Here is a 112,792-nt window from a genome sequence, read left to right on the forward strand (position 1 = left end):
GAGCCAGCATCATGACCCGAGTCAGTTTCACGATGATTCCGGTTTCACCGGCCACATTGCCGTACTGAAAGGTGGCGCCGGTTACCTGCGCCACCTCGTGGATGGAGACACCCGCCCATATTCCGAACGCGCGTTCAGGGAGACCGAGTGTGTGTCCGGCGGCGGGCAGCAGAAACATCAAAATTGTACCAAATACGGTCACCGCTGCCATCGCATAGGTCACGTCCTCCTCGCTCGCTTGATTTACAGTGCTCATCGCGGCCACCGCCGAGGCGCCACAGATCGAAGTTCCAGCAGCAATGAGACCGGCGAGCCGTGCGTCGACGCCGAGTAGCGGCCCCATCCAAGCGACTGCAATAAAGGTTATTGCGACCACACAGGTCGCAATCACAAAGCCGTCGAGACCGATTGCAAGAAGCTGCGTGGCGCTGAGCTGAAGCCCCAACAGCACGATCGCGAGCCGAAGGATGCGTCGGCCGGCGAAGCCTATTCCCGGCAGGCACCGCGGCGGCGGGTGATAAAGGTGGCCCAGGGCCACTCCTATCAGCACCGCAAGCATCAGCGGCGAAAACATGGACAGGCCCGGAAGAAGTCGAAGCAGCATGGCTAGGACTGCGACAGCAACGACTATAGCGAGCCCGGGAAGCAGCCTTCCGAATGCGCTGCGTCCATCGAATAGCGTCAACACAGCGTCCATAAGCGGGAATTCCTATTCCAGAACCGGAATACGAGTATTAAGGCTTAACGGTCCAACCGATAATTCTTGTTAAATTGATCGCCGTATCCGATCATTTGACATGACCCTCGATCAACTCCGGATCTTCGTTGGCGTCGCCGAGCGCGAACACATGACGCGCGCCGCCGAGGCGCTGCGGCTGACCCAGTCCGCCGTCAGCGGTGCGATTAGCGCGCTGGAAAACAGGCATGGCGTGGTCCTGTTTCATCGGATCGGCCGCAGGGTCGAGCTGACACAAGACGGCCGCATCTTTCTTGAAGAAGCGCGCGCGGTCCTGAGATCGGCGGCCTCCGCCGAACAGTCATTAAGGGAACTGCGCGGGCTGAAGCGCGGCGCGATCAAAATCCACGCAAGCCAGACAACGGCGAGCTATTGGCTCCCGGAGCGCCTTGCCCACTTTAGGGCGCGCCATCCCGATATCATGATAAACGTCACGATCGGGAACACGACGCAGGTGGTCTCCGCCATTGTTAACGGAGCGGCCGAAATTGGATTTGTCGAAGATACCGTCCAGCTTGACGACCTCATAGCATGGCCAGTCCATCAGGACCGGCTCACCATCGTCGTCCATGCAAAGCATCCCTGGGCCAAGCTGCGGCGCCGTCTCGAAGCCGCAGAAATCGGCGCGGCTGAATGGGTCATGCGCGAGCGGGGCTCGGGCACCCGCTCTGTTTTCGAGGACGCTTTGCGGCAAGACGGCATAAAGCCGGAGCTGCTCCGCATCTGCCTCGAGCTTCCTTCCAATGAAGCTGTACGGGCCGCGGTCGAGGCCGGGGCCGGCGCGACCGCGATGTCGCACGCCGTGGTCAGATCGGGGCTGGCTTCCGGACAGCTGAGTGCGGTGCAATTCCGGGCGATAGAGCGCTCGTTCAGCGCGCTCATGCATCGTGAACGGCGCGCGAGCCTTGCATTGCGTGAGTTCATTGAGGAACTTTCGCCAATGCAACCTCCTTCGTCGTCATGATGAAACGTTCTTCTCCCCTCCACTACGACCTTCTACGCTGGGATGCGCCTCGCGGTAGGGACGACGATTGCTCGCCGCCCCCCCCCCCCCGCACAGAACCCGGCGAACGGAATTACCGCACCGGGCTCCCACCTTGGGACGTAACGCTGAACCGCACGTCTGGGAGCGGATGCCGGATGCGCGCGGATGCGTTTGACGCAATCAAGCCGGCACTCGACCAAGACAAGCTAAGTAGCTAAAAAACCTGGTGAAAAATAGAGAATGTTCGCTGCGGGTTCCTCTCCCTCCGCCATAGCCCTAAAAGCCTCGTTCTCTGCTCTTTGCGGCGGCCCTCAGGGAATGCTGAAACGCGGCACTTTTCGCAATACCTCAGCACTCCGAAGCAGGCGAATCGCTCAAATTCATTCTCCGACGGGCGATATTCTCTCAACCTGTGAACTTGCTAGGAAAGTATTGAGGTTCGGGGCACTGCGAAATCAATGGCTTGCCGAGGCGAACAAGAAGAACGGTTGGAATCTCTGTCGGGGAGGAATAGTTGCCGAACTTTGGCAACAACCGCCTTCTCTTCCCCCTGGTCCCGCAGCGTTGGACCACATCCGCCATTTTCCGTGAAAGCTTTTCGCTCAGCCAACTGGGCCGCCTCGCTTTAGAGACGGAAGCGCGCTCGCTTCGCGTAGCGAGATAGAACCTGAATTGCCCGCTCCCTGCCGCGGGATATTTCAATTTTTGCTGGCATCCACTCTAAAGGGCCTTCATTTTGATCGCGTGACTGGGTGCACGTGGTCAACGTCTCATGGCGAAAAAGAAGAAAAGCGTGGGTGGAAGGAAGACGCGTGCGCGCGCTGCGAAGGCAGCGCCGCGACGAGCGCAGTCATCGCCCACACCGACGCCAACCGAAAACCCGCCTTGGATTATGGCCGAGCCGACTGGCACAGGCCCCAATCCACCTGTGCTACCTCGGGCCGCTTCCCTGCCCTTTCTCGAACTTGGCTGGGAGAATTTTGAACGTCTTTGCTATCGGCTGGCGCAGAAGGCGGGTAAGGTCGAAAAGGTCTGGGCATACGGCAGCCAAGGTCACGAGCAGCTCGGAATTGATGTACTCGTGCGGATGACGGACGGCTCGTACGAAACCTGGCAGAGCAAACGGCACCAAGCCTTCCACCAAGCGCAGCTCACGGCGGCGGTCAATCATTTCCTTAAAGGCAATTGGGCAAACAAGGCGAAGAAGTTTACCCTCGCTGTTGCCTGCAATGGCACGAGTCCGCCCCTCATCGATGCGATCGAAAAGGCGCGCGACAAACTCGCAGCGCGTGGGATCACATTCGAGCCCCTCTTCGAACGAGAGCTTTCCGAAAAGCTCAAGACCGAAGCAGAGATCGTGGATGATTTGTTTGGTCGGCCATGGCTTGAACGATTTTGCGCTGCTGAACACATCGCTGCTTTGGCGGACCGGATATCACGGGTCGATATCAATTCGCTGCGCATGCGGCTTCGCTCGCTGTACACGGCCTGGATCGGCATCGTTGATCCCGGTCTGCCATTGGTCGGCCAGATTGGGGCCGAAACGCCCTCGCCAGAACTTTCAAAACGCTATGTCCTGCCTGAGGTGATCCTTCCGCTAGGGCTGGCAGCGGACGAACGAATTCCCACCGAGGGACCGCAGGCAACACCAGGACCGCCTGCGCAGAACAGCAAACAAACGCCCTCTACCGCTCAGAGCGATAGGGCGCCGCCAGCCCGGCCAGCTCCTCTGCGGCCAACTGAGCGGCGGACTTCCGTCAATCAGCTTTTGGGCGAGGTTAGCCGCGTGGTGATCTCCGCTGACGCTGGAGCTGGCAAGACCACGTTGCTCCGCTACCTCGCTCTTCAGCTGTTGTCCGACACATCGGACTTGCAGGCCATCAACGAACGATTTGCAGGATATGTACCTGTCTGGGTACCTTTCGCCTTGTGGGCCAGAATGTCCGAGGGCAAGGACCGTCCTCCCCCATTGGAGGATGTCGTGCATGGATTCGTTGATGCACTGAACGAGTGCGATGTCGCCAACGCCATGCGGCGTGCGCTGAAATCCGCAAAGGTTGTTCTACTGGTTGACGGCCTTGATGAAACGCGCAACCAGGCTATAGCGGATACGCTGCTGGTTTCATTGTCGGTGTTCGCCGAAACCAAGGCGGCGCCCGTGCTTGCGACATCGCGACCCCACGGCGTCCGTGCGTTTAGCGGCATTGGCACGTGGTCACGTGCACAACTTGCGCCGCTCTCTGATGCGCAGAGATCGGAACTGGCATTGCTCTGGTATCGCATTTTGGAGCGGCAAGAACTCGGCCCCCGCGCAGAGCAGAAAACAGTAGAGCGCCAGGCGAAGAACCGGGCGGATGCCTTTACAAAAGCCCTGCTGCAAAGTCTCGGAATTGGGAGCCTTTCGCGTACCCCACTATTCCTGCTGTCGCTGCTTAAGCTGCACCGGCTGGGCCGCGATCTGCCGCGCAACCGCTTTGATGCAAGCCAGGAGATCGTTCAGCAGCTCATCGACGAGCAACCCAAGCGGCGGGCCAAGGATGCGATGAAAACGGAGCTTGCCCAAAGTCCACGTCACCGGGACCGCTTGTTGGAAGATTTTGCTTTTGGACTTCATGCCGGAGAGTTGCGTGGAAGCGTTGCGGATGGCGCGTTCGAGAAAGATGCCATTGCGCGGGCCACCTCGCTCGTCATGGCGCGTAACGGCAACGCCGACCGCGCCTTGGCGGAGGAACAGGCTCGGTCCATCTTTTTATTCAACGAAGAAGTTGCCGGACTGCTCGTCAAGAAGGCGACGAACAATGTCGGCTTCCTTCATCGGTCGCTGCAGGAATATTTTGCCGGAGCCCATCTGTCCCAGAAGTCACTAGAAGACCGGGCCGCGTTTATCACCGCCCATGCATCGCAATCGGCCTGGAAAGAACCGATCCTCTATCTGCTCTACCTAACACGCAATGAGCAGGAAGTTGAAAGGCTACTCGAAGCGGTCGAACAGGCCCCTGCGTCTGACATTTTAGGCGTGGCAGCACGCGATGCGTTGCTGACGGAAGCGGCGTTTGCTGATTTTGAACATGATCTTCCAAAAGTACGCGCTCTCGCCAAGCGCTTTTTTGACGAGACGGAGCTTGATGCATCGGGCGCGCGCCAGCACAGCCTGGTCTCCGCTGTGGTGGACGGGCTGTTCTCACAATCCGTATCTGCTCAGTGCGCCGACAAGCTTGCGGAGTGGATACCCGACTATCACGGTTGGAGCCGACAAGCGGCCGTGCTTGCCATGCGGCAATGGGACGAGGGAATGCGGCCAGCCTGCATTCCGGTACTGCTGCGGATATTGGCGGGTGATTTGGATAATGTCGCGCGTGCCGCTGCCCAGGTGATCGCCGAATTCTGTAAAGGCGACGACGAAATCAAAAAGACCTTGCTGCGGCTGTTTCACCAGCCCCGGTCTATTGAAACGATGCATGCAGCATTCATCGCATTGGGACTCGGCTGGGCCGGGGACGACGATGTAGCGGCCCTGGCATTGGAACTGCGCCATGTGGCTCTTGCCGGACTGAGAATTGATGCGATTCGTGTCCGCGCTCAGCGAAACGAGGCCGATTTAAACGATCTCAATATCTTCGCCGGAGTTGCTTACAAAGACGATAATTTCTCGTCCGAGATCTACGCGCGCGATCTCGTCGAATATTTTTCTGCACGACATAAGAACGAGCTGCTCGCGCATATCGAGTCAGCACTGACAGGCGAGAATCGGGGCCGCAAACAAGTTGCGCTGCTGGGCGCATTGATCCTGGTTGACCCCTCTCACCGCCTGGTGGAGCCCACCCTTCGTGCCATCGCGTCGGAAGACTGGTCGTTCAATGAAGTCTTTGGACGCTCAAACATCCCTCTCGAGCGCGTGACCTTCTCACCGAAATTAACGCGCATCGTTGAAGAGCGGATGCGGCAGGACAAACATCACGATTATAATTGGTACTGGGTCAGCAAGGTCCTGCGTCTTCCGTCGCTGAAAGCACGGATGATTGAGTCAATGAAATCCGGCAAAGGACTCTCCTTCTGGTCTTCCGGTGGACTGGCCAAATTCTGGGGTAAAGATGATCCAGAGGTAGTGGCGGCCTTTCACGGAGTGTTGGACGGATCGCCGACCGCCGTCGCAGAGGCCGCCGAAGCGCTGCCGGCCATCATCGATGATTCCGATCTGGTCCGCGCGGCGATATTGAAAGCGTTGCATGCAAAGCCGAAGGACACACGCTTTTTGGTGCGGGGCTTACGGCTTCTAGGACTTTCCGAGGATGAAGAGGCTTTCAAAGCGGCATGGGAGGCAGGGGATCCGGCAAAGCGCCTCCTGTATGATAATAGTTGGAGGGAGGAGCTGTTTCTTACGTTCGGCTCGCGCCCCGAAGTACGGGAATTGGCCCGCAAGGAACTCCGCCTCCGCGATGGAGAGATCGGCGCCGTTGCAACGGCCTATGCCGACGATGCTGAGATGTGCGGTCTGATCTTGAAAGTGCTTGCGCCACTGCCAGAAACCACGCGTCTCGCCTCAATTCCAGCCATAAGCGCTGCGGCCACGTCGGATGCAGAGGCTTTCTCGATCCTCACCCAGTCGCGGTTTGACACAGACGGAGCCACTTCGGGTGAGGCCGTAATGGCCTGGACGGAAGTATGCGTTGCTCGCGGAGAATTTGGCCCTGACCATCTCAAATTCCTGGTCGACGAGTTGGACGCCGTTGGACCGGAGTTCTCGCATCGCCGCGCTGCCGGCATTGCTGGAATTGCCATCGCCGACAGGCTTGACGCTTTCGCACCCCTAAAGGACCATAGCGGCAAGCCGGTGAATGTGGACGTAGGATCTCTCGTCGCACTGGACAAGAGCGATCGTTACATCAAACGCATTCTGCCGCGATGGGATCGCGCCATAGCTGTATTTGGAAGTGAAGACGATGCACTGACTCGATTTCAAATCGCACCCGAAACCACGCTGCCAACTCTTGACCCGGGCACGCCGAATGCTAAGCGCCTTTTCGCGCTACTTTACGGTTCGACTGATCCGCAGCTTCGGCTCGACACGAAGCTAGGTGCGCTTCGACGCTTCGCTCCTGAAGGCACGGAGATGCGGAGTTTGATTGAACCGCTTATTCGCACTGGCTCAACGTACGGGCAATGGCTCAGCAACAGGGATCGCTGGCCATCCCATATGGCAGCGGAGATCTTCGCTGAGCATTTCGCGCATAGCGATTTGTATCAAATTGCGATCGACCAGGTGACGGCCGACCCAGAAAGCGCCTGCGCCGTGGCGGCTCTCGCGGAGACAGTGCTGCGGGAGCACGACGCAGCGGTTGAGAATCTGCTCGAAACCCAGACGATAAATAAAGAATATGATCTAGTGACGGTGATACGCCTTACTGCGGCCATAGGTAACATCGCAGCCATGCTTGAAGACGTGCTCAGGTATGATCCGGAGGAGATCAATGCTCTGAATTGCGGCTATTGGGTTCCTGCAGTGATTCGCAGGATTGAAACCGATGATGCCGTTGTTGATGAGCTCATCGCAGCGTCGCAACGCGCTCCGTCCGCATCGGCCCGTTTGTCTGAACTCACCCTGCTCGCCCGCGGCTGCAAGGACACCGCCAAAATCCAGCCCGTTTTGGAAAGCGCGTTGCAGACATATGAGAGCGGTCTTGTGCCGACGCTTGCCTATGATGTCACAGCAGAGTCCTATCTAGTAGCGGCTCAAGCAATCCGTCAGTTGTTGATGTAATTATCCGGCGCTGGTGACACGGACCATGTTACGCTTGCGGTCACGCAGCAGTGTAGCCCCCAAGAAGCGCAGGCTGCTCTCTCACTTGCCAAACTTCTCTATGACGATGCGCGGCGCTCTCGAGGTCTGATGCGCGGTGACAAAAAAATGGAATTTGCTCGTACCAGTGAAAATTGGTCAACGCAGCTAAAGCAAATGGATATGTTCCATAATGGAGGTTCCGCGAATATCCGCGCGAGATCCGCTTTAAACCCAAGCGGACATTGACCTGATTTCGGCTCAAGCTGCCGGCAACCGATACGTCGCAACGAACCAATAATATTGACCCAAGGCGTGGGTGCCATAAGCATGAAAACCCAGTGCTCGATCGCCGTAATCTCCTGCTGACCAACAGTGGTCGGATTCAACTTCCTTGGTTGCCGTACGGAGCGCCCTTGGTGTCACATCGTGCAAATCTCTCGACAAGAAAATCGATAAACGCGCGAACCTTGGGGGGACGTAACGGGTCTGCGGATAGAGCGCATAGATCGACATTTCCGGCGCATGATACTTGCTCAGAACGCGCCGAAGGCTGCCGTCCTGCAACTGCGGCTCGATAATGAACAGAGGGAGCAGCGCTATTCCACGTCCGCTCATAGCAGCATCGCGTAGGATTTCACCGTTATTCGAGCATAAGGTCCATGGTGCATTGAAAGAGTATTCTTCATGCTTGGCGATCAGCTTCCATTGCAGACCTGTGGCCAGATATCCGTAACTCAGGCATTCATGATCGCGCAGTTCTTTTGGGTGTTTCGGAGTGCCTGCCCGTTTCAGGTAATCCGGCGATGCGCAAAGGACACGCGGCGCCGCCACGATTTTACGACCAATGAGACTGGATGCCGGCAAATCGGCGATACGAATCGTGAGATCGAAGCCTTCCTGCACGGTGTCGAGTTGTTGGTCGCTCAGCATCAACTCGACCTGAATTTCGGAATAGCGGTCCATGAAAACACCGATCGCGGGTCCGAGATGAAGCGTGCCGAATGACATCGGTGCGTTGACGCGCAGAAGCCCCTTCGGCTCGATCTGGTGTCGCGAGACGACGAGCTCGGCCTCCTCGATTTCGGACAGGATGGCAAGGCAGCGCTCGTAATAGCGCTGACCGTGATCGGTAGCGCTGACGCTGCGGGTTGTGCGGTTGAGCAACTGCGCTCCCAGATCGACCTCGAGGTCGATGACATATTTGCTCACGGCCGACCGTGAGAGACGCATGTCGCGCGCCGCTTCCGAGAAACTGCCGTGGGTGACGACCTTGGTGAAGGCCAGCATGCTTGTCAGCTTATCCATGCCGAATATCCGATCCGCTTGAGCCGACGGCGGCGCCACCGGCCCGTTTTATTGTCCTCATATCGGATACAATATATCGACAATTATGGATATTGTCTGCTTTTTATGGCGGCTGTAAATTAGCGACATGGTGACGGAAACGGTTGCCGCACGCGGAAAGGGATCGGGCAGAAACTCAGCGGACGCACCAAACTCGATGTCGAGCTTGCATGCGGTCGGTCGTTTCGACGCGTCCTCGCCTTCCTCAAAAAAGATTTACACGCATCACGCAGGAGCTGACCATGTCCGGATTTCTCGACGTTCTCACGCCTCAGAACTCCCAATTGATCTTTATCGACCAGCAACCGCAAATGGCGTTTGGTGTGCAGTCGATCGATCGCCAGACGCTGAAGAACAATGTCGTTGGCCTGGCCAAGGCTGCGAAAGTCTTCAATGTCCCAACGACGATTACGACCGTCGAGACGGAAAGCTTTTCCGGTAACACATATCCAGAATTGCTCGCGGTCTTCCCCGAGAACAAGCTGCTCGAGCGGACGTCGATGAATTCCTGGGACGACCAGAATGTCCGCGATGCGCTGGCGGCCAATGGCCGCAAGAAGATCGTGGTGTCAGGTTTGTGGACCGAAGTTTGCAACATCACGTTTGCACTCTGCGCCATGAAGGAAGGCGGCTATGAGATCTACATGGTGGCCGACGCTTCCGGGGGCACATCTCCCGACGCGCATAAATACGCCATGGACCGCATGGTGCAGGCCGGTGTCGTTCCGGTGACGTGGCAACAGGTGATGCTTGAATGGCAGCGCGATTGGGCGCGCAAGGAAACCTACGACAACGTGATCAGGATCGTGCAGGAACATTCGGGCGCCTACGGCATGGGTGTCGATTATGCCTATACGATGGTTCACAAGGCACCGGAGCGCGTCAAGCACGGTGCGCGCATCGGGCCGAAGCCGGCGAAGTGAATGAATGGAAGACGATTGCCAGCGGCGGTTTATGCCGCTGGTTCATTTGACGAGTGAGCGACGATGACCAGTCCCGAAGGAAACAAGACGACGATGACGGAGGGCTCCGCGCTCGATCCGCTTCGACATCCGGTATTCGCTGCATTGTGGATCGCAACCGTGGTGTCAAATATCGGCACATGGATGCAGAATGCGGCGGCCGGCTGGCTGATGGCGGGCCTAACGCAGGACGCCTTCATCGTCTCGCTGGTGCAGGTGGCCACCATGCTGCCGGTGGTTCTGTTGGGATTGCCGGCCGGTGCGCTGGCCGACATCGTCAATAGGCGCAAACTCCTGCTTTCGGTAAACGTCGCGCTGACGGTGATTGTTGCCGCCCTGGGTTTTCTCGTCTGGCTTGACTGGGTGACACCAACGATCCTGCTGATCTTTACATTTCTTGTCGGTGCCGCTTCCGCGCTGATTGCGCCGGCCTGGCAGTCCATCGTTCCCTCGCTCGTGCCGCGCGAGGATCTGCAGGCGGCGGTCTCGCTCAACAGCGTCGGCATCAATATCAGCCGCGCGGTGGGGCCGGCGCTGGCCGGCGTCATCATTGGCGTTTCGGGTCTGGCGGCGCCGTTCTGGCTCAATGCGCTCAGCACGCTGGGCGTCATCGCCGTCCTTCTGTGGTGGCGGCCGGCTGACGGTGTGGAACATTCTCTCCCACCCGAGCGATTTCACTCGGCGCTGGGGGTCGGCTGGCGTCATGCCCGCCATAATCGTCACCTGACGGCGACCTTGATGCGTGCTGCTGGTTTTTTTGTTTTCGCCAGCGCCTATTGGGCCTTGCTGCCGCTTGTGGCGCGTGACCAGATTGCCAGCGGGCCGCAGCTTTATGGATTGCTGCTTGGCACGATCGGTGTTGGTGCGGTCGGCGGCGCCTTCCTATTGCCGAAGCTCAAGGCGGCTCTTGGTCCCAACAATCTCGTGGCCGCTGCATCGGCCGGCACGGCGCTCGCACTGTTATTTTTCGGGCTGGCGCGTTCTCCTGTGGTCGGCCTGACGGCTGCGCTGATTGCCGGTGTGTCGTGGATCGCGGTCCTGGCACCGCTCAATGTCTCTGCGCAGGTGGCATTGCCGGCCTGGGTGAAGGGGCGTGGTCTTGCGATATTTGCCACCGTCCAGTTCGGCGCGATGACGCTCGGCAGCGCGTTCTGGGGCCAATTCGCCAAGCTGACCAGCCTTCCCGTCGCTCACTTTGTCGCTGCCGCGAGCACGCTCGTCATGATCCCGCTGCTCGCGCGTTGGAAGCTGCAGACCGGCGCGGCTGTCGATCTTACCCCATCGATGCATTGGCCCGCGCCGGTGATATCCCGCGAGGTCGAGGATGACCACGGTCCCGTTCAGGTCATCATCGAATACACGATCGCGCCCGAAGATCGTGAAGCGTTCCTCGCCACGATTCACGAATTCGGACCGGAGCGATTGCGCGACGGCGCTTATGGCTGGGATATCTTTGAAGATGCGGCGCAGCCCGGCCGTATGGTCGAGACTTTCTTCATCCCCTCCTGGCTCGAGCATCAGCGTCAGCACCATCGCGTCACATCGGCCGATCGGGATGTGCAAGGGCGTCTGCTTGCGTTCCACAAGGGCTCGTCGCCACCCGTGGTGCAGCATCTGATTGCGGCGCGTTCAAAGAAGAACACGCGGTGACGCCTTGCGGTTTCGTACACCCGGGAGGATTCCATCGCCGCAGTCTCGAACAACGACAATGTGAGGTGTTGCCATGAAACTCTATCTCACGTCGCTGGCCGCAGGACTTCTTGTCGGAATCATCTATGCGCTGATCAATGTCCGCTCGCCGGCGCCGCCCGTTGTCGCGCTGATCGGACTGTTCGGAATCCTCATCGGCGAGCAATTGCCGCCGCTCGTCAAAGGCTTCTTTCAACAGAAGTCGGCCGGCCATTCCTGGTTGCATCATCAGGTGCGGCCGCACATGTTCGGACACATGCCCGGTGGACAGGGCGCTTTGAATACCGAGCTGGCGCAGTCGGACAGCATCGACGAGCCGGCGCAACCGCATTGATTTTCTGAAAAGGAAGAGTAACGCATCATGACGTCCGCCAACGTCCCCGACCTTATCCTGCACAATGGTGTCATCACCACGCTGGACAGGACCAATCCCGTGGCCAGCGCCGTGGCCATCAAGGACGGCCGATTTATTGCCGTCGACGAGAACCGCGAGATCATGGCGCTCGCCGGATCCGGCACAAGGATTATCGATCTCAGGGGCAAGCGCGTCCTGCCGGGGTTGATCGACAATCACACCCACGTCGTGCGCGGCGGTCTCAACTTCAACATGGAGCTGCGCTGGGACGGCGTGCGTTCGCTGGCCGATGCGATGAACATGCTCAAGCACCAGGTGGCGATCACGCCGCCGCCGCAATGGGTGCGTGTGGTCGGTGGCTTCACCGAACATCAGTTCGCCGAGAAGCGCTTGCCGATGCTCGACGAGATCAATGCGATCGCACCGGACACGCCGGTCTTTCTCCTGCACCTGTACGATCGCGCGCTGCTCAATGCAGCGGCCTTGCGTGCCGTCGGCTATACGAAGGACACGCCCAATCCGCCCGGTGGTGAAATCGTGCACAATGCCGATGGCAATCCGACCGGGCTTTTGCTCGCCAAGCCTAATGCCGGTATCCTTTACGCAACTCTGGCCAAAGGGCCGAAACTTCCGTTCGATTATCAAGTCAATTCCACGCGTCACTTCATGCGCGAGCTCAACCGGCTCGGCGTGACTGGCGTCATCGATGCCGGCGGCGGCTTTCAGAATTATCCAGAAGATTACGCGGTCATCCAGAAGCTCGCCGAAGATGGCCAGATGAGCGTGCGGCTGGCCTATAATCTGTTCACCCAAAAGCCGAAGCAGGAGAAGGAGGATTTCCTCAACTGGACCGCGTCGGTGAAATACAAACAGGGCAATGACTATTTCCGGCACAACGGCGCGGGCGAGATGCTGGTTTTCTCTGCCGCGGATTTCGAGGATTTTCGCGAGCCGCGTCCCGACATGCCGCCGGAAATGGAAGGCGAACTCGAGGCCGTGGTGCGGATCCTCGCTGAAAATCGCTGGCCATGGCGGCTGCACGCAACATATGACCATACTATCTCGCGGGCACTCGATGTGTTCGAGACGGTCAACCGGGATATCCCGCTCACCGGCCTCAACTGGTTCTTCGATCACGCCGAGACCATCTCGGATCAATCGATCGACCGTGTCGCAGCACTCGGCGGCGGCATCGCCGTCCAGCACCGCATGGCCTATCAGGGCGAATACTTTGTCGAACGCTACGGGCATCGCGCCGCGGAAGCGACCCCGCCCATCGCGCGTATGCTTGAAAAGGGCATCAAGGTTTCGGCCGGCACCGATGCGACGCGTGTTGCCTCCTATAACCCTTGGATCTCACTGTCGTGGATGATCACCGGCCGGACAGTCGGTGGCATGAGCATCTATCCGCGCCGCAATTGCCTTGATCGTGAGACGGCATTGCGCATGTGGACGGAGAATGTCACCTGGTTTTCGAACGACGAGGGCGAGAGAGGACGTATCGAGAAGGGCCAGTTCGCAGACCTTATTGTGCCGGACAAGGACTTCTTCTCATGCGCTGAGGACGAGATCTCCTTCCTGACCTCCGACCTGACTATGGTCGGCGGCAGGATCGTCTATGGCGCCGGCGATTTTGCTGCGCTCGATGAAAACCCCGTTCCTCCGGCAATGCCGGATTGGTCGCCGGTGCGGACCTTCAAAGGCTATGCAGGATGGGGAGAACCGGAGGTCGCGGGGAAAAATTCGCTGCATCGGATGGCCGCTGCCTCGTGCGGTTGCGCCAATTTTTGCGGTGTGCATGGCCACGATCACGCCGATGCATGGACATCGGGATTGCCGGTCTCAGACGTCAAAAGCTTCTGGGGAGCGCTCGGCTGTGCCTGCTGGGCTGTGTGAGATTGCTTCACACTGCCCTCCGGCGCCCTTAATGCGATGACCCGCGAACACCTTCAGGACGAGCTTCTAGAGATCTGGCAACGCACGAAGCTGAAGATATCTTCGTCACGCACTCCATCGAGGAGACGGTTACCTGTCGGATCGCGTTATCGTTATGACACCGTGGCCCGGACGCATCAAAAGCGGGCATTCCTTTACCCCAGGGCGCAACCCCGCAATGCCACCACCACCGCCGATTTCAACGACGCGCGGCGCCTTGCTGGCAGGATATCTGCACAGCCATCTCAAACGAGACGTGAATACTGCTTACCGGCCCAAGTCGTACTCGAATGAAAGGATGACCACTCGCGACTCTGGAACTTTGGCACACGACCGCTATTGGCACTAGGCGGACATTAGTGTTCCATCGTATGTACTTAGTCCGACAATTCGCAATTCTGGCGAGCCCATTCGGCAGGTAGCGGCCTTAAGAGACGTCTGAGCTGCAACTTATTTTTCTGCTTTCCATTCAGGATCTGCTCGACAATATCAGGTGCGAGCAAGGTCAGCCGGAACAGCCGGCAGGCGTAGGATTGGTTGATCTTCTCAGCTTTCGCTAGCTCAGTGATCGAGGAATACTCACCGGTCTCAATCAATCGCCGCCAACGATGTGCTCGAGCAATGGCCTTGACGAGGGCGTTGTCATATTTCGGGGGCGGTGGTGCATGAGTCACCGGACTGAGGATCGTCTTCCGCCCTCCCCGTCGCTCGAACCGCATCGGTACCGTAACGGTAATGGTCTTGGGCAGGCCATGTCGCGGGTCGGGTTGATTTCTGGCTCTGCTCATGCCGCCTCACTTCGGCTTGCGGAGGGCTTCAGCTCAGCGAGTAGGCTAGTCAGTCCCTCCACCTTCAGAACAACATCGGCGCCGTGCTCATGGACGACGACACGCCCGACTAGAAGCTGAACGATGCGAGCCTGCTCCGCCGGAAACAGTTCGGCCCAGAGTTGGTCAAAGTTATCCAGCGCATCCTCCACCTGGCGCTCGGCAATTTTCGGATTGGTCTTTCTCGCTTCTCGCCATGTGGCGACAATGATCTCGGGGCTTTGCAACAGACGGCGGACCTGATCAATCACCGCAGCCTCAATCTCAGCGGCGGGGATCCGCCCAATGGCACAGGTTTCGGCACCGGTTTTAAGGACTCTGTTCGATATATAGTAGCGATAGAGCCGTCCCGCCTTCCGAGTGTGGGTGGGCGTCATGGCCGCACCATTGGAGGCGAAAATCAGCCCCTTGAGGAGCGCAGGTGTCCTGGCCCGGCTCGCCCCGCCCCGCTTTCTGGGACTCTCCTGCAGGACATCATGAACTGCATCCCACAGCTTGCGATCGATAATCGCTTCATGCTCGCCGGGATGCGGCGTGCCCTTGTGAACGGCGTCTCCGATATACACGCGGTTATTAAGAAGCTTGTAGAGATAGCCCTTGTCGATCAGCTTGCCGTACTTGTTACGTGCGTTTTCCTTGGCGAGTTCGCGCACAAGACTGGTACCAGATTTGAAACTGGCGAAGCGTTTGAAAATTGAGCGGACGAGCCTCGCCTCAGCCTCATTGACAATCAGCTTGCGGTCTTTGACATCGTAGCCAAGCGGCGTCCATCCTCCCATCCAGATCCCCTTCTTGCGAGAGGCGGCGACCTTGTCGCGGATGCGCTCACCAATCACCTCGCGTTCGAATTGGGCAAAGGACAAAAGGACATTGAGCGTCAGTCGCCCCATGGAGGTGGTGGTGTTGAAGGACTGGGTCACCGAGACGAAGGTGACGCTGTGCCGCTCAAACACCTCGACCAGTCTGGCGAAATCCATCAGCGAGCGACTAAGCCGATCGATCTTGTAGACCACGACAACATCGACGCGTCCCGCTTCAATATCTGCCAAAAGGCGTTTGAGTGCCGGCCGTTCCAACGTGCCGCCCGAGACACCGCCATCGTCGTAATAGTCCGGCACCAAGGTCCAGCCTTCGGCGCGCTGGCTGGCGATATAGGCTTCACAGGCCTCCCGCTGCGCATCGAGGCTGTTGAACTCCTGCTCCAACCCTTCTTCACTCGACTTGCGGGTATAGGCCGCGCAGCGCAGACGGCGCTTTGCAGGTGCTGGCTCGGGTGGCCTCTTCCTCATCAGGCCGCGCCTTTCTGGTTCTTGAGGCCGAAGAAGACGAGGCCATTCCAGCGGGTGCCAGTGATGGCCCGGGCAATCGCTGACAGCGACTTGTAGGGCCTCCCCTGATACTCGAAGCCCTCGTCGCGCACCGTGACCTGGTGCTCAACACCCTTCCATTCCCGGATGAGGCGCGTCCCGGAGATCGGCCGGTTTTCGATGCGACGGCGACGGGACAGCTTGCCGTCAAGTTCATCGGCCAGAGCGTCCAGCCGCTCAACTGTCTCCGGGTTCAGCCCGCCGTAGGCCAACTCCTGAATGCGATAGCCCAGCCGGTGTTCGAGGAAACGCCGGTTGTAGGGCGGCGGCTCGGTGTCGAACAACTCGCGCCAGCGAGCCTTCAGGGCCGCTATAGGGGCGGTTTTTAGGGCGGCCAATTGCGCCAGCACCGGGTCAGCCATCCGTCTCTCTCCCATTCACGGGGTTCGGATGACCGCTCTGCTTGGGCGAGAAGTCGAGCGAACTTTCTCCAACAGCGGCAAGTTTTGCACTGGACTTCCGGGCCGCCAGACGCATCAGGCCGGCGGCCACAATCTCCGCGATTTCGGTAATCCGCCTGTGTGTGTCAGGGCTGTCCACATCGATATTCATGGACGCAGGCTGACTGCAAATTTCCAATTGTCGAGAGGTCACAGATGTTTAGCGAAGACAAAGGTAGCCAGGCGTAGAGGCTGCAGCTCCATGGAAATTGCGGAAGCAACTTTAAGAGTGCCTTACCTGAGCGAGGTGACAAAATTCTCGGCGCAGCCGTGATTCGGCGACGTCAACTGTTGTGCGACGACGAAAATGACTGAAGACAATGCGAATTCCTCCGCGGTAAACGGTTGGACGCTCCAAAAGAGCCTCGAACGAACCGCGGCTCCGCACCTCTGGAAGCAGTGGACGTTGACGAGGTCCGCCTATGATGACCTTTGCAAAAGACTTTCCAGCGGAACTGAAGTGCATTCGGAGCAATTCGAGGGAAAAAGGAAAATTGCTCAAATCGCGGCACAATCAGCATTCGAAGCTGTGACGCTTTCCGTTTGGAAATTGGTCAAGGACGAACGTTTGTTCCCATACTCCTCTAAAGACGGGGTTAGCGCGCCAACCACTCCGATTGTGCCGCTTGTTTGGGACAGCTTGCAGATCAAGGACTTGGAAAAGTCGTGCTTGGTTGAACGTGCCTACCCGTCGAACGTTCATTACAACGTTAGGCTATTTCCTTTTGTTCACGACAAATGCACGCCACAACGCATTGCCGGACTCACGCTTGCTGAAGCATTCCGGAAATGTGTCTTGGAAGATCCAGAGGTTGTCGCTTGTGGCGAACGCGTCACAAGCGCCGGCACCGATCGGGCCGTCTTCCAGGAAGGACAATATCCTGGCCCATTCGTCGACTTTAAGTGGCCGCTCGATCAATCCGCAGAAGACCTGGGATTCGAGTTTGTACGTCAAATAGTATTTTGGGCCGGTGAACCGTCACCGAAGCCAACGGTTAGTATGGTTGCTGCGGCAAATGCTCTAGCCGATCGCTGGGCCGCTCTCCGAAGGCTCCTGAGCTCTGGCTCCATTATTGCTCACGGTACCTTCTCGAGCACTGGGGTAGAGCAGCCGATTAGTCCTAGACAATGGTCGCGCAGCAGCATGAGCTTCGACGTCAAAAACAGCGACCTATTCGAAGGCGCAAGCCGAAACGTGGAGCCCCGATGGACCGGGATTTTCCTGACACTGCCCGAAGGAGCCTTTCATGTGCTCGCTTCGCAACCGGCCCCTTCCGCAAGCCGGACCGGCCTCAGAATCACGTTGAAAAAACCGGGCGAAAACTCTCGCCATCGACCGAAAAGCGAGCAAGTGACCGAGGCGGCCCTCGCACGTGGAATTGATATTTGTTCCGAACACCTTACACCACGGGCGATCGCAAACGAGATCGCCCCACATTTGCCGACTCCGCACTCCACAGCCGATCAGATGGATGCCCTGACAAAGTTGATCAGGCGATTACGCACAGTCAGATCAAACACATAACTCCACATGGGACGGGACAGGAGCCGGGACATCGGGACATTAGGACATGTCCCCTCTTGTCCCGTGTAAAAGCGCTCCAGCGATGTCAAGCGTATGGAATGGTAACCAACGCGAGACGGAGCAATGATCCCTTCACGAAAGCCTCGGCAATCCGACGACTTACTCAATGAGATTGAGGCCAGCGATATTCTGCGTGTCTCGGTCCGCACGCTGCAATCCTGGCGGTGCGGCGGAGCTGGCCCGGCGTTCATTCGCATAGGACGAGCGATTCGGTATCGATATTCGGACTTGCTGGCCTATGTGGATCAGAATGTTGTTAGGCCTCAGAATTGCCTGACTAAGGATCCTGACACGCAGCGAATCCTTTAACTCCCGTGGACCCATGCCGGCATGGCCGTACTTTGGTTGCGAGTTACGAAACGCAATGACCTCCTGCAGCGTGTTCTACCAACTCCCTTTGTTTACGGCCCAGTTCGCTCTTTAAACTTTCTCCTTGCTATAGCTGAGATCATTTCCGCTTTTGTAAGAACTACGGCGTCAGGAGGCCAGATATTATGCGCAAGGGCGATCTTTCAATTGCGTTCAAAGCCGTCGGATTGAGCGACCTTCCGACCGGTCACAAGCGCGTCGCAACTGCGTTACTCGAACATTACAACCGCACAAACCGTCGTTGCGATCCATCAATGGATACACTTGCCACACTCCTTCAATTAAGCGAACGGTCGATTGTCCGGGCGGTGAACCGACTGGTCGAAGACGGTTATTTCAAGCGCTTCAAACACGGCGGCAACTTCTACTGCAATCAATACGAACCAATCTGGACGCGATTTCGGGAGGTGAATGCCGATTGGGCGCGCCGCCGGGATCTGCATCGCTCACGTTTTGACAGGACAAAGCTGGCAGATAACGCCTGTCAATCGAGTCAGTCGGCCGATGACTCAGGTGTCACACAAACCTGTCCTACCAATAACCATTCCTACGAAACCTTTTCTGGCGGACTCTCGAAGAAAGAAATTGATCGTACGTGCAAGTCGATAAACGAAGTCGCAACCAATACGATGGAGTTGATTGCGAAGCCAATTCAACAGCCTGCAAGCCAGCTTCACGTGAAGCAGCCAAAAAGCTCGGATGCCGCTCGCAACGCGGCAGAACGACGTTGGAGCAACGCCCTCACCCAACGCTTCTCACTTCACGAGCAACTATTCGCCCATATCCTGTCTGCTATCGACCCTGCACTTTCGTCTGCAGCAACGGACGCAGAGCTTGCGATCGTTGGTGATGGCATCAAGCATATTCTCGCAGAACTTCACCGGCGCGGCGTCTTAGTTGAGGGTGAGGCACCCCAATCTGCTCCCGGGCTAGCAACATGACCGAGGACTCCGTCGCCAACATCGCGGTTTGCTTTGAGCACCGGAGCGTTGACGCTTCGGTCACCACCACCCCGGGGGGTATTGAAACTCCGGCGCGACATTTTGTCGGACCGGCGCCCAGCCTTCATTCGCAACAAGTCGAAATTGAATACAAAAAGCCCACTGCCTTTGGGATGGGGGGCGGATCAAAGTCTGCAACTTCGACTGCTTACGGACCTGCGCCCCTCTCACTCAGGGATTTTTTTTCCGCAGCCGAGAATTTTGGGACGCTCTTTGGTCGTTTCAAACAGTGCCGGCCGAGGGTCAGCCGAAAAAGCAGAGTCATTTCAATGGGCGCTTGCAGCGAACGACAATCGTATCGCGCCGACGGCTGCATTATTTCCCGATTTATTTTCATCCGCCCGGGGGGCGGTCGAAAGTCTGGATGGTTTCGATCCGACACCGGTGGGCTCGCAACACAAACCTTTGCTCGCGTTTCGAGAACTTTTTTTTTGATCCGGAGCGTCGCGTAGCCGGTTTGTGAGCGTGCTGTGTAGCGGCGTTTGTTGCGTGTTGCGTTCGGCGTTTCCTCCCCGGCCCTGAAAAATAGTCGCGAAATTCAGGGTGGGGGGGGGTCCCTTAACCACGCGAGGACAATCAATGGAAACGTTCACGACTTCAGTTGGGGAAGATCAGCTGAGCATGCTCCGACTTGAGCATTGGCCGATCCACTTGCTGGTGCCCTCCCCGCGCAATGCCCGGACTCATAGCGATGCGCAGGTAGCAGAGATTGCGGGCTCAATTCGTGCATTCGGCTTTTCCAATCCGATCCTCGTCGGCGACGACAAGGATGTGATTGCAGGCCATGGCCGGTTGGCGGCTGCGCGGCTCCTCGGTTTGTCGGAGGTCCCGGTGATCGTCCTTGCGGGTCTTTCCGAAGTCCAACGACGACAGCTGATGCTTGCAGACAACCGAATAGCAATGAACGCCGGCTGGGATGCCGAGCTGCTCCAGCTAGAACTCCAGGATCTGTCAGCTATCGGCGCCGATCTGTCTGGCCTCGGCTTCACCAAAAAGGAATTGGCAGTTGCGCTTTCGCCGCTTGGCGAGGGAGGCCTGACTGATGAAAACGATATCCCGGCCCTGTCCGACAGTGCTGTTACCCAGCCGAACGACATCTGGTGTCTTGGCGACCATCGCATCGCCTGTGGCGACAGCACCGATCCCGAAACCGTTGCCGCCCTCCTCGGCTCGGCGGAGCCGATCCTGATGGTCACCGACCCGCCTTACGGCGTGAAATACGATCCGACCTGGCGCCATCGTAGCGGCGTCAACAAATCGTCGCGGATCGGGAAGGTACAAAACGATGAACGCGCTGATTGGTCTGAGACATGGCGCCTCTTCCCGGGCACAATCGCCTATGTTTGGCATGGCGCTCTGCATTCCTCCACGGTGGCCAAGAGCCTTGAACAGCAGGGCTTTCAGATTCGCGCCCAAATCATCTGGGCGAAGGAGCGGCTCGTCATCGGCCGCGGGGATTATCACTGGCAGCATGAGCCTTGCTGGTATGCAGTCCGCACGAAAGGCAACTGGACCGGCGATCGCAAGCAGACGACCCTTTGGACTATTTCCAGTGGCGGCCAGGACACCGAAACGGTCCATGGCACACAAAAGCCAGTCGAATGCATGCGTCGGCCGATGCTCAACAACACCGAATTCGGGCAGGCGGTCTATGATCCGTTCCTCGGCAGCGGAACCACGTTGATCGCGGCCGAGACGACCGGCCGCGTCTGCTATGCGATGGAGATCGACCCGCGCTATGTCGATGTCGTCGTGCGCCGATGGCAGGCGTTCGTAGGACGAGTCGCAACCCATGCAGGCGATGGCCAAAGCTTCGAGGACATTGCCAACATGCGGGCAGCACAGCAGACTGACAGCAGCACTTCGCGCGATGTCCACGAGTCTTATGACATTGCGCCCGGTGCAACACAGACCGAGCCTGTCGAACTAAATACAAAGTCGACCCAGCCATGAGAGGCCGTCGCCCCAAACCCACCCGCCTGAAAATGCTGACCGGCAATCCGGGAAAGAGGCCATTCAACATGAACGAACCCAAGCCGGATGCAGAGATCCCGGATTGCCCACCCGAACTCGGTCCGGTCGCTCAGAGGGAATGGCAACGTCTATCGATCGAACTCAACAAGTTGCGAATACTGACACAGCTCGATCGCGCCGCCCTCGCCGCCTATTGCGGTGCCTACTCGTTGTGGGCCGAAGCCACAGAAAACATCCAGAAATTCGGAACCATGGTGAAGTCGCCGACAGGCTATCCGATCCAGTCGCCCTACGTCTCGATCGCCAATCGCCAAGCCGAAATCATGATGCGGATTGCATCAGAGTTCGGCTTCACTCCGGCCAGCCGCAGCAGAATTTCCACACCAATCAAGCAAGACAGAACGCTGTTTGATCAGCCGCTAGCGGACGAGTGATTTTTTGCAATCTGCTTGAATGCCAACGGTACCCCGGGGCTGAAATTGTCATGCTCGACGGTGGAGAGACGAGTCTCGCCGATATAGAAAAATCATTATAGCTCCGGTGTTGGAAAACGCTTCTTTTTAGCTTCTGGATGCGCGGGTAAGACGCTCCCACATCACCAGCCACCACTCTGACGGCCGCAGTACAGATAGCAGTCGACGAGTAGTCCGCATACATCACATCAGGGGATCACAAATGAGCTGCGGTGATGCATCCTGCAATTTTGACTGGGAAGCCAAGATGGTGGTGGTCGTGAGCGACGAGGCCGGTCCGAAGGTCTGGTGCTACCCGCACAATATCAAGACGGTCTGGTCCTGTTGCGGACATAACCGGCGGCCCGGCGTCATTGGCTTGGCGGACGGCCGAGAACTGATCATTGCGGCAGATGCAGCCGAGACGAGGTAGATGGATTCCGTCTTCCCGCTTTCGATCAACGCAGCACTCGCAGATACCTGATCATCGGAGCATATCATGTCCAAAGTCTTCGACTATCTCGCTCACGGCAACCCGGCCGACAGAGATGCAGCCGAACGCGAGTACGCATCAATTGCGCTCGGTAACCACCCCACGATCGTCCATCGAGATGATGGCTGGTATGTAGAAGCATCGGACGGTATGGGGGTCGCATCTGCTGGCCCGATGTCCGAAGATGTCGCACGTGAGCTCCTCGCTGAAGTCGAAGCCGATATAGCCAGCGCTTATGAGCAGGAAGCGCGCCCGATGACGGAGAAGAAATTGAGCGGATGAAGACCCTTTCGAAAGACATCTGGCTCAAGGCAACGCAGCACGGGAATCGTTATTTGTTGCCTCAACGATTCACCAAGGGAAATGATCCTGAGAAGGATCGGCTTTATGATGCGTGCGGCTATCTTGTGATGGAGGGCGAGGCTCGATGGCTCCAGAACCCCATGGCGCCCGGAATTGAATTAACCTGACGACGGAGATAAGCGAACAGCGAGGCAGAAATGAACGCGGCCAATATCAAGGAAGCCATAGCCTATGCAATCGAAACGGCCGACAAGATGCCCGTCCCGAACAATTATGCTGACAACGGCTATCCTGATGCGCCATGGCTAAGCGATTGGGGTGCGTTCCTCGCCGAGCGGGTGTTATACGATTTGAGCAATCGCGGCCTCACAATCATCGAAACGCCGAGCAGATAAGCGAGTGGCCATGCACAATTACTATTGGCACGGACTGATGACTGGCGTGCTTTTGCTCATCGCCATCGACAGGGCTTTCGGTGGACAGTGGATTGATTTCGGTCTCGGCCTCACATCTGTCTTAGTAATTACACTTGTTATGATTACAACCAGATCGCCTGCGCGCAGCGTTACTGGGCAAGTAACACAGGGGAGCAAGAAATGAATTGGCAATTCGGAGAGATGCGCCCCAATGACATTGAGTGGTTTCGGGAGAAGACCAAGAGGGTAGCCAGGACGCCGACAGAATATCACCCTGGGTCGCCGCTCCGAGAGCGGCCTTGACCGGATCGGCCGGCGGATCTGGTGCATGGAGACATTGCTGCTCTGGGACAAGCACATCACTGACACGAGATAGATGAAGGGGCGCATTAAGCTATGGATTTTTGGAGTGGTTTTTCGGCGGCCATAATGATCTGCACGCTAATTCTAGTGTGCGGATTTGCTTTTTATCGAAGGCGACAGCGCTGACACCTAGCAAGCACGAAGACGTGTTCTCCCTCCCATGGCCTCGGGTGCCATATTAGGCGTGTCAAGAACAGGAGGTCGAGGAATGCACAGTCATCAGCGGTTGCGCCGTAGCGAATCCGAGATTTCTAAGCTGCTCAACGAGGCGCTAGGGAATACGCCGGCATGCCGCGGAGCAAAATTTGGCCCAATAATTCAAAGCGACGTCCCTGGAAGGTGGACTGTGCATCTCCAAGGAACGCCATCTGGTAGTTGTCAGCGCGCATTCATCGCCGTCCGATCGGAACTCCAGGCACAGATATCGATCGCGCCATATGAAAGGAGCTTTTACTGACTGAACGAGCATTGGCATTGAGCGTAAATGCCAGTCATCTGCTACGGGGCATATTTTGCGCCGGCGGATACTGCCCCCCTCCCCGAGGCTTAATGTTTTTGAGGGGTTGGTAAGCTCGGGGCGGAGCGCCGGCTGTAGAAGCCGGACATCAAGCCAAAAAAACGGATGGCTTTGTTCCGCCAGCAGTTTCACATGCCTAATCGCCAATTTGGGGCTCTGCTGGCTAGCAAGTCCCGCTGCTTCCCTATTAGGATTGATAAGCAGACGTAAAGTCTTTTCGGCGATCACAGCGCTTTGATCGCTTCAGTATGATGCCGCTCACATTATCCGGAGACGAGAATCGTTACTACGCACCCGACCACGCGGTCAGATGGGTGCTAATATGCGCGCTAAATATGCCGTAGTGTTGGGATTAGCTGCCTTCATCGGACTCGGCTCCCTTAATAGCTCGTTCGCGCAGGCTGTGCGCACGACCGAGTTCGACCAAAGCAATCTTGATTGGACGTTCGGCATTACCGCAGCTGCGATAGCGCCGGACGGGACATGGGGCGTTGCGACGCAGCCGTACACCAGCGCTGCTATTGCTGAAGCGATCGCAAAGTGCCAACGAAAATATGAGCCCAAAATCGGTTGCGGCTACCGTTCAGTTATCGTTCGACGAGGATGGACTTTGCTCTCCAGGTGCGGCTCAGAAAATGTTCTTGTTGCCGGACGTTGGCAGAGCGACGTGGAGGCTGCGGCCCGAAAACAAGAAAGCGCCCAGAGAGTCTACGTGCCAGATATGCCGCCTTGTGTGCTCAAACTGACTGTCGGTCCGAACGGCAACACAGCTACGGCGCTCCGTTGACGCGCGTTACAAAAATCAGCAGGGATCAAATCAACGCTTACTGAGATCCTCTGGAGTCTCGCCCGCCTTCAACAAAATCTCCGCATCACCGAACTCGCCGATACTTGGATCACCAGCTCGCTTGAAAGCGACGGCACCGACATTGCCATTAATGCGGGCCATGGCTCTTGCGAGAGCCGCCACCGCATTGGCGCTCTGGCACTCTTGCGCTTGTCCCGGGACAAGGTCGTCCTCAGTTCGAGAGAAAGGAATCGCGACGAAATAAACGGTGGAAGCCATCCGAGTGCGTACTCGGACGAGCGCCTTTCAACTACCGGGCGATTGACTCTAGCAGCGCCATGAGAACAAATGAAGAACATTCTAGTGCCAGGAGCAACCGCGATGGATCTATTCAGCGACGAAACGCATGCCCAATGGGCCGCTCTGCTGGACGTCAGTTATCCGTTCCAGGTGGACCTACCCTATCAACTGACCGGCCCGATCCTTGCCGCCATCGTCAAATTCTGCGAGCCGCACGACGTCTGGAGCGCCTCCGAATATCGGTCGGACGGCCTCGAATGCATGCGCGTTGGCTTCAAGGACGCGAGGGTGGCGCGAAACTTCCGCCGGAAATTCAGTGGCGAGATTGTCGAACGGCAGACGGTCCATTGATTGACGACATTGAGCAGGACGTGGATGCGGCAATAGCAGCATGCGGCGGCGATTTGCGCGCCACAATACGCGCGCTGCTGATCGCGAATGCTTTTTTTGGAAAGTGAGCTGGCGAACGCCACTACAAAATGTCTGCGGGATATGCGCGTCGTGGTGCATCGAAAAGGCGAGCTGACACGCAAGGCGGTTGATCGCGATTGGCCCTATCAGGTCGCGCTGCCGCATCTAGATGTTATAGAAATTTTTTCACGCAGTGGAGACTTTCTATGGCGCACTTCCTTCGCATGCGCCTCGTCGCGCCGCCGTTGTGAGAGATGGCGTTTCAATCTCTACTGCTTTTCAGATGAGGCCGACGCGGAAAAATTCCGCGTGCGGTTTAACGATCTCAAATTCGATCCCACCTGGAGGGGCAGAGGCGACGCCAAGAACCGTTGGGTCGGAGGCAATGACTATGTGCGGACGTGCAAAATTGCCGATTGATATCAGCGAGATCAAAAACAAGATTGATTTCGGTGACAAGTTGCCTCCGGAATTGCGAAAGCCGAACTACAACGCGTCACCAAGCCGGCGCTGCCGGTGATCCGGCGCAGTCCGGAAACCGGCGAGCGCACACTCGACGCTTTAAGTTGGGGCTTGATCCCGCATTGGGCCCTGGATCCAGACATTCGACCGATCAATGCGACGGCCGAACATGTTGCGGCCGCGCCGATCAAGGCAGCGTATGCGAAACGCCGCTGTATTGTGCCGATGGATGGATTCTGGGCCGCGGTCCCAAGACAGAAACGTTTGCAGCCCTATTACATCACGGCCAAGGATCGCACATCTGGGAAAACTGGAAGAACCCGGCAACGGGCGAATGGTTTAGAACTTTCGCCATCATCACCTGCGAGCCGAATGAACTTTGCTCGGAGATCCATGATCGGATGCCAGTCATATTAGACCCCAATGATTACGATCGATGGCTTGGTACAGACTCAGATCCGCGGGACTTGCTTCGCCCCTACTCCTCAAAGAAGATGGAGGCGTGGCCAGTCTCGACCCGCGTTAATTCGCCAGCCAATAATGATCCGTCGCTGACTGACAGGCTGTTTTGATGGCGAGCGGTTACGAAGAATCAGCCGACTACGGCGGCCCTGAACCGCGACCCCGGCGGCATCGCCGTAATCGCGATCGCCATCATCTTGGCCGGCGTGGTCTATGGCTGGTGGGTTAGTGGCTAACCGGCGCCGGCGCTTCGATCAGCCGATCCCCCTGTGGGACTGCACTGTGATCCGCACCCTTGCCGACGCCCGCCGGTGGCTGATCGACACCGATTCCGACCGGAACAAACCGCATCCAATGAGAGTTATATGCGCACCTGATTTTGGATGGATCAGGCCCTGTCAACATACTTAACCCGGCCCTGCAGTGACGCCCGGGGCCGGTGTTTTTAATGCGCATGACACAGCGCCAGGGCCCTCAGCCAGCCGCCCGTCCGGCAACAGCTTTGCCCGGACACCGTGCAATTGTCTTGGATCTCTATTAACGCGTCCTTGTTCCGCTCCTTGCAGATTTTGCGCGATCTCGATCGCCGTGGTTTGCACGTCGTGGAAGACCCTATAGGCCCCATCCACAAAGATATCCCACCCCCTCCGGGCCCCACTCCGTCTGGCATACGCCGCCGATAGCCGGATTCGCTTGGAGTTGAAAGGATGAGTTGCGGACAACAAAAAACCCGCCTCCGAGTCCGGAAGCAGGCCCAATGTCCCACCGCACTATCCAACCCCAGTATATCCGTGGTGGCGTAACCTCACGATCGGTAATCAGAAAACGGGGTGCAGTTGGCCTTAATACAAGATGCTCTAATTCATATTCAATGCGGCACCTCCTGCTAGGTGCCACTGAGCAGATGGCGACTAGCCGGTCAAACCGCAACCTTTTGCGGCAAAATTCGCTCACGAAACTTTCTAATAATCATTTCGCGAACCTTCCGACGCAAACCATCTGGAACGGTCGGGCAAATTCTAATAACCGCGTGACCAGGATCTCCCGCATTCCCATCAGGCAAGACATACACGACCTGCTGGTCCATCTGCCGAATAGCTCGCAAATCGGCGCATACGCCATCTGCGGCCCGGTTACATTGGCTAGTTGGCTATCTGAAGAATAAGGAGCACAATACCCTCCGAGTTCGGCTTTTCCCGCAGTTCGAGGGCGGCATGAAGAAAGCTGCGACGTCGAAGAAGGAGAAGAGAGCGGCCAGCAAACAGTCAGCCAAGGCGATGGCCGGTCGACGTATAGATGAACTCGCCGACCCATCGGCATCCAAGGCGCAAAAGAGAATTCGCAAGCGCCGCTTGTTGAATAAGCCGGTCTAATCCAACGTTGAATCGCTGTTAGCGGTCTCCGACCAGCCATCACCGGACTTCTGAAACTAAAAGCCCGGATATCGAGAAGCCGCCATCGTCGCCGCGCTATGAGACGCGTTTCAGTCCGGGCGGCTGCCAGGTGCCTGCACCGGCCGGCAGGATGGATGGCGCTTCGGTCTTTGGCCAGTACAGGCGCATCACGAGATAGATCGTGTCATTGGGTGCAGGCAGCCAATTTGCTTCCTTGTCAGCGCCGGGGCTGTCCTTCTGGATGTAGAGGGTGAGCGAGCCATCCTCATTCTTCTTCATGCCGGGCAACATCGGCGAGTTGATGAGGTAACGGTCGATCGGGTTCTTGATCAGAAGCTGGCTCTTGCCGTCATACATCGTCACCGACCAGAAGGAGTTCACCGGTGGCAGTTGTCCCGCCGGGAAGGTCAGTGTGTAATTGTGCTTGCTGCCGTCGAGCGTGCGGCCGTCGCTGTCAACGCGCGTGAACGGATAGGTCGCTTCCGCCGGATCATTGCCATAAATGCCGGCCTGAGCGGCGACGGCACGCTTCAACCAGTCGCCATTGTAGTGTGCGCTATCGCCCGGAAGACCGCTAACCCGCCAGCCATTGATCGCCTTGCCGGCATTGGAAACGGCCTCGTCGACCTTCCGTTGGCCCTCCTTCATGCCGACGCCAAGCTCCAGCTTATGCTCCAGCGGCAGGTCCTTGAAGTTGAGGGTCTTGCCCGGCCCGACACCGATGCGTGCCAGCTTGGCGCGTATCTCCTTCTCATTACCTTGAGCCGGCGCGAATTGCAGCGCAAAGTCGAGATAATCGAAGAAGTTGGACTTCACGAGCTCCTTGTCGATCTTGGGGAAATCGACGGTTGGTGCGGCCGGCGGCGGCGTCTGCTTCAGATAGGCCGAGAGCATCTGTACCTTGTAGCCAGCCTGCACCCTCTTGACGTTGTCGAGATCATCCGGGCCGAAAAGCTGGGTGCGATAGCCCGCGAGGGAAAACTGTGTGCTCGAACGAAACACCTGCTTGATGCCCGCTGGGGTGTCACCCTTCCAATCGGGCCCCACCACCATGTAGTCGCCGGCACCGCTCCCTGTGGCTCGGGTGCCGATATAGCCATAATTGTAGGTATTGCCGTCGCAGAGCATGACCGAGTAGTAGCGCTTCGGGTCGATCGCCGGCACCGAGAGGACCACCGGCTCCGCCCGCAAATCCAGCCACACGAAGGAATAGGGCGTGTCGCTGTTCGGCGTGACGATTGCCGTGTCCTTGTAGGTGTAGACGTTGGGCTCGTTCTTGATCTGGTTGAACGGCGCCTTGAACTGCCCCGAATTGCGATCTACCGCGTACTCATACATGATTGCGTAGTTCATCACGATCGGCAGGCCGTAGATGAACCCTGCCTCGGCGATGTCCTTGGCCTCGAACAGGTTGGGCCAATCGGCTTTGTTCTGCGCAATGGCCGGGGTGTACTTCGCCGTCGTGGCGGCGATCACGGCAATCGCCGCGGTGGAGCGAAGTAAATCCCGCTTCGTCAACATTTGCCCATTCCTTAATTACTCGATTGAGTTATCGAAACGATCTGCAACGGAATGGCTCTCGCACTGTGGAACGCGCGCCGGTTTGGCGCCCGTTCGATGCGACAGCCATAACGGAAGCGCGAAGTTTAAAACTTGACTTTTTTCCCTCCACCAAGAGGCACATTTAATCTTGCGCCTATTGAGAAGAGGATCTTGCCATTTCGCGCCAATAGCAACTCAGTTAGCCTGGCCGTAGGCATTTTTTTCGTGCAGCGTCTTGCCCTCCCCTTGTCGCCGCCGATAAATAACGGACTAAATTGTCATCAAATACATGGTGAGATTTCACTCCCTAAACCGCCGAAAACACTACGAAAATCTGGAAGCTCATTTTCGGCGCGGGTGTCGTCACGCTGCTTTTCGTCTTGATCGTAGGGATCGAACGGCAGCGCAATTGCGTCCCATCGGATATCGAACATCCCGCGGACGAAATCGGCCGTGCGATCTTTCATCGTCTCGCCGAAGGCGACGCATTCGGCGCCAGCCTTAAATTGCGTTTCGTCGATGAATGGGACCACCTGCGGCCCATAGGCGGTCACCACGACGGCGACCCAAATGAGCTTGAAAGCGCCAATCAGCGCCGCGCCCTCCGCCGGGCTGAAACGTTCCGGCCATAGCCATTGGCGCCCAAGCGGACGCCCTTCTGGCCTGTGTTGAAGTGAATGTGCCGGTGGGTCGTGTAGGTCATGACAAAGACGCCCTGCGATCGCAGGAAGGCGACGGCCTCAGCGGTGCGCGCCGTCTTGAAATCGACCGCCATGCCGTACGGTGAAAGGATGGTCGGCGCGCGCCAGCGATCACCGCGCCAGGCCGGCAAGTCGAGATGATCGATACCTTGCCGATCCGCGCCTCGAGCCGATCGAGAACCGCCCTCGTCTGCCTGTCAGGCACGATCGGTCGGTCGAAGCCTTGGCATAGCCCTTGATAGCGCCAGGCTGGGCGTAAACGTTCCACGGGCCTAGAAAAGCCATGACTGGAGAGGCCACGCACAAGAGCGCAGCCGCGAAAAGCCATCGCAGCATCAATTCACCTGTGGATTGTGTGGTTTGCCGGTCAGGTCAGAGCGGCCCGCAGTCCTCTATCTTGGTGTCACCAACGGAGAGACGCATGCCGCTTAAGGTCACCGCCATCAAGTGCCCATCGTGTCAGGGTACGGGCAAATCGGTTGCGACTTACTCGATGCACCATGCATGTGGTGCCGAGGCGAGAAGAAGTTGCTCAAGGATCGAGCCATTCAGTACGCGGATCATGTTTGGATGTTGGCGGGCGGCGGCTACATCTGCGGCGATCATGACTACGACGGCATGCGCGAGATGGAACAGAAATCCACAGAAGTCCGAGCCGCATTCGGCTTGGATCCTATAACGCGATAACAGGCCGTTACAGCAGGAGAGATCAATGAGCGCCGTACAAAATAACTCACGCTCTATAACAGCATGGCCGAAGATATCTCGAAACTTCAGTTCGAGCGGGAGCAGCTAGCTAAGTCGCTTCGCTGGGCGATGGATGAAATCGATACCCTATCAAACAAGCTTTGCGGGTTTGCTTACCCCCAAGGTATGGCAATGGTTCGCAGATCGGACCAAAAGGGAAACTATATCGCCGCCGTGATGGCACGGCGCGCTACTTAGTAGAAAGCTGTGCTCCGCGTTGATTCAACTTGCGCCCAAGATCGTTTCTGCGAGTCTCATTTGAGACAACGGAGGAAGCAATGACTAAGCCATCGCAGAGCGAGATTTTAAAGGTCATCGACCGACTGGTGTGCGAGGGACACCTTGAGCACACCATGATTGATGGGAAGCCGGGCGTTCGAGTAGCCCGACCGACAGCCGATAGCCGTAACATCACATCAGGGGATCACAAATGAGCTGCGGTGATGCATCCTGCAATTTTGACTGGGAAGCCAAGATGGTGGTGGTCGTGAGCGACGAGGCCGGTCCGAAGGTCTGGTGCTACCCGCACAATATCAAGACGGTCTGGTCCTGTTGCGGACATAACCGGCGGCCCGGCGTCATTGGCTTGGCGGACGGCCGAGAACTGATCATTGCGGCAGATGCAGCCGAGACGAGGTAGATGGATTCCGTCTTCCCGCTTTCGATCAACGCAGCACTCGCAGATACCTGATCATCGGAGCATATCATGTCCAAAGTCTTCGACTATCTCGCTCACGGCAACCCGGCCGACAGAGATGCAGCCGAACGCGAGTACGCATCAATTGCGCTCGGTAACCACCCCACGATCGTCCATCGAGATGATGGCTGGTATGTAGAAGCATCGGACGGTATGGGGGTCGCATCTGCTGGCCCGATGTCCGAAGATGTCGCACGTGAGCTCCTCGCTGAAGTCGAAGCCGATATAGCCAGCGCTTATGAGCAGGAAGCGCATCAGAAATGAGACCGTGGACTTGGCTAGAATGGATCGCCGATGAGCGCCGAGATGGATTTCCGGATCAATGGAATTGGCGCAAGCGGCGCAGATAAGCGAATAACGATGCCGAAGGTTCTGAATCAGAAACGAGATGGGCGCCCAGCCGGATCGGTCTATATCGGCCGCCCTAGCAAATGGGGCAACCCGACACGCGGGTTGAATACGTTCTCAAGTGTGAGAACTATGTCTGCCAGAGCATGCTGGTTTCGCAGCTTCACGAGCTGGAAGGCAAGGACTTGGTGTGCTGGTGTTCACCAGAGGCGTGTCACGGTGATGTGCTTTTGAAGCTAGCTAATGGGCAATCTCTGCGGACGACGTGTTCTGGTGAGCCGGGCGGCGACTGACTTGAAATATCAGCCGCCTCGCGAGAGTTAGAAAGACTTAGAATAAATTATTGTCGCGATCGGCCAAGGCCTTTTCGTACCAGGTCACCGGAAGCTGACCCCTCTGGTGCGGAGCAAGCTCATACTGGCTCGTACCCCATGGCGCCCGCGCGTTTGCCGACCTCCATTGTTGTGCATTGGCGGACGATATTGAGAGAACAATCGCTGTTATCGAAAGGCATGCAACAGTGAGTTTATTCATTAGAGTTGCCTTTTCTGTTGAATGGCGCGGTAAGCGCCATTCAACAGATGGTGCCAAACTCCCAAATAAACCAATCACCATGTTGTGCGGCGTGATGTTGTTTCTACGACTTCAATTGACTCTGCCTAGTTTAATGGAGATTTTGATGGGCAAGCAACGGCTCTCGATCATCACCCGTTGGTCGAAGGCATTCATTTTCTCCGACAGACCACGGGTCGCGACAACCAAATGATCACGCTTTTCTGCTATGATTGGAGCTACGGAAGGCCAGCGGACATGCCGGCCACGTCTTAATGGATGGACGACTTGCCCCGGCCCCTCCGTCGCACCGAGAGCCGGGGTTTTCTTTTTGGCTTCGGGAATAAAATCGGGTTCTGAAAAGGCACCAAATCTGTTCTGGGGCCGTTCGGTTCCAAATGTCATTTACTATGACATTACCCCAGACGGCCGTTTTCCGCACGTCGTGAAACACCCGGAAATTTCCGTCCACAAAGATGTCCCAACCCTTCCCGGGCCCCACTCCGTCTATTTCGACATCTGCGTACGCGCGGAATCGGCATCAGCGGCCCGGGAGCGCCTTCGCTCTCCACTGCTCGGAACGAATATTGCCGCCGTACCGTTAGGCTTCTGCTCCCTTGCTGGGAGTACGGAGCTAATCCCACAATGGCAAACGGAATTAGAGGAACCAGACGGACCGATGATAATGACAAGGTCCTCTCTGATGGTTGCGACAACAACACCTCCCTCGGCCGTTTGGCTGTTCGCCTTGGGCGCCGGACCGACGCTTTCAGATCTCGCTGCCGATCACTCGGTCTTAAAATCGCGGTCGTTCACGGTTGCCAGCAGCTGATCGTCGAGGTGTTTGACCTCCGCGTTCAACTGCCCGCGCGGACGCACGCTGAAGCGACATGGTGGCAAAGGGCCCGATCGCGCTCGCCTGTCAGGGACTTGATGCCCCATAAAGATGATCACCTCACTCCGAATCCGCGACCGAAGTGCTTGGTGTGCGGTGCCTCCATGTGGCTGAGGCGCATCGAACCAGAAAAGCCATATTACGAGCGGCGAATATACACGTGCCCGTCATGCAATTCCCTTCAGACAATCATCGCCCACTACGATAAGTGATCGTCGGTCAACCGCCATCAGTGTGGCGCTCGCTGTTCGGCCATCACCGAATTATTGATGAGGAAATTTTGCTACTAAGTAGTTTTGCCTCCGAGAAGATACGACGATCAAATGGGATTTGGCTGGATCATCCACAAAGACCGGATCGGCCTATCGGTATCAAGTGACCACAAACGACAAAAAGCCCGGCTGCCAAGCCAGGCTTCATTTGACGCGCCCCAAAGTATTGGACGGTGCTACTCCAATTTCACTGCCGTCGGGACAACCTCATAACTGTGAACGGCCAACGTTCCCTGCCGACGCAGGCCAAGATGAGCGGCGCGAGTGCTACGCGCTTAGCCCGCCCTCATTTTCCCAACGCTGTATCGAGCCAATTGTCCGATCTGAAGGTGTACCGATAGTCCGATCCCGCGCCGATGGTCGAGATCGTTTCTGTCCTTCGCCATCAAGCCAGTCTTCGATATCGGCTAAAGCGTTAAGTGCTTTCTCGCGCTTTAGCTGTAGGCGACCCTCGTCGTGAGAGTGAGCTGTTCTTGAGCGGGCTCGCGCATCATCAGCGCGATCGCGGTAATCGTCAGCCTGTCTGGACATCGGAGCCTCCGTTTATGAGCCTATGCACTCAATCTTCTCTTCAGCATGATCGGTTCTTCAGCCATTAGCGCTCTAGCAGTCCGGAACTTCGACTTCCTTCCTAGGACACATTCAACGTGGCGGCTTGAATGCTATTACTTTGTTCAAGTGCCGCGTCATCCTAATCTGGTCGAACGGTCCAAGCAGTTCACAAAACTCAACAAAGTCTGGATCCCTTTGTCGGAGCTCACGTGTTCCGGTTTGACCGACTTCATTGGTATAGCCAATGCCAATTTGGCCGGGCTCCCATGGGATCAACCACGCTTTAATATACGTCATTGCTGATTTCCCTTCTGCCCTGTGCGCGGGCGAAATAGCTCTGACCGTCGAGTCTCGTTGTTTCTTAATCGGGTCTTTTCGCACGACCTATTGGCGTCGCGCGCTAACCGAAGAGCGCGTAAACGGGCAGTATTTTCACGAAGTGCAACGCCCGCCGCCTCGTATTCCATTCGAGCCAAAGGCGTATCGACCTTTTGCCGCTCCCTAACCTTAAAATGGACGTCCGCACGATTTTTGGCGATCTGATCGACCATGTAAAATTCCTCTACCGAAATCGACATTTATTGATGAACTGAATCGTTCCAGCCTGTATCGCCGAAGGTACTTAAAAGGCGTCAAAGACGTATGGGACAGCCATAAGTATCGCGATTATGAAAGTGATCGAAAGTGTCAGATAAATCGAGCTACGATATTGCGCACCTGTATACGGCTTTGTGTAGGGCTTCATTGAAGCCTCCTCTGAAAACCTTCCCTCTTCCAGTGACGTGCTGCATCAAATTACTTAAACCGAGGCTGAGCCAGCAAGCTGTCTCAGCTTTGCTATTGCGTACGATTTTGATGCGATAAAGGGCTTGCCGGTGTGAGAAGACAGCATCTCGTCCCGTAACATCATCATCAAAAGCTCGTACTTGATTGCGCGCGTCGAAGGCAGCCTCAATTTTCGTCCAAAGCGCAAGATGGTCATAGAATGATCTTCATTCAAATTACATGGGGATGGGATGAGAGAAATGCGAGGGTTGTATTTAGTGGCCAGCAATTGCAATCGGGCAGTCGTGGGGCACACCACATGTAGAGCCGCAAGATTTGTGGCGCGAATGGCAATCAGTTGAGCTCGGGGAATTAATGACCGCAATCCGATGAATAAAGATATGTCGAACGACATCAACTGCCTCTGGAAGCGGGCGTTGAGGTATGCACACCACCCGAGACACAACATGGCAACCTAGACTCCGCTCGCCGTGATTTTGCATCAGATGTCACTGCCGGGCCCGTGCTGCACAGCCATCAAGGAACCACCAAAAGGAAAAGGCCCGGCACCCCGAAGGGCCCCGGGCCAGTTTATTGGAAATGGCTCTTATCGTTGGTTGCTTAGCAAAAGCAATAGTTGATACAAAACTTCACAGTCGAGACATGTGCGTCGATGTCCGCATTGGGAGCCAAGGATCGCGTTCATGTGATGTGCGGCATCAAGACTGCTTGGCGGCGCGTCTAAGAGCAGACCCAATCTGCGCCACCATGACGGACAATCCCTGGAAGTACGAGCGACCTCGGCCCACTTCGGGCGGAATCCGGAAAGCACAGTCACAAGACACCCGCAGCCGTCAAATCGAATGGAAGCAGGAGAGGTGGCGTATTCCTCGAGTAAGAAAGTTGAGGCCAGCCGAATAATCCGCCAGTCTAATCAGCGCCTCCTGTAGCGCGCAAATTCACCTTTCCACGCCGCGCAAACTCGAATTTCCACACCCAAATCCCCTCTGAAGCGCCTCATCCTGCCTCGGGGAACCCGCCCGAGAACGGTCTCCTGGTTTCCGGGCCGGTAAGCCATCACGCTGCGCGTTCGAAAGCACAAATAGTTCAATCCCACCTAATGCGGGATCGTCTCCAAACACCGACTAAGAAGTCCTCTCACTTCTCCGGCAACCCACGATTAGTGTCAGGACATATTGCTCCGCACGCTGGACTCCTTGACGCCAAACGGGCATCAGTACCGCATATCCGGCAGCGACCTGATAAGCGTCGGTGACTGAGTGCTCCCGCCTTAGACATCGGAAGGCATTATGGTCTCAAACAACTCTTTGAAATCGGCAGGATCGGATGGTCGCACCTATCGTCTGCGCGAAATATGGCGATAGCGCTCATGTCATTCAGCGCCAGCTCGGCGGGAATGACCGTGAACACCGAAGCGTTCGAATGCGCCACCTGTCATCACCGGTCCTTTCGCCTCGTGGCGACGCACTTGGGCGGCAAATCGCTCTGGCGGACCTAAAAAGGGTGAGGTCGGGCCGGCATGGCGAAACAGCAAGCCATCAACGAACTGAAATAAGAAAAGCCCGGCACGCGCTGCTGCGGCCGAGCTTCCCGTCATTCACTAGAGAGCAAAGCTCCCAGCGCTATTTCTGATTCTGCGGCGATGCGTTTCCGCCCTGGTCCTTTGCCTGCTTGTCTTGCTGCGTCTGCTGCTCCGGAGCGGCCTTTTCGGTTGGCTGTCCGGCCTGCTGCTTTTGCTCGTTCTTCTGCTCTTGAATGGACATAGCATTTCCTTTCAAAAAAATCGTTTTCAGTAAGCTTTGGTGAGACTCTGCAGAAAGAATAACATGGCGATCCAAAAGTAATTCACAAGGAGCGCTGCGGTCTTTATCCAAGGTCGGCATCGTCTTGGTAACGCACGCTGGGTTCGACGGCTTTCAACGAACGCCCGAACCATTCAACTCCCCGTCTTCATATCTACAAAATAAACCTGTGCGAGTTAGTAGACCGGCTATCAATCCATCTACCGAATACACATATGTCAATAATACCGCTCATCACCATGGGAGACCTCTATGGACACGCATCGCTTCGGACGAAAACTAAAGCTTCCGTCGACTGCAGCCATAAAACATCAGTTTTTGCTGATGCAGCTGCAGGATGAGATCAAAGCATTGCCACCTGGACAGGCATTCAATCAAAACAATTCTGTCGCATTGATAAAATTGCGCCGGCTGATCGCAAAATCTTCGGCGCATCTTGCATGAATACGCTTCCGGCATTCTCTACCGTCAGATAGCCGTTACCCATGACCAATCGGCGTTGTCGTAGAACGACATGGGAGCTTGATGGCAACACCGCCTTGAGGCAATTGGCGAACGAGATCAGCAAAAAAGCAATCAAAGGTCGGGCAAGAGATTTGAATATCCAATTTGCTTTTACTCCCCGTCTTCGGAAGTCCCCAACATAGGGAATTCGCATAGGAAAACCGGGCACGCATCACTGCGACCGGGCGGCTCGAACGCTGTGCCATCGTCTCAGCGTGATCGATCGGAGCCTCGCGATCCCTATTTTTTCTTCAGCGTTCCCGCTTGTGGATCGCGCTTCATGAGATAGACGGCACTCTGTTGTCTTGAATCGCGCTCAACTGCGTTTGCGGCCATCCCACGCATTTCTCTATCGCCCACTTCAGCATGCCAACTGAAGTTGACATTTTCCCGTTCATTCATGTCTTTCCTCCGTTACGAAAAAGGCCGGCAAAGCCGGCCTCCCTATCGCGTACCCAGACGGGCAGCGTTATTTCTGCTGCGGCTTCGCGGTGTCAGGCTTGCCATCGCCTTGGTTTTGCTGAGGGGCAGGCTTGGCTTCATTCGGAGTGACGGTCTTGGGGGCTTCATTCGAACCACCCTGCTGTTGATTGGACATAGTATTTCCTTTCGAGAAAATCGCTTCAGTAAGTTTTGGTATGTTTTTCTACTTTTAAGAGATGGCCATCAAAAAATAATCCACAAGTAGCAATCGAATCTTTATTTCAGAATTGCTGTTCTTGAAAGCTCTTCTCCGGCTAGGAATACAGATGCTTCAGCACACCGACTTTTCCGTCGTCGTGAAGAATAAGGCTCGGCTGCCGAGGCCCTGGCGATGGGAAATCTATCGAGCCGGACGCCGTACTCCGATTGGACATTCCGACGTTTATTTTGAAACCGCGAGTGAAGCCAGACAGGCCGGAGAGAAGGCCTTGAAGCTACTTCTCAGCGGAGTCCCCAACGTAGCTGTATTAGGATATTCCGTCACCGATAAGATTTACATTGTCCGGCATCAGATAACTTGCGACAGATTATGTGGTGATTGAATGGAGGCTCTGGCTCATCGTAACACTTGAGGAGTGGAGATGAGACAGAAATCCGGGCAGTTGGAGACGTCGTCCGAGCGGATCGTGAAAGACATCCGCCGGGCGACCAGCAAGCACTATTCAGCCGAAGAAAAGATTCGCATCGTTCTGGACGGTCTTTGCGGCGATCATTCGATCGCGGAACTCTGCCGTCGTGAAGGGGTCGGGTAGCCTTTATTACAGCTGATCGAAGGAATTCCTGAAAGCCGGCAAGCGGCGGCTGGCTGGCGATACCGCGCAAGCTGCGACCCGTGGCGACGTCAAGGACCTGCGGCGACAGGCGCAGGAGTTGAAGGAAGTCGTCGCCGAGCAGGCGTCGAGCTTCGACTGCCCAAAAAAGCATGATCGCGGATGGGGGCGACGAGGCATGAGATATCCTGCACCCGAGAAGCTCGAGATCATCCGCCTGGTCGAGCAGTCGCATCTGCCGGTGCGTCGCACGCTGGAAAAGCTGGGCATTCTGCCATCCCGATTTTATTGCTGGTACGCTTGTTATCAAACTGGCGGACCTGAAGCTGGAGGACAGACCATCAAGGCCAAACCGGGTCTAGAACAAGTTCCCGACGCAATCCGTGAGATCTCGTGCAATTGGCGCCAGATTTATCGCCACGGGAATTGGCGACCCGGTTCACCGATGTGAAGAGCTATTTTGTCTCGGAATCATCAGTTTATCGGTTGCTCAAGGCGCATGACCTGATCGCCAGCCCGGCCTTCATTGTGACGAAGGCTGCTGATGAGTTCAAGGACAAGACCACAGCGCCGAACCAGCTCTGGCAAACCGATTTTACCTATCTGAAGGTCATTGGCTGGGCTAGTTCTATCTGTCGACTGTGCTCGTTGTATTGAATCACACCACCGCGAATTGCCCCATCATCCCATGATCTTCATGCTCGAGGATGTGGCAGTGATACATGAACGGCATTTTCGGCGGCGCCGGACTATCGAAGCGCACAAGAATTTCCGCCTGGTCCTCCACCAGGATGACGTCCTTCCAGCCGGATTGTTCGGCACGGGGCTTGCGGCCGTTGTTGCTCAGGATCCGGAAGCTCGCGCCGTGCATGTGGAAGGGATGCGCCATTGCGGCGGAGACGATTTCCCAAATTTCGGATGTTCCGAGCTTCGTTGTCACGTCGACGCGGCCCATCGAGAACGGACGGCCATTGATGCTCATCATCTGCGCCGCTGCGGCGTGATCGTGATCGCCGCTTTGATCCGTTGCGCCCCCGGAAGCGCTCATTCCCCCCATCGCCGCCGTGTTCATTCCCTGCATCGGGTTGAGCACGAAGGTGCGCCATTGCACCACCGACGGGATGTCGGGGGATGCAAGCGTGGTCAGGGTTCGAGGAAGCCGGGTGACCTTCGCCGGCAACAGAGGATCGGGCTTGAGCCGCATCAGGGTTTGCGTCTCCGCAGCGGAGCTGGATAAACGGCCCATCTGCATCATCATGCCGGGGCCCATTCCTCCCAGCGTATCGGGCGCCGTGACCAGATCGACCGGGCGGCCGTCTGTGACATTCACAAGGATTTCGTAGCGTTCGGCGGGAGCGATCACCAGCCGCCGCACCTCCACCGGCTCAGGAAGATAACCGGCATCACTGGCCACGACGAAAAACGGCCGCCGGTCGGAGAACCGAAGATCGAAGTTGCGGGCGTTGGCAGCGTTCAGCAGACGCAGCCGCACAAAGCCTGCGGGTATATTGGCGACGGGATTTATGGCTCCGTTGACAAGCAACGTGTCGCCCCGAAATCCATGCATCAGATCCATCATCGTGGGCTGATAGACGAGTTCGCCATTGCGGCCGAACCGCTTGTCCTGAAGCACGATCGGGATATCGTCGACACCATAGGTCTGCGGCAAGCCGCGCTCGCGATCTTCGCCGTCGCTCACGATCATCATTCCGGCAAGCCCGCCATAGACCTGACGTGCGGTGTTGCCATGCGGGTGCGGGTGAAACCAGGTCGTGGCGGGAGGCTGCTTGACCGGAAGCTCCGGCGTCCACACGCCGCCCGGCTTGATCGTGTTGTGAGGGCCACCGTCCACGTGAGATGGAATCAACAAGCCATGCCAGTGAAGTGTGGTCTCCTCGTCGAGGCGATTTTCGGCACGGAACGGAACAGTTTCACCCGAACGCACGCGCACGACCGGGCCGAGATAGCTCGACGAGATGCCGGTCGCGGCCACCGCCGCACCTGCGCCGAACCGGTGCCGCGTCTTCTGTAGCGTGAGCGTGACCTGTTCGCTGTTGCGCGCTTCGATCAAGGTCGGGATCGGCAGCGATGGTGCGGTCGCCGACGCACCGAACGCCCATCCTGGCAGGCCGCCAAGGGCCAGACTGGCCGCCGCCGTGCTCGATAGCATCAACGCCTGGCGCCGTGTGAACAAATTCCTGTTGGACATGAGACGACCCATTGATTTGTGTGGTTGTCGGGCGCGCGGCAATTGCCGCGGTCTCCCTCCGGGCGTTGGCGGCGCCCGGAGGAGGAAATGACCGTTAGTGCCGGTGTTGCGGACCGCTCATGGCGCCGCGCATTCCGGGTCCGAATGCAAGGCCCGGAAGAGTGTCTTGCGCTTTGGCTTTTTGAGAGTCGTCCAGAGTGGCTAGAAGCTCGTTCGCAGCCGTCTTCACGGTCTCGAATTGCTTCTGTCCTTGCTCCCGGATCTTGCTCACGAACGCAAAGCGGTCCTGCGGGCTCATCTTGCTGACAGCATCAGGATCGACGCCCTCGCGGGTCGTCTTCATCGTGGTAGCTGCGTCCTGAAGTGCCGTGGTGTATTTGGTCCAGGCTGGCTCCTGTGCGGTCGTGATGCCAAGCTCGGTCTTCAGCGTATCGAGCTGCGCCGGATCGAATTGCGTCAGACCAGGACTGCCATGCATACCGCGGCCCATCTGCCCCCGCATGCCAGGTCCCATCTGGCCGTGCATACCCTGACCCATCTGGCCATGTATGCCCGGACCCATCTGGCCGTGCATTCCGGCCGGACCGAAAGCGCCAGGGCCGTGACCGGATGTCTGTGCCAAGGCCCATCCGCCGCCGAGCACAGCGGCTGTCGCGATGCCGCCAATCAGCAGAAGCTTCTTCATGTCTGTCTCCAATAGCTGAGCAACAGAGGAGTCCATTGCATGTGCAGACGATGGGGAGCAGGCATCGCCGGAGTTTTTCAGGACAGTCGAATTGTGTGACAAAGTGTGTCGTCGGCAAGAGCCGTCACATCCGGTAACAACATTTCCGCGAATTAACCTGCGCGCATCCCTATAATCACGCCATGACTGCGGCGCCGCATATCCTGATCGTCGACGACCATCACGAGATTCGTGACCTGGTCTCCCGCGCGCTCAGCAAGGAAGGCTTCCGCGTCAGCGCCGCCGCCGATGGCCGCGCCATGCGAAAAACGCTGGCCGACAGCCGCATCGATCTCATCCTGCTCGATCTCATGATGCCCGGGGAAGACGGGCTGTCGCTCTGCCGCTCCTTGCGCGCGCAATCCGATATTCCGATCATCATGCTGACGGCTAAAGGCGACGAGATCGACCGCGTCGTCGGCCTGGAAATGGGCGCCGACGATTATCTGCCCAAGCCATTCGGCAGCCGCGAGCTGATCGCGCGTATTCGAGCGGTGCTGAGGCGGGGACATCGCCACGATCAACCGAAAGCCGAAAAGCCGGTACATTACCGGTTCGACCGCTGGCGCTTGGATATCGGTGCGCGTGAATTGCTGCGCGATGACGGCGTGACCGTGCCGCTCAGCACCGGCGAATACGATCTCTTGATGGCCTTCGTTGAACGGCCACAGCGTGTGCTCAACCGCGATCAACTGCTGGATCTCGCCCGCGGACGGGCGGCGTCGACCTTCGACCGGAGCATCGATACTCAGGTCAGCCGCCTGCGCAAGAAAATCGAGCGCGACCCGGCCGATCCGAAGATCATCAAGACGGTGTGGGGCGGAGGCTACAGCTTCACTGCGGCAGTGAGCCAGGAATGAATCGTTTTCTGCCACAAAGCCTGTTCGGACAGACCCTGCTGCTGCTGCTGGCAGGGCTGGTCGTGTCGCACGCGCTCGGCTCGTGGATCTATTCGCTTGATCGCGAAAGTGCAGTCCGGGCCGTCGGCGGGCTAGCGACTGCGCAACGGATCGCCAATGCGGCGCGCCTCGTCGACGACGTTCCTGCAGAATGGCGGCGGCGGCTTGTCGCCGGCCTTAGTGATCAAAGCTTGCAGGTGACGCTGACTCAGAAGCCGACCATTGCTCCGGCTTCCGATCCAGGACCGGTGGTCGAAGCGATCCGCAACTATCTCACTCAACAACTCAAGCTCACCCCTTCCCGCCAACCCATCGTTCTCGCGTCCGAAAATCTGGAGCCGCCGTTCGGCTGGGGCTTCGGTCGCGGGCACGGCATGGGGCATGGGGCCATGATGTATGGTCTCTTCCAGCCGCTCGGACTGCAGGTCGCCGTGCCGCTTGCGGATGGGCAATGGCTGGCTTTCGCAACCAATCTGCCGGTGGCCCGCACAGGATTTTCCCGCCAGTTCCTGACGTCGATGCTGGTGATGGCCGTGTTCATCATCGCGATCTCTATCTGGGCCGCACGCCGCCTGACCGCACCGCTTGGGACCATCGCACGCGCCGCCCAGAAACTCGGTACCGATGTGAACGCTCCGCCCTTGCCGGAAAACGGGACGATCGAGATGCGTCAGGCAGCGCAGGCCTTCAACGACATGCAGGCACGGCTTCGTGCCTTGATCGAGAACCGTACCAACATGTTGGCTGCCTTGTCGCACGATTTACGTACGCCGTTGACGCTGTTGCGGCTGCGGGCGGAGAATGTCGAGAGCGTTGACGAACGCGACAAGATGCTCGCGACCATCAAGGGTATGGATACGATGGTTGGCGCAACGCTGAACTTTGCACGTGAGGAGGCTGCTGTGGAGCCGCGCCGCTCCACCGATATCAGCGCGCTGGTACAGAGTCTTGTCGATGACATGGCCGATGCCGGGCTCGATGTGGTACTGGCGCCGGCCGGACCCATGCTGATCACGTGCCAACCGGCGGCCCTCAAGCGTGCGCTCACCAATCTGATAGACAACGCTGTCAAATACGGCAAGCGCGCGCATCTGTCGTTGCACGCGATGGCAAACTCGGTCGAAATCATCATCGACGACGACGGTCCGGGAATTCCCGAAGACGAGATCGAACGCGTCACCCAACCGTTTTATCGTGTGGAAGGCTCTCGCAGTCGGGACACCGGAGGCGCCGGACTTGGTCTCGCCATTGCTCAATCGATCGTACAGGTCCACGGCGGAAGTCTGACACTCAGCAATCGGCCGAAAGGAGGCCTGCGCGCCACCTTAGTCTTACCGATCCTGGGTTCCTGAGGGCGCCGGGATACCGATTTCTGAATTCCGTTGGATTTCAGGAGATAAGAGAATGTTGGATTGCGGACGCTCTCCCCCCGCCAGTACCCGATAGATCTTATTCTCTGCTCTCTGAGCCTGCTCTAAGGGAACGCAGAACGGCGGCATTTTTAGCGACACCTCAGCACTCCGAAGCAGGCGCATCGCCCAAATTCATTCTCCGAAAGAGCCATATTCTCTCAACCTTTGAACTTGTTGGGGAAGTACTGAGGCTCTGGGTGCTGCAAAATCAATAGCCTACAGAGGCCTGCGCGAACTACGGTTGGAATCTCTTCCGGAGAAGCGAAATAGCCGCCGAACCTTGGCGAGGATATTTGGATTCCAGTTCTCTACAGATGAACCCAATTGCACCCATTGTGTTGTCCACTTTCGGCTCAAGTGGGTACCGTTCAATTAGCGTTTCCATGAATTCTCCGTATCCTGAAGAGGGCTAACTCTGCCCAAGCCCTCATAGGATGACAGTGCTTTGGTAAGAATTTACTGGCGCATTGCACTTTGATGGCGACAATACGTAGTGATTCGCCGACGGCGCGGCCCAAGGTTGTGCTGTGACGGGCAAGATCGTGTCACTGCGAGGACGAAATGGGCAGTTATTGCTTACGGCAGGCCTTCTTTCCTTGTGTCGTAAGGGCGCTAACAAGCGGCATTCAATCTGCTGACTCCCATGACGACGCCCGTAACCGCCGCGATGCTCCACGATCTGGTGAGCTGCCCCTATCGCATGAGTGTGGACCTCTACGCCAATGCGGCTGAATGCGATGATCCGGCAAAGAATTTTGGATCACAATGAGGGCTACTGCCGCGCGACACCCCTCCTGCGGGATCCCCTCGAAAAACCGCCGGTTATAACGGGGGGCGCAGCGTGAGCGGAGAGCAGCAGTCACACGATGCGCAAAAAACGCTTACCGATCTGAGAGACCATCTGGCGCGACACGATAAGCCAATAGCATTCTTTTTTGGCGCGGGCACTTCATGCTCGGTCACTGTGCCTTCCAGCGGTGGCGGCGAGGCGAAACCGCTGATACCCGCCGTGCCTGGCTTGACCGCAGCATGCAAGAAGGATGCGGGTGATCTTGGTGAGAAATATGCGACGGCTTGGTCCTTGATTGAAGCACAGTGCAATGACGAAAAACAGGATGCTCACGTCGAGAATGTGCTCTCTCGGTTGAGGATGATGCTCAACGCCGTCGGCAAGAACGACACGTTGTCAGGTCTTAAGGCGGACGAGATTAAGATACTTGAGGAGTGCCTGCGTAAGACTATCGCGCGGCTAGTCACGCCCGACCTATCAGGTCTTTCCTCAGACTTTCCGCATCGAAAGTTTGCACGGTGGCTTGCAAAAACGTCGCGGCGGACTTGCGTAGAGATTTTCACTGTGAACTATGACGTGCTCATTGAGGACGCTCTTGAGGCAGAGCGCGTTCCCGTCTTCGACGGTTTTGTCGGAAGTTATCGGCCATTTTTCCATCCAGATAGCTTGCGTAGAGCCGAGACGGCGCCAGGATCAAACTGGACTCGCCTGTGGAAGATGCACGGTTCGGTCACGTGGCGGCGCATCGAACAAGACGGGCGAATTCGTGTCGTCCGGGGCGAGCCGGACCCTGCCGGCGAAATGATTCTGCCTTCTTTCCAGAAATACGATGAATCGCGGCAGCAGCCCTATGCGGCCTTCACTGACCGTTTGACGCGGTTTCTTGAACAAGATGATGCGCTCTTAGTTGTGGCGGGATTTAGCTTCGGAGACGAGCACATCAACAACGTGATTTTCGGGGCGCTGGAAAACAGACCGCGCACCCATGTCTACGCCTTGCAATTTGATGAACTTGCGGAAGAAACGGTGCTGATTAAACGCGCCTGTCAGCGGTCAAATTTGATCATGGTTGGTCCAAAGACCGGTGTTATAGGCGGGCGTCGTGCAAAATGGTCGCCGACCGAAAGTCCTTCGTTCATGGATGGTGTTTTTGAACTCAAAGAGGCACCAACTACCGTTGGCGAAACTGCAAAACCGAGGTCGGGTCTGATGAAGATTGGTGACTTCGCCTGCTTTTGTCATTTCCTCGAAGCAATGGCGAGTTGAATCTTCGTGCCGCTTGCCGACCCCACATACATTGGCCAAGTTGCGTCGGTTACGGGAGCCGTCATTCGCGTACGCCTGCGCGAAGACATGCCGTCTACTCTTGTCATGATCGGCGGGGAGTCATATCGCGTCGGGCAAATCGGCGGATTTTTTCGCCTGCCCTTGGGTTACACTAATCTTTACGCCGTGTGCACGCAGATTGGTGCCGACGCGGCGCCACCTGGCAGCGTGGAGCGGAGCTTTGGTGCCGCGCTCGAAGATGACATGCAGCTTCATCTCTCCGGTTATCGCTGGATGACTATCGTGCTGTTCGGCGAGGCCCTCGGCGGCGATTTTGAGCGTGGTGTTGGTCAGTACCCGACAGTCGGGGATGAAGTGCATTTGGTAACTAATGATGACCTCAAGATCATCTATGGCTGGGCGAAGGGCAAAAAAGGGACAATTTCTGTAGGGCGGATCGCAGGGGCGACGGGAATATCGGCCGATATCAGCGTTGCCGGTTTTGTCAGCCGCCATAGCGCCATTGTCGGTTCAACTGGCGCTGGAAAATCCAATCTCGTTACGGTTCTTCTGGAAACAGTTTCGGACGGCAGCCTGCCCAACGCGCGCGCCATTGTGATTGACCCCCACGGTGAATACGCAAGTGCCCTCGGTGATCGCGCGCGTGTATTTCGCATTCGGCCGAATGAGTCCGCCGGCGAAAGGCATCTATGGGTGCCATTCTGGGCACTGCCTTTCGTTGAGCTTCAGCAACTCACACTGGGCGGACTCCAACCTAATCATGAGGCATCAATTCGTGACGAGGTGCTGGATATGAAGGTGGCAGCAGCCCAGCATCTCACCGTGCCACCGCCACCTGAAACGCTGACGGCGGACTCGCCGGTGCCGTTTAGCATCAAGAAGCTATGGTACGAACTTGATAAATTCGAAAGGCTGACCTTTCCCGTTAGTGCACCTCAAACAGACGCCAACGCCCATCCTCCGGAGCAAGTTGGCGACGCAACCTTACTCCGATCGGATCGGTACCCGGCGGCGAGTCCATATAATCAGGCACCTTACAAGAACCAGAAAAAACGGAACCTTGAGCGGCAACTGGATCTTATGCGCAGCCGTCTGAAGGACGCACGCTTCTCTTTCCTTTTCTCGCCGGGCGGTGGTTACGAGCCCGATCTGGACGGCGAGGTCGAGAACGATCTCAATACTCTGGTCAGAGACTGGGTAGGGCACAACAAGCCCATAACGATATTCGATGTCTCTGGTCTGCCATCCGAGGTGCTTCCCACCATCGTCGGCACGATGCTCCGGATCGTCTACGACATGCTTTTTTGGGCGCAGGATCTGCCAATCGGTGGGCGCCAGCAACCGCTTCTTGTGGTGCTCGATGAGGCCCACCGGTTTGTCCCTGAAGGCGTGGACACGCCTGCTCATCGCACCTTGTCCATGATGGCTAAGGAGGGACGAAAATACGGGACCGGTCTGATGCTCGTTACACAGCGCCCGTCCGAAATCGATAGCACTATTCTAAGCCAGTGCGGATCCATGATCGCGCTCCGCCTTACCAATTCTGCAGACCGCGCCAAGGTCTCCGCTGCCGTTCCCGATGACCTCGGTGGTCTTGTCGACCAGTTGCCTTCTCTGCGAACAGGTGAGGGGGTTTTCCTCGGCGAAGTGATGCCGATTCCCTCACGTGTAAGGGTGCGCAAAGCGGAGCAGAAGCCCATGGGGAATGATCCGAAACTGCCGGACGTGTGGCAAGTGGCGGATCGTCCTGACGGAGATCTCTATACGCAGGCGCTCGCAAATTGGCGCGGACAGTCCACGTCGGCTCAGATCGAAGATAATCAAGGCGAAGAAGGGTAAGTGAAAAATGCCTGAAATGATTTTTGTCGATTCATCAAATATCGAAGCGATCGGCTACGACACCACGACGTTGGCGCTTCATGTACGGTTTCTGAAATCAGGAGAAACGTACGTGTATCACGCGGTTGAGGACTGGAGGCATCAGGAATTCATGCAGGCGGATTCAAAAGGCACTTATCTCAACACGAGCATCAAACCTCACTATCAATGTGCAAAACTATAAGTATTACGCATATTCTCTCGATCCAAGGGCACTTAAACGCGATTCGTTTGCTAGCGCTTCGCTTTTTGGGCTGGAGGATGGAAGTTTACTGAGGATTGGTGATCTAGAAATCAATTTCATAATGGAGATTCCGCGAGTGTCCGCTGTTGACCCAAAACGGACATCGGTTGCTGACGCCTTCGCGCCGCGCTTGATGTCCCGCTTCTTCGTGCCGCCCAAGCCGTCAGCGTTTTCTTCATAGGCAGTCGTGCCAGGGCCTTCTCATGAAAAGCAAATAGCCTCTTCCGTCTCAGGCCAGGGCGAGCTCATCAATGTGACACCTGGCGCGTGCGCCGCCGGGCCATTATTGGTGGGACAGAATCCACTTCACCAGAGCTTCGGCCTCCTCTGGCGAAACGCTCGGTTGAGGGGGCATCGGCATCGGACCCCAAACGCCGCCGCCGCCCTTCACGATCTTTTCGCTCAAGAGCTTGATCGCGGATTTATCGTTGCCATAGCGCCCAGCCATGGCCTTGTAGGACGGACCGATCATCTTCCGTTCGACATGATGGCAGGCGACGCAGTTCTTGCTTTTGGCCAAGTCGGCGCTTGCGAAAGCGGTCGACGATGTCAGAAGCGCGGCGAAAGAAGCTGCAGTGAGTTGGCGACAATCAACCATGGAAACAGGATTCCCATTATTCGCGATCCGCGCCCGACGGCATCGCGCGGACGCGCCCAGGCCGGGGGCCCGCAGACGAAAGGTGAGCCGCGCCGCTGCTGTGGCTGGCGCGGCTCTGTCGATCGCGGTCAGTTTGGCTTGAGCAGGTAGATGTCGCCCTGGTCGGTCGCAACGTACATGTTGCCGTCCGGTCCCTGCACGACGGAGCGGAAGCGTCCGGCCGGCATCGGCAAAGACACCGTCGTGCGCGTGGCGGACGAGCCGTCGGGAGTGATGTCGAGCACGTCGAGGCGGTTACCGACCGGCGTTCCGTGGATGCCGATGCCCATGAAGGTCACGACCATCCGGCCGTTCCAGTCCTTCCATTGTGCGCCGTTCAGGAACGCGCATGAAGACATGCCCTGCGAAAGCTGGTCGTTGTTCCAGGCCGGCTTCATCGCGTCGGGATAGGTCTTAGTGTCGGTCATCGGCATGAACACCGATCGCTCTTTCGGGTCCATCGCGCCCATCTGGTTCGGCGAGTATCCGCAATAGTTATCGGGGCAGTCGCTTCGCCCGCCGACGTTCGGGCGCGGATCCCACCCGCCGTTGCCGCCGGCGGTGAGCGCCGTCACCTCGTCGCTATGCCAGGGGCCATTCTCCGCCGTGTAGGGCTGATTGGTGCCAGGGCGGAAACAGATGCCTTGCGGGTTGCGATGCCCGTAGGTGAAGACGCGCGCATCAAAGCCCTGTGGTGGATTGTTGCCGGGCGCAGCCTTGCCGTCCCGGTCGATGCGGAGCACCTTGCCACCCATGCGGGTCGGGCTTTGCGGCACTTCGCCGTTATGGGTGTCGCCCGTCGTCACATACAGGAAGCCGTCCGCAGGACCGAAGCGAAGGCGCCCGCCGTTATGCGCGCCAGCATCGCCGAAGGGATGGTTGCTGGGCGCCGGCTTGTAGGCGATGTCGGTGACGATATCCTGCCGGTTCGAGACCTTGGTCAGATCGGGACTGACCGTCAGCCGCAGCACGCGGTTGGTTCCTGGCGCGGTCATGCTCGACGCCGAGTACACGTAGATGTAGCGGTTGGCGGCGAAGTCGGGGTCGATAGCCACGCCGTTCATACCGGCCTGACCGCTGCAGAAAAGGTCGGCTGCGGTTTCCGGGAAGCCCTTGGAGTCCTTGACGCCGAGCAAAGCGTTAACCTTGCCGTCCGGGAGCCGGACCGATAGTCCGCCGCACTTCTCGGTGAAGAACATCGTGCCGTCCGGGAGAAACGCCATATCCCACGTCAAGTCACGTCCGGCCATCACGGCGGTGCTGCTGAGGACGGGAACGCCGCCGGCGCTTTGGGCCACCGCCGACCCGGACAGGACGAATGAAGCCAGTAATGCAGACGGCAACACAAAGCGGATGCGTCGAGTCATCGATGTCTCCTCCGTTTTTTTGGTACGTCTCACTCCCCGAAAAGCCCACGACCCATCGATCATTCCGGCGCATCTGAGTATCGTCGTGAAATCGGGGTCGCATCCTGACGGATGCAAACGTGAGCTTTCTGTGAACATGCGCATCGTGCGCTCGCGGAAATTGTCCGCGAGCGTATCGAACGGGCTCTCCCTGAGCCGTGCCGAAGTCTGTCCGAAAGGATCAGAATTCCGGCGGGAGGTATCCGTTGATCTCGAGTCCGATGCAGATTTCGACGAGCGTTGGAGTAGTCCAGTGCATGGAGCGCCTCCTCCTACGGTACGACAATTATAACTCTAAGTCGGATTGGATAAGCCGACAAGCGCCCTTTGGGCAGCATGCCGGCGGTAAGTTCCACGCTGTCGACGAGCGGCGTGAACCAATGTCACGCTTGCCGCCGCGCAATTTCGTTTGTAGCACGAACCGGACATGAGGCGCGGCTGGCATAAGCACAAGGCTGCGCCGTCTAGGAAGCCCGCGCACCAATGAGCGATCGCTATATTATGTGCTCGGCGGGGGTAGGGCCATGCGCTATCCAGTTGGCGTCGGCCGGGCCGGCTTGCAGTGGAGCGGTACCACCTTCATCAACGGCAAGGTGTTGCGGCCTGCGTGGCCACCGGCCGTAGTAAGGCGCGATAAACCGAACTTGCCATCGGTGGTCCCCGCTCGCGCGCCGAACAAGCCGGTGGGTGCGGCGGTATTGTTTTTGGCTGGCGACGAACGCACCATCCACGGCACGAACGATCCATGATCGATCGGCGGCGCTGTGTCCTATGGCTGCATTCGAATGCTGAACGCAAACGTGCTCGATCTCTATGGCCGTGTCAGATTTTGGAACCACGGTGATTGTGACGCGGTAAGCCCGGAGGCTTCATATTTGTTCACGACGAACTCAGCGCAGACATGTCTGCTCATGGCACCAAGCGGACACTCGTAACAACCTCTAGACGTTGTCTAGTGGAGATTACGAGCGGGCTGGATCAAGGTTCGACTACCACTAAATTTGCAAACGTGATCTCGCCGTCAGTCACGTAGTGGTTGACCCGTTCCGTGGGAAGGACCTCACCGGATCGGTACGCAGTCACTTCTTCGATGACACGATACCTGCTCAGTTCAGCGATGATATAATCCCGCTCAGCGTTGGTATCCGAATCTGTGGCATGGGTAACTTGGAATGTGAGCTGAGTGAGCGAAAGACCCGTATCTTTCGTACCCGCCCCCACCCATACAACGCGCTCCTCACCCGATGGACGGTCGGTGTTTAGCCAAAAGCCTACCGACCCAATCGTCTCCTCCGCACGCGCAAGGCTTAAAGCCCAGAACCTTATGTGGTGGCGCTTTCGCGGGCTGTTATCAATTGCCTTCTGGAAACCAATGTCTTGGCCCCGGCCGAAAAGATAGAGAGTGCTGAATGGTGCGGTTGGATAGGGTGATTTAAACACGAACGCCCGGATCATGTGCCACGAACTTCTCAGGCCCAGACTATCGGCCTCGTCCCAACCAAGTGTCGCAAACGCAGCCCGGAGCTGTTGAATCGTGCCAACGAGCGCGATGTTCACAGGGTCGCCGGGCAGCCCATCACCCGTGATCGTGAAACTAGGCACACTTTTTCGCTGGAGGATTTTGAGGCCCATGCGAAGCGCCCGTGGAAGGATAATGTAGGCGGCGGCCGCATAGGTAACTGCCAGTGCGAGAAACCACGGTAGCCTGCGATCCGCAGCTTCGAACACCACAAACACAATTAGCCACACGCTGACGAGACCAACCGCCCCGATCAGCAGGCGCTGAAGTAAGCGTGTGAGGAATCTCATGATCCCGCAGCTATCTCATTTTGGCTCTTGAGAAGGGACGGACCGCCCGTTCAATTTGCGATCCGGTATTCACCCGGTTTTATCGGCCTCAATCATCATGAAATCCAGGCCACTAATTTCCTGCATAGTGCGGCCCGCAATTCCCTGCAGATCGCCATACATTCCGGCCATGGATTCTACGGCCCCTCTGATCTGTTCTTCTCGTTTCCCCCAGAGACGGGTCATTGCCTTACGTTCTCGATCGAGATCAGCTTGCATGTCGCCGAATTTTTCTACGATTGCTTCAATCCGGTGCTTAAAGCGCGGTCCGGTCAGATACTGGTAGACCAATTCCATCTTCGTTTGTTGACCTTCAGCTGTGTTACGAGCCGATGCGATTTCGACCAGCGTGTGCCGCAACGCGATCGCAAGAGGAACTGCTCACCGAGCATCCGTGACCCAGACTCCATCGGAGTGATCAAAATTATGAACGCCCTTGGGTAGCGCACTGGAGACGATGATCGCGATGTCGGCTTTGGCAGTTCGCTGATCGTCCCGCAATTTCGGTAGCCAACTGTCGGACCAATTCTTCGTTCGTTTGAATTCCCAAAGGATCGTTCCGCAATGCCGACCTAAGGAACCCATAACTTTGTGGAGGACATCGCCTCCAAATTCACCTTTTGGAACCGGTTGAACGGCGTCGAGTGGGAATTTGCTGCGAAGGAGCCCCTCGAGTTCAATCTCCAGTGATTCACCCTGGGCTTGCTGGGACCCCTGCTCGGCCTTGCGCTTCAACTCCTCGATCTGCCGCTGCATCGAGGCTATTTGCTCTTCCTTTTCGGTCACCTTGAGTTTCAAGGCATCTTCTGCTTCGAGCTTCGCTTTCTCCCTGACAGCGGACAGTGATTGTTGCACTTTCTTTTCGACGGTCAGATCGAGTTCACGCTTCTCGTCATCAAGCGCCCGCTGTTTACGGATGAGTTCGGCTTGCGCCTTCTGAGCTTCCGCCAATTTCAGATTGCGGTCCTGGAGAATATTCTGCAGTTCAACCAGTTCTTGGGTCTTCTGATTGAGCTCTGTCCCCAATGCAAATCGGGCCTTCTTGGCCTCATCGGCAGCAATCTTATCGCACTCCGTTTTCAGCTTGGCGGCCACCTGATCATCAATCGCGCCTTTTGCCTTCTCAATTTCATCAAGGCTGGCACGGATCTGCGCCTCGCGCCGTGAAACCTCGGTCTCCTTTTCTGCGATCCTTTTCTGGTATTGCTGTCTGGTCGCTTCGATGAGCGGCGCAGCAAGGGATTCGGTGAGCTTGATTTCAGTGTGGCAGTTCGGACAGGCGATAAGCGGCTCTTGCATTGACTATTCTCCCCGAACCAGAAGCTATCACAGCTGTGCTTCGAAGGGATAATCCAAACCAAGTTTCTGCGCTTGGGAGCGCCAATCGGGCGGGAGTGGCTGCAAGAGCTGAGATAACTGGAGTTCCCGGGGCTGTCGTCCGTTTAGGATCATCTCCACAATAGTCGGAGCCAACAGAGTTAGCCGCAGTATCCGGCAGGCATAGGATTGGTTGACTTTCTCGGCCTTCGCCAGTTCTGTGATTGACGGATACTCGCCACTCTCAATCGTCCGCCGCCAACGATGTGCGCGAGCAATAGCCTTGACGAGAGCATTGTCATATTTCGGGAGCGGCGCCACATAAGGCACCGGACTGATGACCGTTTTCCGCCCTCCCCGTCGCTCGAACCGCATCGGTACCGTAACGGTAATGGTCTTGGGCAGGCCATGTCGCGGGTCGGGTTGATTTCTGGCTCTGCTCATGCCGCCTCACTTCGGCTTGCGGAGGGCTGCAACTCAGCGAGCAGGCCAGTCAGTCCCCCACCTTCAGAACAACATCGGCGCCGTGCTCATGGACGACGACACGTCCGACTAGAAGCTGAACGATACGGGCCTGCTCCGCCGGAAACAGTTCGGCCCAGAGTTGGTCGAAGTTTTCTAGCGCATCCCTCACTTGGCGCTCGGCAATTTTTGGATTGGTCTTTCTCACCTCGCGCCATGTGGCGACAAGGATCTCGGGGCTTTGCAGCAAGCGGCGGATCTGATCGATTACGGCAGCTTCGATCTCAGCTGCCGGGACTCGGCCAATGGCGCATGCTTCGGCACCGGTTTTGAGCTCCTTGTTCGAGATATAGTAGCGATAGAGCCGTCCTCTCTTCCGGGTGTGGGTCGGCGTCATAGCCGCACCATTGGAAGCAAAGATCACCCCCTTGAGGAGCGCAGGCGTCCTGGCCCGGCTCGCGCCGGCCCGCTTTCTGGGGCTCTCCTGCAGGACTTCATGAACTGCATCCCACAGCTTGCGATCGATGATCGCCTCATGCTCACCGGGGTGCGGCGTGCCCTTGTGGACGGCGTCACCTATATACACGCGGTTATTAAGAAGCTTGTAGAGGTAGCCCTTGTCGATCAGCTTGCCGTACTTGTTACGTGCGTTTTCCTTGGCGAGTTCGCGCACAAGATAGGTACCGGATTTAAAACTGGCGAAGCGTTTGAAGATTGAGCGGACGAGCCTCGCCTCGGCCTCATTGACGATCAGCTTGCGGTCTTTGACGTCATAGCCAAGCGGCGTCCATCCTCCCATCCAGATCCCCTTCTTGCGAGAGGCGGCGACCTTGTCGCGGATGCGCTCACCGATCACCTCACGTTCGAATTGGGCAAAGGACAAAAGGACATTGAGCGTCAGTCGCCCCATGGAGGTGGTGGTGTTGAAGGACTGGGTCACCGAGACGAAGGTGACGCTGTGCCGGTCAAACACCTCGACCAGTCTGGCGAAGTCCATCAGCGAGCGGCTGAGCCGGTCGATCTTGTAGACCACGACAACATCGACGCGTCCGGCTTCGATATCTGCCAAAAGCCGTTTGAGTGCCGGCCGTTCCAACGTGCCGCCTGACACTCCGCCATCATCATAATAGTCCGGCACCAGGGTCCAGCCTTCGGCGCGCTGACTGGCGATATAGGCTTCACAGGCCTCCCGCTGCGCATCGAGGCTATTGAATTCCTGCTCCAGCCCCTCTTCGCTCGACTTGCGGGTATAGGCCGCGCAGCGCAGTCGGCGTTTGGCAGGCGCGGGTTCCGGTGGCCTCTTCGCCATCAGGCTGCGCCCTTCTGATTCTTGAGTCCGAAGAAGATAAGGCCATTCCAGCGGGTGCCGGTGATCGCCCGGGCAACAGCCGACAGCGACTTGTAGGGCCTGCCCTGATAGTCGAAATCATCGTCGCGCACGGTGACGAGGTGCTCTACACCCTTCCATTCCCGGATCAGACGGGTTCCGGAAATCGGCCGGTTTTCGATCCGACGGCGACGGGAAAGCTTACCGTCCAGCTCATCAGCCAAGACATCCAGCCGCTCGACCGTCTCAGACTTCAGCCCGCCGTAAGCCAACTCCTGAATGCGGTAGCCCAGCCGGTGTTCGAGAAAACGCCGGTTATAGGGTGGCGGCTCGGTGTCGAACAATTCGCGCCACCGGGCCTTCAGTTGGGCAATAGGGGCGGTTTTCAGGGCGGCCAATTGCGCCAACACCGGGTCAGTCATCCGTCTCTCTCCCGTTCACGGGGTTCGGATGACCGCTCTGGTTGGGCAAGAAGTCGAGCGAACTTTCTCCAATAGCGGTAGGTTTTGCACTGGACTTCCGGGCAGACAAACGCATCAGCCCTGCCGCGAGAATTTCTCCAATCTCCTCGATGCGTTGGACATGCATCGTGGCCAGCCTCAGGCTTTCGGCGCCGCTGCTTTGCGTACGTCGCAATTGGCAAGCCAAGCATCGATTTCATTCTGATAGTAATAGACGAGACGCGGACCCATTCGATGGTAGGGCGGCCCCTCCCCGTTCATGCGCCATTTGGCAAGCGTTGAGCGGCTTACGCGCAAATAACGGGCGGCCTCAACTGCCCAGATTCGGTGAGAAACGTCTTTCTGTGTCATCGTCATTCCTTGTGGCGAGCGCGATTCGCGCGTGCCATCGACGATGACGAAAGAGGAGTTAGATCGTCAGTTCAAATAAATGCCGGCATTTCATACCCTGCTCGTCACGGGGATGCGGGATGTCAATCTTGTAGCGAAAGGGCTCTCGTACAGCGATGTAGCGGTTCATGCAGCTCCGACTTCGTTGCACCTTGAGATAGCTTGTTCTGACTGCATCCGGTCCTCCGTGAGCGTAACTTCCCTGCAGATACATCGAAGCAACTTCATAAGCGCGGATCCAATCATGTCCGATCCAGTTCGCTAACTTCTCTTCAAGCTCGATGTAGCGGGCGGGGAACTCGGACGCGTAAGCTCTCATTTCAGAAACACGTTCGCGAATTCTTGGCTGGTTCTCTCGCGCGCTCACAACCGCATCCCAACGAAGATAGTCGATTTGATCTTGGCGATACCGAGCCACGGGAGTGCAAGAGCGCCCCCGGCGTGCCGGTTTTGAACCCGTCAACAGTTGGTTCATTACGTCAGACGCGCACCTTACAATCCAAGCGGGCGGAGCAATCATGCGCTCGGCGCAATGGTCCAGGCCTGCGGCGACGGCAATTTCAGGATGCCATCTGTGAAGCCTGCCAAGCGATTCAAGATACTCTTCGTCAAAGATGTTAGGCGATTTGCAGACATTTCTGATTTCGGCGTGCATTGCTTCGCTCCAGATAAGCAGAGAATACACCCCACCATTCCGCCGTCATCACCCTAATCCAACACACGGAAACATCTTCACAATTTCCAAATTGCCGTTGACTTGCAATCTTCTTCCGCGCGCTCCCGATGAGAGCGATTCGCAAGGAAGGCAGAATGCGACCGCAACGGCTCGACACGACATTGGCTTTCAAAGCGATCAATCTGGCGCCGACGTTGTCTGGCACCGACAAACGTGTCATTTGCGCGATCCTTGATCACTACAATCGTGAGACTGGTCAGTGCGACCCATCGTTGACAACAATTGCTGAGCTGCTCGGTATCCACCGCCGCACGGTCATTCGTGCGATCGACCGGATCGTGCAGCTTGGGTTCTTTCGTCGGATTCGGCACGGTGGCCATTTCCACCGCAATTTCTACGTCCCGAACTGGGCGCGCTTCAGAGCCCTCGAAGCTCAGTGGAAAGACCAGAAACAACAACACCGCGAGCGAATTCGCGGTGTGAACCTGTCACCTTTCCAGGGACGAGAGAGTCACCTTGCTGGTGACTCGTCTGCCACCCAAAGTAGTTCAAACAACATATCCCGTAAAACCTGTAATTTGAGCTTGGCGAACAGGGAACACGATCAAACATCTTCGTTGAGCAATATTACTAGGCAGCGACCTCAATCACTTAGCCGCCCTGTTCACGTGGAAAATGCGTCCTCCCGACAGGCGGCACTGAATGCGGCACAAAGGCGCTGGGACAATGCCATTCTTAAGCGCTTCGCCGGGCATCCCATCTACAGCGATATCGTCGGCGCAATCGATCAATCACTCTCCGACGCAGCCACTCAGAGCGAAATGGACAAGCCAGGGAGCGGATTCTGGTACGTCATGGAGAAGCTTGTGGAGCGCGAAGTAGTCCCGCGCACGCATCTCAAGAGCAGCACGCCAGGAGATACATGATGACCCTGATATCCCCGGGGGGCGGATCAAAGTCTACGACTTCGATTGCTTACGGACCTGCGCCCCTCCCACTCAGGGATTTTTTTCCGCAGCCGAGAATTTCGGCAGGGCTTTTGCTCATTTCAAGCAGTGTCTGCAGCAGGCCAGCCGAAAAAGCAGAGTCATTTCAATGGGCGCTTGCAGCGAACGACAATCTTATCGCGCCGACGGCTGCATTATTTTCCGATTTATTTTCATCCGCCCGGGGGGTGGTCGAAAGTCTGGAAGGTTTCGATCCGACACCGGTGGGCCCACAACACAAACTTTTTCGGAAGTATCGGAGAACTTTTTTTTGAAGCCGGAGCGTCGCGTAGCCGGTTTGTGAGCGTGCTGTGTAGCGGCGTTTGTTGCGTGTTGCGTTCGGCGTTTCCTCCCCGGCCCTGAAAAATAGTCGCGAAATTCAGGGTGGGGGGGGTCCCTTAACCACGCGAGGACAATCAATGGAAACGTTCACGACTTCAGTTGGGGAAGATCAGCTGAGCATGCTCCGACTTGAGCATTGGCCGATCCACTTGCTGGTGCCCTCCCCGCGCAATGCCCGGACTCATAGCGATGCGCAGGTAGCAGAGATTGCGGGCTCAATTCGTGCATTCGGCTTTTCCAATCCGATCCTCGTCGGCGACGACAAGGATGTGATTGCAGGCCATGGCCGGTTGGCGGCTGCGCGGCTCCTCGGTTTGTCGGAGGTCCCGGTGATCGTCCTTGCGGGTCTTTCCGAAGTCCAACGACGACAGCTGATGCTTGCAGACAACCGAATAGCAATGAACGCCGGCTGGGATGCCGAGCTGCTCCAGCTAGAACTCCAGGATCTGTCAGCTATCGGCGCCGATCTGTCTGGCCTCGGCTTCACCAAAAAGGAATTGGCAGTTGCGCTTTCGCCGCTTGGCGAGGGAGGCCTGACTGATGAAAACGATATCCCGGCCCTGTCCGACAGTGCTGTTACCCATCCGAACGACATCTGGTGTCTTGGCGACCATCGCATCGCCTGTGGCGACAGCACCGATGTAGAAACCGTTGCCGCCCTCCTCGGCTCGGCGGAGCCGATCCTGATGGTCACCGACCCGCCTTACGGCGTGAAATACGATCCGACCTGGCGCCATCGTAGCGGCGTCAACAAATCGTCGCGGATCGGGAAGGTACAAAACGATGAACGCGCTGATTGGTCTGAGACATGGCGCCTCTTCCCGGGCACAATCGCCTATGTTTGGCATGGCGCTCTGCATTCCTCCACGGTGGCCAAGAGCCTTGAACAGCAGGGCTTTCAAATTCGTGCCCAAATCATCTGGGCGAAGGAGCGGCTCGTCATCGGCCGCGGGGATTATCACTGGCAGCATGAGCCTTGCTGGTATGCAGTCCGCACGAAAGGCAACTGGACCGGCGATCGCAAGCAGACGACCCTTTGGACTATTTCCAGTGGCGGCCAGGACACCGAAACGGTCCATGGCACACAAAAGCCAGTCGAATGCATGCGTCGGCCGATGCTCAACAACACCGAATTCGGGCAGGCGGTCTATGATCCGTTCCTCGGCAGCGGAACCACGTTGATCGCGGCCGAGACGACCGGCCGCGTCTGCTATGCGATGGAGATCGACCCGCGCTATGTCGATGTCGTCGTGCGCCGATGGCAGGCGTTCGTAGGACGAGTCGCAACCCATGCAGGCGATGGCCAAAGCTTCGAGGACATTGCCAACATGCGGGCAGCACAGCAGACTGACAGCAGCACTTCGCGCGATGTCCACGAGTCTTATGACATTGCGCCCGGTGCAACGCAGACCGAGCCTGTCGAACTAAATACAAAGTCGACCCAGCCATGAGAGGCCGTCGCCCCAAACCCACCCGCCTGAAAATGCTGACCGGCAATCCGGGAAAGAGGCCATTCAACATGAACGAACCCAAACCGGACGCAGAGATTCCGAATTGCCCTCCCGAACTCGGTCCGGTCGCTCAGAGGGAATGGCAACGTCTATCGATCGAACTCAACAAATTGCGGATACTGACGCAGCTCGATCGCGCCGCCCTCGCCGCCTATTGTGGAGCCTATTCTCTGTGGGCCGAAGCCACGGAAAACATCCAGAAGTTTGGAACCATGGTGAAGTCACCCTCCGGTTATCCAATTCAATCGCCATATGTTTCTATCGCAAATCGCCAAGCAGAAATCATGATGCGGATCGCGTCAGAGTTCGGATTTACACCAGCGAGCAGAAGTAGAATATCGACGCCCACCACCCAAGAGCGGTCCCTATTCGACCCTCCCGCCAAAGGATGTGAAACGGCAGGGGCGGAATAATTTTGTCGATGGAATTTCCGGATCTTTCATGCGTCCGGACGACTGCTATCGGCCTCGTTGAAAATCTTTAGAAGCGCAATAAAGGCGCCCTGATAGAGATCCAGGACAATGCCACCAGCGCCCCGGGCCAAGCTGCTGCCGGATGGACGGCTCGGGTAAACGCCAATAATCTTTAGTGTGGGCATCATTCTATCCACGATTGTATTTGAAGACACATACTCGCTATTGTAGGGGCGTCGTCGTACGAACCCGCTTTTGTCGCTTTCAGTGTTCGCTTTCTTTTCGCGGGCGCGGCGAGGAATATAGCCAATGCCTCGGAAAGAACCTGACCCAATAGACCTGCTAGTCGGCCGCAACATCCGGATCCTGCGGATGAAACAAGGTATGTCCCAGGAGACTCTTGCCAATGCGCTAAGTCTGACATTCCAACAGGTTCAAAAATACGAAAAGGGCACGAACCGGGTCGGCAGTGGAAGGCTCCACAAGATAGCGGGAATATTAAAAGTCTCGATCGCGACCTTGTTTGAAGGCGCCGATGCCAAAGCCGATAGCGCACGATCGAGTCTCGATTTGCTGGCCGATCCGCATGCCCTCCGTGTGGTGCAGGCCATGTCGGAAATCACCGATTCCCGGATGCGGCGGTCGATCGTCGACCTTGTCGAGCAGATCGCAGCGGGTGCCGCGCTAGGAGGCGTCAAGCCGCGGTCCGAAGACGGGATCGGCTGAGGCTGACTTCCACCGCGTCTGAGAGCCGTCGCAATCCCTCACTGAGCAACTCCGGCTCGATTGTGAGCGGTGGCATGACTTTGAGAACTTCGCCGTAAGAGCCAGAAGTCTCAATCAGGAGCTTCCTTTGAAACGCCTCACCCGCAACCTGGCGAGCCAGTGACCGATCAGAGAAGGATACGCCTGAAAATAGTCCGCGACCCTTGGCCGTTGCGCCAAACTCACGTACCGCGTTGTCAATCCAGGCTCTGACGATCAAGTCGGATTGGTTGATCGATCCAATGAAATCCGGGTCATTCCAAAGTTGAGCGGCGACGCTGGCGGCAAGGAATGCTAGGTTGTTGCCGCGAAAGGTGCCGTTGTGCTCGCCCGGCGACCATTGATCCCACTCTGGTTTGATCAAAAGTAGGGCCATCGGAAGGCCGTTGCCGCTGATGGACTTTGCCAAGCAGACCAAGTCCGGAACAATTCCCGATTGCTCGAAGCTGAAGAAGTCCCCTGTCCGGCCACATCCGGCTTGCACATCATCGACAATCAAGAGCGCACCAAGCCGGTGTGCGACACCAGCTAGGTGACGGAGCCATTCAGGGCTTGCGGAGTTTAAACCTCCTTCACCTTGAATTGTCTCCACGATGAACGCAGCGGGCGGCTCCGCACCGCCGGACGGATCGTTGACCATGGCTTCGTAGCGATCAAGGTCGCGCGTATCTGCACAGAAATAACCTTCAAAAGGAAGTCGTACGATGCCGTTTTGCTCGATACCTGCGTTACGTTGGCGCGCAGTCGCCGCCAAGGCGCCAAGCGTCATCCCGTGAAAGGCGTTGGTGAACGCGACGACGGTCCGCCGCCGGGTTACCTTACGCGCAAGCTTGAGCGCGGCTTCGACGGCGTTGGTGCCTGTCGGACCGGTGAACTGAACCCGGTAGACCAGACCACGGGGCGCTAGAATATGTTCGCGGAATGTCCGCAGGAAATCCCGTTTCGCGGTCGTGTGCAGGTCGAGAGAGTTCAACATGCCATCGGTCATCAGATACTCAATGACCCTTCGCTTCATCAGCGGGTGGTTATGGCCGTAGTTGAGAGAGCCGCAGGCCGAGAAGAAGTCGATATATTCATACCCTTCCTCGTCCCAGATGCGTGCATTTGAAGCGCGGGCCAACACGGCAGGCATGTCACGGCAATAGTAACGAACATTGGATTCGTACATTTCAAATTCGGCCAGTTGGCTCTCGCGGAGATTAGTGGCGATCATTTCGACGCCTTTCGCTTTGATCATTTCTCATCGTGGTGTCCTCAGCGGCATCGTCTTCCTCAGGCTTGCCAGCTGCGATATTCATGAGGTTTGTTCGAACGTTCACAAGTTTGCCCGCTACGCGGCACAAGCCGGCTTCGAGGGCGACCCGCGTCAGAAATTCGACTGCGTCTGCCATGCGTCTAGCGGTAGTTCCAACCGGTACGGGCTTGTCTGACCGCTGCGTTCCAGGCATTAGGCCGCCGCCTGCTGTGTGACTGGTTCCAAGGAAAGCACTGATCCAAAGATCTTGCAGGCGTCACAGTGGATACTAGGCCGAAGATACCGAGTTTGTATCCAGAAAGCGGCTTCTTCTTCACCTTCTATTTCTGCTGTTTCACCTAACCAATCCACACCCTCACGCAGGTAGTGATCGACAAGGTGGCGCCGCGCAACGCCGACAACCGCCTTAACGTCGTTGCCAAGGCAAAACTCCTGAAGCCCGCAGAGCAGTTCGGGAATAATGCGCTTGCGGAGTCCGGGTTCGAATTCATGGTCAACGCAAACGCGCGTCATCTCCCATATATCAAAGCTCTGAGGCAGGTCGCGGCTTTGGCAAAGGAAGGGCCAATAGCTTTTGAGCATGTACGGCATCGAAGTTGGAGACACGCGGATAAGGCCGCGGACGACCAACGCCGCGTCCCGCCACACCAGATAGACGGCTGCGGGCGTGTCAAATCCGTCATACTCCATGCCGTCGTAGGACGAATGAATTAGCGCGCGCCGTTCGACAAAGGCGCGATGACGGAGTTTTGCCTGTGACGCGAGCGCGTCTCCAAATAGATGGGCTGTCTTTAGTGAAAAGGCCTCAATCATGGTTGGCTCCGGTGATCGACACATCGGAAGGGAGCACAACCTGATTAGCGAAGCGTACTAGGCTCTCGCCTAGTTTAGTGGATCAAAGTTCAATCAATCCACGTTGGAGGCCAATCACGACTGCGGAAATCTGGTTATTGGCACCGAGTTTGTTCATAACGTTACGAAGATGGAATTCGACAGTCTTCGTTGAAATGGACAGGATTTCACCGATCTCTGGCCTCGTTTTGCCATCCTTACACCATCGCAAGATCTCAAGTTCCCGCTGCGTGAGAATCTTATCAGGATCGACGAACAGCGTTTGCTGCGTCAGTTCCTGGTAACGGGCCCATGTCTGCAAGCTGATGGCATGGAGAAGGCTGGCCAACTCAGCGTTTGGCGGTTCCGGCACTCGCCGGCTAATGCTTATCAGATCAAGACTTTGATGCGGGCCATGGAACGGAAAACTTATGCCGGTATGGACTTTCAGGTCATGGCACTCGTTCAAAAACGTTATCTGCTTTTTCGACAGCGGCGTTCGGTCGGTTACATCGCTCCAAAAGAACGGTCGGGTTGCACGCAACGAGCAGCCTAACACCGGATCAATCCGCTGCCACCGATGATGCAGATAGGCATCGACATAGCCATCTGGAAACCTGAACCAGGCGATTTTCTCAACATTACGTCCCTTGAACGACGTGAGTACGCAGTTCTCGTAGCCTTCGGCACCGATTGTCTCGGCATAAAGCTGAGCAAGCTCTGCAGGTGTATTTGCCCGCCGACTTGCTTCCACATAATCTTCGAATTGCAACACCGCCTTCCCCCCATTTGGGGCTGCCAGCACTCAACCACTATCGCTTGGATATGCAGCCTTTTGCAACCGCAGGTCTTGGATACCAGATGCTTTTTTCGGATGCATCCGGTATCCAAGGAAATCCAGAAGAATTTGATTGAAGGCCCGAGGGTATTCCCAGTGCGGCGCGTGACCGGCATCGCATATGACTTGGACTTTGCCCTTCCAGATTGCCCGATAGTTCAAAGATTGGAGATAGCCGAGCCGGACGAAGGGCTCCTTTTCACCGTGGACTACGCATAAGGACTTGCTCACGTTCTCGGCAGTGTGACGCTGATCACTGCCAATACCTTGGAGCGAATTGGAAAACATCCAGCGTCGCGCATTGCCATCTGTGCGCCGTATGTCGTTCAGCAATGTGGGAGCCAGATGCTTCCAGCCGCCCATCAGAGCGGTGCCGTATCGTATGGTGTCCGTTTCGCTGAAATCCGGCTTCCCGGCCAATTGCATATTATCATCGGCATAGAAGGCTTCGTGCAAGGACTGTGGGCGCAGGCGCACCGGCGGAGTCCCTACAATGAGGAGCGAATGGATGCGCGGCTCACTGGCAAGCAGTTCGAGCCCGACATGGCCGCCCAACGACCATCCTACAAGATCTACGCAATCCCATCGAAGCTGATCCAACAAACCGCTGATTACCGCGGCATAACCCGGAAAGCTGTATGTGCTAGCTGGCGTCGATGAGTTTCCAGATTTACCGTGGCCGGGAAAATCAGGCGCTAGAACGGGTCGACCATTACTGCAAATCAGTTCGAGTTGGTTTGCCCAGACATGCTTCGAAGACGAGTTCCCATGCAAGAAGACGACGGGGCGTCCATAGCCCGCGCTCAGTAGCGCTGAAATGTGGATCCGCTCGACACTCGTGCAATATTCTTCCAACCGCGATCTGATGGGAACACGAGTAACTTTTTGTGAGCCGCCGCAACGGGGCATCAGGCGATACCGGCCGAGCGGGGCGAGCTTCCATTAGGCTGCCTGGAGTAGTGCAAGTGCGTCTTCAGCAGGTGGTCGATACAGTCCTGTATTAGGGTTGCACACCGCGTTTCCTTGAGCTCATCTCTAAGTTCAGTCTGGACATAGAGAAGAAGGCGCACCAATGCCGCGAAGCTCACATCGGTCTCATAGCGACGGGCTCCTTCGACATAAACGCCGAATCGGGTGTCAAGCTCTGAAACGCATTCATCGATCAGAGTCGAGCAGACGTCGCCACAATACTTCGCGAGGCTCGGCCGGATTGAGCACAGCAGTGTGGCGATACCGAGCGCGGAAGGATGCTTCGCGTCCTCAGCCTGTGACTTCAGAAAATGTCGTGTCGAGCCCGTCATTTCGGCGGCAACCAATTAACTAGGTGCTGCTATTCGGCCCTGACACTGCAACACGCGCAACTAGGCAAACGCCTAGGTGGGGCAAGCCACTTCGAACGCGCCGTGAGCAACAAGGTTGGACCTACTCGTCGCTCGTCCACTGCCAGATGTGCCGCCTTCGTCCCTTTTATGGGCGACAGATAGATTCAGGAGATTATGCAGCACCGCCTGCTCAAGCTGGTGCGGCGACACACGCACGGAGCGATCTTCTATCACAAAGGGCAATTGCCCAAAATTCTAATATCCGTGCATCAGCTCCGCGTTGTAAAGCGCGAAGGCGTCCGTGTGTGGGTTGATGATCTAGACGGTTTGTTAGGCCTCGTCGAAATGGATGCCGTTGAACTGCATCCTTGGAACGCCACCGTCGACGACATCGAGCATGCCAATCGGGTCGTCTTCGATCTCGACCCCGGCGCGGCGTTGCTCGAGACGCTGTGATTGAGCTGTGTTGAAAACCCGCGACTTGCTTTTGTCCGAAGGGCTCGATAGCCGACCAAGGTCACCGGCGGAAAAGGATTGCGGACCACGAGGCACAGCTGAAAACCAAGGAATAGCGGCAGTGAAGACATCGAGATGCGACAATACCGCCCGTTTCGATTCATGGCTTATCGAAAGTCCCGCGTGTTTGATTTCAACTCGTCGATATGACCGTAAGGATCATAAATGTTCCGTGCCCGCAGACGGCAGCAGCTCACGCGGGACGGGGCCGGCCGGTGTCTTCAGACGGCGGTTACCATCGGCGACCAATTTAGCCGAGAACGGCCCGGATTGCAGTAAAGCTGTCTGGCCTTCGTCATGATGCATTGGAGCAAGCACGGGCATGACAACTAGGATCCGGTTTGGTTTTCTTGTTGCACTCGGGGCTGTGGCATTCGCGAGCGAGAGTTCCGCTCAAGAGCGCTCGGGCATTTGGATCGAGGGACAAGTCCAGGCGGGCGGCGGTCCTCTCGCAAATTCGACTGTCACTCTTTGGGCTGCAAGCGCCGCCGAACCGAGGCAAATCGCACAAGCACGCGCAAACAGCGATGGCCACTTTAAGGTCGGCAGTCAGGAAACGCCTGGCACCGATGTGAGCCTTTATGTCGTCGCCAAGGGAGGTGAGGCTGCGGCCAACAAGGGCGCCGGCAACAACGCGGCAACTTCGCTGCTGGCGGTGCTCGGCAACAGGCCGCCGGCCAAAATCGTTGTCAACGAGATGACGACGATAGCATCGGTGTGGACACACGCGCAGTTCCTCAGCGGTACCGCCATCAAAGGTCACGCACTCGGTCTGCGAATCGCCGCCGGCAACGTACCGCACTTTGTCGACCTTCAGACCGGCGGCTGGGGCACCACCATTCAGGACGCCCTCAACGGGGGGCAGACGCCGACCATGGCGAATTTCGCGACACTCGCTGACGTGATGGCAGGCTGCGCGACGCAGGTGGCCGCCGATGCTTGCAACAAATTTTTTGCAGCAGCCACGCCTCCGACCGGTGCCGCCCCAAGCGACACACTGACAGCGGCGCAATCGATTGCCCGCTATCCTTGGTACAAACCTGAGCGGCTGTTTGCCTTGGTGGCTGAGTTTTATCCGATGCCAGCGGGCAAGAATCTGCGGCCGGTGCCGTTCATGCCCTACCTCGCGCACGCCCCAAGCGCCTGGGTGTTGCCGCTCAAGTTCGACGGCGGCGGCTATCGCGCAGGCGGCAAGGCGATGTTCGACAGCGAGGGCAATCTTTGGGTCGGCGACAACTTCTCGACCGGCTGGCAGGGCACGGATGCATTGTGGCAGGGCAACGCCACGAAATTCGATCCCAACGCCAAGCCGCTCTCGCCGATCACCACCGGCTTCACCGGTGGCGGGATGGAGGGCGGCACCTTCGGAACGGCGATCGATGCAAAAGACAATGTCTGGTTCACGACTTACGGCAGCAAGGCCATCGTCGTGTTCGACAAGCATGGCAAGCCGTTGACGCCGCCTGAAGGAATCACGTTCGGCGGACGGCTCGGTCTGATGCAGGGCATCATCGTTACGCCCAGCGGAGACGTCTGGGCGCTGGGCGTCGAGAAGAATCAGCTCGTTCATTTCCCCAAGGGCGAACTTTCGGCAGGAAGGATTGTCTGCGAAGGCGACAAGGAAGAACCGTGCAAGTCGTTCGACGCGCCGTTTCACCTCGCGATTGATCAGCAGGACCGGATCTGGGTGTCCAACAGCGGCTTGCCCCACGTCACGCGCTTCCCCGCCTCGGATCCTACGAAGGCCGAGAACTTCAAGACCGGCATGAACAATAGCGGCCTTAACATCGACAGCCAGGGCAATGTATGGATCGCCAACCGGTTCGGAACCGGTCTGCTTGCCATGGCGCACCTGGTTGACATGGGGATCCGCTCGAAGACGGAGGGATTTCTTGCGGCGATGGACTATCTGACAAAGACAATGTCGGAGCAGAAGGGCGGCGCACATGGTGGCAGCGTCACACTCCTGCGGCCGGATGGCAGCTCTTTCCCCGGCGCGCCGTTCAAGGGCGGCGGCATTCCGGCACCTTGGGCCGTTGCGGTGGATGGCAACGACAACGTCTGGGTTTCCAACTTCAATAGCGCGAGCAGTCCGATCGTGCAGTTGTGCGGGATGCGCACCGAGAATTGCCCGCCCGGCTTCAAGACCGGCGAACAGATTTCGCCGCCCGGGGGTTACGTCGGCGGCGGGCTGCAGATGCTGACGGACGTAGCCGTCGATCCGGCCGGCAATGTGTGGGCGATGAACAACTGGCAGGACATCGGCAGTTGCATGGGCTCACCGAACGAAGCGCTCTCGACCCGCTGCGGCGGCCAAGGAGTCGTGATTTTCTTCGGTATGGCTAAGCCGGTACGCGCACCGCAGATCGGGCCGGCCCAGCGCCTGTAAAGTCTGGATCTCCTTGGTCGTTCCCGCTTTCGCGTACGCGGGGACGAGGGCAGACATCACTCCTCTTTGCACCTGTATCCGCTTCTGGCACAAAACGGCCTATTTCAGCGTAGGCCCTTTCGTCATCGTTGCAGAAGGTGTGCGCGATTTTTCAGGCGGCGTTAGAGCCAGTGTCAACCATACGTTCCAGCCTTCGGGACGATTCTGTGCCTCAAACTCGTAGTAACCCTTCAAATTCAAAAAGCCCTGCATAGTGCCGGCTGGGAAAAGATAACCAATCTGCGGTCCCACGCCAAAGACTCGCGATTCAAAGGTGCCGAGGAAGGCAGGCTGTCCAGTATCTGGCGTCAATTGCTGATAAACATAACCGACCGCGCCGACGAAAAACTGCTTCAACAAGAACTGCGCCGCTGCAAGATCGACGTGGAGATCTAAGCCGTTGGTTTGGCCAGTATGTTTGTTCCTGAAATTGTGCGTTAGGCCACCGACGATCGAAAACTCGTGCCCTTTGGTCGGATCCAAATAAGTATATCCAAGTCCGCCATCAATCGCACCGAGACCGAGGTTAGCTAAACGCCTCGAATCGTAGGCGCCGACCTGGATATTAGTCATGGCATAGACCATGAGATTATGTACGCCGCTATTCCACCTTAAGTTTGCCTGCGGAAACAGATCCGCGAAACCGGTTATGGAGTCAGCGATCGTGCCTTGTCTTGTCACAGTCAATGGGCCGAGAGATGCGCTCAATGTACCGTCCAGAGACGCGGAATTGCGTCCAACAATCGTTGCCATGCTGACAGCAAACTGACCGCCAAAAATCGGCGTCTCAAACACTTAGCTCGGCACAAAGAACCCGAGATTGGCGCGCCCATCTAAATTGAGGTTCAAGTCCGCGGAAGCATTGGCACGCAGACGTCCGATCTCAACCTGCTTCGCCGCCGCTACCGCGCCACTGGCTTCGACCGACGTATGATAGTAAATCATCGCAAACCCAGCGCCTGGCTGCTGCGGCGCCGCCGCGAGACTGGCGAACAGACCCGGCATCCAGAAACTGACACCGCCTTGATCTGCGGAAGCCGAAGTCGAAAAAAATGCGGTTACCCCAAACAGGACAACCGCCGGCGAACGACATAGTCTGCTGCAAAGGACTTTAATACAGTTCATAGATGCCCATACATCCGACCTTAATTTTTGCAGTATTGCAACTTGCAACGCTTCTGGAAATGCAAATCACTATCCGCGCGGCTAACCTCTGTTAGCATCTCAGCTGCTCGTAGGCACCGCAATCGCCGCGCCACTATTTCTTGTACCCGATCGCTCCGCGGAATTTCCAATTTAGTTGGGACGGAGACGCTCTGCCCATTCAAAACCGTTCAAAACTCAACATGTACGGCACTTATGTTTGCTTCCTGGGGCTGACGCGGAGCCGGTCTGTAACGAGAGCAGTAATTGTGTGCGCACAGATGAGAAAAGCCTTTGATGACATGACTGGCCTAGCCCGAGGCGACCAGAGCGAAGCGAGTTCGGGGCCACTCGTATACCGCCGCCGAGCGTGAATTTCCTGGCCGACACCAGTCATTGGTCAACTCCCAGACATTGCCGATCATGTCGTGCAGTCCTAGCCGTTCGGCTTGAAGCAGCCGACTGGCGCAGTATCGGCGTACTCATCGTCCTTGGTGTCAAGCACGGGGAAGATGCCCTGCCAAATATTCGCGATCGGCTTGCCGTGCCGCAGACCTCTAATGTGAAGGTGTCGATTCCACACTTCGGAGAAGCCCGACCATCGCGCAAAGAGCCGTTCAGACATTCATGTCCCGGGCGCAAACAGCAAGATTGCGGCGACAAGGCCGAAGACCCCGATTGCGGTGGTAGCGCCGCCCAGAATGACAGCAGGTCGGTAGCCGAGCCGCCTGATCTCGCCGATCGAGGTGTTGATGCCGATGGCGGCTATCGCAATGATCAGGCACCAGCGCGACACCGACGACAGCGCAAAGCCGATCTCCGCCGGAATCAATCCGAGACTGCCGGCAGCAACCAACAACGCAAAGCCCACCACAAATCCCGGCAGGCCCAGCCGCGCCGATTTTGTTTGGCGAACGGCAAGCCGGGCCGATACCGTTACGATCAGGATGACCGGCACGAGCATGAGCACCCGGAACAGCTTGACGACCACCGCGAGATTGCCGGCCTGGTCGGAGATCGAATAACCCGCCCCAACCACCTGCGCGACATCATGGATGGTGACGCCGAGAAAAAAGCCGGTCGCACGATCATCAAGACCCACGGCTGTACTTAGGATCGGATAAGCTACCATGGCAATCGTGCTCAACGCAGTGACGCCGATGATTGTCATTGCCGTATCGGCGTCGCTCTTCTCATGCTGTGGCAGGACGGCGGAGAGAGCGGCCGCAGCAGACGCACCGCAGATGCCAACCGCGCCGCCGGTTAGAATCCCGAACCATGACGAACGCCCGAAAAACCGCGCGAGGCCAATGCCGGTTGCGATACTGAGAACCACGCCACTGATCACGACGAGAAGAGCCACCCAGCCGAGATCGGCGAGATACTGCACCGTGATGCGAGCGCCGAGCAGCGCCACGCCGAAACGCAGCACCGAACTGCCGGCAAAGACCAGGCCCGTTTGCAGACGCGGATCATCGCGCAGAAAGCCGACCGCCATACCCATCAGAAGCGCCATCAGCATGACCGGCCCGCCTTGATGTTCGTTCACCAGCATGGCGCTCATGGCGACAAGCACGGCAATGCAGACGCCCGGAAGGATGCGCCGCGCCGCCTCGTAGATTGCGACGATTGCGGCAACCGGCCGGCGAACCAGAGCCTTGGGTCGTTCGACAAAATCGCTCATGGTCCGTTCCCGGAGGTCCAATGAAAGTCCGGCTAGGGACGCGAGCCGGGTGCCAGGGTGACTTTCAGGCCATCGAGTTCCTCGGACATCAGCACCTGACAGGCGAGCCGGGAATTCGGCATGCGATCGGCCAGGATTTCTAGCTGATCGATCTCTTCCTCGGATTCGCCTGGCAGCCGGCCGAACCATGCGGCATCGACATAGACATGGCAGGTCGCGCAGGCGCAGGCGCCGCCGCATTCCGCCTTGATCGGCAGATCCCAGTCGCGGATGATTTCCATGACACGCCAGCCCGGCAGCGCCTCAAGCTCGTGTTCGGTGCCGGCGTGATCAGTGACACTGATCTTCATGCGACCTTGAGCCTCCGCTGCAATTGTGTGGAGGACGTCGTGTACTGGAAGCGCAATCGCTCGCCCGGCCGGCAGATCTGGAAGGCGGCTTGCGACATCAGCGCGGCTTCATGGAAGCCGGAGAGAATCAGTTTCAGCTTGCCGGGATAGACGTTGATATCGCCGATGGCGAAGATGCCCGGCACCGAGGTCTGGAAGGACTCGGTATCGACTGGAATGAGATTCTCCGAAAGATTGAGACCGAAATCGGCGATCGGACCGAGCTTCATGGTGAGGCCGAAAAAGGCCAGGAAACGGTCAGCGATCAGGACTTCATCGCCCTTGGCCGTGGCCACCGACACGCTTTCAAGCTGCGGCGCTGCCCCGGCCAATGCGTTCAGCTTGCCGACCACGAAATCAATCGCACCCTCTGCGGCCAGTTCCTTCATGCGCGCGACCGAATGCGGCGCGGCGCGGAAGCCGTCGCGATGATGGACCAGCGTCACGCGCGCCGCGACCGGCTGAAGATTCAAGGTCCAGTCAAGGGCGCTGTCGCCGCCGCCGGCGATCACCACCCGCTTGCCGCGAAACGCCTCGATCCTGCGCACGGCATAAAAGACGCTCTCCCCCTCATACGCGTCGATGTTGTCGAGCGTCGGCTTTTTCGGCACGAAGCTGCCGCCACCGGCTGCGATCACTACCACCGGCGCCTCAATAACGGTGCCGACATCCGTGGTGATACGCCACAAGCCCTCCGACGTCTTGACCAGACTCTCCGCCATTTCGCCGAGATGAAAGGTCGGCGAGAAGGGCGCGATCTGCTCCATCAGCCGGTCGGTTAAATCCTGACCGGTAATCACTGGCCAGGCTGGGATGTCGTAGATCGGCTTTTCGGGATAAAGCTCCGCGCATTGCCCGCCCGGCTTGTCGAGGATGTCGATCAGATGCGCGTTGAGGCCGAGCAATCCCAGTTCGAACACCGCGAACAGACCGCACGGGCCTGCCCCGATGATGATGGCATCGGTTTCCTGGTGCAGCTTTGTCATCGCGTTGCCCTTCAGTTCGCAGGTTCGATTGCCGGTTGCGGCGAGAAATGGTTTTCGAATTTGTCGGGCTTGCCGTTGAAGTCCTCCGCATCAGGCGGCGGGTCCTTGGCGTCGCTGATGTTCGGCCACAGCGCTGCATATTTCGCATTGAGTTCGACCCAGCGGACGGCACCCTCTGCGGTATCAGCTATGATCGCTTCCGCCGGGCATTCCGGCTCGCAGACACCGCAATCGATGCACTCGTCTGGGTGGATCACCAGCATGTTCTCGCCTTCGTAGAAGCAATCGACGGGACAGACTGCGACACAGTCGGTGTATTTGCAGCGGATACAGGCTTCGGTGACGGCAAATGTCATAGTTTCGGCCCCTGAAAGGGATGCGGATCGTGACGATCCGGAGAGCGCACTAAAACAAAGTACGGAGGATCACTCCACCGCCGACCGCATTCATGCGGCTGCCGGGGAAATTGCCCCGTGTACGGCCCGGCGTCGGTCAATTACTTGCTAGCGGCTCATTGCCGTCGGGTGGCACGTTTCCCGCATCGCAAAGCTGTCGAGGAACACGCCAGGATGAACCCGACTGAAATCCGTCTTAATCACGACCGAACTCGGCTGTCGGTCAGCTGGGACAATGGCAAGACCATTGACTATTCGGCAGCGCTGCTGCGCGAGCGGGCACGCGACGCCAATTCCGTGCACCTGCAGGTTAAAGGTTTGGCTGTGCCGGCCGCCTCCAGCCTCACCATCACTAACGTGGAGCCGATCGGAAACTACGCGGTGCGCCTCGCTTTTTCTGACGGCCATGACCGCGGAATCTTTCCGTGGCGCTATCTCACCGAAATCGCCGCGGCGGCGCGCGCCGTTGCGCGGATGCAAGCGTGAACTGACCCGGCGGGCAGAACAGGACAGGACAGATGGATGAAATTCGCGGCGGTTTGTCGGAATTCGAATGCGATGTGCTGGTGATCGGCGGCGGCACAGCCGGCCCAATGGCAGCCCTGCGGGCCCGCAAGAAGAATCCCAAGGCCAATGTCGTGCTACTGGAAAAGGCCAATGTGAAACGCTCCGGCGCCATCTCCATGGGTATGGATGGCCTGAACAATTCGGTCATCCCCGGTTACGCCACGCCGGAGCAATACACCAAGGAAATCACCATCGCCAATGACGGCATTGTCGATCAGGCGGCAGTCTACAAATATGCGCAGAACTGTTTCAGCATTATCCAGGAACTCGATAATTTCGGCATCCGCTTCCAAAAGAACCAGAACGGCGATTACGACGTCAAGAAGGTGCATCACATCGGCACTTATGTGCTGCCGATGCCTAATGGCGAAACCGTCAAGAAGGCGCTTTACCGGCAATTGCGCCGCGAGCGCGTTCTGATCTCCAACCGGTTCATGGCGACGCGGCTGCTCACCGGCAAGGACGGACGCGTCGCCGGCGCGATCTGCGTGAACACCCGTTCGGCGGAATTCCTGGTGATCCGCGCCAAGGCGGTGATCCTGTGCATGGGTGCGGCGGGGCGTCTCGGCCTGCCGACATCGGGCTATCTCTTCGGCACCTATGAAAATGCGGCAAATTCCGGCGACGGTTACGCCATGGCCTATCATGCGGGCGCGGGACTATCCAATCTCGAATGCTACCAAATCAACCCACTGATCAAGGACTATAACGGGCCCTCCTGCGCCTATGTCGCAGGCCCGTTCGGCGGTTACACCGCCAATAACGAGGGCAACCGTTTTATCGAATGCGACTATTGGTCGGGCCAGATGATGCAGGAATTCTACAATGAATTGCAGTCAGGCAAGGGACCGGTCTTTCTCAAGCTCAACCATCTGGCGCCGGAAACCGTCGCGGAGATCGAGCGCGTGCTGCACATCGTCGAGCGGCCGACGCGCGGCCGCTTCCACGCCCATCGCGGGACCGACTACAAGGAATCGATGATCGAGATGCATATCTCGGAAATCGGGTTCTGTTCGGGCCATTCTGCATCCGGCGTCTATGTCGACGAGTTCGCCCGCACGACGGTCAACGGGCTCTACGCCGCCGGCGACATGGCCAGCGTGCCGCACAATTACATGCTCGGCGCTTTCACCAACGGCGCGGTCGCCGGCGAAGACGCGATCGACTTCGTCAAGGAGGTCGATTTTGCTGAATACGATCTCGCCGAAATCACAGCCGAGCAGGAGCGCGTCCTCGCCCCGACCAAGCGCGAGGACGGCGTCCCGCCGAATCAAATTGAGTACAAGATCCGCCGTCTGGTGAACGACTATCTGCAACCGCCGAAAGTAACTCGCAAGATGGAGCTGGCGCAGAGCCGGTTCGCCGAAGTGCGCGAGGACATGAACAATCAGATGTATGCGCGCGACAGCCATGAACTGATGCGCGCGATGGAGGCCTATTCGATCTTGGATTGCGCCGACATGGCGGCGGCGGCCTCGCTGTTCCGCACCGAGAGCCGCTGGGGTCTGTACCACAATCGCGTGGAATATCCCGGCCGCGACGACGAGAACTGGTTTTGCCATTCGATCCTGACCAAGGGAGCGGACGGCGTGCCATCGCTGACCAAGAAACCGGTTGCGCCCTACCTCATCGAAATCGAGGAGCACGAGCGCGACGCTTATTACAAGCAGCGGATCCAGACTTCGGAAGCCGCCGAGTGATCGCGCGAACCGGACACAGGAGACCACACCATGCCTTTGGCTAATACCCCGACCACCGTTCCCGTCGTCGTCGACGAGGGCAAATGCATCGCCGACAAGGGCTGCACAGTCTGCGTCGATGTCTGCCCGCTCGACGTGCTGCGCATCTCCGAACTCACCGGCAAGGCTTACATGAAATATGATGAATGCTGGTATTGCATGCCCTGCGAGGCTGATTGCCCCACCGGCGCGGTAACCGTCAACATTCCCTATCTTCTGAAGTGAGGCGGACGATGAGTGCATTCGAGCCGTTCGAGGAATTTGGCGATGTCGCCGACATTGCAGCCGGTCTCGATGACCCCGATGCGGGCGCACGCCGCGTCACGGTCATGGACCTTGCCGACACCGCCGCGCCCGAAGCCATTCCACATCTCGCGCGTGCGCTCACGGATGAGGCCTCCGAAGTACGGCTGCAGGCAGCAATCGCGCTGTCCGGTTTCGATGGCCCGGAGGTTTCGGCGGCACTGGCCGGTGCATTGTCGGATGCAGACGACGCGGTGGCGCGGGCCGCCTCCGACTCGCTGACCGAACTGAAAGATCCGGCTGCGGCCGATCCGCTCTTTGCCTATCTGACGCACCAGACACCATTCGTGCGGATGTCGGCCTTTCGCGGCATCAAGGAATTGCGCCGCCCGGAATCGCTCAAGCCCGCTATCGAGGCGCTGGGCGGTCACGACCCATCGGTACGCGAACAGGCGGTCGCAGTGATCGGCTGGCTGAAACTGGAAGAATCGCTGCCTGCCCTGATCAGCGCCTGCCGCGATCCGGAAGCAGTGGTGCGCCGGTCGGCGGTCTCTGCACTCGGCTTCTCGACGAACGCACATGCCGCGAACGCGGTCACCACTGCGCTCGACGATGCCGACTGGATGGTGCGTGAAATTGCAGCCGAAACGCTTTCGCGCACTGCCGGCGCGGATGCGGGCAAGAGGCTGATTGCGGCGCTCGCCGATGATTACTGGCAGGTAACATTGAAGGCAGTGCGCAGCCTCGGCAGGCTGCGTGTGACCGAGGCGGTGACGCCGATCGGACCGCTGCTCGATCACGAGATCAGCAATCTGCGCAAGGAGGTGGCCGCCGCTCTGGGTGAAATCGGCCATCCTTCCGCCCTTACCTATCTGCAAAAACACGTCGACGATCCCGATCCGGATGTCCGCAAGAATGTTCGCTGGGCGATCGGGCGGCTGAGGGAAAACTGACGGAATCGATCGCACATGTTTGGTCCTCAGGAACGCCGAACAATGGCAAGACCTGGCCCCCATCAGCATCTCTTGGGTGGGCAGAATTTCCCGGCTCGTGCGACCAAACCTGAAATCGTCCCCAAGTACATCCGTATCCGCGACTGGCTGATGGAGCATATCCTGTCGTCGGGTCTGTTGCGTGGCGACAGGCTACCTTCCGAAAGCGACCTGATCCGCCGCTTCGAGGTCAGCCGCGTCACGGTGCGGCAGGCGCTCGAAGCGCTGCGTGCCGACGGGGTGATCGAAAGTCATCACGGCAAGGGCTGGTTCCTCCGCCGCGTCTGCGCGGTGCAGAATCTCGGCCGCCTGCAGGGCTTCGGCGAAATGCTGGCGCCGATGGGCGTGAATACGCGCTCCAAGGTGCTGGAGATGACCCAATGCGCGGCGCCGGAAGCGGTTTCGAAAGCGTTCGGCTTGCCGCAAGGCAGTCCTGTCATGCGGATTGCGCGGCTGCGCATCGCCGGCGGCCGCGTCATGTCCTACGATCTCAGCTACTTCCCGATCGACGTGGGACAGCGGCTGGCGCAGGAGGACCTTGTAGGCCAGGATATCTTCGTGCTGCTTGAGCGCGCGCTCGGCATGCCGCTTGGATTCGCCGACGTCACGATCGAGATCGCACCCGCCGGGGACGAAGCGGCACAACAACTCGGCGTCAAGCTTGCCAGCCCGATTTTCAAGCTCACCCGCCTCACGCACGACCGCCGCGGGTTTCCCATTGATTTCGAGTATGTGTACGGCCTGCCGGAATCTCATCTATTTAAGGTGCGGGTGCCGCGACGATGACGATCAGCCGGCGTACCGCATTGTCGGCTCTCGTGACGACATTGTTGCCGCCGCAGGCATTGAGCGAAGCGCTGTCCTTGACCGAACTGCCCGGCAGTGTCGCGGCGCCAGACTTTACGCTGACCGACTTGAACGGCATCATTCATCGCCTGTCGGATTATCGCGGACGACCGCTGCTGGTAAATTTCTGGGCGGTGTGGTGTCCACCGTGCCGACGCGAGCTGGCCGCGCTCGCCGATCTGCGCGAACAATTGTCCGACACGTATGTCGCGGTGCTTGCCATCAATCTTGGCGACAAAGCCGAACGCATCGCGGCATTCCTCCAGCAGCATCCGGCGCCGAATTTGCCTGTGCTGCTTGACCACAAAAAATCGACGGCTGCCGCCTGGCACGTGCGCGGACTTCCCGTCGCTTATGCGATCGATACCGCGGGTATCCTGCGTTACGGCGCACTGGGTGAGCGCGACTGGCGCGCTCCGATCATCGAAAGGCAGCTTCGTTCACTGCCATGAATGCAAGGACGCAAATTTCAGCCTCGCCCCCGAAGATAACCTGAATACCGCGTCTGCGATGGCGCGGGTTCCGGGACGGCTGGGTAACCGCACCGGAATGCGGCTCGGTTAGGACCCCAACTTGTATCATCACTCTTTATATCTTTGCCTTGTCCTTCCGCTATCCCCGCGAGCCGCCGCCCAACGCCTGGGCAGCGCGGCGCTGAAGCGGGCCGGCGCCCCCTTCCCGGCTTTGGAAAAAAACCAATTAAAAGCAAGCACCTAGCCAAAAGGACTGACTGGCCTGCCGCTTTGGCACGCCATTTGCGGCTTTATACGGCGAGCTCTGAACAAGTTGTGGCTCAAACAAGGGGATCCGATCATGACGCGTTCCAAAGTCCTGCTTGCAGCAGCCTTTGCGCTGACGTTCGCGCCGCCGCTGCATGCCAAGACCATCGAAATCAACATCGGTCACCAGAGCATGTGCACCGATACCTACACCGCCGGGATCGTGGTCAAAGAGCTGAAGCTCTTGGAAAAACACCTGCCCAAGACCGGCAAGTACAAGGACGCGAAGTTCACTGTGAGCTGGAGCGATTATTCGTCAGGTGGGCCGATCACCAACCAGATGCTCGCCAACAAGCTCAATTTCGGCGTGATGGGCGACTACCCCCTCATCGTCAACGGCGCGAAGTTTCAGGCCACCGAGAGCCTGCGAACGCTCTATGTCGCGGGCACTGGCTATAACCTGAAGGGCTCGGGCAATTCGATTGTCGTTCCCGTCAAGTCCGACATCTATTCGATCGACGACCTCAAGGGCAAAGCGGTATCGACGCCGGTCGGGTCCGCTGCCTGGGGCATGCTGCTGAAGGCTATGCAGGATAGCAATATCCCGACCAGCGAGTATCAGCTCAAAAACCAGTCTCCGGCAGTCGGTGCGGCCAATATTGCGACCAACAAGATCGACGCACATGCCGATTTCTGTCCTTGGACGGAGATCATGGAATTCCGTGGGACCGGCCGGAAAATCTATGACGGCTCGGAGACCGGCGTCCCCTATCTGCACGGCGTTGTCGTGCGCCAGGACTTCGCCAAGGAATATCCGGAAGTCGTGACCGCTTTCATCAAGGCGATCTATGACGCGGGCAAATGGATCAAGGAAGATCCGATGCGCGCCGTCGAACTGATGGAGAAATGGACCGGCGTCGAGAAGGAAGTGCTCTATATCTACTTCTCCAAGGGCGGCCACCTGACTCTCGATCCCACCATCAAGCCGCAATGGATCGACGCGCTCAAGTTCGACCACACGGTGCTGGCCAAGGAGCAGGCGATCCCGCCGCTCGACTTCGATACCTGGATCACCGACACCTACGTCAAGGCCGCCTACAAGGACATGAAAGTGGACTACGAGGCGGAGAAGGCCGAGGTGGTCGATCCGGTCAAAGCCAATGCCGGCCTGCCGATGGAAATCTGGCATTCCCGCGAGGGCATCAAGACCTATCCGAATCTCGCCGCGTTTCTCAAGGCGGTGGCGACGTACAACGCTGAGGGCTCGAAGCTCAATTCCACCTATGTTTACGATGTCGAGACCGGCCTGAAGCTGTTCGGCAAGACTGCGTTCTACGTGAAGGCCAACGATGGCAGCTTCGCCACCTTCCTGCGCAAGCGCGAAGCCGAAGCACACGCCAAGAAGGTCGATGGCACGATCGTGACCTATGAGGAGGCGTGGGGATCATTCTCCTCATGAGCCGGCGCGATTGGGGGTCTGCTGCGAGTGCGGCAGACCCGATCACGTCCTGTCTGCAATGCGTACATCAAAACCGCCGGACTCGCTCATGAAGACTTCGACTTTGGCCATCGCGCCCGATACGGACAGCAAGGATATCTCGACACAGCCGCAACCCGCGCTGACGATCCATGCGTCAGAACCGCCCGTCGTCGACCGCGGGGACCGCTCCCCAGACAATGTCCGGGGCAAATTGGTCGACGGCATCAGGCGCGTCGACTGGACCGGTCTGTCGCGCAGTTGGTCGGTCCGCTTTCTGTCGCTCGCGCTCGGCGTCCTGCTCTGGCACCTGCTGTGCGCAACCAAATTCAAGTTCTTCATCAATTTCGAGAATGTCCCCGCGCCTTTAGTGGTGATGGATGCATTCATCGGGCATCTGCATGATTCCAAATTCTTCATCCACATAGCAGTCAGCATGAAGCGCATCTTGATCGGCTTCGCGCTGGCCACCGGCCTTGGCATCTGCATCGGCATGCTCATGGGCCGCTCAAAGACCGCCTGCGACTTGGTGACGCCTTATATCGAAATCCTGAGGCCGATCCCGGCGGTGGCCTGGATCCCGCTTGCCATCCTGATGTGGCCGACCGAGGAATCCTCCATCATCTACATCACCTTTCTCGGCGCGCTGTTTCCGATCGTGCTGAATACGGTGCATGGCGTCGAGCAGACGCCGGAGGTGCTGGTGCGCGCGGCACAATCGCTCGGCGCCTCGCGCCTGCAGATTTTCTGGCATGTGGTCACGCCGGCCGCATTGCCGTCGATCGCGACGGGGCTTGCCATCGGCATGGGCGTGTCGTGGTTTTCGCTGCTGGCGGGGGAAATCATCTCCGGCCAATACGGCATCGGCTATTTCACCTGGAACGCCTATTCGCTGATCAATTACCCGGACATCGTGGTTGGCATGCTGGTGATTGGCGGCCTTGGCACGCTGTCCACCCATACCGTCCGCAAGATCACACAACCGCTCCTGTCCTGGCAGAGGAGAATGCGATGAGCACCATCGCTTTGCACCAGCACGCCGACCGCGGCCTCACTTCACCAGCGGCCGGAAAAACGGCACGGCGGTGGAGCCTGATCGCAAGCTTCGCACTGGCCTTCCCGCTGATCTTCTACTGGTTCCTGCTGGCGATTCTCGTCGTCAAATACGGTCACCTGCCAAACTATGTCACGCCGCACGACTGGATCGGGAACGTGCTGCGCATCGTCAAGAGCACGGGATCGGCTGCCGACATGGTGCCGATCATTATCGACGAATGGCTAATCGAGGCCGGGCGCATCAATTACGATTACGGCCACGGCGTCGTCGAATGGAGCTTCACGATCATTCCGCACAAATGGGGCCTCGTGGCATTGGCCGGCGCCCTGCTCGGTCTCAATGTGGCTCTTCTTCTCGAACAGCGCATTCCCGCGACACTCGCCGGAAAATGCATCCAGGCAAGCCGGTTTGGTCTACTCACGAGCCTGGGCTCATTCTGCGCAAGCGTGACCAACGCCACCGTCTTTTCGGTGGTGCATTGCGCCACACCGTCGTGGGTCGGCAGCCTCGCCGTTCTCGGCCTCGATTCATACAACCTGTTCGCGATCGAGCCGTTTGGTCCGACGATCAGCGTACTTGGACTTGCGGCACTCGGCATCTCCGCGCTGCTGCTCCTTCGAGATGAGCGCTCTTCCGACGCCCGGGCCCGGGCCGCAATCCCTCAGGAGGCCGTGCCATGTTGAACACCGTGACGTCCTTTGCAGCCAGAACCGAACCGCTGCGGCAGAAGAAACCGCATGCGGTCGATACCGGCCTGGTCGAGATCGATCGGGTGTCCGTCGTGTTCGGTAAGGGCCGAAACGCGCATACGGCAGTCCAGGAAACCTCGATCAGAATCGCGCCCGGCGAGTTCGTCTGCATTCTTGGACCCTCGGGCTGCGGCAAATCCACCTTGCTGAACACCGTTGCAGGCTATGTAAAGCCAGCCGGCGGCGAGGTCCGCGTCGACGGCGATCTGGTGACCAAGCCTGGCCCCGACCGCGGCATGGTGTTTCAGCAATATTCCCTGTTCCCGTGGAAGACAGTGAAGGAAAATGTGGCCTTCGGTCCAAAGATCGCCGGTCTTCTGTCCGAGCCGATCGCCAACACCTTTCTCGACATGGTCGGCCTGACCCGCTTCGCCAACCGCTATCCGGCAGAATTGTCGGGCGGCATGCAGCAGCGCGTCGGCATTGCGCGTGCGCTGGCCAATTATCCTCGCGTGCTGCTGATGGACGAGCCGTTCGGCGCGCTCGATGCTCAGACCCGGCTGATGATGCAGGAGAACCTGCTGAAAATATGGGCCGAGTTCGGCACGACGGTGCTGTTCATCACCCACGATGTCGACGAGGCAATCTTTCTCGCCGACCGCGTCCTGATCATGAGCGCAAGCCCCGGGCGCATTATTGCCGATCTTGCGGTGAACCTGCCGCGGCCGCGCCTGCCGGAAGTCACGGCGGAACCTGCTTTTGCCGAGTTGAAGCGTCAATGCATCGCGCAGATCAGGGCAGAAAGCCTCAAGGCTTTTGAGCAGCAGAACCGCTGAACACGATGAGTGGTCGCGTTCTCCAGAGGATGGCGATGACAATGGTGCTCCTTCTTGGCGGGGCAGACGCTGAGGCCGACATGATGGACACGACCGGCGTCGAGCCGTGGGAAGTGTGCGGCGGCTGTCACGGCCTCGACGGTGCCGGCAACCGCATCAAGTTCCCGCGCCTCGCCGGTCAGAAGCCGGGCTACATCGTCAAGCAGTTGAACGACTTCCGCGCCGGCAAGCGCAGGAATGACGGCGGACAGATGCAGAAGATGATGACCGAACTCGAGGACAGTGACCTCAAGCGCATTGCCGAGTGGTTTGCCGGTCAAACGCCCGAGTGGCCAGGCCTGACGATAGAAGCCGAAGCCGACATGAACCGCATGCGCCGGCTCGCAACCCGCGGGGTTAACGACATTCCAGCCTGCCTGTCCTGTCACAGCGCCATCTCACCGGAAATGGTGGATCGCCCGATCACGGCGCCGCGGATCGCGGGCCAGCACGATTTCTATATCGCCAAGCAGCTCGCTGATTTTCGCGAGGGGCGGCGTATCAATGACGCCGACGGCATGATGCAGCGCATCGCCAAGAAGCTCTCCGATGCCGACATCGCCGGCCTTGCGATGTTCCTCTCGCAAAATCCGGATCTCCACGAGGCAGCACCGTGAACCGACCGCAACCTCCGGCCGCCATGACAGCAAGGTCCATTGCCATAGTATCCAGCGAACCGGCCCTGTTCCTGGCCGAGGCGATCGGCGATCTCAATGAGGGAGCCAATTTTCTGGCGCAACTTTCATCCGAAGTCTGGGAGACGTTGCGGCGAAAGGGCACGCAGGTCACGATCAAAGCCGGCAGCAGCGTCTTCCTGCAGGGCGACCAGCACGAAGGCATCTGGCTGATCGAGGACGGCGTTGTGCGGACATTCTACGCGGCCCCCTCGGGGCGCGAGATCACCCTCGCCTACTGGACGGCCGGACACTTCGTCGGCGGCCCGGAGATATTCGGCGGCGGCCAGCATATCTGGTCCGCCGACGTGATGCAGACATGCCGACTTCTTTACCTTCCCGCAGGCGCCATCCGCTCGCTGATCCAGACCCAACCTTCCTTCGCGCTATGCCTGATCGAAGGACTCGTTGCCAAGGGCAAATGCTATTCCGCGCTGGCGCAGATGCTCGGGACGCGCTCGGTCGTCGAGCGGCTCGCGCAGTTGCTTGTGATTCTAGCCGAAAATCATGGCCGGCGCGAAGGCAACCGCCTTTTCATCGAGCGCAAGATCACCCATGATCAGATCGCCACCATCGTAGGGGCGACCCGGCAATGGGTGACGATCACACTCGATAAGTTCCAGAAGAAGGGCATCATCACGGTCGCACGCCAATCGATCGTCATTGAACGCTACGATCTTCTGATGGCACAGGTCGGATCGGACTAATCTCTAAGAAAACGAACTTTACCATCTACAGGATTGCAGCCCTGCTTATGTCCTTTTTAGGCCGAACGCGGTCACCGGGCGTGCTTCTGTGCCGCTGGTAAGGAGAATGTTGGAAAGCAGTTCCTCTCCCTCCGCCAGTCCTATACCCAGGCAGCTTCTGTCTTCTAAATAGCTCCCGGTCTCACCAGCTGGCTTTACGATCGATTTTTGAGAACAAGGCGACCTCGAATTGAATCGGTCACTGTGCCTAGGGCACTGGTCGACTCCAAGGTTATCCGAGGAAATTCATCTTTCTAAAGCCCAATAAGGGCATGGCCAAAATGCCAGCAATTCAGTTGGCAAGAGAGAAAAAGCGGAACGCCCTTGACGAAAGCGCTCGCCCGTTGCCACCTTCGTGCGAGTGGCATCGCTGACAGCGAGCAGCATTTCGCGTTGATGCGATAAGCTGTGAGGAGAGCCTATGTCGGTAGAACTTACTACCGCTCCCTCGACATTCAGCCTCACCGCTGTCGAGGACTATGGATGTTTTATTAGCGATGAAGCGGTAGACCGAATCATCAAGAAGGCCAAGCGTCCTGGCGATCTTCACATTGTCCATATCAACTCGACATATTAGTCCATATCAACTCGACATATTACCGCGGCGGCGTCGCTGAACTTCTCTCCTCCTTGACGCTGTTGACGAATGCTGCGGGCATTCGGACCGGATGGCGGGTCATTCAGGCGCGCCCCGACTTCTTCAGTATCACCAAGAAGATGCACAACGCGCTGCAGGGAGGAGACATCAATCTTACAGATCTGAAGATGCATATCTACGAGTAATCGTAACGCCACACAGCGCCTTCAACACACGTGAGGCCGTTCAGCGCATCATCCATACGACCGTTACAAATATCGAGACATTTTTGTCCGGTAATCCGCGCAACGTTGTGATCGGTCAATGACTGAAATTTACCTTCCTCTGATCGACTTATATCGCAGAGACGGAGCCAGGTTCCGCGGCGTTTTCGAGCGAAAGACAAATCGATGAACGGGCCGAAGCTTGGTCTCGTCGGGGATGTCGGCGCCACAAACGCGCGATTCGCTCTTGTTGCGCCGGACGGGAGCATCACAGCCCCAAGAGTCTACGCCTTGGATGACTATCCATCCATCGCCGACGCGATCGAGACATACCTGACGGAGGAATTACCAGCCAGACGACCGATGCTGGCCGTACTCGCGGTCGCCTCGCCGATAACGGGCGATCAGGTCACGCTGACGAACCACAACTGGACGTTTTCAATCGAGGGGCTTCGCAGGCGCTTTAGGTTGGAGCGGCTTCGCGTGATCAACGATTTCGCCGCCAACGCTCTCGCCATTCCCCACCTCCGCGAAGGTGATCGTACGCAGATCGGCTCCGGAGCGCCCATCGCCGACGCCCCCATCGGCGTGATCGGGCCGGGCACAGGACTTGGCGTAAGCGCGCTGGTTCCAATGGACGACGGTTCAATGCCCATTCAAGGCGAAGGCGGACACGTCACCATGGCGCCTGTCGACGAGCGTGAAGGCGCTGTGCTCGATCTCATGCGACGGCGCTACGACCACGTCTCCGCCGAGCGAATCCTGTCCGGGCCCGGCCTTGTCAACCTGTACAATGCCCTCTGTGAGTTGTCGGGGGTGCCCGCAGCGCCGTTTACTGCGCCTCAGATCACTAGCGCGCAGGTCGGCGTGGAAGATCCCCGTGCGCGGGAAGCTATGGCCATGTTCTGTGCCATGCTCGGGACCATCGCCGGCAATCTCGCGCTGACATTTGGCGCTCGCGGCGGCATCTACATTGCCGGCGGAATCGTTCCGAGGTTGGGCGCTGCTTTCGCGAAATCGGCATTCCGTACACGGTTCGAGGCTAAAGGACGATTCACCAGCTACCTCGCTGCGATCCCGACTTATGTCATAACCCGTCCGCTACCGGCTCTTCTTGGCGCAGCAAAACTGCTCAAACGTCCCTAATGCCGCGCCACCCAGAATGAAAACGGCCAGCTTGTGAGTTTCAGATCGTCCGTATGTTGACGTCACCAAGCAGCCGCTCCACGTCCTCCCGTCGGCAGAGATCTGTTCCCGGCGTAAGCAAGGCGGCGGACCCGGCGGCCACGCCGTACCGGAACGCGTTCTGCAGGCCATGGCCTGAGCAGAGGCTCCAGATCATGGCACCCAGAAAGCTATCTCCTGCTCCAACCGTACTGACAGGCTTGATGGGGATGGCAGGTGCATACAAGGCCTGATCGCGCGTGACCAGCAGAGCGCCTTTATCTCCGAGCGTCAATGCAACGACCTCGGCGCATCCATCCGTGACAAGTTTGCGGCATGCCGCAACCCAATCACGTTCGCCACTAAGCGCCCTGTCGGCCAGTTCCCTCAACTCGCGGAGACTTGGCTTGAGTAAATACACGCCTGCTTTCACTACGGCCTTGAGGGCAGCTCCGGAACTATCGACAACCATCTTCGTGCCCGCCTCGTTCGCAGCCTTCGCGATCCTGCCATAGAAATCCTCCGGCACTCCGGGAGGTAAGCTGCCACTGGCCACCACGAAGTGCGGTTGCCCTTCAAACGACACAAAAGCATCGAGACAGGCACGCCATTCCGCTTCACTCAGTCGCGGCCCCGGCAACACGAAACGATATTGCTGTCCGGTTTCCGTTTCGGAAACCGTGAAGTCTTCCCGTGTCTCTTCCGCTATGGGGATGCTCAGACTGCGAATGTCCTCTCGATCTGTGAGGCGTCGCAGCAATTGACCGAGCACGCCACCCGTTGGATACAGCGCCACAACATCGGCACCAAACCGGCGGGCAACGCGCGCCACGTTGATGCCACCACCACCCGGGTCGCGTCGAGTCGGTCCGCATCTCAGCTTGTGGTCAGGCGTCACGCGTCCGACGGCGGTCGAAGTATCGATTGCGGGATTGATCGTAAGCGTAATGATGTCCGCCATAGACAGCCCGTTGCTACTTTCCTTGCGGCGACAATGGTGACGTATGATGTCGTCACATCACCGTCGAACCCTTGGCCAGTATGCAAGAATACAAGATTAAGCCTGGATCAGCGATTCAAGGCGAACGAGGCTACCTCCTTGAAACCACGCTATCATCGTCAGACCGCTGCCCCGAGCAGCATTCCGATATGGCCGTCCCCCCACATAGGCAGGAGAATGCGAGAATATGTTCCTGACTCGTGGGGAGCCGCTGTTTTCTCTGAAACATGCTGGTAATACGTCGGCGCGCGCCCTTCAATGGCTGCGCTGCCTTGCGACAGAAGATACTGAAATGGAGTGCGTATCTCGATCTTATCGGCAAACTGGCTGTGAACGTCTCCGCCGTACCGGTCCGTCAACTCCCGCCCGACAATGTTGAATCTGAGGCGCAGGGGCTCTTCGAAGACGTCAATCAGCATCAATTTGTCCGAAAGGTCCGGCAGCATCGATAAATTAACATCATCCCAAAACGGCATATCGTTTCTGCTTCGCTTCAGGCTCTCCCAGTAAGCTAGAACGCGAATCAAATTAGGCTCGATCTTGTCGGGGACGGAGTAAGGTCTGGCTGGCGGCGTCATGAGGTCACCTCGCATCACAAGACAGGCACAAGTTCGGTCCTCAATATTCCATTTCATAGGCTCACGAAATCAGCAAAAAAATCACTATGGGATCAGCTCACCCTTCCAGTTTTTCGAGCTCTCTTGTGAAAGCCTCATCGAGTTGGCGTGTCACCTCGACAAACAACGCATCGTCCAATCCCGCAACCTTCAACGCATTGCGGAGCCGGCACAATGTCGTCTCGTCAGGCGTGGCCTGATCCAGGCCAAGGCAAAGCGCCGGAACGACACCCATCTGTGTTATCGCGTTGGAGACGTCAATTACGTCCGCAATTCCGCCAGTCCCTCATACAGCTTCAACGCTTCCGGATTGGCCAATGCCTCGGTGTTCTTCACCGCACGGCCATGCACCACATCGCGCACGGCGAGTTCGGTAATCTTGCCGGATTTGGTGCGCGGAATGTCGGCGATCTGGATGATCTTGGCCGGCACATGGCGCGGCGAGGCGCCGGTACGGATCTTCTTCTTGATGGTGTCGCGCAAGTTGTCGTCGAGCGTGACGCCCTCCTTGCAGCGCACGAACAGTACGACGCGCACATCATTGTCGAAATCCTGGCCGATAGCGATCGCCTCCAGCACTTCCGGGATCTGCTCGACCTGGGCGTAGATTTCCGCCGTGCCGATGCGCACGCCGCCGGGATTGAGCGTTGCGTCGGAGCGGCCATGGATGATCAGACCGCCATGTTTCGTCCATTCGGCAAAGTCGCCATGGCACCACACGTTCGGAAAACGCTCGAAATAGGCGGCGCGATATTTCTTTCCATCCGGATCGTTCCAGAACATGACCGGCATCGAGGTGAAGGGGCGCGTGCAAACAAGTTCGCCCTTCTCCTGTTCGATATGCTGGCCGTCGTCGGACCACACATCCACCGCCATGCCGAGCCCAGCCGCCTGGATCTCGCCGCGATACACCGGCGCAGTCGGATCGCCGAGCACGAAGCACGACACGATGTCGGTGCCGCCGGAAATCGAGGCGAGATGCAGGTCGCTCTTGATGTCGGAATAGACGTAATCGAAGCTTTCGGCGGCAAGCGGTGAGCCGGTCGATGTCATCACGCGGACCGACGACAGATCGTGCGTCTTAGCCGGATGCACGTCCGCTTTCTTCAGCGCATCGATATATTTCGCGCTCGTGCCGAACAGCGTGATCTTCTCGTCCTGCGCATATTCGAACAGCACATCGGGCTTGGGCGCGAAGGGCGAGCCGTCCCACAGAATGAGCGTCGCACCGGCGCCGATGCCGGAGACCAGCCAATTCCACATCATCCAGCCGAGCGTGGTGAAATAGAACACGCGGTCGCCCTCGCGCACGTCGCTCTGCAGACGATGCTCTTTGAGATGCTGCAATAATGTGCCGCCACCGCCATGCACGATGCATTTCGGCACGCCGGTCGTGCCGGACGAATAGAGAATGTAGACCGGGTGGTTGAATGGCACGCGCTCGTAGATGACGGGCTTGGCCGTGAAGGGCGCAAGGAACGCCTCAAGCGTCACCGCGCGCGGCACGGCGGCGGCAACTTTATCGGCTATCTTGAGATACGGGACGATGATGACTTTTTGTGCGGTCGGAAGCTGGCCCGCAATGTGGGTCAGCCGGTCGGTGAGATCGATCGCCTTGCCATTGTACCAATAACCATCGACGGCCAAGAACACCTTCGGCTCGATCTGGCCGAAGCGATCAAGCACGCCGCGCTCGCCGAAATCCGGCGAACAGGACGACCAGATCGCGCCAATCGACGTCACTGCCAGCATCAGCGCCACCGATTCGGGCAGATTCGGCAGCATGGCAGCGACGCGGTCGCCCTTGCCGACGCCGGCGGCCTTCAACGCCTGCTGCGCGCGCGACACCAGCGCATGAACGTCGTCCCAGGTCAGGCGGTACGAGACCTTGTCCTCACCGCGGAATACCATCGCGTCGCCGGAGCCGGTCTTGCGCAGAAGATTCTCGGCAAAATTGATCGACGCGTCGGGGAAAAACTGCGCGCCCGGCATCCTGTCGCCGTCGATCAGCCGCCGCCCACCTTTATCACCAATGACGCCGCAATAATCCCACACCTGATCCCAGAACAGGCCCGGATGGGCGACCGACCAAGCATGTAAGTCCTTGTAACTCGTCAGGGAGAGGCCATGGCGGTCGTTGACCTGCCGCATGAAATCCATGACCTGGGTGGCGGCCACGCGTTCGGGGCTCGGTATCCACAGCGGTTTGTCAGTCATTCACATGTCCCCCTTCGACGCCTTTCTCAATTTACCCGCGCCGCCATAAACCACAAAAGACACATCAAAAGACACTTGCTTGTGAGGGGACTTGCAGGCCACGAAAGGGTCACAGACCAGTGTACAAGGTTGGCGGGTGGGATTGGCGGCCGGTATAGTCCGTGCTGCCTTGCATTCGGAATAAAACTCTTGTCAGCGGTCACTGGCTTCAAGCGCCTGGGTCTTGCCGTTTTCGTCCTGATCCTGGGCGTATTCGGCGCACTCGCGGTGGTCTCGTTCCTGATCCCGCAGGATCAGGTGCGCGATGCCGTGAAATCGGAGATTCGCAGCGTCACTGGACTCGATCCGGACCTGCGCGGCGGCGTCTCTGTGTCGCTTTTTCCCTATGGGAAGGTCGAGCTTTGGGACGTCGCGCTGGGCGACAGTGCCGGCGAACCGCCGCTGCATGCCTCACGGCTGGTGGCCCGCCTGAGCTTCCTGCCGCTCCTGTTCGGTCAGGTCGAGATCGCCGACATCACTCTCGCCGACCCGCGAATCGTGGTGACGGTCGATTCGAAAGGCCGCTCGAACTGGTCGCCGCTGCTGACCTCGCTGACACGCGCCTTCGACACCAAACAGCGGCTGACCGACGATGTGCCGTCATTTTCTGAAATCCGCATCAACAGCGGTACCATCGTGGTGCGCGACGATTACCGGCAGGTCTATGAATATGTGTCGGGCGCCGACCTGTCGCTTGCCTGGCCGGCGATTTCGCGCAGCTTCGCGGTCACCGGTACCGCCCGCTATCGCGGCGAGATGCTGGATATCGGCGTCACCCTCGGCAATTTCGCCGCTGCCTTGCAGGGCGACCGCTCGGCGCTGAAAGTGCGGGTGGCCGGCGAACCGCTCAAACTGGCTTTCGACGGCGCCATCGCCACCCGCCCGACCCTCAAGATCGAGGGGGCGACCTCGATCGATTCGCTGTCGCTGCGTCAGGCGATCGCCTGGATGGGCAAGAAGCCGCTGCCCGGCGGCGGCTTCGAACGCTTCTCGCTGAAGGCCCAGACCAACGTGCTCGGCGGCACGATCGCGCTGTCACAGGTCAATCTCGAACTCGACGGCAACACGGCCGAAGGCGTCCTGACCTTCGTGGTCGACGGCCGCCAGACCCTCCAGGGCACGCTGGCCGCCGATGCGCTGGACCTGACATCCTATCTCTCGACCGTCCGCCTGCTCGCCGCGCCGGATCGCGAATGGAGCCGCACGCCGATCGACCTCGACGGCCTGACCACCGCTGATCTCGATCTGCGGTTGTCCGCCGCCAAGATCATGATCGGTACGGCGCAGCTCGGCCGCACCGCCATCGCGACCAATCTGCGCGCCGGCAAGCTCGGCATTACCGTCGGCGAGGCCCGCGGGTTTGGCGGCGTGATCCGCGGCAACATCAATCTCGCCAAAGCCGAACAGGGCGCGGCCTTCGCCTCGCAAATCGTTTTCGACAACGTCAATCTCGAGCGCTGCATCGGCGAACTGTTCGGCATCAAGCGGATCGACGCCAAAGGCAGCCTGACCTTCGCCCTCGAAGGCACCGGGCAGAGCGTTTATGCGCTGACCCGCACGCTGGAAGGTGAGGCGACACTGACCGCCAACAAGGGCGCCCTCACCGGACTGAATGTCGAGCAATTGCTACGGCGGCTGGAGCGGCGTCCGCTGTCGGGTGGCAGTGAATTCCGCAGCGGGCGAACGCCATTCGAAACTCTCAGCGTGCAGGTCAAGATTGCCAAGGGTAATGCGACCGTCGAGGCCGTCGACTTGCGCGGGCAGACGGTGCAGCTCGCGCTGGAAGGCGAAGCGTCGATCCCGGCACGCGATCTCGACCTGAAAGGTGTCGCGACGCTGGTTTCGGCCAGTGCCGACCGCAAAGCCTTTGAGCTTCCGTTTGTGGTGCAGGGCCGCTGGGACGACCCGGTGATGCTGCCCGATGCGCAAATCCTGATCCAGCGCTCGGGTGCGGCAGCGCCGCTGCTGGAGGCGCTGCGCCGTCATAATCGTGAAGAGCGCAATGAGACGGCCCCGGCCGCCATCCCGACATTACCGGCATTGACCTCCGAACCGGTCGCCCCGACTGCCGCCACAGCGCCGCTCGCGACCAAGGAAGCCGGAGCCCAGACAACGCCCGGCGCAACCACGATCGAACCGACCGCCCCTACTCTGCCGCTGCCGGCGGTCACCACCGCCCCGGCCGCCAAGGTCGAATAATCCGAACCGAGAGTTACACCGCGCGCAGCATGCCCGTCTTCGGATGGCAATTGCGATATTCGAAGAATTGCTCATCCGCTGCGGCGACCGTCACCTCGTGATAAAGACGCAGCTTCGCGGACGGTCCGAGCGCCATCAGATACTTCATCGCCGCGCCAAAGATGGCGACATGGGTCGGATGCGATTCCGCCCAGCGTTCGAGTGCGCTAAGGCTCTTCCACCAGCTCATGCCGAAAGACTTCTCGACTGATTTCCCATCCGCACCGACGACGCGCATGTAGCGACTCGCGAAACAGCCGCAAGACAGCCCCTCGTCGCGAAGAAAGTCCATGCCCACACGCAGCACAGGCTCAACATCATCGAGATAGAGCTGACGCTCGCTTGCGTCCGTATCCGTCCAGTCCTGGCCGGAGCGGATGAGACACAGATTCTCGTGCGGCACGACGCGCAGATAGCCGTTCGCACCGGTGGCCTGCGGCGAACCGGCTGGCGCCATGTCGCTCGTCTGGCTCAGTGGAATGCGATCGCGCATGCCGCCCCAATAGGCGTGCTCCTGCACCATGTCGCTCAAGCCATCGGCGACAACGGCGATGCCTTCCATACGTCCGGCCGATGAGAACAGTGTTTCATAGCGTGTGATGGACGGGCGCAGGATTTCCGTGAAGAAGCCGAACGGCACATTCGTTTTATCCTCGCCAGCCCATGCCGCGCCATAAGACGCGAACCAGGAATCAAAGCGCGCCGGATCATCCCAATAGGCGATTGTGATGATTGTCTCGTAACCTGCTTCATCGGTGTAGCGCGCGCGATCCCAGTGGCCGGGACCGTCTTCCGCCTTGAAAGCGGTTACAGCCTGCTCGAGTGGTGCGCTCGCGGCTTGCTCATCGGCTGCAAGAAACTGCAGCCCGAAATACGCCATCACGACGCGTGCGACGCTCGGCTTGTGGCGGGCGACGAAGGCCGGATATGGTGGCACATAATCATCGCCGACGCGCGGATGTCGCGTGCGCGCTGTTTTGAGGTGATCGGGTATCGCCGATTCCATCACGCGGCCTCCTCACCGTCCTCCTTCACAAGCGCAAGGATCTCGGCACGCGCAGCCGCGACGGCCGGCGCCTCCTCGCCGCGGCGCGCAAGGTCCGCCTCGCCGCGGCTCTTTGGAACGACTCGATCACCTGGTGTCTTGTCGAGCAGCAGGCGCGTCACATCCGGCCGTGCATAATGACCGGCGGGATCGGCTGCGGCCTTCGCGAGGGAGATCATGCCAAGATCGAGATCGGCATAGACGAGCCCTTCCTCATTCTCCGGCAAAGGCGCATGCATCAACTGCCCGTCGGGCGCATAGATTGTCGCGAAGCCGCCGCCTGCGAGCAGCAACTGCTTCTTCACGTCGTCGGTGCAGAGCATGTCGACCATCTCTTTCGACACCGTCGCACACGGCGCGATGACGAAGCACCCGCCTTCGACGGCGTAGATGCGACTTGCCGCGTTGTTCACCTCCGGTCCAAGCGCATAGGCGCCGCCGCGATACAGCGAGAAGCTGGGCCAGGCTGCGATATGCACCTGCTCGTTCTGCGCATACATCGCGTATTTCGAGAGCGGCTGCAGATGCTCCCAGCAGCACAGCGCGCCGACGCGGCCGAGCGGCGTATCGAACACCGAAAGATCCGAGCCATCGCCTTCGCCGAACACGGTGCGCTCGACATGCGTCGGCTTCAGCTTCCTTCGCATCGCAATGGTGCCGCCATCGGGCCCGATGATCCACTGACCCATGTAGAGGCTACCGCCCTGCTTCTCGCTGTGGCCCATGACAACCATGATGTTATTGTCTTTTGCCGCCTTGGCGAGGCGATCGGCCTGCAGCGAGCCATAGACCAGCGAATTATCGTGATAGCGCTGGACGAATTGCATGCCCCATGCGGGCGAATCCAGCCAGACGAACCACGGATAGCCGGGAATGAATGTTTCCGGAAAGGCGATCAGCGACGCGCCGTTCGAGGCGGCCTCCTCAATCAGCGCGACCGATTTGTCGACCGTGGCCTCGAGATCGAGGAAAACGGGCGAGGCCTGAACCGCAGCGGCCTTGAACTTCGGATGATCGACGGACATGGCGCATCTCCTCCCAGTGCCCGCAAATCTTAGGTCGCGGCTGGATGTCCCGCTTGCTCAGGACACGCGCGAAATTTGACTGAGGATCGCATCGGCTGCCTTTTGCCTGCTTTTTCGCATAGACAGGACCGCGCCGGTTGCTACGCTAAAGACCATGCACAGGCTGTGGTCCACGGACGTGGTGGAAGCACGCGATCGCCTCTCCTATTGGGTGGAAGCGGTCTGCGATACCTATGTGCAGCTCGATTGCGACACGCCGCAACGCGACGGGATTTTTCACGGCACCATCGACGCCAATCGGCTGGCAACGCTCTGCCTGTCGCGCGTCACGTCATCGCCGCAATGGGTGCGACGAACGCCCGCCAAGATCGCGCGCGCGACCGAAGATTATTTCCTCGTCAGCATTCAAACCGCCGGACACGGCCGGATCATTCAGGACGGACGCGTTGCGGAATTATCGCCGGGTGACTTCGCCCTCTATGACTCGACGCGGCCTTACGAACTCATCTTCGATGAACCCTTCCAGCAGCATGTGCTGCAACTGCCGGGAGCCGCGCTGCGCACGCGGCTGCGCAACACCGAGACACTGACGGCGCGGAGAGTGTGCGGAGATCGTGGCGCCGGCCATCTGATGATCGGCATGATCAATACGCTCGCCGCCGATATCGACACGCTGGAAGCCGGCTCGGTGGCGGCCATTGCCGAAAGCGTCGAGAATATTCTGGTGGCGGGCTTGCGTTCATTGCCGGGAGCGTCGGACCCGGTTGTCTCGCATCAGATCGCCTTTCATCGCAGCCAGATCAAGGCCTATGCGTTGCAGCATTTACGCGATCCGGAATTGTCAGTGAACCAGATCGCCGCGCATTTGCGGCTGTCGCCGAGCACGATCCATCGCGCCTTTGTGGGCGAGCCGAATTCGCTGAATGCGTGGATCTGGAATCAACGATTGGATGGCGCCAAGCGCGATATCTGCGATCCGACGCTGGTCAACAGGACGATCAGCGATATCGCCTTCGCCTGGGGCTTCAACGACGCCGCGCATTTCAGCCGCATCTTCAAAGGAAGGTTCGGATGTTCCGCTCGGGACTTGCGGGCTTCCATTTCGGGTTTGCCCCACGGATTATTGTAACAGTCACAGCGGCGCGCCGCGCATTTCGCCCTTGTCCGCGGCGGCGTAGCGCTTGGTGATGAGCGAGGCGGTCACCACCAGCACCGCGACAAGCGCGATCATCAACGTGCAGATCGCGTTGATCTCCGGTTTCACACCGAGACGCACTTCCGAATAGATGCGGATCGGCAACGTCGTAGCGCCGGGACCGGTGGTGAAGCTCGCAATCACGAGATCGTCGAGCGACAGCGTGAAGGCGAGCATGAAACCAGCCAGCACCGCCGGCAGGATCAGCGGCAAGGTGACGGTGAAAAAAGCGCGCAACGGCGGGCAGCCGAGGTCCATCGCCGCTTCCTCAAGGCTCCAGTCGAAGGACAGAAGCCGCGATTGAACAATGATGGTGACGAAGCACATGGTCAGCGTCGTATGCGCCAGCATCGTCGTCCAGAAGCCGCGCTCGATATCGGCGGCGACGAACAGCAGTAGCAGCGCAAGACCGATGATGACTTCCGGCATCACCAACGGCGCGTAAGACATCGCCGAAAATGGCAGCCGGCCGCGAAAGCGGCCCATGCGTACCAGCGCGAGTGCGGCGAGCGTACCGAGAATGGTCGCGAGCGTTGCCGAGAGGAATGCGATGCGCAGACTCACCCATGCGGCCTGCAGGATCGCCGAGTCATCCAAGAGCGCGCGATACCAGCGCAGCGACCAGCCGCCCCAAACTGCGACGAGCTTCGAGTCGTTAAACGAGTAGACAATCAGAATCGCGATCGGCAGATAGAGGAAGGCAAGGCCGAGCGCGACCGAGACGATGTTGAAGGGCGACGCGCGGTGCATCCTCACCTCCGCTCCAGCGAGCGTGACTGCATGTGCTGATAGATCATGATCGGCACCAGCAGGATCGCGAGCAGGATGGTGGCGAGCGCGGAGGCCACCGGCCAATCCTTGTTGGAGAAGAATTCCGTCCACAACGTCTGGCCGATGAACAGCGAATCCGATCCACCGAGCAGATCGGGAATGACGAATTCGCCGACCACCGGAATGAAGCAGAGCAGCGAGCCGGCGACGATGCCTGGCACGGCGAGCGGCAAGGTGACAAGCCAGAAGGCTTTCCAGCGCGGGCAACCAAGATCGGCCGCCGCTTCGAGCAAAGTATCGTCCAGCTTCTCGAAACTCGCATAAAGCGGCAGCACCATGAACGGCAGATAGGAATAGACGATACCGATGAAGATCGCGGTCTCGGTGGCAAGCCATGTCAGCGGCTCGGAGATGACGCCGAGCGCCAGCAGCAGGTCGTTTAGCAGGCCTTCCCGCTGCAGGATATTGATCCAGGCATAGATACGGATCAGGAACGCGGTCCAGAACGGCAGGATCACCGCCATCACCAGCATCGGCTGCAGCCACCGGGGGCTGCGCGCCATGCCGTAAGCGATCGGAATGCCGAGCATAAGCAGGATGAGCGTCGAGATGGCAGCGACCGAGACGCTTTTCACATACGAAGAAACATACAGCCAGTCGCCGAACAATGTTGTGAAATTGTCGAACGACAGTGCTGCTACGAAATCTTTTATGCCCTGCCAGCCGGCGGACGGATCGAAGACCGGGCTGTAGGGCGGCTGCGCGAGTTCGGTCTGCGACAGGCTGATGCGCAATACGATCACAAACGGAAGCGCCAGGAAGACGATCATCCAAAGATACGGAATGCCGATCACGATGCGGCGATACCAGCGATCGAAGCGCGCGGGAGCATGATGCCGAAAAGTGTGAAGCGGTTTTCTGGTAACATCATGCTCTGACTTATGAGAAGAACCGGCCATCGCCTCAGCTCCGGATCAGCACGCCGGCATCCGGCGCAAACGACAGCCAGGCGGCATCACCCCGATGCAGCATCGTTGCGGCATGGCGGTCGGTATTGGCGACCGACGCCTTGATCAGCATGCCGTTGTCGAGGCGCATCTTGTAGACCGAGAGATCGCCGAGATAGCCGATATCGGCGATCTGCCCGTGCAGCACATTCTCCTTCTCGGACGGCTCGGCGCGATGGATCGCGACCTTCTCCGGTCTGACGGCGACGCAAACATTGTCGCCCGCCTGCACGTAGTCCTTGCTCACGACGTCAAACGATCCCGACGCAGTATCGACCGTTGCCAGTCCGCCACCGTAATCGGCCACCTTGCCGTCGAACAGATTGATGTCGCCGATGAATTCGGCGACCCAACGGGTCCGCGGCTCTTCGTATATTTCGGCGGGCGTGCCGACCTGAACGAGTTTGCCCGCATGCATCACGCCGATGCGGTCGGCCATGGTCATCGCCTCTTCCTGGTCATGCGTGACGATGATGAAGGACAGACCGAGCCGCTGCTGCAAGGCCATCAGCTCGAATTGCGTCTCGTCGCGCAGCTTCTTGTCGAGCGCGGCAAGCGGCTCATCGAGCAGAAAGACCTTCGGCGATTTCGCCAGCGCGCGGGCGAGCGCGACACGCTGCCGCTGACCGCCGGACAACTGATGCGGCTTGCGATGTGCGAAGTCCGACAGCTTCACCAGCGCCAACATCTCCTTCACACGGGCGTCGATGTCGCTCCTGTTCCATCCCTCCTGGCGCAGGCCGAAGGCGACATTCCCGGCGACGGTGAGATGCGGGAACAGCGCATAGCTCTGGAACATCATGTTAACGGGACGCTCATAGGGCGGCATGCCGACGACATCGACGCCATCCAGCAGGATGTGACCCTCGTCCGGCTGTTCGAAGCCGGCCAGCATCCGCAGTAATGTGGTCTTGCCGCAACCGGACGGCCCCAGCAGCGCAAAGAATTCGCCACGCCCTATATCGAGTGAGACATGATCGACTGCGGTGAAGGCGCCGAAGCGCCTGGTCACCGCGTCGAACCGCACCACGGGAGAAGAAGGTGACCGGCCAGATTTGCCGGCCGGGTCATCCGGCATGATGGTTCCGCGTTCCTGACGTGATGGAGATTCCGCCCGCGGTGCACGCTAACGATATGGTGCAGCAGGCTCAAGCCTCAGTCGCGCGTCAGCGTACGGCTCACCGCATCGCGCCAGCCGAGCCATTTGCGTTCGCGCGTCGCTGCATCCATCTGTGGCTCAAAGCGGCGCTCGCATTGCCAGGTGGCGGCGAAGCCATCGAGATCCGGGCAGAGCCCCGCCGCGAAGCCGGCGAGATAGGCAGCGCCGAGCGCGGTCGTCTCCATCACCTTGGGCCGGTCCACCGGCGCATCCATGATGTCGGCGATGAACTGCATGGCGGCATCGCTCGCGGACATGCCGCCATCGACGCGCAACACGGTGCCCGCGGCGCTCGGCCAGTCGGCGCGCATGGCCTCGACCAGATCGCGGGTCTGATAGCCGACCGATTCGAGCACGGCGCGTGCGACATCCGCCGCACCCGAATTGCGTGTGAGGCCGAAGATCGCGCCCCGCGCCTGCGCATCCCAGTAGGGCGCACCGAGGCCGACAAAGGCCGGCACAAGATAAAGCTGCTCGTCCGGATCGTGGCGCGCGGCCAGCGCGTCGGTGTCGGCCGACGATGCGATCAGCTTCAGGCCGTCTCGCAGCCATTGTACGGCGGCGCCAGCAACGAAGATGGCGCCTTCAAGCGCATAGCTGCGTTGGCCATCGATCTGATAGGCGATCGTGGTCAACAGCCGGTTGCGTGACGTCACCGGTTTGGCGCCGGTATTGAGCAGCGCGAAGCAGCCTGTGCCATAGGTCGATTTCATCATGCCGGACTTGAAACACCCCTGGCCAACGGTGGCCGCCTGCTGGTCGCCCGCGACACCGCGGATGGCAATCGTGCAGCCGAACACGTCCGTCGTGCCGAAATCGCCGGTGCAGTCGCGCACCTCGGGTAACAGCGAGAGCGGCACACGAAACAGCTCGGCGAGTTCCGCGTCCCACTGCCCTTTGCGGATGTCGAACAAGAGCGTGCGCGCCGCATTGGTCGCGTCAGTGGCGTGAACGCGGCCGCCCGTGAGCCGCCAGATCAGGAACGTATCGACCGTGCCGAAAGCGAGCCGCCCTGCCTGCGCCGCAGCGCGCGCACCATCGACACGATCCAGCAGCCAGGCGATCTTGGTGGCAGAGAAATACGGATCGAGAAGGAGGCCCGTGCGCGCCGAAATCGTCGCTTCATGACCAGCGTCGCGTAGCACCGTGCAGACATCGTCGGTGCGCCGGTCCTGCCAGACGATGGCATTGTGGATCGGCCTGCCTGTGGCGCGGTCCCAGATCAGCACGGTCTCGCGCTGGTTGGTGATGCCGATGGCGGCGATGTCTTTCGCCACAAGGCCAGCCTGTTTCAGCACGGCCTGCGATGTCGCCACGACGCTCGTCCAGATATCTTCCGGATCGTGCTCGACCCATCCCGACGCCGGATAGATCTGCGGGAATTCCTGCTGCACGGTGGCGAGCGGATTAAGCGACACATCGAACACGATGGCGCGGGTCGATGTCGTGCCCTGATCGATGGCGAGAATAGCCGATGCCATCTGCTACTCCGCAGCCTTCAGTGCGGCATGCTGCGTCATATAGCGTTGCAGAGCGGCGCGTTCGCTATCGCTGAACCGCAGGCCAAGCTTGCTTCGCCGCCACAACACATCATCGGCGTCCATCGCCCATTCCCGCATCATCAGATAGCGCACCTCCGCCTCGGTGAGATCGGTGCCAAAGCGCTGCCCCAGATCCTCATATCTCTTCGCCTCGCCAAGACCATCGCTCGCGCGCGTACCGTAGGCGCGCACCAGCCGCAGCGCATGATCTTCATCGACAAAAGGCCAACGGCGGCGCAATTGCGCCACCTGCGCATCGATGCCGTTATAGGGAAACATGCCGCCTGGCAGCGGGGCAGTGGCCGTCCACGGCCGCGTCGGCTCGAACACATGGGCAAGCTTTTTCATCGCCGCTTCCGCCAGCTTGCGATAGGTCGTGATCTTGCCGCCATAAATCGTCAAGAGCGGTGCATTGCCGTAGCTCTTGTCGAAATCGAGATGATAATCACGCGTGACATCTTCTGGTTTCTTCGATCCGTCGTCGTAGAGCGAACGCACACCGGCAAAGGCATGGACGATATCCGCCGGCGTCACGGGATTGCGGAAATAGCGCGAGGCGGTTTCGCAGAGATATGCGATCTCACCCGCCGAAGGCGCGGCGGCGGCAGGATCGCCCTTGAAATTCTCATCGGTCGTGCCAATCAGCGTGAAGTCCCGCTCATAAGGCAGCGCAAACACGACGCGACGATCCGGATTCTGGAAAATGTAAGCGGTGTGGTGATCGAACAGCCGCTGCACGACGATGTGGCTGCCCTTGACGAGCCGCACGCGTGGCGGTCCCTCGACACGAACCACGGTTTCGGCCACTAGGCCGACCCAAGGGCCAGCGGCATTCACCAATGCCCGCGCAGTGATGCTCTCACTGGCGCCGCGCGTATTCAGCACCAGCCGCCAGATATCGCTGCGCTCGGCACGCACGCATTTCGTGCGCGTGCGGATGGTGGCTCCGCGCTCGGCGGCGTCGAGGGCATTCAGCACCACGAGCCGTGCGTCATCGACCCAGCAATCCGAATAGAGAAAGCCAAAATCGTAGGCGCGCTTGAGCGGCTCGCCCAAAACATTGTGGGTCAGATCGACGACCTGCGTTGCAGGGAGAATTTTTCGGCCGCCGAGATGATCGTAGATGAACAACCCGAGCCGCAGCCACAGCGGCGAGCGCATCTCCGACTGGGGCGGCAGGAGAAAGCGCATCGGCCGGATGATATGGGGCGCGTTGCGCAGGAGCACCTCACGCTCCTTCAGCGCCTCGCGGACAAGGAGAAAGGCGCCGTGCTCCAGATAGCGCAAGCCGCCATGGATCAGCTTGGTCGAGGCCGAGGAGGTGCCGGACGCAAGGTCTGCCTGCTCGACCAGCAGCACCCGCAGGCCCCGGCCGGCTGCATCGCGGGCCAGCCCTGCGCCGTTGATGCCGCCGCCGATGATGGCGAGATCGAAATCAGCCATCTGTTCCCTTGGTTCTCCTCAATGCCGGTAACATTTTTTTTAGGACGTTAGCATGACGTCACAAAACCCGTCCGCCAAGGGATGAGGCTCGCAAATCAGCCTTAAACGTCTATATAAATGAATAGGTCTGCATTTCGGCGCGGACTTTACCGGAATCTCCGGTGCGGGGGTTCAGCTATTGCCTTCACTATCGCGGCGACCGCGCGAAGGGAATGTCTGAGCCAATGCACGCCGGATCAATGAAGTGCTAGTGTCCTTCGAATCCACCATTCGCTTGAGAAGGCGCTGCAAGACGGAGCGAACTTCGGGTTCGGAACGAGGATGCCTGCCCCCCGCCTGCTTGTGATCGAGGGTAATACTTCCGACGGACGTGCTTTGCTCAAAGCGGCCGGCGGCGAGGCACCGAGCGAAGGCTACGCCAATCTATTGCGCGAATTCCTGCCGCAAGCCACCATCGACATCTGCTATCCCGCCGATCCCGGCGCCAACCTGCCCGACGCATCCGGCCTTGAGTCCTATGACGGCATCGCCATCACCGGCTCGGCCTTGCATGTCTATGATCGCGGGCCGCACATCGAACCGCAGATCGAATTGACGCGCGCGGCGTTCGAGACCTCGACGCCGCTGTTCGGAAGCTGCTGGGGGCTGCAGGTCATCACGACGGCGGCCGGCGGCAGCGTGCGGCGGAATCCGAGGGGCCGCGAGATCGGCTTCGGCCGCCGAATCCGCCTGACGACGTCAGGCCGCGGCCATCCCATCTTCGCCGGCAAGGATGAAGTCTTCGACGCCGTCACCATCCATCTCGACGAAGTCGAGACGCTGGCCCCCAATCAGCGGGTGCTGGCGATGAACGCCGTGTCCGGGGTGCAGGCGGCCGAGATCAAGGTCAATGGCTGTACCGCCTGGGGCGTTCAATATCATCCCGAATATACGCTGGCCGACATCGCCGCGAGCTTCCGCCGCCACGGCAAAAGGCTGATCGAAGAAAGGTTCTTCAACGACAATGACGAGGTGCTAGATTATTCCGCCGACGTCGCGGCGTTGAACGAAAAACCTCATGACAAGCCGCTGGCGTGGAAACTGGGGCTGGATGCAACAGTACTCGACAAGAACGTTCGAACGCGCGAAGTTCGCAACTGGATTCATCATCAGGTGCTGCCGACGCGCAGCAGGCGCGGACGGGAGTGACGCTTGGATTTCGGCGGGCGTAGCGTTGTCGTCACGGGCGGGACTGGCGCCCTCGGCAATGCTGTCGTCGACGCCTTGATCGCGCACAACGCCGTCTGTCATATCCCGTCTCATGTCAGCGAGGATACGAGCCCGCAGCGGCAGGGCGCGCGGATCTATCCCGGCATCGAACTGGCCGACCAGGATCAAGTCGATGCGTTCTATGCCAACATTGGGCCGATCTGGGCCTCGATCCATCTGGCGGGCGGCTTTGCCGCCAAGCCGATCGCCAAGACCGACAAGGCGCATCTGCTAGCTCAGCTCGACACCAATCTCATCAGCTGCTTCCTGTGCTGCCGCGCGGCGCTCAAGGGAATGCCGCAAGGCGGCCGCATTGTGAATGTCGCCGCCCGTCCGGCTCTGGAGCCACGCACCGGTGCGGGCATGACGGTCTATACAATCGCCAAATCCGGCGTCGCCGCGCTCACGATGGCGCTGGCGGAAGAAGTGGCCAAGGACGGTGTTCTTGTGAATGCGATCGCCCCGTCGATCATGGATACCCCTGCCAACCGTAAAGCGATGCCGAAAGCCGATCATGACCATTGGCCAAAAGTCGAAGAGGTCGCGGCGACGATCCTTTTCCTCGCATCGCCGGACAATCTTGTCACACGCGGCGCCATCGTACCGGTCTATGGACGGTCGTGATGGCTCTGGCTGGCGCCGGGTCTTCATCTACGTAGCAATACGCCCGCAGCACGACGTCGGGCGGCAAGAACTTCATTGGAGGAGTTATGACTTTGTTGAATCCGTTCTCGCGTATCGCCGCCGTGTCCTGCCTCTCGGCCATGCTGACACTCAATGTCGCCTTCGCGCAGCCGGCCGAAAAGCCGTTCGAACCAAGTGTCGGTCAGGAAGGCAAGGACGTGATCTGGGTGCCGACGCCGCAGGCGCTGGTCGACAAGATGCTCGACATGGCCAAGGTCACGGCCAAGGACAATCTGGTCGATCTCGGCTCGGGTGACGGCCGCACGGTCATCACCGCAGCGAAACGCGGCGTCACCGCACGCGGCATCGAATACAATCCGGACATGGTTGCGCTGTCGCGTGCCAATGCCGCCAAGGAAGGGGTGGGCGACAAGGCAACCTTCGAACAGGCCGATATCTTCGTCACCGATTTCTCCAAGGCCGACGTGGTGACCATGTTCCTGCTCACCAGCCTGAATGCGAAACTGCGTCCAACCATTCTCGACATGAAGCCGGGCACACGCGTCGTCTCCAACACCTTCGACATGGGTGAGTGGAAGGCGGATGAGGAAGCCGTCGTGACGCAGGGTTGCACGTCCTATTGCAAAGCCTATTTCTGGATCGTCCCGGCCAAGGTCGATGGCAGCTGGGCGATGGACAAGGGCGAGCTTGAGATCAAGCAGACGTTCCAGAACTTCACCGGCACCATCAAGAACGGCAACGTCATCACCCCTGTCACCAACGGCAAGCTGAAGGGTGACGAGATCACTTTCACCGCCGGCGGCACCGACTATGCCGGCAAGGTCAACGGCGCGACGATCGAGGGCACGACCAAGTCGGGCGCGAAGTGGCAAGCCAAGCGCGGCGCGTAATGCATGCATCTTCGTCCGCTCATTCCCGCGTATGCGGGGAATCCAGAAAACATAAAAGACTCTTTCTAATTTCTGGGTCCCCGCCTTCGCGGGGACGAGCGGAGAATGATCCCTCTTAATCGGTGACACATGCTCCAAGCGAACGGAGAAAATAGAATGGTGGCGTTGAAATCTTCGGCCCGGCTGGTGGCTGGATCGTGCGTATCGATTGCGTTCGCGCTCAATTGCGCGGTGGCGCAACCGGCTCCGGCTTTCGAACCAAAAGTCGGGCAGCGCGGCAAGGACGTGGTGTGGGTGCCGACCAATCAAAAGCTGGTCGACAAGATGCTCGACATGGCCAAAGTGACGGCAAACGACTACGTCATGGATCTCGGTTCCGGTGACGGCCGCACGGTGATCACCGCGGCCAAGCGCGGCGCCACGGCGCAGGGCATCGAATACAATCCCGACATGGTCGAACTGTCGAAGAAGAATGCTGAGAAGGAAGGCGTGACCCCGAAGGCCAGCTTCGAGAAAGCGGACCTGTTCGAAACCGACTTCTCGAAAGCGACCGTGGTGACGATGTTCCTTCTGCCGAGCATCAACCTGAAGCTGCGGCCGAAGCTGCTCGATATGAAGCCGGGCACGCGCATCGTCTCCAACTCGTTCGATCTCGGCGACTGGACCGCGGACCAGACCGAATCTGTCGGCGAAGAATGCTCCTCACACTGCACCGCCTATTTCTGGATCGTGCCGGCCAAGGTCGAAGGCACATGGCAGACGCCGCAGGGCGAACTCAAGCTCGAGCAGAAATACCAGATGGTGAGCGGCACGCTGAAGAACGGCAACGTGATTGCGCCGGTCACCCACGGCAAGCTGACCGGCGATCAGATCGCCTTCACCGCTGCTGGAACACGCTATACCGGCACGGTCAATGGCAACGCCATCGAAGGCAAGAGCAACGAAGGCGGCAAGGAAGCCGTCTGGAAGGCGACGAAGTAACTTCTTTTCGGCCTCATCCTGAGGAGGCTGCGTAGCAGCCGTCTCGCAGGATGAGGTCGGAATTACGCTGCCCCCTCCTCCAGCGCCGGCAGCGCAATCTGCACCACAAGACCGCGGGCGCGGGCATCGACCACACCTAGCCCGCGCAGCGACAACAACGTCAGCGTCTGCACCGCATCACGCGTACGCGTCGGATCCTCGTTCGCGCTCGGCGCCAGCGGTCCGATCAATCCTTCGAGCAATGCGCCGACCAGAGCCGGTGCGACAAGACTGGCGTCCTGCTGCTGCGGCAAATAGCCAGCCTGCATTGCGGCGGCGATCCGTGTCTGTAGCTCTCCCGCCAGCGCCTTGCGATAGACCACCCGCACCGCCTCGATATCGGCATCCACCGGTTCGGCAATCACAGCCCAGGCCAGCCGCCGGTTCCGCAGCGCACGCGTCGCGAAGGTGGCGATGCAGGCAGCCAGTGCCGACAGCGGCCCCGGCGCGGCCTTGGCCGCCTTGCGGATGGCGCCGATTTCCCGCTCCGAGACGTTGGCGACGAGCGCCGTGACCAGCTCGGTTTTCGAGGGGAAGTAGCGATACACGGTGCCGGTCGCGATGCCGGCCCGCTGGGCGATCAGGGCCACCTGCACCGCCGCCATACCGCCTTCCGTCGCGGCGGCCCGCGCCGCCGCAACGATCGCCACATGCCGAGCGGCGTGCCTGCGAATCACATTGTCGGTCCGGCGGTAGGGCATCGATAGAGTGAGCCACGATTCACTCCATCCGGCAATGCTGTTCAGGCCCGCTGCGTCAACGCGTCCGAGCAGTCCGGCCCGAGGTCACTTCCCTTGAAGCGATTTCGCGCGGATCGCTTCCAACGTTGTCGTCGGGGTGATGCCGCTGGGGTCGACCTTGAGATGGATGATCGCCGGCTGGCCGGAGGCCTGCGCCTCCTCGAACGCCTTCGGAAAATCCTCGGTGCGGTCCACCATGATGCCAAACCCACCGAACACCTGCGCATAGCCGGCAAAGTCCGGATTCTTCAGCGTGGTCGCGACCACACGGCCCGGATATTCGCGCTCCTGGTGCATGCGGATGGTGCCGTACATGCCGTTGTCGACGATAACGATGACCAGCGGCAGCTCGTACTGCACGGCGGTCATGAACTCCTGACCGTTCATCAGGAAGTCGCCATCGCCGGCAAAGCAGACCACGTTGCGCTCGGGATGAAGCCGCTTGATGCCGATCGCGGCCGGAACGCCATAGCCCATCGAGCCCGATGTCGGCCCGTAGAAGGTGTTGTACTTGCGGAAGCGATAAAACCGATTAATCCAGCCGGCGTAGTTGCCAGCGCCGTTGCAGAGAATATCGTCTACCGAAAGATTATCGCGCAGCCACACCATGATCTCGCCGAGATTGACCGCGCCAGGCATCTCGGTCGCCTTGTCGGTGAAGGCGCGATAATCCGCGTTCGCCGTGCGCGTCGCGTTTGACCATGCAATCTCGTTCGGCGCCTGCAGCCCTTCCAGCGCGGCAGCAAAGGCCGTCGGCGACGCATTGATCGCCAATGCAGGACGATAGACACGGCCCAGCTCGTCGCTGCCCGGATGCACATGCACGAAGGTCTGCTGCGGCGACGGAATATCGAACAAGGTGTAGCTCTGGCTCGGCATCTCGCCCATGCGGCCGCCGACCAGAATGACGAGATCGGCATCCTTGATGCGCGCCAGCAATTTCGGATTGGCGCCGATGCCGACATCACCGGCGTAATTACGATGGGTCTGGTCGAACAGATGCTGGCGGCGGAAGGTCGTCATCACCGGCAGATCGAAGCGTTCGGCAAAGCGTAGCGTCGCGGCGCAGGCTTTCTCCGACCAGCGGCTGCCGCCAAGGATCAGCACCGGCTTCTTCGCCGCCCACAGCATCTTCTGCAGCCGCGACATGTCGGTGAGACCCGGCCATGTTTCCACCGGCTCGAAGGCCGGCGCGTCGGGGACAACGGCCCGATCGGTCAGCATATCTTCCGGCAGCGCAATCACGACGGGACCGGGCCGGCCATTGGTCGCGACATGGAACGCGCGCGAGACGATTTCCGGAATGCGCGCCGCATCGTCGATCTCGGTCGCCCATTTCGCCATGGTGCCGAACACCGCGCGATAATCGAGTTCCTGAAACGCCTCGCGCTCGCGCATGTCGCGCGCCACCTGACCGACGAAGACGATGAGCGGCGTCGAATCCTGACGCGCAATATGAATACCCGGCGATGCATTGGTGGCGCCCGGCCCGCGCGTGACAAAGCATATGCCGGGCCGGCCCGTCGCCTTGCCCACCGCTTCCGCCATCATCGCGGCGCCGCCCTCCTGCCGACAGATGGTGAGTTCGATCGAGCGATCGTGGAAGGCGTCAAGCGCGGCGAGATAGCTCTCGCCAGGCACGCAGAAAGCATGGCGCACACCATGCGCGACAAGCTGATCGACGAGGATTTCGCCGCCGGTTCGCGAACCGTCATTGCTGCGCATGGTGTGTCCGATTCCCTGTCAGCGTGACATCTTGGCGAATTTCGCCGGGGTCATCAGCTTGGTGACCTGGCTGACGAGATAGCCCGCTTCGCGATTCTTCTTCAAATAAACATGCCAGTCCGGATCTGCTTGCATGGCGGCGCGTCTCTTTTCACGATCTGCGGCATTCTCGTAGACCCAGATATGGACGATCGTGTTCATCTCGCCGCTTTCGGTGAACATATAGGCCAGCGGCTGGCCGAGATGCTTGGTCTGCGTCGCGAGACCATATTGCTCGTAAATGTCGAGATGGGCCTGCATGGTGCCCGGCTTGACGGTATAAGTGCGGTGATCGATGAGCACGTCCGGCCTCCAATTGCCAAAATACCAGCGCCCGCTGGCGGGGCGCATTTTCAGCGGGAACGCCTCCGGGTCAAGGCCATAGAGAACCGATTTTCGGAACCGATTTGAGCCGGTGAAATTGGAGCATGATGGCTATGCAAAACCGCTGTCATCCAGTGCTGTAAGATTGGTGTTGATGTCCGCCCCCGTGCAATCCCAGCAAGACGTCTTTGCCTTCCTCGCCGATCCGCGCACGCATGAGGGCCGTGATGTGCGCCGCATCGACACGCACGGCGCGGCGGTGTTTCTCGTCGGCGAACGCGTGCTGAAGGTGAAGCGCGCTGTTCGGTTTCCGTTCCTCGATTATTCGACGCTGGAAAAGCGAAAAACGGCCTGCGAAGCGGAACTGGAGGTAAACCGCCCGTTCGCCCCACAGATCTATCGCGGTGTCGTTGCGATCACGAAAAACGATGCGGGGCGGCTGTCGCTTGGCGGCGACGGCACACCGGTCGAGTGGGCGCTGGAGATGCAGCGCTTCGATGAGAATGCGACACTCGATCGTCTCGCCGATGACAGGAAGATCGATACAAAACTGGCCGACGGGCTCGGCCGCGTTGTGGCGGCGGCGCATCGCAAGACGCCCCTGGCCGATACCGAAAAATGGATCGCGGCGCTCGGCGATTATGTCGAGCAGAATGACGAGGCTTTCAGGGAATGGCCGGCGCTGTTTCCTGCAACCGAAGCAAAATCGTTCACCGAGGCGAGCCGCCGCTTGTTGAAAGCGTTGCAGCCGCTGTTGCGCCAGCGCGGCACAATGGGGCTCATCCGGCGCGGCCATGGCGACCTGCACCTCGGCAATATCGTCTTAATCGATGGCAAGCCGGTGCTGTTCGATGCGGTCGAGTTCGATCCCGTGGTGGCGTCGGGCGATGTCTTCTACGACCTCGCCTTTCTGCTGATGGATCTGGTCGAACGGAACTTGCGGCCGCAAGCCAACATCGTTCTCAATCGCTATCTCACCGATACACAGCGCGATGACGATCTCGACGCGCTCGCCGCCCTTCCCTTCTTCATGGCCATGCGCGCCGCGATCCGCGCCAAGGTGACGGCGGCCAAGCTCGTCCATGCCGATGATGCCAAGAAGAAAGGCATCGAAGACAGCGCGCGCGCCTATTTCGTTCTGGCAACGACACTGATTGCGCCGCCAAAGCCGATGCTGATTGCCGTTGGCGGATTATCGGGGACCGGAAAATCGGTGCTCGCGCGCGCGCTGGCCGCGCATATCTTGCCCGAACCCGGCGCCGTGGTGCTGCGCTCCGATGTCATGCGCAAGCGGCTGTTCGATGCCGCCGAGGCTGACAAGCTTCCGCAGGAAGCCTACAAGCCCGAAGTTTCGGAGACGATTTACAACAGGCTGTATGAACAGGCGCAACGCGTTCTAGCGGCCGGACATTCGGCCATCGTCGATGCCGTCTTTGCGAAAGCGGAGGAACGCGAGCCCGTCGCCGAACTGGCCAAGGCATCGAGCGTGCCGTTCCACGGCTTCTTTCTCACCGCCGATCTGGAGACGCGCATCAGACGTGTCGGCAGCCGCATCAACGATGCGTCGGATGCCGATGCCGCCGTGGTGCGCCAGCAGGCGGAATACGATCTCGGTGCGATGACATGGACGCCGATCGACGCCGCCGGCACGCCGGAAGACACGCTCGCCCGCACGAGAAAAGCGTTGGATCAGTAAACCGCGCGCAAGCCCGCCGCGACCGCGATGCCACAGGCCAGCGCCACAAACTCATTGCGCCGCCAGATCATCAGGACAGCGACAACGATCATCGCCAGCGTCGCCGGCAGTCCCTCCTTCACCATGACCGGCATCACCAGCGCGGCAACCACCGAGCCCGGCAAAGCTTCCAGCATGCGGCGGATGCGCGGCGTCAGCGTCACGCGGCCCATCATCCAGTGACCGGACAGACGTGTCAGCAAGGTTGCGAAGGACATCGCCGCGATGGCGGCCAGCGCACCGAAGGAAATGACTTCAGTCATCGCCGATCAATCCTCCGACGATGGCTCCCGTGAGCGCACCGACGATCACGTACCAATGGCCGGGCACGAGATAGAAGACCGCAATGGCGGTCACGCCCGCGGAGATCCAGGCGAGCGAGCGGCGCGACATTTCCAGTGTCGGCGCCAGGAGAGCAATGAAATAAAGTGGCACGATCAGATCGACGCCGAAACGCTTGGGATCGGCAAGGAGACTGCCGAAGATCTGCCCGATCGCCGTGGACGGCACCCAGACCAGCCAGATGACGAGGCTGCTGCCGAACAGATAGCCGACATCGGCGCCGCCCTCTTTCCGGTAGCGCGCTGAAGCCACCCAACTGCCGTCGGTCATCAGGATCAGGCTTGGATAAATCTGCCAGCCCGGAGAACCGGCGATCCAGGGCTGCAGCGATGCACTCATCAGCACCATGCGCAGATTGACCACCAAGGTCGATACGGCGATGGCAAGAATCAGCGCTCCGGTCATCGCCGGCGACCAGATCTCCATCGCAACGAATTGCGACACGCCGGCAAAGACGATGGCGCTCATCAGCACCGTCTCGAACAGCGTCAGGCCCTTCTGTGCCGCCAGCGCGCCGAACGCCGCGGCGAACACAATGACGCCCGGCAGCGCCGGGATCATCATGCGCGCGCCGGCACGAATACCGGCAATAGTCCAATAAGGCGCGGGCGCGCCGTCGCTGGCCACAGGCTGCATGGAAGTCATGTCGTGAGCGGGGACGCGAGCCCTAGCAAAGCACCCGCGCTTGAGCAATGTTGCCAACCACCTGCCTGCCTTGCTTCCTGGTCAATGTCATGCGCGTTTCCATGCCCCGGGTCGCCGTCGCGACTGCCGGTTTCGCCGCGATGCTCAATATGTATGCGCCGCAGGCGGTGTTGCCGCTGCTGGCGAACGAGTTCGGCGTTGGGCCGGCGAGCATCAGCCAGATCATGACCGTCAATGCCCTGGCGGTGGCGCTGACCGCGCCATTCACCGGCATCGTCGCCGATGTGCTGGGACGCCGCTCCGTAATCGCCGTAGCGATGGTCTTGCTGATTATCCCGGACGTCATGATGGCGTTTTCGGACAGCCTCGAAGCGCTGCTGTTCTGGCGCTTTGCGCAAGGCCTTTTGCTGCCGCCGATCTTCGCGGTATCAGTCGCCTATATTGGCAGCGAATGGCCGGCCGGCGAAGCCACCGGCGTCACCGGATACTTCATCGCCGCCACCGCCTTCGGCGGATTTCTCGGCCGCATGCTGACCGCGGTTCTGGCGGAGCCATTCGGCTGGCGGCATGCGCTGTTTGCGCAAGCCACCATCACCGCGCTCTGCGCCATCACGATCATTGCGCTGCTGCCGCGCGAGCGCAACTTCGTCGCGGCAACGACATTGGCGGCCTCTCTCCGCCAGATGGTGAAACACCTGCGCGACACGCGGCTGCTGGCGACATTCTGCGTCGGCTTCGGCATCATGTTCAATTTCATCGCCGCCTTCACCTTCATCGCATTCGTGCTGGCGGCACCGCCCTTCAATCTGTCGGCCGCGGCGATCGGCGCGGTATTTGTGACCTACCTCATCAGCCTCGTCACCACGCCATTCGCTGGGCGGCTGGTGAAGCATTTTGGCCGGCGGAATTTCGGATTGATCGCCATCGGCATCTGGATCTGCGGCATCCTGCTGACGCTGGTGCCGTCGATCGCCGTCATCGTGCTCGGCCTCGCCCTGTTCGCCGGCAGCGGTTTCCTGGTGCAGACCTGCTGCCAGAGCTTTGTCGCGACTTATGTCCGGGAAGGCACGTCATCGGCCATCGGGCTCTATGTGACATCCTTCTATATCGGCGGCAGCTTCGGCGGACTGGCTGCGGGATTGCTCTGGAATGTCTGGGGCTGGCCCGGCACGGTCGGGCTGATTGTCGCGATGCTGGTCTTCATGGGAGCGATGATCCGCTACGCCTGGCGCGCAGCATGAGGCTGACGGGCGGCCGCGGCTGTGCGATAAGTGAGGCCGATGGCATGATCTCATGAGTGCGCCGATGAAATTGCAGCTTTTCTCCGTGCTGTTTGCGCTGGCCGTACCTACGGCATTGCAGGCGCAGGAGCAGCGTGTATCGCCGCTGCCCTCGCATATGCCGCTCGGCCAGGAAGCCTGTTTCGGTCGCACCTACGACGTAGCCCATCTCAAGCAGCACCCGAAACAGCGTGTCACCAGCTTCCATCTGTTCCGCGATTTCACACCCGACGCCACCAAGGAAATGCCGCAGGAAACCCGCGAGAAGCTGATCGCCGATGACGGCGACAGCAGCATCCAGATCATGGCCTATGTGCGTTTTCGCGACCGGCCCGGCCTGTTTTTCAACGGCCTGAGTTGCATGAATTATCCGGAGAGCGGTGTCCGCTGTGGCATCGATTGCGATGGTGGCGGCTTTCGTCTGAAACCCTCCGCTGATTCGTTGCTGCTGGAGAATGACGGCTTTGTCGTCATCGGCGGCTGTGGCGCCAGCGAGGACGAGGCGGAGCAGGCCGATTATGTGAAGCCAGGCGCCGACGACAAGGTCTTCAGGCTCGACCGCAAGCCGGTCGCCGAATGCCGCGCGCTGGAAGACAGCCGCAAGCCCCAATGGGCTGCGCTCGGCGCGCCTTTGCGTGAGCGGTTCGACAGCGAGAACGCGGTCTGCTTCACGCGCTCCTATGACCCGGCGCATCTGTCGAAACATCCCAAACAGACGGTGAAGCGTATCTCGGTGCTGAAAGTGAAAGGCGATAAACGCGGAGAGGACGATTTTCCCTATTACAATCTTGTCTTCCGCGTCGAACTCAAGGACGGCAAGCGCGCGGAAAAGACAACACAATGCGGCGCGGACCAATATGCCTTCGCGTGTACCCACAATGTCGATGTCGATACGCCGCGGGATTTCTATCTGACACGGGCCGGCAAGGACCACATGATGCTGCGCGACCGTCGTGGCGCGATGAGCAAGATGTTCGGCGGGCTGACGCTCGGCACCGACGACCGCATCTTCAAACTGGAGCAGACGGCCACCAGCGCCTGCGAGTTCTGACATTCCTCATTGGATGTAATTATCGATTGACTTCCCGCAAAGGCTGCAGATGCTTGGCACGGGGCTGGGAGGTCCGACGGGGTCATGCCGCCATCGGTGGGAGCCGTTGCGGAACGCATCGAAAGGCTGTTGCCGCAGGACGGCACGCCCGTTCTCAACCGCGTTTTGCAAGTGATGCTGTCGCGCGAGCTGGAAAGTCCGATCTCGCCGGACCTTTACTTCCAGGCGTCGGACCACCTTTCAAAAGAACAACGGATCGGCCGGCTGCGCGGCCAAGGCGGCCAGATTTTCCTGCTGCCCAAGGCCGGAAAGGAGCAGGTCAATGGCGCAACGGTGGAACTGCGCCGCGAGGCCATGCTGATGGCTCCGCTCGGCCGCTATCTGACCGAGACATTCTGCAAAGGGCTCGACCTGCCGCCCGATGGCGTCAGCATTGTGCAGGACACATCCACCATCGGCCCGGTCCGCGGCCGTTTTGCCCGGCCGGACTTTATCCTCGTCACCGCCATGCGCTTTCGCCTGCTGCCCGGCGCGCAGATCGACGTGCACAGTTTCGAACTGAAGGCGGAAAACGGTGCAACCGACGAGTCGGTCTATGAGGCGCTGGCGCAGACCCGCTTCACCCATTTCGGCCATCTGGTCTGGCACCTGCCGCAGAATTCGCGGTGCGAAGCGCGGTTGCCGGAGATCGAAAAGCAGTGCGACCAGCACGGCATCGGCTTGATCCGCATGCGCGATCCGCACGATCATGTCAGCTATGAGATCCTGCTCGATCCCGTGCGCAAGACAACGCCACCGGCCATCGTCGATGGCTTACTGGAATCGCGACTGTCCGCCGCGCATCGTGAAAGGCTGTTACGTGTCGTGAACGGAGGCCCTGGTGAAGGGTAAGGTCATCGCCGTGGCCAACATGAAAGGCGGCGTCGGCAAGACCGCGACCGTGGTCGCGCTGGCCGAAGCCCTCGCCGCGGCCGAAGGCGCACGGGTGCTGGTGATCGACCTCGATGCGCAGGCCAATGCCTCGATCGTCCTTGCCGGCGACTCCTATCTCGCGGCGATGATCCGCGACGGCCGCACCATCGATGCGTTTCT

At 58.8% G+C, this 112,792-nt stretch carries 112 protein-coding genes and 5 pseudogenes (2 of these 117 cut by a window edge); 63 read left to right on the forward strand and 54 right to left on the reverse strand.

The window, feature by feature from the left end; genetic code table 11:
* Positions 1–697, reverse strand: partial view of a YeiH family protein gene (locus CAK95_RS03360; protein WP_086086583.1) — the 5' portion only. 332 nt of this gene lie to the left of the window's left edge; the window shows 697 of its 1,029 coding nt (coding positions 1–697); the start codon lies at positions 695–697; the stop codon falls past the left edge of the window.
* 100 nt (positions 698–797) lie between these two features.
* Here CAK95_RS03360 and CAK95_RS03365 point away from each other — a divergent pair, with 100 nt between their 5' ends.
* Positions 798–1,700, forward strand: coding sequence for a LysR family transcriptional regulator (locus tag CAK95_RS03365; protein WP_086086584.1), 903 nt, complete (start codon positions 798–800; stop codon positions 1,698–1,700).
* A 793-nt stretch (positions 1,701–2,493) separates the two neighbouring features.
* Positions 2,494–7,479, forward strand: coding sequence for an NACHT domain-containing protein (locus CAK95_RS03370; RefSeq protein WP_086086585.1), 4,986 nt, complete (start codon positions 2,494–2,496; stop codon positions 7,477–7,479).
* Between the two features lie 279 nt (positions 7,480–7,758).
* Here CAK95_RS03370 and CAK95_RS03375 read toward each other — a convergent pair whose 3' ends face one another.
* The gene (locus CAK95_RS03375; RefSeq protein WP_342587987.1) at positions 7,759–8,805 is read right to left on the reverse strand and encodes a LysR family transcriptional regulator; all 1,047 of its coding nucleotides are present in this window, start codon (positions 8,803–8,805) and stop codon (positions 7,759–7,761) included.
* Positions 8,806–9,086: 281 nt separating this feature from the next.
* Here CAK95_RS03375 and CAK95_RS03380 point away from each other — a divergent pair, with 281 nt between their 5' ends.
* The 4 genes from CAK95_RS03380 to CAK95_RS03395 all read left to right on the forward strand — a co-directional run bounded on the left by CAK95_RS03380 (position 9,087) and on the right by CAK95_RS03395 (position 13,746).
* Positions 9,087–9,767: a hydrolase gene (locus CAK95_RS03380; RefSeq protein ID WP_086086587.1), complete on the forward strand. Its 681-nt coding sequence runs from the start codon at positions 9,087–9,089 to the stop codon at positions 9,765–9,767.
* 63 nt (positions 9,768–9,830) lie between these two features.
* Positions 9,831–11,456: an MFS transporter gene (locus CAK95_RS03385; protein WP_198343799.1), complete on the forward strand. Its 1,626-nt coding sequence runs from the start codon at positions 9,831–9,833 to the stop codon at positions 11,454–11,456.
* 73 nt (positions 11,457–11,529) lie between these two features.
* Positions 11,530–11,829 (forward strand): XapX domain-containing protein, encoded by a 300-nt coding sequence (locus tag CAK95_RS03390; protein ID WP_086086589.1) that lies wholly within the window; start codon positions 11,530–11,532, stop codon positions 11,827–11,829.
* A 27-nt stretch (positions 11,830–11,856) separates the two neighbouring features.
* Positions 11,857–13,746 carry an amidohydrolase gene (locus CAK95_RS03395; RefSeq protein WP_086086591.1) on the forward strand — a complete coding sequence of 630 codons (1,890 nt, stop codon included), beginning with the start codon at positions 11,857–11,859 and terminating at the stop codon, positions 13,744–13,746.
* A 416-nt stretch (positions 13,747–14,162) separates the two neighbouring features.
* Here the strand turns inward: CAK95_RS03395 and CAK95_RS03400 are convergent, their stop codons facing one another.
* Genes CAK95_RS03400 through CAK95_RS03415 form a run of 4 tightly spaced genes read right to left on the reverse strand, consistent with a single transcriptional unit; the run spans position 14,163 to position 16,531 of the window.
* Positions 14,163–14,573, reverse strand: a complete 411-nt coding sequence (locus CAK95_RS03400) for a hypothetical protein (RefSeq protein WP_086086593.1) — start codon at positions 14,571–14,573, stop codon at positions 14,163–14,165.
* Positions 14,570–15,901, reverse strand: coding sequence for a recombinase family protein (locus CAK95_RS03405; RefSeq protein WP_086086594.1), 1,332 nt, complete (start codon positions 15,899–15,901; stop codon positions 14,570–14,572). The genes CAK95_RS03400 and CAK95_RS03405 overlap by 4 nt, the downstream gene beginning before the upstream one ends.
* Complete coding sequence (locus CAK95_RS03410; protein WP_086086596.1) at positions 15,901–16,341, reverse strand: DUF2924 domain-containing protein; 441 nt, start codon at positions 16,339–16,341, stop codon at positions 15,901–15,903. The genes CAK95_RS03405 and CAK95_RS03410 overlap by 1 nt, the downstream gene beginning before the upstream one ends.
* Positions 16,334–16,531, reverse strand: a complete 198-nt coding sequence (locus tag CAK95_RS03415) for a hypothetical protein (protein WP_086086598.1) — start codon at positions 16,529–16,531, stop codon at positions 16,334–16,336. The genes CAK95_RS03410 and CAK95_RS03415 overlap by 8 nt, the downstream gene beginning before the upstream one ends.
* Before the next feature lie 195 nt (positions 16,532–16,726).
* Between CAK95_RS03415 and CAK95_RS03420 the strand changes: the two genes are divergently transcribed.
* The 10 genes from CAK95_RS03420 (at position 16,727) to CAK95_RS03465 (ending at position 24,679) form a co-directional block, all read left to right on the forward strand.
* Positions 16,727–17,944, forward strand: a complete 1,218-nt coding sequence (locus tag CAK95_RS03420) for a hypothetical protein (protein WP_086086599.1) — start codon at positions 16,727–16,729, stop codon at positions 17,942–17,944.
* 123 nt (positions 17,945–18,067) lie between these two features.
* Positions 18,068–18,313: a helix-turn-helix domain-containing protein gene (locus tag CAK95_RS03425; protein ID WP_086086601.1), complete on the forward strand. Its 246-nt coding sequence runs from the start codon at positions 18,068–18,070 to the stop codon at positions 18,311–18,313.
* Between the two features lie 185 nt (positions 18,314–18,498).
* Positions 18,499–19,314 (forward strand): helix-turn-helix domain-containing protein, encoded by an 816-nt coding sequence (locus CAK95_RS03430; RefSeq protein ID WP_086086603.1) that lies wholly within the window; start codon positions 18,499–18,501, stop codon positions 19,312–19,314.
* 681 nt (positions 19,315–19,995) lie between these two features.
* Positions 19,996–21,327, forward strand: a complete 1,332-nt coding sequence (locus tag CAK95_RS03435; protein WP_245303609.1) for a site-specific DNA-methyltransferase — start codon at positions 19,996–19,998, stop codon at positions 21,325–21,327.
* Positions 21,328–21,395: 68 nt separating this feature from the next.
* Positions 21,396–21,782, forward strand: a complete 387-nt coding sequence (locus CAK95_RS03440) for a phage terminase small subunit P27 family (RefSeq protein WP_245303610.1) — start codon at positions 21,396–21,398, stop codon at positions 21,780–21,782.
* A gap of 241 nt (positions 21,783–22,023) precedes the next feature.
* Entirely contained in the window at positions 22,024–22,233 is a 210-nt protein-coding gene (locus CAK95_RS03445) for a hypothetical protein (protein WP_086086609.1), read from the forward strand.
* Between the two features lie 66 nt (positions 22,234–22,299).
* A complete protein-coding gene (locus tag CAK95_RS03450; protein ID WP_086086610.1) occupies positions 22,300–22,575 on the forward strand; it encodes a hypothetical protein in 276 nt (91 codons plus the stop codon).
* Positions 22,572–22,763 (forward strand): hypothetical protein, encoded by a 192-nt coding sequence (locus CAK95_RS03455; protein ID WP_086086612.1) that lies wholly within the window; start codon positions 22,572–22,574, stop codon positions 22,761–22,763. Before CAK95_RS03450 ends, CAK95_RS03455 begins: the two co-directional genes overlap by 4 nt.
* Positions 22,764–22,793: 30 nt before the next feature.
* Entirely contained in the window at positions 22,794–22,991 is a 198-nt protein-coding gene (locus tag CAK95_RS03460) for a hypothetical protein (RefSeq protein WP_086086614.1), read from the forward strand.
* Between the two features lie 1,211 nt (positions 22,992–24,202).
* On the forward strand, positions 24,203–24,679 hold the full coding sequence (locus tag CAK95_RS03465) for a hypothetical protein (protein ID WP_086086616.1): 477 nt from the start codon (positions 24,203–24,205) through the stop codon (positions 24,677–24,679).
* 30 nt (positions 24,680–24,709) lie between these two features.
* Here the strand turns inward: CAK95_RS03465 and CAK95_RS03470 are convergent, their stop codons facing one another.
* Positions 24,710–24,958, reverse strand: a complete 249-nt coding sequence (locus tag CAK95_RS03470) for a hypothetical protein (protein ID WP_086086618.1) — start codon at positions 24,956–24,958, stop codon at positions 24,710–24,712.
* A 102-nt stretch (positions 24,959–25,060) separates the two neighbouring features.
* Between CAK95_RS03470 and CAK95_RS29555 the strand changes: the two genes are divergently transcribed.
* The 5 genes from CAK95_RS29555 to CAK95_RS29005 all read left to right on the forward strand — a co-directional run bounded on the left by CAK95_RS29555 (position 25,061) and on the right by CAK95_RS29005 (position 27,687).
* Positions 25,061–25,330, forward strand: coding sequence for a hypothetical protein (locus CAK95_RS29555; RefSeq protein ID WP_086086620.1), 270 nt, complete (start codon positions 25,061–25,063; stop codon positions 25,328–25,330).
* A gap of 87 nt (positions 25,331–25,417) precedes the next feature.
* Positions 25,418–25,810 carry a hypothetical protein gene (locus CAK95_RS03480; RefSeq protein WP_147413751.1) on the forward strand — a complete coding sequence of 131 codons (393 nt, stop codon included), beginning with the start codon at positions 25,418–25,420 and terminating at the stop codon, positions 25,808–25,810.
* 96 nt (positions 25,811–25,906) lie between these two features.
* Complete coding sequence (locus tag CAK95_RS30390; RefSeq protein WP_086086624.1) at positions 25,907–26,269, forward strand: SOS response-associated peptidase family protein; 363 nt, start codon at positions 25,907–25,909, stop codon at positions 26,267–26,269.
* Positions 26,209–26,424, forward strand: a complete 216-nt coding sequence (locus CAK95_RS30395) for an SOS response-associated peptidase family protein (protein WP_425349693.1) — start codon at positions 26,209–26,211, stop codon at positions 26,422–26,424. The genes CAK95_RS30390 and CAK95_RS30395 overlap by 61 nt, the downstream gene beginning before the upstream one ends.
* 1,104 nt (positions 26,425–27,528) lie before the next feature.
* On the forward strand, positions 27,529–27,687 hold the full coding sequence (locus CAK95_RS29005; RefSeq protein WP_157699523.1) for a hypothetical protein: 159 nt from the start codon (positions 27,529–27,531) through the stop codon (positions 27,685–27,687).
* A 96-nt stretch (positions 27,688–27,783) separates the two neighbouring features.
* Here CAK95_RS29005 and CAK95_RS03495 read toward each other — a convergent pair whose 3' ends face one another.
* The 3 genes from CAK95_RS03495 to CAK95_RS03505 form a co-directional block, all read right to left on the reverse strand.
* Complete coding sequence (locus CAK95_RS03495; protein WP_086086627.1) at positions 27,784–29,229, reverse strand: DUF1254 domain-containing protein; 1,446 nt, start codon at positions 29,227–29,229, stop codon at positions 27,784–27,786.
* A 302-nt stretch (positions 29,230–29,531) separates the two neighbouring features.
* On the reverse strand, positions 29,532–29,807 hold the full coding sequence (locus tag CAK95_RS03500; protein ID WP_086086629.1) for a hypothetical protein: 276 nt from the start codon (positions 29,805–29,807) through the stop codon (positions 29,532–29,534).
* A 32-nt stretch (positions 29,808–29,839) separates the two neighbouring features.
* On the reverse strand, positions 29,840–30,082 hold the full coding sequence (locus CAK95_RS03505) for a hypothetical protein (protein ID WP_086086631.1): 243 nt from the start codon (positions 30,080–30,082) through the stop codon (positions 29,840–29,842).
* Between the two features lie 1,046 nt (positions 30,083–31,128).
* On the opposite strand from CAK95_RS03505, the gene CAK95_RS03520 reads away from it, so the two are divergent.
* From CAK95_RS03520 to CAK95_RS29815, 3 genes are all read left to right on the forward strand, one after another.
* Positions 31,129–31,338, forward strand: a complete 210-nt coding sequence (locus CAK95_RS03520; protein ID WP_086086609.1) for a hypothetical protein — start codon at positions 31,129–31,131, stop codon at positions 31,336–31,338.
* A 66-nt stretch (positions 31,339–31,404) separates the two neighbouring features.
* The gene (locus tag CAK95_RS03525) at positions 31,405–31,659 is read left to right on the forward strand and encodes a hypothetical protein (protein WP_086086637.1); all 255 of its coding nucleotides are present in this window, start codon (positions 31,405–31,407) and stop codon (positions 31,657–31,659) included.
* Between the two features lie 230 nt (positions 31,660–31,889).
* A complete protein-coding gene (locus CAK95_RS29815; RefSeq protein WP_245303774.1) occupies positions 31,890–32,036 on the forward strand; it encodes a DUF4326 domain-containing protein in 147 nt (48 codons plus the stop codon).
* 352 nt (positions 32,037–32,388) lie between these two features.
* Here the strand turns inward: CAK95_RS29815 and CAK95_RS29695 are convergent, their stop codons facing one another.
* The 3 genes from CAK95_RS29695 to CAK95_RS29010 all read right to left on the reverse strand — a co-directional run bounded on the left by CAK95_RS29695 (position 32,389) and on the right by CAK95_RS29010 (position 36,674).
* A complete protein-coding gene (locus CAK95_RS29695) occupies positions 32,389–32,700 on the reverse strand; it encodes a hypothetical protein (protein WP_147413745.1) in 312 nt (103 codons plus the stop codon).
* Positions 32,701–34,307: 1,607 nt separating this feature from the next.
* Positions 34,308–34,565, reverse strand: a complete 258-nt coding sequence (locus CAK95_RS29820) for a hypothetical protein (protein ID WP_245303611.1) — start codon at positions 34,563–34,565, stop codon at positions 34,308–34,310.
* 1,857 nt (positions 34,566–36,422) lie between these two features.
* Positions 36,423–36,674 (reverse strand): hypothetical protein, encoded by a 252-nt coding sequence (locus tag CAK95_RS29010; protein WP_157699524.1) that lies wholly within the window; start codon positions 36,672–36,674, stop codon positions 36,423–36,425.
* Positions 36,675–36,854: 180 nt separating this feature from the next.
* Between CAK95_RS29010 and CAK95_RS03550 the strand changes: the two genes are divergently transcribed.
* Complete coding sequence (locus tag CAK95_RS03550) at positions 36,855–37,046, forward strand: hypothetical protein (RefSeq protein WP_086086645.1); 192 nt, start codon at positions 36,855–36,857, stop codon at positions 37,044–37,046.
* A 300-nt stretch (positions 37,047–37,346) separates the two neighbouring features.
* Here the strand turns inward: CAK95_RS03550 and CAK95_RS29015 are convergent, their stop codons facing one another.
* Positions 37,347–37,508, reverse strand: coding sequence for a hypothetical protein (locus tag CAK95_RS29015; protein WP_157699525.1), 162 nt, complete (start codon positions 37,506–37,508; stop codon positions 37,347–37,349).
* 67 nt (positions 37,509–37,575) lie between these two features.
* Positions 37,576–37,704, reverse strand: coding sequence for a hypothetical protein (locus CAK95_RS30145; RefSeq protein ID WP_280949844.1), 129 nt, complete (start codon positions 37,702–37,704; stop codon positions 37,576–37,578).
* A gap of 466 nt (positions 37,705–38,170) precedes the next feature.
* Here CAK95_RS30145 and CAK95_RS03555 point away from each other — a divergent pair.
* Positions 38,171–39,006 (forward strand): annotated as a pseudogene (locus tag CAK95_RS03555) (helix-turn-helix domain-containing protein); the annotation flags it as partial.
* An 11-nt stretch (positions 39,007–39,017) separates the two neighbouring features.
* Here CAK95_RS03555 and cueO read toward each other — a convergent pair.
* Together cueO and CAK95_RS03565 are read right to left on the reverse strand one after the other, a co-directional pair.
* A complete protein-coding gene (cueO, locus tag CAK95_RS03560) occupies positions 39,018–40,568 on the reverse strand; it encodes a multicopper oxidase CueO (RefSeq protein ID WP_086091162.1) in 1,551 nt (516 codons plus the stop codon).
* Between the two features lie 94 nt (positions 40,569–40,662).
* Positions 40,663–41,253, reverse strand: coding sequence for a Spy/CpxP family protein refolding chaperone (locus CAK95_RS03565; RefSeq protein WP_157699526.1), 591 nt, complete (start codon positions 41,251–41,253; stop codon positions 40,663–40,665).
* Positions 41,254–41,435: 182 nt separating this feature from the next.
* On the opposite strand from CAK95_RS03565, the gene CAK95_RS03570 reads away from it, so the two are divergent.
* From CAK95_RS03570 to CAK95_RS03590, 5 genes are all read left to right on the forward strand, one after another.
* Positions 41,436–42,152, forward strand: coding sequence for a response regulator (locus CAK95_RS03570; protein ID WP_086086649.1), 717 nt, complete (start codon positions 41,436–41,438; stop codon positions 42,150–42,152).
* Positions 42,149–43,543: an ATP-binding protein gene (locus CAK95_RS03575; protein ID WP_198343800.1), complete on the forward strand. Its 1,395-nt coding sequence runs from the start codon at positions 42,149–42,151 to the stop codon at positions 43,541–43,543. The genes CAK95_RS03570 and CAK95_RS03575 overlap by 4 nt, the downstream gene beginning before the upstream one ends.
* A gap of 901 nt (positions 43,544–44,444) precedes the next feature.
* A complete protein-coding gene (locus CAK95_RS03580) occupies positions 44,445–45,659 on the forward strand; it encodes an SIR2 family protein (protein ID WP_198343801.1) in 1,215 nt (404 codons plus the stop codon).
* 6 nt (positions 45,660–45,665) lie between these two features.
* Positions 45,666–47,519 carry an ATP-binding protein gene (locus tag CAK95_RS03585; protein WP_198343802.1) on the forward strand — a complete coding sequence of 618 codons (1,854 nt, stop codon included), beginning with the start codon at positions 45,666–45,668 and terminating at the stop codon, positions 47,517–47,519.
* A gap of 7 nt (positions 47,520–47,526) precedes the next feature.
* A complete protein-coding gene (locus CAK95_RS03590; protein WP_086086653.1) occupies positions 47,527–47,742 on the forward strand; it encodes a KTSC domain-containing protein in 216 nt (71 codons plus the stop codon).
* Positions 47,743–48,085: 343 nt separating this feature from the next.
* On the opposite strand, the gene CAK95_RS03595 is transcribed toward CAK95_RS03590, so the two are convergent.
* The 3 genes from CAK95_RS03595 to pqqA form a co-directional block, all read right to left on the reverse strand.
* The gene (locus CAK95_RS03595; RefSeq protein WP_086086655.1) at positions 48,086–48,400 is read right to left on the reverse strand and encodes a c-type cytochrome; all 315 of its coding nucleotides are present in this window, start codon (positions 48,398–48,400) and stop codon (positions 48,086–48,088) included.
* A gap of 128 nt (positions 48,401–48,528) precedes the next feature.
* Positions 48,529–49,806 carry a PQQ-dependent sugar dehydrogenase gene (locus CAK95_RS03600; RefSeq protein ID WP_183044373.1) on the reverse strand — a complete coding sequence of 426 codons (1,278 nt, stop codon included), beginning with the start codon at positions 49,804–49,806 and terminating at the stop codon, positions 48,529–48,531.
* Between the two features lie 220 nt (positions 49,807–50,026).
* Positions 50,027–50,104 (reverse strand): pyrroloquinoline quinone precursor peptide PqqA, encoded by a 78-nt coding sequence (gene pqqA, locus CAK95_RS30400; protein ID WP_425349694.1) that lies wholly within the window; start codon positions 50,102–50,104, stop codon positions 50,027–50,029.
* Between the two features lie 217 nt (positions 50,105–50,321).
* Between pqqA and CAK95_RS29825 the strand changes: the two are divergent.
* A pseudogene (locus tag CAK95_RS29825) lies at positions 50,322–50,703 on the forward strand (L,D-transpeptidase); the annotation flags it as partial.
* A 120-nt stretch (positions 50,704–50,823) separates the two neighbouring features.
* Here CAK95_RS29825 and CAK95_RS03615 read toward each other — a convergent pair.
* The 6 genes and pseudogenes from CAK95_RS03615 to CAK95_RS03645 form a co-directional block, all read right to left on the reverse strand.
* On the reverse strand, positions 50,824–51,654 hold the full coding sequence (locus CAK95_RS03615; protein ID WP_086086660.1) for an LssY C-terminal domain-containing protein: 831 nt from the start codon (positions 51,652–51,654) through the stop codon (positions 50,824–50,826).
* A 69-nt stretch (positions 51,655–51,723) separates the two neighbouring features.
* Positions 51,724–52,992: pseudogene (locus CAK95_RS03620) on the reverse strand (DUF2130 domain-containing protein).
* A 511-nt stretch (positions 52,993–53,503) separates the two neighbouring features.
* Positions 53,504–54,781, reverse strand: a complete 1,278-nt coding sequence (locus CAK95_RS03630; protein WP_086086662.1) for a recombinase family protein — start codon at positions 54,779–54,781, stop codon at positions 53,504–53,506.
* Positions 54,781–55,221 (reverse strand): DUF2924 domain-containing protein, encoded by a 441-nt coding sequence (locus tag CAK95_RS03635; protein WP_086086663.1) that lies wholly within the window; start codon positions 55,219–55,221, stop codon positions 54,781–54,783. Before CAK95_RS03635 ends, CAK95_RS03630 begins: the two co-directional genes overlap by 1 nt.
* A gap of 177 nt (positions 55,222–55,398) precedes the next feature.
* Positions 55,399–55,617 carry a helix-turn-helix transcriptional regulator gene (locus CAK95_RS30405; RefSeq protein WP_425349667.1) on the reverse strand — a complete coding sequence of 73 codons (219 nt, stop codon included), beginning with the start codon at positions 55,615–55,617 and terminating at the stop codon, positions 55,399–55,401.
* 52 nt (positions 55,618–55,669) lie between these two features.
* Positions 55,670–56,305 carry a hypothetical protein gene (locus CAK95_RS03645; RefSeq protein ID WP_086086664.1) on the reverse strand — a complete coding sequence of 212 codons (636 nt, stop codon included), beginning with the start codon at positions 56,303–56,305 and terminating at the stop codon, positions 55,670–55,672.
* A gap of 155 nt (positions 56,306–56,460) precedes the next feature.
* On the opposite strand from CAK95_RS03645, the gene CAK95_RS03650 reads away from it, so the two are divergent.
* The 4 genes from CAK95_RS03650 (at position 56,461) to CAK95_RS03665 (ending at position 60,304) form a co-directional block, all read left to right on the forward strand.
* Positions 56,461–57,252, forward strand: a complete 792-nt coding sequence (locus CAK95_RS03650) for a helix-turn-helix domain-containing protein (RefSeq protein WP_157699527.1) — start codon at positions 56,461–56,463, stop codon at positions 57,250–57,252.
* Positions 57,253–57,731: 479 nt separating this feature from the next.
* Positions 57,732–59,105, forward strand: coding sequence for a site-specific DNA-methyltransferase (locus CAK95_RS03655; protein ID WP_086086666.1), 1,374 nt, complete (start codon positions 57,732–57,734; stop codon positions 59,103–59,105).
* Positions 59,102–59,578 carry a phage terminase small subunit P27 family gene (locus tag CAK95_RS03660; protein ID WP_086086667.1) on the forward strand — a complete coding sequence of 159 codons (477 nt, stop codon included), beginning with the start codon at positions 59,102–59,104 and terminating at the stop codon, positions 59,576–59,578. The genes CAK95_RS03655 and CAK95_RS03660 overlap by 4 nt, the downstream gene beginning before the upstream one ends.
* 309 nt (positions 59,579–59,887) lie before the next feature.
* Entirely contained in the window at positions 59,888–60,304 is a 417-nt protein-coding gene (locus CAK95_RS03665; RefSeq protein WP_086086669.1) for a helix-turn-helix domain-containing protein, read from the forward strand.
* Here the strand turns inward: CAK95_RS03665 and CAK95_RS03670 are convergent.
* The 4 genes from CAK95_RS03670 to CAK95_RS03685 form a co-directional block, all read right to left on the reverse strand.
* Complete coding sequence (locus tag CAK95_RS03670) at positions 60,273–61,580, reverse strand: aspartate aminotransferase family protein (protein WP_245303613.1); 1,308 nt, start codon at positions 61,578–61,580, stop codon at positions 60,273–60,275. The genes CAK95_RS03665 and CAK95_RS03670 overlap by 32 nt on opposite strands.
* A 210-nt stretch (positions 61,581–61,790) precedes the next feature.
* Positions 61,791–62,411 (reverse strand): acyl-homoserine-lactone synthase, encoded by a 621-nt coding sequence (locus tag CAK95_RS03675; RefSeq protein ID WP_157699528.1) that lies wholly within the window; start codon positions 62,409–62,411, stop codon positions 61,791–61,793.
* Between the two features lie 82 nt (positions 62,412–62,493).
* Positions 62,494–63,234 carry a helix-turn-helix transcriptional regulator gene (locus tag CAK95_RS03680; protein ID WP_086086673.1) on the reverse strand — a complete coding sequence of 247 codons (741 nt, stop codon included), beginning with the start codon at positions 63,232–63,234 and terminating at the stop codon, positions 62,494–62,496.
* Positions 63,235–64,176 (reverse strand): alpha/beta fold hydrolase, encoded by a 942-nt coding sequence (locus CAK95_RS03685; protein ID WP_086086675.1) that lies wholly within the window; start codon positions 64,174–64,176, stop codon positions 63,235–63,237.
* A gap of 596 nt (positions 64,177–64,772) precedes the next feature.
* Between CAK95_RS03685 and ligD the strand changes: the two are divergent.
* Positions 64,773–65,126: pseudogene (gene ligD / locus CAK95_RS03695) on the forward strand (non-homologous end-joining DNA ligase LigD); the annotation flags it as partial.
* A gap of 550 nt (positions 65,127–65,676) precedes the next feature.
* Positions 65,677–67,494: an NHL repeat-containing protein gene (locus CAK95_RS03700; protein WP_147413735.1), complete on the forward strand. Its 1,818-nt coding sequence runs from the start codon at positions 65,677–65,679 to the stop codon at positions 67,492–67,494.
* A 99-nt stretch (positions 67,495–67,593) separates the two neighbouring features.
* Here the strand turns inward: CAK95_RS03700 and CAK95_RS03705 are convergent, their stop codons facing one another.
* The 8 genes from CAK95_RS03705 to fdxA form a co-directional block, all read right to left on the reverse strand.
* Positions 67,594–68,328, reverse strand: coding sequence for a SphA family protein (locus CAK95_RS03705; RefSeq protein WP_245303614.1), 735 nt, complete (start codon positions 68,326–68,328; stop codon positions 67,594–67,596).
* Positions 68,329–68,538: a hypothetical protein gene (locus CAK95_RS29830; RefSeq protein WP_245303615.1), complete on the reverse strand. Its 210-nt coding sequence runs from the start codon at positions 68,536–68,538 to the stop codon at positions 68,329–68,331.
* 449 nt (positions 68,539–68,987) lie between these two features.
* Positions 68,988–69,101 (reverse strand): hypothetical protein, encoded by a 114-nt coding sequence (locus CAK95_RS30410; protein ID WP_198343803.1) that lies wholly within the window; start codon positions 69,099–69,101, stop codon positions 68,988–68,990.
* Between the two features lie 11 nt (positions 69,102–69,112).
* Positions 69,113–69,301 carry a hypothetical protein gene (locus tag CAK95_RS29565; protein WP_086086680.1) on the reverse strand — a complete coding sequence of 63 codons (189 nt, stop codon included), beginning with the start codon at positions 69,299–69,301 and terminating at the stop codon, positions 69,113–69,115.
* Entirely contained in the window at positions 69,302–70,360 is a 1,059-nt protein-coding gene (locus CAK95_RS03715) for a YeiH family protein (protein ID WP_086086682.1), read from the reverse strand.
* 32 nt (positions 70,361–70,392) lie between these two features.
* On the reverse strand, positions 70,393–70,710 hold the full coding sequence (locus CAK95_RS03720; protein ID WP_086086684.1) for a 2Fe-2S iron-sulfur cluster-binding protein: 318 nt from the start codon (positions 70,708–70,710) through the stop codon (positions 70,393–70,395).
* Positions 70,707–71,735, reverse strand: a complete 1,029-nt coding sequence (locus CAK95_RS03725) for an NAD(P)/FAD-dependent oxidoreductase (RefSeq protein ID WP_086086685.1) — start codon at positions 71,733–71,735, stop codon at positions 70,707–70,709. The genes CAK95_RS03720 and CAK95_RS03725 overlap by 4 nt, the downstream gene beginning before the upstream one ends.
* Positions 71,736–71,746: 11 nt before the next feature.
* Entirely contained in the window at positions 71,747–72,091 is a 345-nt protein-coding gene (gene fdxA / locus CAK95_RS03730; RefSeq protein ID WP_086086687.1) for a ferredoxin FdxA, read from the reverse strand.
* A 213-nt stretch (positions 72,092–72,304) separates the two neighbouring features.
* On the opposite strand from fdxA, the gene CAK95_RS03735 reads away from it, so the two are divergent.
* The 14 genes from CAK95_RS03735 (at position 72,305) to CAK95_RS03800 (ending at position 84,701) form a co-directional block, all read left to right on the forward strand.
* Positions 72,305–72,616 carry a gamma-butyrobetaine hydroxylase-like domain-containing protein gene (locus CAK95_RS03735; RefSeq protein WP_086086689.1) on the forward strand — a complete coding sequence of 104 codons (312 nt, stop codon included), beginning with the start codon at positions 72,305–72,307 and terminating at the stop codon, positions 72,614–72,616.
* Positions 72,617–72,648: 32 nt separating this feature from the next.
* Positions 72,649–74,397, forward strand: a complete 1,749-nt coding sequence (locus tag CAK95_RS03740; protein WP_086086691.1) for a fumarate reductase/succinate dehydrogenase flavoprotein subunit — start codon at positions 72,649–72,651, stop codon at positions 74,395–74,397.
* A gap of 30 nt (positions 74,398–74,427) precedes the next feature.
* On the forward strand, positions 74,428–74,661 hold the full coding sequence (locus CAK95_RS03745; protein ID WP_086086693.1) for a 4Fe-4S dicluster domain-containing protein: 234 nt from the start codon (positions 74,428–74,430) through the stop codon (positions 74,659–74,661).
* A gap of 8 nt (positions 74,662–74,669) precedes the next feature.
* A complete protein-coding gene (locus tag CAK95_RS03750; RefSeq protein WP_086086695.1) occupies positions 74,670–75,632 on the forward strand; it encodes a HEAT repeat domain-containing protein in 963 nt (320 codons plus the stop codon).
* A 42-nt stretch (positions 75,633–75,674) separates the two neighbouring features.
* Complete coding sequence (locus CAK95_RS03755; RefSeq protein WP_183044359.1) at positions 75,675–76,457, forward strand: GntR family transcriptional regulator; 783 nt, start codon at positions 75,675–75,677, stop codon at positions 76,455–76,457.
* On the forward strand, positions 76,454–76,969 hold the full coding sequence (locus tag CAK95_RS03760) for a peroxiredoxin family protein (RefSeq protein ID WP_086086699.1): 516 nt from the start codon (positions 76,454–76,456) through the stop codon (positions 76,967–76,969). Before CAK95_RS03755 ends, CAK95_RS03760 begins: the two co-directional genes overlap by 4 nt.
* 361 nt (positions 76,970–77,330) lie before the next feature.
* A complete protein-coding gene (locus CAK95_RS03765) occupies positions 77,331–78,695 on the forward strand; it encodes an ABC transporter substrate-binding protein (RefSeq protein ID WP_086091168.1) in 1,365 nt (454 codons plus the stop codon).
* A gap of 88 nt (positions 78,696–78,783) precedes the next feature.
* Positions 78,784–79,728 (forward strand): ABC transporter permease, encoded by a 945-nt coding sequence (locus CAK95_RS03770; protein WP_086091169.1) that lies wholly within the window; start codon positions 78,784–78,786, stop codon positions 79,726–79,728.
* On the forward strand, positions 79,725–80,453 hold the full coding sequence (locus CAK95_RS03775; protein ID WP_086086700.1) for a hypothetical protein: 729 nt from the start codon (positions 79,725–79,727) through the stop codon (positions 80,451–80,453). The genes CAK95_RS03770 and CAK95_RS03775 overlap by 4 nt, the downstream gene beginning before the upstream one ends.
* The gene (locus tag CAK95_RS03780; RefSeq protein ID WP_086086701.1) at positions 80,447–81,295 is read left to right on the forward strand and encodes an ABC transporter ATP-binding protein; all 849 of its coding nucleotides are present in this window, start codon (positions 80,447–80,449) and stop codon (positions 81,293–81,295) included. The genes CAK95_RS03775 and CAK95_RS03780 overlap by 7 nt, the downstream gene beginning before the upstream one ends.
* A gap of 35 nt (positions 81,296–81,330) precedes the next feature.
* Positions 81,331–81,951 carry a c-type cytochrome gene (locus CAK95_RS03785; protein WP_157699530.1) on the forward strand — a complete coding sequence of 207 codons (621 nt, stop codon included), beginning with the start codon at positions 81,331–81,333 and terminating at the stop codon, positions 81,949–81,951.
* The gene (locus CAK95_RS03790; protein WP_245303616.1) at positions 81,948–82,715 is read left to right on the forward strand and encodes a Crp/Fnr family transcriptional regulator; all 768 of its coding nucleotides are present in this window, start codon (positions 81,948–81,950) and stop codon (positions 82,713–82,715) included. Before CAK95_RS03785 ends, CAK95_RS03790 begins: the two co-directional genes overlap by 4 nt.
* Before the next feature lie 621 nt (positions 82,716–83,336).
* A complete protein-coding gene (locus CAK95_RS30415; RefSeq protein WP_425349695.1) occupies positions 83,337–83,537 on the forward strand; it encodes a hypothetical protein in 201 nt (66 codons plus the stop codon).
* Positions 83,538–83,741: 204 nt separating this feature from the next.
* Positions 83,742–84,701, forward strand: coding sequence for a glucokinase (locus CAK95_RS03800; RefSeq protein WP_086086709.1), 960 nt, complete (start codon positions 83,742–83,744; stop codon positions 84,699–84,701).
* A gap of 40 nt (positions 84,702–84,741) precedes the next feature.
* On the opposite strand, the gene CAK95_RS03805 is transcribed toward CAK95_RS03800, so the two are convergent.
* The 4 genes and pseudogenes from CAK95_RS03805 to CAK95_RS03815 form a co-directional block, all read right to left on the reverse strand.
* Positions 84,742–85,680, reverse strand: a complete 939-nt coding sequence (locus CAK95_RS03805; protein WP_086086711.1) for a 1-phosphofructokinase family hexose kinase — start codon at positions 85,678–85,680, stop codon at positions 84,742–84,744.
* A 158-nt stretch (positions 85,681–85,838) separates the two neighbouring features.
* Positions 85,839–86,297: a PAS domain-containing protein gene (locus CAK95_RS03810; RefSeq protein WP_147413736.1), complete on the reverse strand. Its 459-nt coding sequence runs from the start codon at positions 86,295–86,297 to the stop codon at positions 85,839–85,841.
* A gap of 130 nt (positions 86,298–86,427) precedes the next feature.
* Positions 86,428–86,541: pseudogene (locus CAK95_RS30420) on the reverse strand (IS5 family transposase); the annotation flags it as partial.
* Between the two features lie 56 nt (positions 86,542–86,597).
* The gene (locus CAK95_RS03815; protein ID WP_086086714.1) at positions 86,598–88,553 is read right to left on the reverse strand and encodes an acetoacetate--CoA ligase; all 1,956 of its coding nucleotides are present in this window, start codon (positions 88,551–88,553) and stop codon (positions 86,598–86,600) included.
* Between the two features lie 189 nt (positions 88,554–88,742).
* Between CAK95_RS03815 and CAK95_RS29030 the strand changes: the two genes are divergently transcribed.
* Positions 88,743–90,791: an AsmA family protein gene (locus tag CAK95_RS29030; RefSeq protein ID WP_183044360.1), complete on the forward strand. Its 2,049-nt coding sequence runs from the start codon at positions 88,743–88,745 to the stop codon at positions 90,789–90,791.
* A gap of 13 nt (positions 90,792–90,804) precedes the next feature.
* On the opposite strand, the gene CAK95_RS03830 is transcribed toward CAK95_RS29030, so the two are convergent.
* Both CAK95_RS03830 and CAK95_RS03835 read right to left on the reverse strand, forming a co-directional pair.
* Entirely contained in the window at positions 90,805–91,836 is a 1,032-nt protein-coding gene (locus CAK95_RS03830) for a phenylacetaldoxime dehydratase family protein (RefSeq protein ID WP_086086716.1), read from the reverse strand.
* Positions 91,836–92,900: a carbon-nitrogen hydrolase family protein gene (locus CAK95_RS03835; protein ID WP_086086717.1), complete on the reverse strand. Its 1,065-nt coding sequence runs from the start codon at positions 92,898–92,900 to the stop codon at positions 91,836–91,838. The genes CAK95_RS03830 and CAK95_RS03835 overlap by 1 nt, the downstream gene beginning before the upstream one ends.
* A 154-nt stretch (positions 92,901–93,054) precedes the next feature.
* Here CAK95_RS03835 and CAK95_RS03840 point away from each other — a divergent pair, with 154 nt between their 5' ends.
* Positions 93,055–94,029, forward strand: coding sequence for an AraC-like ligand-binding domain-containing protein (locus CAK95_RS03840; protein ID WP_086086718.1), 975 nt, complete (start codon positions 93,055–93,057; stop codon positions 94,027–94,029).
* Positions 94,030–94,032: 3 nt separating this feature from the next.
* Here the strand turns inward: CAK95_RS03840 and CAK95_RS03845 are convergent, their stop codons facing one another.
* From CAK95_RS03845 to CAK95_RS03865, 5 genes are all read right to left on the reverse strand, one after another.
* Entirely contained in the window at positions 94,033–94,845 is an 813-nt protein-coding gene (locus tag CAK95_RS03845; RefSeq protein WP_086086720.1) for an ABC transporter permease, read from the reverse strand.
* A 2-nt stretch (positions 94,846–94,847) separates the two neighbouring features.
* Entirely contained in the window at positions 94,848–95,825 is a 978-nt protein-coding gene (locus CAK95_RS03850; protein ID WP_086086722.1) for an ABC transporter permease, read from the reverse strand.
* A gap of 4 nt (positions 95,826–95,829) precedes the next feature.
* Complete coding sequence (locus CAK95_RS03855; protein WP_086086724.1) at positions 95,830–96,951, reverse strand: ABC transporter ATP-binding protein; 1,122 nt, start codon at positions 96,949–96,951, stop codon at positions 95,830–95,832.
* Between the two features lie 77 nt (positions 96,952–97,028).
* The gene (gene glpK, locus CAK95_RS03860; RefSeq protein ID WP_086086726.1) at positions 97,029–98,513 is read right to left on the reverse strand and encodes a glycerol kinase GlpK; all 1,485 of its coding nucleotides are present in this window, start codon (positions 98,511–98,513) and stop codon (positions 97,029–97,031) included.
* A 3-nt stretch (positions 98,514–98,516) separates the two neighbouring features.
* On the reverse strand, positions 98,517–100,016 hold the full coding sequence (locus tag CAK95_RS03865) for a glycerol-3-phosphate dehydrogenase (protein ID WP_086086728.1): 1,500 nt from the start codon (positions 100,014–100,016) through the stop codon (positions 98,517–98,519).
* Positions 100,017–100,337: 321 nt separating this feature from the next.
* Here CAK95_RS03865 and CAK95_RS03870 point away from each other — a divergent pair, with 321 nt between their 5' ends.
* The 4 genes from CAK95_RS03870 (at position 100,338) to CAK95_RS03885 (ending at position 103,780) form a co-directional block, all read left to right on the forward strand.
* Entirely contained in the window at positions 100,338–101,204 is an 867-nt protein-coding gene (locus CAK95_RS03870; RefSeq protein WP_086086730.1) for a type 1 glutamine amidotransferase, read from the forward strand.
* A gap of 3 nt (positions 101,205–101,207) precedes the next feature.
* On the forward strand, positions 101,208–101,888 hold the full coding sequence (locus CAK95_RS03875; protein WP_086086732.1) for an SDR family NAD(P)-dependent oxidoreductase: 681 nt from the start codon (positions 101,208–101,210) through the stop codon (positions 101,886–101,888).
* 86 nt (positions 101,889–101,974) lie between these two features.
* Positions 101,975–102,799: an SAM-dependent methyltransferase gene (locus CAK95_RS03880; RefSeq protein ID WP_086086734.1), complete on the forward strand. Its 825-nt coding sequence runs from the start codon at positions 101,975–101,977 to the stop codon at positions 102,797–102,799.
* Positions 102,800–102,955: 156 nt separating this feature from the next.
* Positions 102,956–103,780, forward strand: coding sequence for a class I SAM-dependent methyltransferase (locus CAK95_RS03885; protein WP_086086736.1), 825 nt, complete (start codon positions 102,956–102,958; stop codon positions 103,778–103,780).
* A 62-nt stretch (positions 103,781–103,842) separates the two neighbouring features.
* On the opposite strand, the gene CAK95_RS03890 is transcribed toward CAK95_RS03885, so the two are convergent.
* The 3 genes from CAK95_RS03890 to CAK95_RS03900 all read right to left on the reverse strand — a co-directional run bounded on the left by CAK95_RS03890 (position 103,843) and on the right by CAK95_RS03900 (position 106,626).
* On the reverse strand, positions 103,843–104,520 hold the full coding sequence (locus CAK95_RS03890) for a TetR/AcrR family transcriptional regulator (protein ID WP_086086738.1): 678 nt from the start codon (positions 104,518–104,520) through the stop codon (positions 103,843–103,845).
* A gap of 84 nt (positions 104,521–104,604) precedes the next feature.
* Positions 104,605–106,284, reverse strand: coding sequence for a thiamine pyrophosphate-binding protein (locus tag CAK95_RS03895; RefSeq protein ID WP_086086740.1), 1,680 nt, complete (start codon positions 106,282–106,284; stop codon positions 104,605–104,607).
* 18 nt (positions 106,285–106,302) lie between these two features.
* Positions 106,303–106,626, reverse strand: a complete 324-nt coding sequence (locus CAK95_RS03900) for an NIPSNAP family protein (protein ID WP_086091171.1) — start codon at positions 106,624–106,626, stop codon at positions 106,303–106,305.
* A 175-nt stretch (positions 106,627–106,801) separates the two neighbouring features.
* Here CAK95_RS03900 and CAK95_RS03905 point away from each other — a divergent pair, with 175 nt between their 5' ends.
* The gene (locus CAK95_RS03905; protein ID WP_086086743.1) at positions 106,802–108,343 is read left to right on the forward strand and encodes a bifunctional aminoglycoside phosphotransferase/ATP-binding protein; all 1,542 of its coding nucleotides are present in this window, start codon (positions 106,802–106,804) and stop codon (positions 108,341–108,343) included.
* Here the strand turns inward: CAK95_RS03905 and CAK95_RS03910 are convergent.
* The gene (locus CAK95_RS03910) at positions 108,337–108,645 is read right to left on the reverse strand and encodes an AzlD family protein (protein ID WP_086086745.1); all 309 of its coding nucleotides are present in this window, start codon (positions 108,643–108,645) and stop codon (positions 108,337–108,339) included. The two genes, CAK95_RS03905 and CAK95_RS03910, sit on opposite strands and share 7 nt — an antisense overlap.
* Positions 108,638–109,360 (reverse strand): AzlC family ABC transporter permease, encoded by a 723-nt coding sequence (locus CAK95_RS03915; protein WP_157699531.1) that lies wholly within the window; start codon positions 109,358–109,360, stop codon positions 108,638–108,640. Before CAK95_RS03915 ends, CAK95_RS03910 begins: the two co-directional genes overlap by 8 nt.
* Before the next feature lie 110 nt (positions 109,361–109,470).
* Between CAK95_RS03915 and CAK95_RS03920 the strand changes: the two genes are divergently transcribed.
* From CAK95_RS03920 to CAK95_RS03935, 4 genes are all read left to right on the forward strand, one after another.
* Positions 109,471–110,610: an MFS transporter gene (locus CAK95_RS03920; protein ID WP_157699532.1), complete on the forward strand. Its 1,140-nt coding sequence runs from the start codon at positions 109,471–109,473 to the stop codon at positions 110,608–110,610.
* Between the two features lie 64 nt (positions 110,611–110,674).
* Positions 110,675–111,700: a hypothetical protein gene (locus CAK95_RS03925; protein ID WP_147413738.1), complete on the forward strand. Its 1,026-nt coding sequence runs from the start codon at positions 110,675–110,677 to the stop codon at positions 111,698–111,700.
* Positions 111,701–111,784: 84 nt separating this feature from the next.
* Positions 111,785–112,591, forward strand: a complete 807-nt coding sequence (locus tag CAK95_RS03930; protein ID WP_086086750.1) for a hypothetical protein — start codon at positions 111,785–111,787, stop codon at positions 112,589–112,591.
* Positions 112,581–112,792, forward strand: partial view of a ParA family protein gene (locus CAK95_RS03935; protein WP_086086751.1) — the beginning only. 700 nt of this gene lie beyond the right edge of the window; only the first 212 of its 912 coding nucleotides appear in the window; its start codon is at positions 112,581–112,583; its stop codon lies off the right edge, out of view. Before CAK95_RS03930 ends, CAK95_RS03935 begins: the two co-directional genes overlap by 11 nt.

It is taken from the genome of Pseudorhodoplanes sinuspersici (assembly GCF_002119765.1).
GTDB lineage: Bacteria > Pseudomonadota > Alphaproteobacteria > Rhizobiales > Xanthobacteraceae > Pseudorhodoplanes > Pseudorhodoplanes sinuspersici.

Bases quoted from the DNA above. Each gene is read 5' to 3' on its own strand.
- CAK95_RS03380 (WP_086086587.1), top strand. From the start codon at position 9,087: ATGTCCGGATTTCTCGACGTTCTCACGCCTCAGAACTCCCAATTGATC.
- CAK95_RS29830 (WP_245303615.1), bottom strand. From the start codon at position 68,538: ATGCCGGGTCTGTTCGCCAGTCTCGCGGCGGCGCCGCAGCAGCCAGGC.
- CAK95_RS03815 (WP_086086714.1), bottom strand. From the start codon at position 88,553: ATGACTGACAAACCGCTGTGGATACCGAGCCCCGAACGCGTGGCCGCC.
- CAK95_RS03600 (WP_183044373.1), bottom strand. From the start codon at position 49,806: ATGACTCGACGCATCCGCTTTGTGTTGCCGTCTGCATTACTGGCTTCA.
- CAK95_RS03495 (WP_086086627.1), bottom strand. From the start codon at position 29,229: ATGTTGACGAAGCGGGATTTACTTCGCTCCACCGCGGCGATTGCCGTG.
- CAK95_RS03665 (WP_086086669.1), top strand. From the start codon at position 59,888: ATGCCTCGGAAAGAACCTGACCCAATAGACCTGCTAGTCGGCCGCAAC.
- CAK95_RS03835 (WP_086086717.1), bottom strand. From the start codon at position 92,900: ATGTCCGTCGATCATCCGAAGTTCAAGGCCGCTGCGGTTCAGGCCTCG.
- CAK95_RS03655 (WP_086086666.1), top strand. From the start codon at position 57,732: ATGGAAACGTTCACGACTTCAGTTGGGGAAGATCAGCTGAGCATGCTC.
- CAK95_RS03920 (WP_157699532.1), top strand. From the start codon at position 109,471: ATGCCCCGGGTCGCCGTCGCGACTGCCGGTTTCGCCGCGATGCTCAAT.
- CAK95_RS03450 (WP_086086610.1), top strand. From the start codon at position 22,300: ATGTCCAAAGTCTTCGACTATCTCGCTCACGGCAACCCGGCCGACAGA.
- pqqA (WP_425349694.1), bottom strand. From the start codon at position 50,104: ATGCACTGGACTACTCCAACGCTCGTCGAAATCTGCATCGGACTCGAG.
- CAK95_RS03885 (WP_086086736.1), top strand. From the start codon at position 102,956: ATGGTGGCGTTGAAATCTTCGGCCCGGCTGGTGGCTGGATCGTGCGTA.
- CAK95_RS03890 (WP_086086738.1), bottom strand. From the start codon at position 104,520: ATGCCCTACCGCCGGACCGACAATGTGATTCGCAGGCACGCCGCTCGG.
- CAK95_RS03660 (WP_086086667.1), top strand. From the start codon at position 59,102: ATGAGAGGCCGTCGCCCCAAACCCACCCGCCTGAAAATGCTGACCGGC.
- CAK95_RS03685 (WP_086086675.1), bottom strand. From the start codon at position 64,176: ATGCCCCGTTGCGGCGGCTCACAAAAAGTTACTCGTGTTCCCATCAGA.
- CAK95_RS03410 (WP_086086596.1), bottom strand. From the start codon at position 16,341: ATGGCTGACCCGGTGCTGGCGCAATTGGCCGCCCTAAAAACCGCCCCT.
- CAK95_RS03855 (WP_086086724.1), bottom strand. From the start codon at position 96,951: ATGCCGGATGACCCGGCCGGCAAATCTGGCCGGTCACCTTCTTCTCCC.
- CAK95_RS03465 (WP_086086616.1), top strand. From the start codon at position 24,203: ATGGGTGCTAATATGCGCGCTAAATATGCCGTAGTGTTGGGATTAGCT.
- CAK95_RS03595 (WP_086086655.1), bottom strand. From the start codon at position 48,400: ATGGTTGATTGTCGCCAACTCACTGCAGCTTCTTTCGCCGCGCTTCTG.
- CAK95_RS03575 (WP_198343800.1), top strand. From the start codon at position 42,149: ATGAATCGTTTTCTGCCACAAAGCCTGTTCGGACAGACCCTGCTGCTG.
- CAK95_RS03840 (WP_086086718.1), top strand. From the start codon at position 93,055: ATGCACAGGCTGTGGTCCACGGACGTGGTGGAAGCACGCGATCGCCTC.
- CAK95_RS03715 (WP_086086682.1), bottom strand. From the start codon at position 70,360: ATGAGCGATTTTGTCGAACGACCCAAGGCTCTGGTTCGCCGGCCGGTT.
- CAK95_RS30405 (WP_425349667.1), bottom strand. From the start codon at position 55,617: ATGACGATGACACAGAAAGACGTTTCTCACCGAATCTGGGCAGTTGAG.
- CAK95_RS03390 (WP_086086589.1), top strand. From the start codon at position 11,530: ATGAAACTCTATCTCACGTCGCTGGCCGCAGGACTTCTTGTCGGAATC.
- CAK95_RS03785 (WP_157699530.1), top strand. From the start codon at position 81,331: ATGACAATGGTGCTCCTTCTTGGCGGGGCAGACGCTGAGGCCGACATG.
- CAK95_RS03385 (WP_198343799.1), top strand. From the start codon at position 9,831: ATGACCAGTCCCGAAGGAAACAAGACGACGATGACGGAGGGCTCCGCG.
- CAK95_RS03745 (WP_086086693.1), top strand. From the start codon at position 74,428: ATGCCTTTGGCTAATACCCCGACCACCGTTCCCGTCGTCGTCGACGAG.
- CAK95_RS03430 (WP_086086603.1), top strand. From the start codon at position 18,499: ATGCGCAAGGGCGATCTTTCAATTGCGTTCAAAGCCGTCGGATTGAGC.
- CAK95_RS03525 (WP_086086637.1), top strand. From the start codon at position 31,405: ATGTCCAAAGTCTTCGACTATCTCGCTCACGGCAACCCGGCCGACAGA.
- CAK95_RS03770 (WP_086091169.1), top strand. From the start codon at position 78,784: ATGAAGACTTCGACTTTGGCCATCGCGCCCGATACGGACAGCAAGGAT.
- CAK95_RS03480 (WP_147413751.1), top strand. From the start codon at position 25,418: ATGCTTTTTTTGGAAAGTGAGCTGGCGAACGCCACTACAAAATGTCTG.
- CAK95_RS03845 (WP_086086720.1), bottom strand. From the start codon at position 94,845: ATGCACCGCGCGTCGCCCTTCAACATCGTCTCGGTCGCGCTCGGCCTT.
- CAK95_RS03915 (WP_157699531.1), bottom strand. From the start codon at position 109,360: ATGCAGCCTGTGGCCAGCGACGGCGCGCCCGCGCCTTATTGGACTATT.
- CAK95_RS03440 (WP_245303610.1), top strand. From the start codon at position 21,396: ATGAACGAACCCAAGCCGGATGCAGAGATCCCGGATTGCCCACCCGAA.
- CAK95_RS03775 (WP_086086700.1), top strand. From the start codon at position 79,725: ATGAGCACCATCGCTTTGCACCAGCACGCCGACCGCGGCCTCACTTCA.
- CAK95_RS03435 (WP_245303609.1), top strand. From the start codon at position 19,996: ATGCTCCGACTTGAGCATTGGCCGATCCACTTGCTGGTGCCCTCCCCG.
- CAK95_RS03470 (WP_086086618.1), bottom strand. From the start codon at position 24,958: ATGGCTTCCACCGTTTATTTCGTCGCGATTCCTTTCTCTCGAACTGAG.
- CAK95_RS03445 (WP_086086609.1), top strand. From the start codon at position 22,024: ATGAGCTGCGGTGATGCATCCTGCAATTTTGACTGGGAAGCCAAGATG.
- CAK95_RS03830 (WP_086086716.1), bottom strand. From the start codon at position 91,836: ATGGAATCGGCGATACCCGATCACCTCAAAACAGCGCGCACGCGACAT.
- CAK95_RS29565 (WP_086086680.1), bottom strand. From the start codon at position 69,301: ATGTCTGAACGGCTCTTTGCGCGATGGTCGGGCTTCTCCGAAGTGTGG.
- CAK95_RS29015 (WP_157699525.1), bottom strand. From the start codon at position 37,508: ATGAATGAACGGGAAAATGTCAACTTCAGTTGGCATGCTGAAGTGGGC.
- CAK95_RS29555 (WP_086086620.1), top strand. From the start codon at position 25,061: ATGGATCTATTCAGCGACGAAACGCATGCCCAATGGGCCGCTCTGCTG.
- CAK95_RS03910 (WP_086086745.1), bottom strand. From the start codon at position 108,645: ATGACTGAAGTCATTTCCTTCGGTGCGCTGGCCGCCATCGCGGCGATG.
- CAK95_RS03365 (WP_086086584.1), top strand. From the start codon at position 798: ATGACCCTCGATCAACTCCGGATCTTCGTTGGCGTCGCCGAGCGCGAA.
- CAK95_RS03870 (WP_086086730.1), top strand. From the start codon at position 100,338: ATGCCTGCCCCCCGCCTGCTTGTGATCGAGGGTAATACTTCCGACGGA.
- CAK95_RS03375 (WP_342587987.1), bottom strand. From the start codon at position 8,805: ATGGATAAGCTGACAAGCATGCTGGCCTTCACCAAGGTCGTCACCCAC.
- CAK95_RS03755 (WP_183044359.1), top strand. From the start codon at position 75,675: ATGGCAAGACCTGGCCCCCATCAGCATCTCTTGGGTGGGCAGAATTTC.
- CAK95_RS29695 (WP_147413745.1), bottom strand. From the start codon at position 32,700: ATGACATTTGGAACCGAACGGCCCCAGAACAGATTTGGTGCCTTTTCA.
- CAK95_RS03645 (WP_086086664.1), bottom strand. From the start codon at position 56,305: ATGCACGCCGAAATCAGAAATGTCTGCAAATCGCCTAACATCTTTGAC.
- CAK95_RS03420 (WP_086086599.1), top strand. From the start codon at position 16,727: ATGACTGAAGACAATGCGAATTCCTCCGCGGTAAACGGTTGGACGCTC.
- CAK95_RS03720 (WP_086086684.1), bottom strand. From the start codon at position 70,710: ATGAAGATCAGTGTCACTGATCACGCCGGCACCGAACACGAGCTTGAG.
- CAK95_RS03740 (WP_086086691.1), top strand. From the start codon at position 72,649: ATGGATGAAATTCGCGGCGGTTTGTCGGAATTCGAATGCGATGTGCTG.
- CAK95_RS03370 (WP_086086585.1), top strand. From the start codon at position 2,494: ATGGCGAAAAAGAAGAAAAGCGTGGGTGGAAGGAAGACGCGTGCGCGC.
- CAK95_RS03865 (WP_086086728.1), bottom strand. From the start codon at position 100,016: ATGGCTGATTTCGATCTCGCCATCATCGGCGGCGGCATCAACGGCGCA.
- CAK95_RS03895 (WP_086086740.1), bottom strand. From the start codon at position 106,284: ATGCGCAGCAATGACGGTTCGCGAACCGGCGGCGAAATCCTCGTCGAT.
- CAK95_RS03460 (WP_086086614.1), top strand. From the start codon at position 22,794: ATGAACGCGGCCAATATCAAGGAAGCCATAGCCTATGCAATCGAAACG.
- CAK95_RS03615 (WP_086086660.1), bottom strand. From the start codon at position 51,654: ATGAGATTCCTCACACGCTTACTTCAGCGCCTGCTGATCGGGGCGGTT.
- CAK95_RS03635 (WP_086086663.1), bottom strand. From the start codon at position 55,221: ATGACTGACCCGGTGTTGGCGCAATTGGCCGCCCTGAAAACCGCCCCT.
- CAK95_RS03650 (WP_157699527.1), top strand. From the start codon at position 56,461: ATGCGACCGCAACGGCTCGACACGACATTGGCTTTCAAAGCGATCAAT.
- CAK95_RS03780 (WP_086086701.1), top strand. From the start codon at position 80,447: ATGTTGAACACCGTGACGTCCTTTGCAGCCAGAACCGAACCGCTGCGG.
- CAK95_RS03675 (WP_157699528.1), bottom strand. From the start codon at position 62,411: ATGATTGAGGCCTTTTCACTAAAGACAGCCCATCTATTTGGAGACGCG.
- CAK95_RS30145 (WP_280949844.1), bottom strand. From the start codon at position 37,704: ATGTCCAATCAACAGCAGGGTGGTTCGAATGAAGCCCCCAAGACCGTC.
- CAK95_RS03670 (WP_245303613.1), bottom strand. From the start codon at position 61,580: ATGATCAAAGCGAAAGGCGTCGAAATGATCGCCACTAATCTCCGCGAG.
- CAK95_RS03400 (WP_086086593.1), bottom strand. From the start codon at position 14,573: ATGAGCAGAGCCAGAAATCAACCCGACCCGCGACATGGCCTGCCCAAG.
- CAK95_RS03905 (WP_086086743.1), top strand. From the start codon at position 106,802: ATGTCCGCCCCCGTGCAATCCCAGCAAGACGTCTTTGCCTTCCTCGCC.
- CAK95_RS29820 (WP_245303611.1), bottom strand. From the start codon at position 34,565: ATGGTCGATCAGATCGCCAAAAATCGTGCGGACGTCCATTTTAAGGTT.
- CAK95_RS03725 (WP_086086685.1), bottom strand. From the start codon at position 71,735: ATGACAAAGCTGCACCAGGAAACCGATGCCATCATCATCGGGGCAGGC.
- CAK95_RS03425 (WP_086086601.1), top strand. From the start codon at position 18,068: ATGATCCCTTCACGAAAGCCTCGGCAATCCGACGACTTACTCAATGAG.
- CAK95_RS03925 (WP_147413738.1), top strand. From the start codon at position 110,675: ATGAAATTGCAGCTTTTCTCCGTGCTGTTTGCGCTGGCCGTACCTACG.
- CAK95_RS03760 (WP_086086699.1), top strand. From the start codon at position 76,454: ATGACGATCAGCCGGCGTACCGCATTGTCGGCTCTCGTGACGACATTG.
- CAK95_RS03880 (WP_086086734.1), top strand. From the start codon at position 101,975: ATGACTTTGTTGAATCCGTTCTCGCGTATCGCCGCCGTGTCCTGCCTC.
- CAK95_RS03520 (WP_086086609.1), top strand. From the start codon at position 31,129: ATGAGCTGCGGTGATGCATCCTGCAATTTTGACTGGGAAGCCAAGATG.
- CAK95_RS03765 (WP_086091168.1), top strand. From the start codon at position 77,331: ATGACGCGTTCCAAAGTCCTGCTTGCAGCAGCCTTTGCGCTGACGTTC.
- CAK95_RS03800 (WP_086086709.1), top strand. From the start codon at position 83,742: ATGAACGGGCCGAAGCTTGGTCTCGTCGGGGATGTCGGCGCCACAAAC.
- CAK95_RS03395 (WP_086086591.1), top strand. From the start codon at position 11,857: ATGACGTCCGCCAACGTCCCCGACCTTATCCTGCACAATGGTGTCATC.
- CAK95_RS03630 (WP_086086662.1), bottom strand. From the start codon at position 54,781: ATGGCGAAGAGGCCACCGGAACCCGCGCCTGCCAAACGCCGACTGCGC.
- CAK95_RS03930 (WP_086086750.1), top strand. From the start codon at position 111,785: ATGCCGCCATCGGTGGGAGCCGTTGCGGAACGCATCGAAAGGCTGTTG.
- CAK95_RS29005 (WP_157699523.1), top strand. From the start codon at position 27,529: ATGAAGAAAGCTGCGACGTCGAAGAAGGAGAAGAGAGCGGCCAGCAAA.
- CAK95_RS03570 (WP_086086649.1), top strand. From the start codon at position 41,436: ATGACTGCGGCGCCGCATATCCTGATCGTCGACGACCATCACGAGATT.
- CAK95_RS03565 (WP_157699526.1), bottom strand. From the start codon at position 41,253: ATGAAGAAGCTTCTGCTGATTGGCGGCATCGCGACAGCCGCTGTGCTC.
- glpK (WP_086086726.1), bottom strand. From the start codon at position 98,513: ATGGCATCGGCTATTCTCGCCATCGATCAGGGCACGACATCGACCCGC.
- CAK95_RS30410 (WP_198343803.1), bottom strand. From the start codon at position 69,101: ATGATCGGCAATGTCTGGGAGTTGACCAATGACTGGTGTCGGCCAGGA.
- CAK95_RS03810 (WP_147413736.1), bottom strand. From the start codon at position 86,297: ATGACGCCGCCAGCCAGACCTTACTCCGTCCCCGACAAGATCGAGCCT.
- CAK95_RS03550 (WP_086086645.1), top strand. From the start codon at position 36,855: ATGGACACGCATCGCTTCGGACGAAAACTAAAGCTTCCGTCGACTGCA.
- CAK95_RS03750 (WP_086086695.1), top strand. From the start codon at position 74,670: ATGAGTGCATTCGAGCCGTTCGAGGAATTTGGCGATGTCGCCGACATT.
- CAK95_RS03805 (WP_086086711.1), bottom strand. From the start codon at position 85,680: ATGGCGGACATCATTACGCTTACGATCAATCCCGCAATCGATACTTCG.
- fdxA (WP_086086687.1), bottom strand. From the start codon at position 72,091: ATGACATTTGCCGTCACCGAAGCCTGTATCCGCTGCAAATACACCGAC.
- CAK95_RS03850 (WP_086086722.1), bottom strand. From the start codon at position 95,825: ATGGCCGGTTCTTCTCATAAGTCAGAGCATGATGTTACCAGAAAACCG.
- CAK95_RS03455 (WP_086086612.1), top strand. From the start codon at position 22,572: ATGAAGACCCTTTCGAAAGACATCTGGCTCAAGGCAACGCAGCACGGG.
- CAK95_RS03590 (WP_086086653.1), top strand. From the start codon at position 47,527: ATGCCTGAAATGATTTTTGTCGATTCATCAAATATCGAAGCGATCGGC.
- cueO (WP_086091162.1), bottom strand. From the start codon at position 40,568: ATGTCCAACAGGAATTTGTTCACACGGCGCCAGGCGTTGATGCTATCG.
- CAK95_RS29815 (WP_245303774.1), top strand. From the start codon at position 31,890: ATGCTGGTTTCGCAGCTTCACGAGCTGGAAGGCAAGGACTTGGTGTGC.
- CAK95_RS03415 (WP_086086598.1), bottom strand. From the start codon at position 16,531: ATGAATATCGATGTGGACAGCCCTGACACACACAGGCGGATTACCGAA.
- CAK95_RS03405 (WP_086086594.1), bottom strand. From the start codon at position 15,901: ATGAGGAAGAGGCCACCCGAGCCAGCACCTGCAAAGCGCCGTCTGCGC.
- CAK95_RS03735 (WP_086086689.1), top strand. From the start codon at position 72,305: ATGAACCCGACTGAAATCCGTCTTAATCACGACCGAACTCGGCTGTCG.